This is a genomic window from Pseudoneobacillus rhizosphaerae, from assembly GCF_917563885.1.
In the GTDB taxonomy this organism is placed as follows: Bacteria; Bacillota; Bacilli; order Bacillales; family Cytobacillaceae; genus Pseudoneobacillus; species Pseudoneobacillus rhizosphaerae.
The window spans coordinates 1-82,792 of the sequence record NZ_CAKJTG010000022.1 but is presented as its reverse complement, the minus strand read 5'-3'; the positions used below and the strand labels follow the sequence as shown (position 1 = coordinate 82,792).

General features: G+C 36.9%; 90 protein-coding genes and 2 riboswitches. Of the genes, 31 read left to right on the top strand and 59 right to left on the bottom strand.

Annotated elements, in window-relative coordinates; all coding sequences use genetic code 11:
- Positions 1-532 (bottom strand): aldehyde dehydrogenase family protein (locus LRP83_RS17305; RefSeq protein WP_230497944.1); only part of this gene is annotated, 532 nt, incomplete at its 3' end.
- A gap of 227 nt (positions 533-759) precedes the next feature.
- Here LRP83_RS17305 and LRP83_RS17300 point away from each other — a divergent pair.
- Positions 760-2,178, top strand: a complete 1,419-nt coding sequence (locus LRP83_RS17300) for a sigma-54 interaction domain-containing protein (RefSeq protein WP_230497943.1) — start codon at positions 760-762, stop codon at positions 2,176-2,178.
- Between the two features lie 83 nt (positions 2,179-2,261).
- Here LRP83_RS17300 and yugI read toward each other — a convergent pair whose 3' ends face one another.
- A complete protein-coding gene (gene yugI, locus LRP83_RS17295) occupies positions 2,262-2,645 on the bottom strand; it encodes a S1 domain-containing post-transcriptional regulator GSP13 (protein WP_230497942.1) in 384 nt (127 codons plus the stop codon).
- A gap of 169 nt (positions 2,646-2,814) precedes the next feature.
- Between yugI and LRP83_RS17290 the strand changes: the two genes are divergently transcribed.
- Both LRP83_RS17290 and LRP83_RS17285 read left to right on the top strand, forming a co-directional pair.
- Positions 2,815-4,158, top strand: coding sequence for a sodium-dependent transporter (locus LRP83_RS17290; protein WP_230497941.1), 1,344 nt, complete (start codon positions 2,815-2,817; stop codon positions 4,156-4,158).
- A 227-nt stretch (positions 4,159-4,385) separates the two neighbouring features.
- Complete coding sequence (locus LRP83_RS17285; protein WP_230497940.1) at positions 4,386-5,234, top strand: alpha/beta fold hydrolase; 849 nt, start codon at positions 4,386-4,388, stop codon at positions 5,232-5,234.
- Positions 5,235-5,269: 35 nt separating this feature from the next.
- On the opposite strand, the gene LRP83_RS17280 is transcribed toward LRP83_RS17285, so the two are convergent.
- The 7 genes from LRP83_RS17280 to LRP83_RS17250 form a co-directional block, all read right to left on the bottom strand.
- Entirely contained in the window at positions 5,270-5,539 is a 270-nt protein-coding gene (locus tag LRP83_RS17280) for a DUF1871 family protein (RefSeq protein WP_354002355.1), read from the bottom strand.
- Between the two features lie 70 nt (positions 5,540-5,609).
- The gene (locus LRP83_RS17275; RefSeq protein WP_230497938.1) at positions 5,610-7,292 is read right to left on the bottom strand and encodes a glycoside hydrolase family 13 protein; all 1,683 of its coding nucleotides are present in this window, start codon (positions 7,290-7,292) and stop codon (positions 5,610-5,612) included.
- 223 nt (positions 7,293-7,515) lie between these two features.
- The gene (gene pgmB / locus LRP83_RS17270) at positions 7,516-8,187 is read right to left on the bottom strand and encodes a beta-phosphoglucomutase (RefSeq protein ID WP_230497937.1); all 672 of its coding nucleotides are present in this window, start codon (positions 8,185-8,187) and stop codon (positions 7,516-7,518) included.
- Between the two features lie 12 nt (positions 8,188-8,199).
- Positions 8,200-10,494 (bottom strand): glycoside hydrolase family 65 protein, encoded by a 2,295-nt coding sequence (locus LRP83_RS17265; RefSeq protein WP_230497936.1) that lies wholly within the window; start codon positions 10,492-10,494, stop codon positions 8,200-8,202.
- A 185-nt stretch (positions 10,495-10,679) separates the two neighbouring features.
- Positions 10,680-11,204 carry a superoxide dismutase family protein gene (locus tag LRP83_RS17260; protein ID WP_230497935.1) on the bottom strand — a complete coding sequence of 175 codons (525 nt, stop codon included), beginning with the start codon at positions 11,202-11,204 and terminating at the stop codon, positions 10,680-10,682.
- A gap of 68 nt (positions 11,205-11,272) precedes the next feature.
- Complete coding sequence (locus LRP83_RS17255; RefSeq protein ID WP_230497934.1) at positions 11,273-11,476, bottom strand: hypothetical protein; 204 nt, start codon at positions 11,474-11,476, stop codon at positions 11,273-11,275.
- A 123-nt stretch (positions 11,477-11,599) separates the two neighbouring features.
- On the bottom strand, positions 11,600-12,298 hold the full coding sequence (locus LRP83_RS17250; RefSeq protein ID WP_290369574.1) for a peptidylprolyl isomerase: 699 nt from the start codon (positions 12,296-12,298) through the stop codon (positions 11,600-11,602).
- A 118-nt stretch (positions 12,299-12,416) separates the two neighbouring features.
- Here LRP83_RS17250 and kapB point away from each other — a divergent pair, with 118 nt between their 5' ends.
- Positions 12,417-12,800: a kinase-associated lipoprotein KapB gene (kapB, locus tag LRP83_RS17245; protein ID WP_230497933.1), complete on the top strand. Its 384-nt coding sequence runs from the start codon at positions 12,417-12,419 to the stop codon at positions 12,798-12,800.
- A 55-nt stretch (positions 12,801-12,855) separates the two neighbouring features.
- Here the strand turns inward: kapB and kapD are convergent, their stop codons facing one another.
- Positions 12,856-13,476, bottom strand: coding sequence for a 3'-5' exonuclease KapD (gene kapD, locus LRP83_RS17240; RefSeq protein WP_230497932.1), 621 nt, complete (start codon positions 13,474-13,476; stop codon positions 12,856-12,858).
- A 465-nt stretch (positions 13,477-13,941) separates the two neighbouring features.
- On the opposite strand from kapD, the gene LRP83_RS17235 reads away from it, so the two are divergent.
- Together LRP83_RS17235 and LRP83_RS17230 are read left to right on the top strand one after the other, a co-directional pair.
- Positions 13,942-15,222: an ArsB/NhaD family transporter gene (locus tag LRP83_RS17235; protein ID WP_230497931.1), complete on the top strand. Its 1,281-nt coding sequence runs from the start codon at positions 13,942-13,944 to the stop codon at positions 15,220-15,222.
- A gap of 219 nt (positions 15,223-15,441) precedes the next feature.
- The gene (locus LRP83_RS17230; protein WP_230497930.1) at positions 15,442-16,593 is read left to right on the top strand and encodes an FAD-dependent oxidoreductase; all 1,152 of its coding nucleotides are present in this window, start codon (positions 15,442-15,444) and stop codon (positions 16,591-16,593) included.
- A 40-nt stretch (positions 16,594-16,633) separates the two neighbouring features.
- On the opposite strand, the gene LRP83_RS17225 is transcribed toward LRP83_RS17230, so the two are convergent.
- From LRP83_RS17225 to LRP83_RS17210, 4 genes are all read right to left on the bottom strand, one after another.
- Complete coding sequence (locus tag LRP83_RS17225; protein WP_230497929.1) at positions 16,634-17,023, bottom strand: hotdog fold thioesterase; 390 nt, start codon at positions 17,021-17,023, stop codon at positions 16,634-16,636.
- Positions 17,024-17,061: 38 nt separating this feature from the next.
- Positions 17,062-17,679, bottom strand: a complete 618-nt coding sequence (locus tag LRP83_RS17220) for a DedA family protein (protein ID WP_230497928.1) — start codon at positions 17,677-17,679, stop codon at positions 17,062-17,064.
- A 440-nt stretch (positions 17,680-18,119) separates the two neighbouring features.
- Positions 18,120-19,625: a leucyl aminopeptidase gene (locus LRP83_RS17215; protein ID WP_230497927.1), complete on the bottom strand. Its 1,506-nt coding sequence runs from the start codon at positions 19,623-19,625 to the stop codon at positions 18,120-18,122.
- A 117-nt stretch (positions 19,626-19,742) separates the two neighbouring features.
- On the bottom strand, positions 19,743-20,123 hold the full coding sequence (locus LRP83_RS17210) for a DUF309 domain-containing protein (protein WP_230497926.1): 381 nt from the start codon (positions 20,121-20,123) through the stop codon (positions 19,743-19,745).
- A gap of 128 nt (positions 20,124-20,251) precedes the next feature.
- On the opposite strand from LRP83_RS17210, the gene LRP83_RS17205 reads away from it, so the two are divergent.
- Positions 20,252-20,728, top strand: a complete 477-nt coding sequence (locus tag LRP83_RS17205) for a divergent PAP2 family protein (protein WP_230497925.1) — start codon at positions 20,252-20,254, stop codon at positions 20,726-20,728.
- A gap of 36 nt (positions 20,729-20,764) precedes the next feature.
- Here the strand turns inward: LRP83_RS17205 and spsC are convergent, their stop codons facing one another.
- The 5 genes from spsC to LRP83_RS17180 all read right to left on the bottom strand — a co-directional run bounded on the left by spsC (position 20,765) and on the right by LRP83_RS17180 (position 24,131).
- Positions 20,765-21,475: a stationary phase survival protein SpsC gene (spsC, locus tag LRP83_RS17200; RefSeq protein WP_230497924.1), complete on the bottom strand. Its 711-nt coding sequence runs from the start codon at positions 21,473-21,475 to the stop codon at positions 20,765-20,767.
- Positions 21,476-21,602: 127 nt separating this feature from the next.
- Positions 21,603-21,920 (bottom strand): YuiB family protein, encoded by a 318-nt coding sequence (locus tag LRP83_RS17195; protein WP_230497923.1) that lies wholly within the window; start codon positions 21,918-21,920, stop codon positions 21,603-21,605.
- Between the two features lie 130 nt (positions 21,921-22,050).
- A complete protein-coding gene (locus tag LRP83_RS17190) occupies positions 22,051-22,176 on the bottom strand; it encodes a YuiA family protein (protein WP_230497922.1) in 126 nt (41 codons plus the stop codon).
- Positions 22,177-22,332: 156 nt separating this feature from the next.
- Complete coding sequence (locus LRP83_RS17185; protein ID WP_230497921.1) at positions 22,333-22,821, bottom strand: NUDIX domain-containing protein; 489 nt, start codon at positions 22,819-22,821, stop codon at positions 22,333-22,335.
- Positions 22,822-22,904: 83 nt separating this feature from the next.
- Positions 22,905-24,131 carry an NAD(P)/FAD-dependent oxidoreductase gene (locus LRP83_RS17180; protein ID WP_230497920.1) on the bottom strand — a complete coding sequence of 409 codons (1,227 nt, stop codon included), beginning with the start codon at positions 24,129-24,131 and terminating at the stop codon, positions 22,905-22,907.
- 399 nt (positions 24,132-24,530) lie between these two features.
- On the opposite strand from LRP83_RS17180, the gene LRP83_RS17175 reads away from it, so the two are divergent.
- The gene (locus LRP83_RS17175; RefSeq protein WP_230497919.1) at positions 24,531-25,523 is read left to right on the top strand and encodes an NAD(P)/FAD-dependent oxidoreductase; all 993 of its coding nucleotides are present in this window, start codon (positions 24,531-24,533) and stop codon (positions 25,521-25,523) included.
- A gap of 68 nt (positions 25,524-25,591) precedes the next feature.
- Here the strand turns inward: LRP83_RS17175 and LRP83_RS17170 are convergent, their stop codons facing one another.
- The 3 genes from LRP83_RS17170 to LRP83_RS17160 all read right to left on the bottom strand — a co-directional run bounded on the left by LRP83_RS17170 (position 25,592) and on the right by LRP83_RS17160 (position 26,815).
- Positions 25,592-25,837 carry a hypothetical protein gene (locus LRP83_RS17170; RefSeq protein ID WP_230497918.1) on the bottom strand — a complete coding sequence of 82 codons (246 nt, stop codon included), beginning with the start codon at positions 25,835-25,837 and terminating at the stop codon, positions 25,592-25,594.
- A 158-nt stretch (positions 25,838-25,995) separates the two neighbouring features.
- On the bottom strand, positions 25,996-26,358 hold the full coding sequence (locus tag LRP83_RS17165) for a HesB/IscA family protein (protein WP_230497917.1): 363 nt from the start codon (positions 26,356-26,358) through the stop codon (positions 25,996-25,998).
- A gap of 217 nt (positions 26,359-26,575) precedes the next feature.
- Positions 26,576-26,815 carry a YuzB family protein gene (locus LRP83_RS17160; RefSeq protein WP_230497916.1) on the bottom strand — a complete coding sequence of 80 codons (240 nt, stop codon included), beginning with the start codon at positions 26,813-26,815 and terminating at the stop codon, positions 26,576-26,578.
- A 261-nt stretch (positions 26,816-27,076) separates the two neighbouring features.
- Between LRP83_RS17160 and LRP83_RS17155 the strand changes: the two genes are divergently transcribed.
- Complete coding sequence (locus tag LRP83_RS17155; protein ID WP_230497915.1) at positions 27,077-28,141, top strand: NAD(P)/FAD-dependent oxidoreductase; 1,065 nt, start codon at positions 27,077-27,079, stop codon at positions 28,139-28,141.
- Between the two features lie 37 nt (positions 28,142-28,178).
- Here LRP83_RS17155 and LRP83_RS17150 read toward each other — a convergent pair whose 3' ends face one another.
- Positions 28,179-28,505: a YuzD family protein gene (locus LRP83_RS17150; protein ID WP_230497914.1), complete on the bottom strand. Its 327-nt coding sequence runs from the start codon at positions 28,503-28,505 to the stop codon at positions 28,179-28,181.
- Between the two features lie 145 nt (positions 28,506-28,650).
- Here LRP83_RS17150 and LRP83_RS17145 point away from each other — a divergent pair, with 145 nt between their 5' ends.
- Entirely contained in the window at positions 28,651-28,887 is a 237-nt protein-coding gene (locus tag LRP83_RS17145; RefSeq protein ID WP_230497913.1) for a NifU family protein, read from the top strand.
- A gap of 33 nt (positions 28,888-28,920) precedes the next feature.
- Here LRP83_RS17145 and thrB read toward each other — a convergent pair whose 3' ends face one another.
- The 5 genes from thrB to yutH form a co-directional block, all read right to left on the bottom strand.
- Complete coding sequence (thrB, locus tag LRP83_RS17140; RefSeq protein ID WP_230497912.1) at positions 28,921-29,829, bottom strand: homoserine kinase; 909 nt, start codon at positions 29,827-29,829, stop codon at positions 28,921-28,923.
- Complete coding sequence (thrC, locus tag LRP83_RS17135; protein WP_230497911.1) at positions 29,822-30,886, bottom strand: threonine synthase; 1,065 nt, start codon at positions 30,884-30,886, stop codon at positions 29,822-29,824. The genes thrB and thrC overlap by 8 nt, the downstream gene beginning before the upstream one ends.
- Positions 30,883-32,184 carry a homoserine dehydrogenase gene (locus LRP83_RS17130; protein ID WP_354002354.1) on the bottom strand — a complete coding sequence of 434 codons (1,302 nt, stop codon included), beginning with the start codon at positions 32,182-32,184 and terminating at the stop codon, positions 30,883-30,885. Before LRP83_RS17130 ends, thrC begins: the two co-directional genes overlap by 4 nt.
- A gap of 172 nt (positions 32,185-32,356) precedes the next feature.
- Positions 32,357-33,343, bottom strand: coding sequence for a 2-hydroxyacid dehydrogenase (locus LRP83_RS17125; protein WP_230497910.1), 987 nt, complete (start codon positions 33,341-33,343; stop codon positions 32,357-32,359).
- A 78-nt stretch (positions 33,344-33,421) separates the two neighbouring features.
- On the bottom strand, positions 33,422-34,426 hold the full coding sequence (gene yutH, locus LRP83_RS17120; protein ID WP_230497909.1) for a spore coat putative kinase YutH: 1,005 nt from the start codon (positions 34,424-34,426) through the stop codon (positions 33,422-33,424).
- Positions 34,427-34,620: 194 nt separating this feature from the next.
- Here yutH and LRP83_RS17115 point away from each other — a divergent pair, with 194 nt between their 5' ends.
- Complete coding sequence (locus LRP83_RS17115) at positions 34,621-35,121, top strand: phosphatidylglycerophosphatase A family protein (protein ID WP_230497908.1); 501 nt, start codon at positions 34,621-34,623, stop codon at positions 35,119-35,121.
- Positions 35,122-35,164: 43 nt separating this feature from the next.
- Here LRP83_RS17115 and LRP83_RS17110 read toward each other — a convergent pair whose 3' ends face one another.
- The 3 genes from LRP83_RS17110 to LRP83_RS17100 all read right to left on the bottom strand — a co-directional run bounded on the left by LRP83_RS17110 (position 35,165) and on the right by LRP83_RS17100 (position 37,092).
- A complete protein-coding gene (locus LRP83_RS17110; RefSeq protein ID WP_230497907.1) occupies positions 35,165-35,932 on the bottom strand; it encodes a TIGR01457 family HAD-type hydrolase in 768 nt (255 codons plus the stop codon).
- A gap of 9 nt (positions 35,933-35,941) precedes the next feature.
- Positions 35,942-36,571, bottom strand: coding sequence for a helix-turn-helix transcriptional regulator (locus LRP83_RS17105; RefSeq protein ID WP_230497952.1), 630 nt, complete (start codon positions 36,569-36,571; stop codon positions 35,942-35,944).
- Between the two features lie 83 nt (positions 36,572-36,654).
- Positions 36,655-37,092 (bottom strand): DUF86 domain-containing protein, encoded by a 438-nt coding sequence (locus LRP83_RS17100; RefSeq protein WP_230497906.1) that lies wholly within the window; start codon positions 37,090-37,092, stop codon positions 36,655-36,657.
- Positions 37,093-37,242: 150 nt separating this feature from the next.
- Here LRP83_RS17100 and LRP83_RS17095 point away from each other — a divergent pair, with 150 nt between their 5' ends.
- Both LRP83_RS17095 and LRP83_RS17090 read left to right on the top strand, forming a co-directional pair.
- Positions 37,243-37,509: a DUF3055 domain-containing protein gene (locus LRP83_RS17095; protein ID WP_230497905.1), complete on the top strand. Its 267-nt coding sequence runs from the start codon at positions 37,243-37,245 to the stop codon at positions 37,507-37,509.
- A 57-nt stretch (positions 37,510-37,566) separates the two neighbouring features.
- On the top strand, positions 37,567-37,866 hold the full coding sequence (locus tag LRP83_RS17090; protein WP_230497904.1) for a cytosolic protein: 300 nt from the start codon (positions 37,567-37,569) through the stop codon (positions 37,864-37,866).
- A gap of 27 nt (positions 37,867-37,893) precedes the next feature.
- Here LRP83_RS17090 and LRP83_RS17085 read toward each other — a convergent pair whose 3' ends face one another.
- Positions 37,894-38,169: a YutD family protein gene (locus LRP83_RS17085; protein ID WP_230497903.1), complete on the bottom strand. Its 276-nt coding sequence runs from the start codon at positions 38,167-38,169 to the stop codon at positions 37,894-37,896.
- 144 nt (positions 38,170-38,313) lie between these two features.
- Between LRP83_RS17085 and LRP83_RS17080 the strand changes: the two genes are divergently transcribed.
- Entirely contained in the window at positions 38,314-38,976 is a 663-nt protein-coding gene (locus LRP83_RS17080) for a YhcN/YlaJ family sporulation lipoprotein (RefSeq protein WP_230497902.1), read from the top strand.
- 48 nt (positions 38,977-39,024) lie between these two features.
- Here the strand turns inward: LRP83_RS17080 and lipA are convergent, their stop codons facing one another.
- On the bottom strand, positions 39,025-39,939 hold the full coding sequence (lipA, locus tag LRP83_RS17075) for a lipoyl synthase (protein ID WP_230497901.1): 915 nt from the start codon (positions 39,937-39,939) through the stop codon (positions 39,025-39,027).
- A 206-nt stretch (positions 39,940-40,145) separates the two neighbouring features.
- On the opposite strand from lipA, the gene LRP83_RS17070 reads away from it, so the two are divergent.
- Entirely contained in the window at positions 40,146-41,096 is a 951-nt protein-coding gene (locus LRP83_RS17070; protein ID WP_230497951.1) for a M23 family metallopeptidase, read from the top strand.
- A 141-nt stretch (positions 41,097-41,237) separates the two neighbouring features.
- On the opposite strand, the gene yunB is transcribed toward LRP83_RS17070, so the two are convergent.
- The 16 genes from yunB to LRP83_RS16990 form a co-directional block, all read right to left on the bottom strand.
- Entirely contained in the window at positions 41,238-41,993 is a 756-nt protein-coding gene (gene yunB / locus LRP83_RS17065) for a sporulation protein YunB (RefSeq protein ID WP_230497900.1), read from the bottom strand.
- Positions 41,994-42,531: 538 nt separating this feature from the next.
- Positions 42,532-42,834 (bottom strand): YunC family protein, encoded by a 303-nt coding sequence (locus LRP83_RS17060; RefSeq protein WP_230497899.1) that lies wholly within the window; start codon positions 42,832-42,834, stop codon positions 42,532-42,534.
- A gap of 70 nt (positions 42,835-42,904) precedes the next feature.
- Entirely contained in the window at positions 42,905-43,729 is an 825-nt protein-coding gene (locus LRP83_RS17055; RefSeq protein ID WP_230497898.1) for a sulfite exporter TauE/SafE family protein, read from the bottom strand.
- Positions 43,730-43,770: 41 nt separating this feature from the next.
- The gene (locus LRP83_RS17050) at positions 43,771-44,616 is read right to left on the bottom strand and encodes a DUF72 domain-containing protein (protein ID WP_230497897.1); all 846 of its coding nucleotides are present in this window, start codon (positions 44,614-44,616) and stop codon (positions 43,771-43,773) included.
- A 331-nt stretch (positions 44,617-44,947) separates the two neighbouring features.
- A complete protein-coding gene (locus LRP83_RS17045; protein WP_230497950.1) occupies positions 44,948-46,135 on the bottom strand; it encodes an amidohydrolase in 1,188 nt (395 codons plus the stop codon).
- Between the two features lie 59 nt (positions 46,136-46,194).
- Positions 46,195-47,586: an MFS transporter gene (locus tag LRP83_RS17040; protein WP_230497949.1), complete on the bottom strand. Its 1,392-nt coding sequence runs from the start codon at positions 47,584-47,586 to the stop codon at positions 46,195-46,197.
- Positions 47,587-47,998: 412 nt separating this feature from the next.
- A complete protein-coding gene (gene sufB, locus LRP83_RS17035) occupies positions 47,999-49,396 on the bottom strand; it encodes a Fe-S cluster assembly protein SufB (RefSeq protein WP_230497896.1) in 1,398 nt (465 codons plus the stop codon).
- A gap of 45 nt (positions 49,397-49,441) precedes the next feature.
- A complete protein-coding gene (gene sufU, locus LRP83_RS17030) occupies positions 49,442-49,882 on the bottom strand; it encodes a Fe-S cluster assembly sulfur transfer protein SufU (protein WP_230497895.1) in 441 nt (146 codons plus the stop codon).
- Positions 49,872-51,101 (bottom strand): cysteine desulfurase, encoded by a 1,230-nt coding sequence (locus tag LRP83_RS17025; protein WP_230497894.1) that lies wholly within the window; start codon positions 51,099-51,101, stop codon positions 49,872-49,874. Before LRP83_RS17025 ends, sufU begins: the two co-directional genes overlap by 11 nt.
- Entirely contained in the window at positions 51,101-52,411 is a 1,311-nt protein-coding gene (gene sufD, locus LRP83_RS17020) for a Fe-S cluster assembly protein SufD (RefSeq protein WP_230497893.1), read from the bottom strand. Before sufD ends, LRP83_RS17025 begins: the two co-directional genes overlap by 1 nt.
- Before the next feature lie 18 nt (positions 52,412-52,429).
- Complete coding sequence (sufC, locus tag LRP83_RS17015; RefSeq protein WP_230497892.1) at positions 52,430-53,215, bottom strand: Fe-S cluster assembly ATPase SufC; 786 nt, start codon at positions 53,213-53,215, stop codon at positions 52,430-52,432.
- Positions 53,216-53,559: 344 nt separating this feature from the next.
- A complete protein-coding gene (locus tag LRP83_RS17010; RefSeq protein ID WP_230497891.1) occupies positions 53,560-54,399 on the bottom strand; it encodes a MetQ/NlpA family ABC transporter substrate-binding protein in 840 nt (279 codons plus the stop codon).
- A gap of 17 nt (positions 54,400-54,416) precedes the next feature.
- Positions 54,417-55,085, bottom strand: coding sequence for a methionine ABC transporter permease (locus LRP83_RS17005; RefSeq protein ID WP_230497890.1), 669 nt, complete (start codon positions 55,083-55,085; stop codon positions 54,417-54,419).
- Positions 55,078-56,103 carry a methionine ABC transporter ATP-binding protein gene (locus LRP83_RS17000; RefSeq protein ID WP_230497889.1) on the bottom strand — a complete coding sequence of 342 codons (1,026 nt, stop codon included), beginning with the start codon at positions 56,101-56,103 and terminating at the stop codon, positions 55,078-55,080. Before LRP83_RS17000 ends, LRP83_RS17005 begins: the two co-directional genes overlap by 8 nt.
- A gap of 173 nt (positions 56,104-56,276) precedes the next feature.
- Positions 56,277-56,386: riboswitch (SAM riboswitch) on the bottom strand.
- A 199-nt stretch (positions 56,387-56,585) separates the two neighbouring features.
- The gene (locus LRP83_RS16995; protein ID WP_230497888.1) at positions 56,586-57,899 is read right to left on the bottom strand and encodes an O-acetylhomoserine aminocarboxypropyltransferase/cysteine synthase family protein; all 1,314 of its coding nucleotides are present in this window, start codon (positions 57,897-57,899) and stop codon (positions 56,586-56,588) included.
- Positions 57,900-57,977: 78 nt separating this feature from the next.
- Positions 57,978-58,080: riboswitch (SAM riboswitch) on the bottom strand.
- Between the two features lie 170 nt (positions 58,081-58,250).
- A complete protein-coding gene (locus LRP83_RS16990; protein WP_230497887.1) occupies positions 58,251-59,504 on the bottom strand; it encodes an MFS transporter in 1,254 nt (417 codons plus the stop codon).
- Between the two features lie 256 nt (positions 59,505-59,760).
- Between LRP83_RS16990 and LRP83_RS16985 the strand changes: the two genes are divergently transcribed.
- From LRP83_RS16985 to LRP83_RS16965, 5 genes are all read left to right on the top strand, one after another.
- Complete coding sequence (locus LRP83_RS16985; RefSeq protein WP_230497948.1) at positions 59,761-60,117, top strand: arsenate reductase family protein; 357 nt, start codon at positions 59,761-59,763, stop codon at positions 60,115-60,117.
- Between the two features lie 97 nt (positions 60,118-60,214).
- The gene (gene gcvH / locus LRP83_RS16980) at positions 60,215-60,598 is read left to right on the top strand and encodes a glycine cleavage system protein GcvH (RefSeq protein ID WP_230497886.1); all 384 of its coding nucleotides are present in this window, start codon (positions 60,215-60,217) and stop codon (positions 60,596-60,598) included.
- Between the two features lie 126 nt (positions 60,599-60,724).
- A complete protein-coding gene (locus tag LRP83_RS16975) occupies positions 60,725-60,967 on the top strand; it encodes a YusG family protein (protein ID WP_230497885.1) in 243 nt (80 codons plus the stop codon).
- 183 nt (positions 60,968-61,150) lie between these two features.
- Complete coding sequence (locus LRP83_RS16970; protein ID WP_230497947.1) at positions 61,151-61,501, top strand: toprim domain-containing protein; 351 nt, start codon at positions 61,151-61,153, stop codon at positions 61,499-61,501.
- 6 nt (positions 61,502-61,507) lie between these two features.
- The gene (locus LRP83_RS16965; protein ID WP_230497884.1) at positions 61,508-61,831 is read left to right on the top strand and encodes a thioredoxin family protein; all 324 of its coding nucleotides are present in this window, start codon (positions 61,508-61,510) and stop codon (positions 61,829-61,831) included.
- A 411-nt stretch (positions 61,832-62,242) separates the two neighbouring features.
- Here LRP83_RS16965 and LRP83_RS16960 read toward each other — a convergent pair whose 3' ends face one another.
- The 3 genes from LRP83_RS16960 to LRP83_RS16950 are packed head-to-tail and all read right to left on the bottom strand — an operon-like array spanning position 62,243 to position 67,636.
- Positions 62,243-64,027, bottom strand: coding sequence for an acyl-CoA dehydrogenase FadE (locus LRP83_RS16960; protein ID WP_230497883.1), 1,785 nt, complete (start codon positions 64,025-64,027; stop codon positions 62,243-62,245).
- A gap of 15 nt (positions 64,028-64,042) precedes the next feature.
- Positions 64,043-65,218 (bottom strand): acetyl-CoA C-acetyltransferase, encoded by a 1,176-nt coding sequence (locus LRP83_RS16955; protein ID WP_230497882.1) that lies wholly within the window; start codon positions 65,216-65,218, stop codon positions 64,043-64,045.
- Between the two features lie 48 nt (positions 65,219-65,266).
- Complete coding sequence (locus LRP83_RS16950; RefSeq protein WP_230497946.1) at positions 65,267-67,636, bottom strand: 3-hydroxyacyl-CoA dehydrogenase/enoyl-CoA hydratase family protein; 2,370 nt, start codon at positions 67,634-67,636, stop codon at positions 65,267-65,269.
- A gap of 214 nt (positions 67,637-67,850) precedes the next feature.
- Here LRP83_RS16950 and LRP83_RS16945 point away from each other — a divergent pair, with 214 nt between their 5' ends.
- Positions 67,851-67,982, top strand: coding sequence for a YuzL family protein (locus LRP83_RS16945; RefSeq protein WP_230497881.1), 132 nt, complete (start codon positions 67,851-67,853; stop codon positions 67,980-67,982).
- 36 nt (positions 67,983-68,018) lie between these two features.
- On the opposite strand, the gene LRP83_RS16940 is transcribed toward LRP83_RS16945, so the two are convergent.
- Positions 68,019-68,933: a proline dehydrogenase family protein gene (locus tag LRP83_RS16940; RefSeq protein WP_230497880.1), complete on the bottom strand. Its 915-nt coding sequence runs from the start codon at positions 68,931-68,933 to the stop codon at positions 68,019-68,021.
- A 275-nt stretch (positions 68,934-69,208) separates the two neighbouring features.
- Between LRP83_RS16940 and LRP83_RS16935 the strand changes: the two genes are divergently transcribed.
- Together LRP83_RS16935 and LRP83_RS16930 are read left to right on the top strand one after the other, a co-directional pair.
- A complete protein-coding gene (locus LRP83_RS16935; protein WP_230497945.1) occupies positions 69,209-69,487 on the top strand; it encodes a hypothetical protein in 279 nt (92 codons plus the stop codon).
- Between the two features lie 13 nt (positions 69,488-69,500).
- Positions 69,501-69,842, top strand: coding sequence for a spore coat protein (locus LRP83_RS16930; RefSeq protein WP_230497879.1), 342 nt, complete (start codon positions 69,501-69,503; stop codon positions 69,840-69,842).
- Between the two features lie 209 nt (positions 69,843-70,051).
- Here LRP83_RS16930 and LRP83_RS16925 read toward each other — a convergent pair whose 3' ends face one another.
- Positions 70,052-70,300, bottom strand: coding sequence for a YusU family protein (locus LRP83_RS16925; RefSeq protein ID WP_230497878.1), 249 nt, complete (start codon positions 70,298-70,300; stop codon positions 70,052-70,054).
- Between the two features lie 249 nt (positions 70,301-70,549).
- Here LRP83_RS16925 and LRP83_RS16920 point away from each other — a divergent pair, with 249 nt between their 5' ends.
- From LRP83_RS16920 to LRP83_RS16910, 3 genes are read left to right on the top strand one after another with little or no spacing between them, the layout of a single operon-like run.
- Positions 70,550-72,046 carry a spore germination protein gene (locus LRP83_RS16920; protein ID WP_230497877.1) on the top strand — a complete coding sequence of 499 codons (1,497 nt, stop codon included), beginning with the start codon at positions 70,550-70,552 and terminating at the stop codon, positions 72,044-72,046.
- Between the two features lie 20 nt (positions 72,047-72,066).
- Complete coding sequence (locus tag LRP83_RS16915; RefSeq protein ID WP_230497876.1) at positions 72,067-73,155, top strand: GerAB/ArcD/ProY family transporter; 1,089 nt, start codon at positions 72,067-72,069, stop codon at positions 73,153-73,155.
- Positions 73,152-74,234 (top strand): Ger(x)C family spore germination protein, encoded by a 1,083-nt coding sequence (locus LRP83_RS16910; RefSeq protein ID WP_230497875.1) that lies wholly within the window; start codon positions 73,152-73,154, stop codon positions 74,232-74,234. The genes LRP83_RS16915 and LRP83_RS16910 overlap by 4 nt, the downstream gene beginning before the upstream one ends.
- Positions 74,235-74,287: 53 nt before the next feature.
- Here LRP83_RS16910 and rodA read toward each other — a convergent pair whose 3' ends face one another.
- Both rodA and LRP83_RS16900 read right to left on the bottom strand, forming a co-directional pair.
- Positions 74,288-75,460 carry a rod shape-determining protein RodA gene (gene rodA, locus LRP83_RS16905; RefSeq protein ID WP_230497874.1) on the bottom strand — a complete coding sequence of 391 codons (1,173 nt, stop codon included), beginning with the start codon at positions 75,458-75,460 and terminating at the stop codon, positions 74,288-74,290.
- Between the two features lie 74 nt (positions 75,461-75,534).
- Positions 75,535-76,305: a DUF4931 domain-containing protein gene (locus tag LRP83_RS16900; RefSeq protein WP_230497873.1), complete on the bottom strand. Its 771-nt coding sequence runs from the start codon at positions 76,303-76,305 to the stop codon at positions 75,535-75,537.
- Positions 76,306-76,519: 214 nt separating this feature from the next.
- Here LRP83_RS16900 and LRP83_RS16895 point away from each other — a divergent pair, with 214 nt between their 5' ends.
- The 5 genes from LRP83_RS16895 to LRP83_RS16875 all read left to right on the top strand — a co-directional run bounded on the left by LRP83_RS16895 (position 76,520) and on the right by LRP83_RS16875 (position 80,116).
- Entirely contained in the window at positions 76,520-76,660 is a 141-nt protein-coding gene (locus LRP83_RS16895; RefSeq protein ID WP_230497872.1) for a hypothetical protein, read from the top strand.
- 197 nt (positions 76,661-76,857) lie between these two features.
- Entirely contained in the window at positions 76,858-77,772 is a 915-nt protein-coding gene (locus tag LRP83_RS16890) for a helix-turn-helix transcriptional regulator (protein ID WP_230497871.1), read from the top strand.
- A 15-nt stretch (positions 77,773-77,787) separates the two neighbouring features.
- Positions 77,788-78,642: an ABC transporter substrate-binding protein gene (locus LRP83_RS16885; protein WP_230497870.1), complete on the top strand. Its 855-nt coding sequence runs from the start codon at positions 77,788-77,790 to the stop codon at positions 78,640-78,642.
- 29 nt (positions 78,643-78,671) lie between these two features.
- A complete protein-coding gene (locus LRP83_RS16880) occupies positions 78,672-79,373 on the top strand; it encodes an ABC transporter permease (protein ID WP_230497869.1) in 702 nt (233 codons plus the stop codon).
- A complete protein-coding gene (locus LRP83_RS16875) occupies positions 79,370-80,116 on the top strand; it encodes an ATP-binding cassette domain-containing protein (protein WP_230497868.1) in 747 nt (248 codons plus the stop codon). Before LRP83_RS16880 ends, LRP83_RS16875 begins: the two co-directional genes overlap by 4 nt.
- Positions 80,117-80,190: 74 nt before the next feature.
- Here the strand turns inward: LRP83_RS16875 and LRP83_RS16870 are convergent, their stop codons facing one another.
- From LRP83_RS16870 to LRP83_RS16860, 3 genes are all read right to left on the bottom strand, one after another.
- On the bottom strand, positions 80,191-81,564 hold the full coding sequence (locus LRP83_RS16870; RefSeq protein ID WP_230497867.1) for a sensor histidine kinase: 1,374 nt from the start codon (positions 81,562-81,564) through the stop codon (positions 80,191-80,193).
- On the bottom strand, positions 81,542-82,276 hold the full coding sequence (locus tag LRP83_RS16865) for a response regulator transcription factor (RefSeq protein ID WP_230497866.1): 735 nt from the start codon (positions 82,274-82,276) through the stop codon (positions 81,542-81,544). Before LRP83_RS16865 ends, LRP83_RS16870 begins: the two co-directional genes overlap by 23 nt.
- 334 nt (positions 82,277-82,610) lie before the next feature.
- Positions 82,611-82,792 (bottom strand): hypothetical protein (locus LRP83_RS16860; protein ID WP_230497865.1); only part of this gene is annotated, 182 nt, incomplete at its 5' end.

The following is an 82,792-nucleotide window of genomic DNA, read 5'->3' as shown; positions in this document are numbered from 1 at the left end:
TAATGATTCCTACTCCTAACGGAATGTAGTCATAACGATTATATTCATTCGGACGGCTGTTCACAGGAACACCATCTTTAATTTGTAGCATTTGACGAGCATAGAATTCTAAGAAATCAATTGCTTCAGCTGTATCTGCATCAGATTCGTTCCATGGCTTTCCGGCTTCTTTTGTTAACAGCGCAGAGAACTCATGCTTGCGACGACGAATAATCGCTGCAGCTTTGAATAATACATCCGCACGGATTTCTGGCTTTACTTTTCTCCATGTTTTAAATGCTTCAACAGCAGCCTGCATCGCTTGTTCAGCAAGGTCACGGTTTGCCTTTGAAACACGGCCAATTAATTCTTCTTTATTGCTTGGATTATAAGAAGCAATTTTATCTTCAGTCGTAATTTTTTCTCCACCAATCACTAATGGGTAATCTTGACCTAAATAACCTTCTACCGTTTTTAAGCCGGTTAAAAATCCATTGCGATTTGTTTCTTCCGCAAAATTTGTAAATGGCTCATGTTTGTATGGTTGTACCATGGAAAAATCCCCCTTATCACATTTTATAGAACTTTTTTATTCACCGTTAATTATTATTGCAATTTTCGTGCCAAATTAAATATGCAGAAAAAACGATATATTCGGCCCTCAAAAGCAAATTTTTTTTGCACATATATGAAAAACACCAATTTAGAGTGCAAAAAATAATTGCACCTTCAGTTGCAGTTATTTATAATAGTATCGAATTCGTTTGAAGGGGATCAGCTATGAATGAGGAGATAGAACTAAAGGAGCTTTTACAAAAGAATAAAATGTATCAGCAGGTTTTAGACGATATAGAAATCGGTATCCATGTTGTAAACGCTGAGGGAAAGACGATTTTTTATAATAAAAAGATGATGGAAATAGAAAGCATGGAAATGGAGGATGTATTAGAAAAAAACTTATTGGACGTTTTTTCATTTGCTCAAAACGGATATAGCACTTTATTAGAGGCATTACACAAAGGTAGTAGCATCAAAAATGCAAAACAGACCTATTACAACAATAAAGGGAAGGAAATCACTACTATCAACAATACTTTCCCAATTATCGATAAGGGCATTCAAATTGGAGCAGTCGAAATAGCTAGAGATGTTACGAAATACGAACGGTTATTGAGGGAAAATCTTTTCAAAAAAGGAAATACAAAATATACATTTGAAAGCATTATTGGAAGTAGCGATAAAATTCAAGAGGTAATCGATACTAGCAAACGAGCGACCCGTACCAATTCGTCAATACTTATTATAGGCGAAACGGGAACAGGTAAGGAATTATTTGCTCAAAGTATTCACAATGGCAGTAATCGTATGTCAAAGCCCTTAGTCTCACAAAACTGTGCCGCCTTACCAGACAGTTTAATTGAAGGAATTTTATTTGGAACGAGAGTAGGAGCATTTACTGGAGCAGTTGAGCGACCTGGTCTTTTCGAGCAAGCAGATGGTGGAACTCTTTTATTAGACGAAATCAACTCGATGAACCCTACCCTTCAGGCAAAATTGCTCCGGGTCATACAAGAGAAGACATTTCGAAGAATAGGAGATACAAAGGACCGAGAGGTAGACGTAAGGATTATCGCAACCATTAACGAAGATCCGATTGATGCCATTTCGAAGGGGAGATTGAGAAAGGATTTATTCTATCGATTAAGTGTTGTTTCAATCTTCATTCCACCCTTAAAAGAACGAAAGCAGGATATAGAGGATCTTGTTCAATTTTTTATCGATAAATATAATCATTTGTTTGCGATGAATGTAAAGTCAGTTTCCTCAGAGGTTTGGAGCATGCTGTTAGAATACGAATGGCCTGGTAATGTCCGTGAATTGGAACATATTATTGAAGGCTCTATGAATTTATTGGAGCATGAAGAAATTCTCACGTATTCCTTTTTGCCGATTCAATTCCGAAACAAACCGCAATTTCAATCTGAAAGAAATACAAAAAAAGATTTAGATGAAATGCTTATTCAAAAAGGAAGAAACATTAAACCTTTAGAAGAATATATGGAGGAAGCGGAAACCTACTATTTAAAAAAAGCTCTTAAGCACCATGAGTTTAATGTTACAAAAGCAGCTAAAGCACTGGGAATGAGCAGACAAAATCTACAATATCGAATAAAAAAATGGAAGATTAGCAAAGAATGAATAATCTTACTGCAAAAAATATTTGCATATAAAAAAGAGAACGAGATTTTTCTCGCTCTCTTCTTATTTATCCTTAATAAATCTTACTTTTGAGATTGGTCAATCCACTCTTGAAGTTTATCCTTTAGCGTATTAAATCCTTGTTCCATTTCGGATTCCGTCTTAATAGGCACTGGACGCTTACGAGGTTGTTTTTTTACCTTTTCAACCGGATTAACTGGTGCCTCTTCCGTTGCGCGAATGGATAAGCCAATTTTTCCTGCTGTTTCATCAATTGATAATACTTTAACCTTTACTTCTTCACCAACTTTAAGGTGACTGTGAATATCTTTTACAAAACCGTGAGTTATCTCTGAAATATGAACTAACCCTTGGTGAGTTTCGTCTAACGCAATAAACGCACCATATGGTTGAAGACCTGTTATTTTACCTGTTACAATACTGCCTACTTCGATTTTTTCTGTCATAAAAACACTCCTAATATTCTTATTAAATTTTCCTGTATATACGCAATTAAAAATTATATCATAGTACAAGAGAAATTACAAAAATTAATGTATTTATTCCTCTATATCCTTTTTTGTCGAAGCATAGTATTATTAAATGATATATTTTTTGCTTAAAAGGAGATAACTCATGAAACAACCAGAACAGTGGACCTCTAAGATTGGGTTTATTTTAGCTGCAGCTGGTTCGGCTATCGGACTAGGCGCTATTTGGAAGTTCCCTTATATGACGGGAACAAATGGCGGAGGCTTATTTTTATTATTGTTTTTACTTTTTACTTTATTTATTGGAACTCCAATACTTCTAGCTGAATTTATTATTGGAAGAAGTGCAGGAAAAGATGCGGTTCGAGCCTATCGGCAACTTGCTCCTAAAACCCCTTGGTATTTCCTTGGATATATGGGAGTCATTGCATCCTTTATTCTTCTATCCTTTTATAGTGTAGTTGGTGGCTGGATTCTATCCTACCTCTTTCGTAGCTTTACAGGTTCCTTATCAGGGCTTTCACAACAGGAATACGGAACCCTCTTTGAAAAAATCATCTCCAATCCGGTTGAGGTCATTATTGCTCAATTTGCCTTTATGATTTTAACCATTTGGGTCGTTCAAGGTGGAGTTCAAAAAGGAATTGAACGAGCTAGCCGTTATATGATGCCTGCATTATTCATTTTATTTATCGTGTTAATGATTAGGTCTTTAACATTAGAAGGTGCTTGGGAAGGGGTAGAATTTTTCCTCAAGCCCAATTTTTCAAATATGACTGGGGAGACTATCCTTCTCGCTCTAGGACAAGCCTTTTTTGCACTAAGTGTAGGGATATCGGTAATGGTCACCTATGCTTCCTATTTATCAAAAGAGGAAAATATGACAAAATCGGCATTATCAGTAGCAGGGTTAAATGTTTTTATTTGTATTATAGCAGGACTCGTTATTTTTCCCGCTGTGTTTGCGCTCGGATTTGAGCCTGGTGCTGGCCCTGGATTAGTTTTTGTCGTTTTACCAGCCGTATTCAATGAAATAGCATTGGGAGGGATATTTTTAACCATCTTTTTAATACTACTTCTATTTGCGACATTAACATCGGCTTTTTCAATTTTAGAAATCGTCGTTGCTTCGATAGCTAAGGATCAAACTGAAAAGCGTAAGATTATATCTTGGAATTCCGGATTACTCATTTTCCTTGTTGGTGTTCCAAGTGCACTATCCTTTGGAGTATTATCTGATGTGAAGTTATTTGGTAAATCTATTTTCGATCTTGCGGATTATCTCGTAAGCAACCTAGCTTTACCATTAGGTGCCCTTTTTATATCCCTATTTGTCGGTTATAAAATACCAAGAAAACTGGTCAAGCAAGAGCTGGAATATGGGTCAAAAGGAATAGGACTTTTATTTAATATCTGGTACTTCTTGATACGATATATAGTACCAATAGCCATTATTGCTGTATTTCTTAATACAATTGGTTTCCTTTAACTATAAGGAAAATCATAAAAAAAATTATGGTCAAAAATGTATAAAAAGGTGCAAAACTGGTAAGCCTATTATCATAAGCTTTCTAGTATTCCCCCCTTTTTGAAGTGGACAACCGAATCGGTTAGTCCTCTTTTTTTTGGTCTAAAATTTCTAGAATACTCATTATTATAGTGTGGAATTTTATTACATGGGTAAAATAGTAAAATACTTTGGAAAGGTGGAAGGATATGAATAATGGTTTTCAAACAGGACATTTTGAGATAGATAAAATAAATATTTATTACGAATATTACGTCCACCCAACTGCTGAAAAAACAGTCGTACTTCTCCATGGTTTTCTGTCTTCGACCTTTAGCTTTCGGCGTTTAATGCCGTTATTATGTAAAGATTTCAATGTCATCTCGGTTGACCTTCCGCCCTTTGGAAAAAGCGGTAAGACAACCTTTTATACCTATTCACTACAGAATCAGGCGAAAACCGTCATTCGTTTGCTAGAACATCTTGGAATAAAGGAAGTTATGTTAATTGGGCATTCAATGGGAGGGCAAGTTGCTTTAAATGTTTGCTATCTACGACCAGAACTAGTTGAACAGGCAGTATTGCTATGTAGTTCAGGTTACTTAAAGCGTTCTAAGCTTCCGCTAATCCTATCAAGCTATATTCCATTTTTTTATCTATATGTAAAGCGTTGGCTCGCAAGCTCTGGTGTGGAAAAGAACTTAAGAAACGTGGTCCATGACCATAGCTTAATAGATGAGGTAATGTTAACAGGATACTTGCAGCCCTTTACTCAAGACAACGAGATTTTCAAGGGCTTAACAAAAATGATTCGGGACCGTGAAGGCGATTTAACACCTGAGCAGCTCAAAAAAATCGAAACACCTTGCTTACTCATTTGGGGAGAGCATGACAAAGTGGTTCCAGTCCAAATTGGTAAGCGGTTAAAAAAGGATTTAAAAAACTCCAAAATAATCATACTTGAAAAGACTGGTCACCTAGTACCTGAAGAACGCCCTGAAGAGATATTCCAGTATATACTTAACTTCACCTTAACTACTACTTCTTTAACAGTTTAAAGCGTCGGGGGACAGTCCCCCGACGCTTTAAATAACTAAAGTGAGCAGCTACCTGCATGTTTGATTTGTAATAGTTGATTTGCGATTTTCCTACATTCATCGTTTGGGATGATTTCTTCAAAGGAGAATTCGTATATGTCTTGAATTTTAGTAGCTAGTTTTTCCTCATTATCTGATGTATGTACAGCTTGTACGACATCGGCGATTTCTGTTTCATATTGCCCAAACCCCAATTTAAATGGATCCCATTCATTTAAAGCGATAACGAGCCTAATATGCATTTCTTGAACTTCCAATTTGATCACCTCTCATTTTCATAATAAAATATGTACAAAAATAAAGCTATCTTATAAAAAGATAGCTTCGACAAAGATATTATTTTAACATATACACTCGTGCTTCATATGGCTTTAATTCAATTTTTTCAATGGATTCATCATCGCTTACCTCATAATTATGAATAAACAATTTCTTGTCTACATAACTTACATCGGTAGGTAATTCAAATACTGACTTTTCACTTGAGAAGTTCAACATTACTAGTAAGGTCTGTCCCTCATATCTTCTTACGTAAGCATAAATTTGTTCATGGTCTGGTAGGATTAAATCGTAGGAACCATACACCATAATAGGATTTTGTTTGCGAAGTTGAATGAGATTCCTGTAATAATGAAAAACAGAGTTCGAATCAGCTGTAGCTCGTTTTGCATTTATTTCTTTGAAGTTTGGATTCACTTTTAACCAAGGTGTTCCCGTTGTAAAACCTGCATGTTCACTTTCATCCCACTGCATTGGCGTTCGCGCATTGTCACGCCCCTTCACATATATCGATTCCATCACTTTTTGAACATCTTCACCGTTTTCGATTACTTTTTCACGATACATATTAAGAATCTCAATATCTCTGTAATCATCAATCGTATCAAATCGTACATTCGTCATACCAAGTTCTTCACCCTGATAAATATAAGGAGTACCCTTAAGTGTATGCAGGAAAGTAGCCAGCATTTTTGCTGACTCAACTCGATAAGTTTTATCATTTCCAAATCGTGAGACCATCCGAGGTTGATCATGATTATTTAAATAAAGACTATTCCACCCAATCTCTTCTAGTCCCTTTTGCCACTTTGTGAAGTTGTCGCGTAGATCAGCAAGCTTTAATGGACGTAAATCCCACTTCCCCCCTGGCCCAGCATCCAAATCAACATGTTCAAATTGAAAAACCATGTTCGTTTCATGGCGATTTTCATCCGTATACAGCTTCGCTTCTTCTACACTAGCTCCAGGCATTTCTCCAACCGTCATCACATCATATTGGGAAACAGTCTCCTTATTCATCTCCTGAAGGAATTCATGGATGCGAGGACCATTCATAAAATAATCTCCACCGGGTGCATACTGCTTTCCTTCGGGTATTCTCGCATCTGGGAGTTCAGGAACTTTGGAAATGAAGTTAATAACATCCATCCGGAATCCATCAATTCCTTTTTCTAGCCAATAATTCATCATATCGTAAACTTCTCTACGAAGCTTTGGATTTTCCCAATTTAAATCCGGTTGTTTTTTACTAAATAAATGTAGAAAATATTCGCCTGTTGCCTCATCATATTCCCAAGCAGAGCCGCTGAACACGGACTCCCAATTGTTTGGCTCCTTACCATCTTTACCTTCACGCCAAATATAGTAATCACGATATGGATTATCTTTGGCTTTACGCGAATCCATAAACCAAGCATGTTCGTCAGAGCTATGATTTACAACAAGGTCCATGATAAGTTTAATACCACGCTTATGCATCTCATCTAAAAGCATTTCCCAATCTGCCATCGTTCCAAACTCATCCATAATGGCACGATAATCACTAATATCATACCCATTATCATCATTCGGAGATTGATATACTGGTGATAACCAAATGACATCAATCCCAAGCTCTTTTAGATAATCTAGCTTAGAGATAATTCCATTAATATCACCGATCCCATCACCATTAGAATCTTTAAAGGAACGAGGGTAGATTTGGTAAATGACCGCTTCCTTCCACCATTGCTTTGTCAATTGTACTCCTCCTTAAAGTGTATTCTATTTTTCAAGCCATTCCGTATGAAAAGTACCTTCTTTATCAACTCGTTGATACGTGTAGCACCAAAAAAAAATCCTCGCAATTTCCTTAGGCTTTAAAATCCAACTGTATTCCTTTTCTTGAGATATATAAATAAACAGCAACAAGAAAAGCCTTTACTCTCACTAAAGAGTCCCAAAAAAATTGGGACTCTTTTTCCTATTTCTTCTGATAGGCTTTCATTATGTTTGCTAATGAAAGCTGCTCTGTGGAGGAATAGATGATGTCTGCCTTAGCAAGTGATTCTTCACTACCTACGCCTACCGCAAACATACCTGCATCTTTAATAGAATCAACTCCGGCTGCAGCATCTTCAATTCCGATGCACGCAGATGGATCTACATTTAAAAGTTTAGCAGCAGTTAAAAAGATTTCAGGATCGGGCTTCCCTTTTGCAATAGTTGCTGCATCGACAATAATATCAAATTCTCCCTTTAATCCTAAGGAATCCATAACTGTAAATGCGTTTTTACTAACAGAAGCCATTCCAAGTCTATAACCTTTTTCTTTAATTTCCGTTATTAAATCTTTAATCCCTGGTAAAATATCATCGGGTGAAATATTGGCAATTAATCTAACATAATGTTCATTTTTCTTAGTAGCAAGCGCTTCTTTTTCTATTAATGAAAAGTCATTCTCGCGACTCCCTAATGCAAGGATTTTTTCAAGAGAATCCATTCGTGATACCCCTTTTAACTCTTCATTGAATTCACGAGTAAAAGGTATACCTAGCTCTTCACCAAGAGCTCTCCAAGCTAAGTAATGGTATTCAGCCGTATCTGTAATAACTCCATCTAAGTCAAAAATAAAAGCTTGTAGAGGTTTAGACATAAGGGAACTCCTTTACTTATTAAGTGCGATTTCGATTGAACTATTTTCTCCTAGCTGTACGTCTTCACCGTAAAGCTTCAGAGAAAATGCGCTACCTTCTTGGCTAATAACAACCTTTTCATTCGTAACTTGAACCTTTATATGGTGTCCACGGTAAACAATTTTAAAGGTATATTTTTCCCAATTGCTTGGAATAAATGGGGCAAAGGAAAGTGTTTCATTTGCCGTTCTCATACCCGCAAATCCTTGAACAATAGCGAGCCAAGAACCCGTCATACTAGTAATATGCAAACCATCTTCGGTATCATTGTTATAATTGTCAAGGTCTAGGCGAGCTGTCCGATTATACATTTCATATGCTTTTTCTTCCATCCCAAGCTCCGCAGCTAAGACCGAATGAATAGAAGGTGAAAGGGAGGATTCATGAACAGTCATCGGCTCATAAAACTCGAAATTGCGACGCTTTTCATCTAACGAATATTCATGGTTTAGAAAATATAAGCCTTGTAAAACATCAGCCTGTTTAATAAAACAGCTTCGTAAAATTTTATCCCAAGACCATTTTTGATTTAATGGTCGATCATCGGGACTCAGTTGGTCAACTGGCATTAAGTCCTTATCTAAGAAAGTATCATGCTGGACGAACACCGCTAATTCCTTGTCATAAGGCAAATACATTTTCCCAGTAATTTCTATCCACTTGCTGAGCTCCGCATCTGTTAAACTTAGACCAGCAATTCGGTCCGACTGTCCATTTTTTAAAAGATAATCAATAACTTCTAGAGTGTAGGTCAATGTCCATACTGCAATCCGATTGGTATACCAGTTATTATTGACGTTGTTTTCATACTCATTCGGGCCGGTAACTCCGTGCATCATATAAACATCTTTCATTTTATTGTAATGGACACGATCTGCCCAGAAGCGAGAAATTCCAGTTAGAACATCAATACCGTACTCATGAAGATAATCGCGATCACCAGTATAATTGACATAATTGTAGACGGCATAGGCAATGGCACCATTACGATGAATCTCCTCAAAAGTGATTTCCCATTCGTTATGGCACTCGATACCCGTGAAGGTGACCATTGGATATAATGCACCCTTCAACCCTTGTTGACGTGCATTATGAAAAGCCCCATCCAACTGATGGTGACGGTAAATACATAGATTTCTTGCTACTTCAGGATTCGCTGTTGATAAGTAAAGAGGTATAGCATAGGCTTCTGTATCCCAATAAGTGGCTCCACCGTATTTTTCACCTGTAAACCCTTTGGGTCCAATGTTCAAACGGGCATCTTCCCCATAGTAAGTGCTAAATAATTGAAATAAATTGAAACGGATGCCTTGTTGAGATTCTGCATCGCCTTGAATTTCAACATCCGCCATTTCCCAGCGCTTAAGCCAGCCATCTTGATGTTCTTTAAGAAGGTTGTCGAAGCCTTTTTCAATAGATTGGGATAAAACTTCCTTCCCTCTTTGGACAAGTTGAGATGCTTCATAATCTCTGTCTGTAGTCACAGCAACATACTTTTCAAGAGTGACAGTTTGGCCTTTTTCAGCTGTTATCATGATTTTATTTTCAATATACTCGTGTTGGTTACTGTGAGAGATTTCTTCTACTTTTCCACTTACGTTAACTTGCATTTGAAACGCAGTTTGAAAGGTGGGGGTTCCAAATGGATTGTCTTTCGTTTTCATGATAATAAGGCCATAATAATCTTCAACTTCTCGGTTTATTTCAACCCAGAAGTCTTCATCATAATTCGAATCTTCATTACGAATATCACCGTCTAAATAAGGAACAAGAGTAATCTTCCCATCATAATTCATCGGTGTAACCATATATTGGATTACTGCGAGTTCCTTTTCTGCTACTGAAAGGAATCGTAGGACTTTAACATTAGTAAGTTTATCGCCTTGCTGTATCGTAAATTTACGGGTTAATGTCCCATGCTGCATATCTAATTCTCGATAATAATCGGTTACCACACTTTGGTTTAAATCGATTTCTTCATCGTCGATAAAAACACGAATTCCAATAAAATTGGTAGAATTGATTACTTTACCAAAATACTCAGGGTAGCCATTCTTCCACCAACCTACTCGTGTTTTATCAGGAAACCATACACCAGCAATATAAGAGCCTCGGTGAAAATCTCCTGAATAGCTTTCCTCAAAATTCCCTCGCATCCCCATGTGGCCATTTCCAAGACTCATCATACTTTCCGCTAATCGAAAATCTTCTTTATGCAGTTTTGTTTCAACGATCTTCCAATGATTGACTTCAAATAGTCTTTTCATAATTATGTCATCCTTTTTTTGTTTTAGTTTTGTTGTGCAAACGTTTTCGCAATTCAACAAAAAAAAATAAATGTACGTACCTTCATTATAAATAAAAATGATTAGAATGGAAGAGTATTTTATTCTAAAATTATTGATGTTTAAGAGTTGGAGGATCCTACTCTAAAGAGCATCCTCCATTTTTGTTATTTCTTTTTGTCTTTTACAATCTCTCCACAAGCGATTCGATTACCACTATCACCTGAAGGCTGAGTCATTCCATCATCCTTTGCCTCATGAATGACAATGGAAGTTCCCTCTTTTGGTAGCAACGAGGTCTTTCCTTCCTTTAGCGTTACATGTGGGGCGGAGAGCTTCGCTTTAGCGGTACCGTCCTCTCCAACAATTAAATTTGGCAGGTCTCCTGCATGAGCACCTTCTGGATGAAGTAATCCATGTTTTTTATCATCGGGGTTGTAATCGTTTCCAGCAGATTTGAAATCTGGGGGTTCACAAATCCCCTTTTCATGAATATGGATGGCGTGCTCGCCGGGTGGTAATCCCTCTAAATTAATATCTAATTCCACGCCACTTGATTTTTCTTGAAGGGTAACTATGCCTAGAGAATCCCCTTCTGGATTAAATACATCTACTTCCATTTTTTTCGGATTTCCCTCTTCGGTACAACCGGCCAACAATAGTACTGGGATTAATATCCAACCTTTGTACATCTAACTTCCTCCAAAGGGACAATTTGTCATTAGTATGACCTTATCATTTGGAGCTTATACGAAGAATACTAACTATCCTCTTTTTGCTGTTTGAGTATCTTTTCTTCGAGTTCTTTCGTTTTCAATGCTTCTTTTTTGGAGTATCGAATGATCAACTTCATCACAAAAATAGCAGCAACAATGAAAATAAGAAGCGTTACGCTTGCACCCCAATATTCTGATTTATCTTCAGGAAAGTATAAAAAAAGTGATAATACATAGTTAAAAATCATGAATTGTGCTCCCTTTCAGTCTCATAATTATACCTATATTATAACAGAATTAGAGAAAAGAGACTTAGTCAGAATTCTCCAGACAAAAGCCATCTGGCAAATACCAGATGGCTTTTCCAATCCCTATTTCAAAACCTTCATTGATTTAATCACAACATCCTCTGCTGGCCTGTCACCAGCTTCTGTTGCAACATTAGCAATACTATCTACAACATCCATACCTTCAATGACTTGTCCAAAAACTGTGTGTGCACCGTCTAACCAAGGCGTTCCACCGTTTTCATATGCTTTTGCCACTTCTTCAGGATAGCCAGCTATAGAACTTGGATCAATCGTCGTATTTTGAACGATGAAAAACTGGCTCCCGTTCGTATTTGGTCCGGCATTAGCCATTGATAAAGCTCCTCGAAGATTAAAAAGCTTGTCCGAAAATTCATCTTCAAATGACTGACCATAAATGCTTTCTCCACCAGTACCATTCCCAAGTGGGTCTCCACCTTGAATCATGAAATCTTGGATCACACGGTGAAAGATTAATCCATCATAGTATCCTTCTTCACTATGTTTAATAAAGTTCTCAACTGCCTTTGGAGCATATTCTGGGAAAAGCTTAATTTTTATTGTTCCCATTGAGGTATTCATTTCTACCAATCTTTCGTTCTCAGCTACCTCAGTAGTTAACTGTGGGTAGCCTTCGGAGGTAGCTTCTCCACCATTTGTGTTACCATCTTCATTGCTCGCATTTTCTTTTTCAGAAGCTGTCCCGCAGGCACTCAAAATAAGAATTAGTACTGCCATTAGGGAAATTAATTTTATTTTCATATTATCATCCTCCACTTTTTTACTTTACCCGATTTTGTTGTATTTTGCACTTGGTTTTTACAACTGGTTTGTTCATAATTAGATTTACGTAGCACTTATACTAAAGGAGGAACTTTTAATGAATGACCTAAATATTGGAGACATCGTTACATCTATTTATAAAACAGGAAAATACATCGGGGAAGTTACCGATATTCGTCCACAACACTACTTAGTTCGAACATTAGCCGTCCTTAAGCATCCGATGCAAGGTGATTTACATAATCCAAAGGAAGTTGGGTTTGGTTTTTTCCATGAGCGAAAAGCATTGGCCTTTCGAGAACAAGCAAATGTCCCTAAACAAATGGTTAAACCATACCTCGAAACTGTCCCTTCCTATGAAGATTCTTTAAAAGCCTCCATTCAAAGGCTTAGAGATGAGCTCACAAATGATACCTCAGAATGGGCTAGTTTAAGCCTAAAGAATATTGCTAGTATCGAAAGTGAGTATTTAAAAAAATAGAGAAAAAACCTAATACACCTATAAAAGCCAAACCACTTGTTAAGTGATTTGGCTTTTAGGCGAATTTGTTTAAGAACTTTGAAAAGTCTACACGGTCGCCGATTGTTGTTGGTTCTGGCTTTTCTAGGTATCGTTTATCCTTTTCTACTAATCTAAAAATGTTATAAGTGGTTAAGGCGTCATCTAGTGCGCGATGGTGTTTACCTGTCCCCTCTTTTCCATACTCTTGTACAGCTTTCCATAAACCTGTTTGGTTCTGGTCACCAAAGAATCGTTTGTATTCCATGGAAAGGTCAATCTCTTTCGTTGTAAAAGGAAACTTTAGTTTTGCCTTGTCACAATTTATCCTTAACACCTTCATATCCATATTACCCCAAGTCACAACCGTTGTTTGACCAAGTTGTTGGTATTCCGTTAACTTTTGAACGAGCTGCTGAAAAGCTATCCCATGGTCTACCTGTTTTTGTGTGATATTGAGGAATGATTTACAGCGATCAGTCAGTTTAGAAAATTTGATTGGAGTCACAAACGAAGAAAATTGTTCGATAATCTTTCCGTTTTGAACCACCACAATTCCTGCTTCGATGATTTCTGGGTAAAAATCAGGATTTTTCTTATTTTTTTCCGGCATCGTAAATTCAAAATCAATAAACAAATGCTGAAGTTGCCCCTCCATTTATTCACCTACCCTCTTTTCAGAATGACATTTTTCTATTTTTTATTATAACACGAATATAATGTAAATTTTTTAACTTTTCTGCGATTTCTTTACTTTAATTTATAAACTTTTTCGTGAAATTATTTTAATGTGACAGCTTCCAAGATTTTATCTATTTAATACTAAAAAAACTTTACATCAATATAATAGTTTATTACAATTTAGAAAAAGATAATATAGTCATTTATGTATGAAAGGAGGAGTCTGTCACACAAGGCTCCTTTTTGTGTTTTTTTAGAAAGGCTCTTTTCGTAATCTTTTGGACCCATTTTAAAAGTATCCTCTTGTTTAGGCAGTATTTTGTATGAAGAACTTACGAAAAGATGCCACGAAGTAAGATTACGAACGGGTTCAACATGATTTCGAATAGCAACTCTATTTGCGAAAACAGCCATTAGAAAAAATTAAGGGAAGAGGGTTTAAATGTCTACTCAAGCAATAATCGCATTAGTCGTATTCCTCATCACATATGCATTTATCGTCACCGAAAAAATTCATCGTACAATCATAGCTATGGTTGGTGCAATTATCATGGTCATCCTTGGGATTGTTTCTCAAGAGAAGGCATTACATCATATTGATTTTAATACACTTGGGCTTCTAACGGGGATGATGATTATTGTGGCCATCACCGCAGAAACAGGACTTTTTAATTACATAGCAATCTGGGCTGCGAAAAAAGTAAAAGGTGATCCATTAAAAATATTAATAACCCTTGGACTTATTACTGCTGTAGGTTCTGCCTTTTTGGATAATGTGACGACCGTACTATTAATGGTTCCAGTCACATTTAGTATTACTAAACAACTACGTGTCAACCCAATCCCCTATTTAATAACTGAAATTATCGCTGCTAATGTCGGGGGGACTGCGACTCTAATCGGAGACCCACCAAATATTATGTTAGGTAGTGCCGTAAAAGAGCTAACCTTTATGGAATTTATTTATAATCTAAGTGCTATCTCTTTTTTCATCCTATTTGTTAACATTGCAATTTTAGCTTTTATATATCGAAAACAACTTAAATCATCTGTGGAATTAAAGGCAAAGTTAATGCAAATGGACGAAAAAAATGAAATTCTAGATAGAACATTATTAATCAAGTCTTTATCTGTTTTAGTTATTACAATAATTGGATTCTTCCTCCATCAGCTCCTTCATTTAGAGTCTGCGACGGTGGCTTTAGCTGGAGCATTTCTTTTATTGTTATTAACAGGAGAGCATTATTTGGATAAGGCATTATTAAAGGTTGAATGGACGACTATCTTCTTCTTCATCGGTCTATTTGTTCTCGTTTCAGGATTAATAGAAACAGGAATCATTTCAACTTTAGCTAAATATTCAATAAACTTAACCGGCGGAGATTTGACCTCCACTTCTATTCTGATTCTTTGGGTTAGCGCTATCGCATCGGCATTTATTGATAATATCCCGTTTGTGGCAACTATGATTCCAATGATAAAGGAAATGGGGGCATTAGGTATTACCAATCTTGAACCACTGTGGTGGAGTCTTGCACTTGGAGCATGTCTAGGTGGAAATGGAACATTAATCGGTGCAAGTGCAAACGTCATTGTTGCAGGACTTGCTGCAAAAGAAGGGCATCATATCTCGTTTGGTAAATTTCTTTTAATTGCTTTTCCTTTAATGATCCTATCTATTGTAATCTGTACGATCTACATCTATTTACGTTATCTGATGTAGGAAGACGGTGTTTATTTATCTGGCTGCCTAACAGGCGGTCTTTTTTATCTCTATTTTTTAGCTTGATAGATTCATGGATAATTTTGAACGTTTTGTTAAATTGTTAGAATGTTCGAAAATTATCCACATCATTCCAATTTATATTTTAGTATAGTAAGGGAAGAACAAAAATGAATCGGAAAGGAGGAAGGGCCATTTCTTCTATGATAGGGGTACATCTTGGTCCTAAATGATATGGAAGGGAAAATTGCCATAGTTGGGGGCGGGATAAGTGGTTTAGCTACCGCACTAGCTTTAAAAAGGATTGGATTAACTGTTTCCATTTATGAGAAAAAAGCAGAAAATAGTCGCACTGGTTCAGGCATTGTTTTGGGCTCCAATGCTTTAAGAGCGTTAGATTATTTAGGAGTCCTACCACAAATCCAAGAACGTGGGATTTCTAGTAATCAATATTTTATTTTTGACAATCACGGCAAGCCTATTACAACTTTACACTCTGAACAAACAGTCTATCCACTTTACACCTTTATTCACCGAAAGGATTTAATCGATATATTATTAAATGCCCTCTCGGATGAACATATTTTTTATAAAAAGAAATTAGTTTTCTTTACTACTAATCATAAAAAGTCCCAGCTATTCTTTGAAGACGGGACAATCGTCAAAACAGATTACTTACTAGCTTGCGATGGTATACACTCTGCAATTAGAAATCAGCTCTTTCCAGATAAACATCTTAGATATGCTGGATATACTTGCTGGCGAGGTGTTTTAGAAAATTCCTACGATCATTGCTTACCATTCTATTCCGAAACATGGGGAGCAAAAGGTCGTTTTGGTATTATCCCATTAACTAATAATCGACTTTATTGGTACGCGTTGAAAAATGGAGAACCAAATGATACTCGTCTTCATGAATGGGGAACTGATGAGCTATTATCCAATTTTTCGGAATATCATCATCCCATTCCTACTATCATCGAAAATACATTAGATAAAGATGTAACTAGACGGGATATTTATGATTTGGAATCGTTGTTTCATTATGTGTATGACCGCATATTACTTCTTGGAGATGCAGCACATGCAACGACGCCAAACCTTGGTCAAGGTGCCTGTTTGGCTATAGAAGATGCTGTTTTTTTAGCTAAATGTGCAGAACAAGATAAACACCTAGAGACCGCTATGACAAGTTTCGAAAAGATACGACTCGCACGAACGAAAAAAGTCGTTCATGAATCATGGATGTTTGGAAAAATTGCACAAATTGATATTCCCTTTATATGTTCTGTACGCAATATGGTTATGAAATGGACACCAGCCTCCTTTCATCAGAGTCGTCTGCAGGTGCTACAAAATTTAACTTTATAAAAAGGATCAACCTAGAGATTCTACTAGATTGATCCTTAACTTAACTTTTTTTCAACTTCAATACTGCCATTGTACATCGAGAGACACAGATTAGCTGATCCTCTTCATCAACAATTTGGATATCCCATACCATTGTTGTTTTTCCTTTATGCAAGACGGTTGCAGTGGCCGTTACAGTACCCTCCCGTTTTCCGCGAACATGATTTGCATTTATTTCTAACCCTGCAACAGCTTCTGTTTCTTTATCTACTAATTCATAAGCTCCAATACTTGCCACCGTTTCGGCTAATGCTACCGATGCCCCACCATGTAAAAGTCCAAACGGTTGTCTTGTTCGTTCATCAACTGGCATTGTTGCAATAATTTTACCTTTTTCTAATTTGGTAATAGTGATACCAAGTGTATTGATAAGTGTATGTTCTAGATTCATTCTGTATTCCCCTTAATCTAAATCAGTATTTTTTTGTTTCAAAAGCCTGAACCCTTCATCATATTCATTTTTTTCCTTCTTCTTCGAAGGATAATTTTTAAAATAATTAATACTATGATTGCGACGCAGATAAGTATAAGAAACTCCCTACCATAATTTATGATGACATCCATCTGGTCACCAAACAAATAACCTAATGAAAAGGTTATACATAGCCAAATAAAAGCACCTGTGTAAGAAAATATTGCAAAAGTACGGTAAGGGAGCTTACTAAATCCATATAAAAATGGGACAAAGTTTCTGATTCCTGGAATGAAATAACTTATAGATAAGGAAAATGCATGATGCTTTTCAATTAACTTGAAGGAACGTTCAATTAAGTGTGCATATCGTTTACGCTTCTCAAAAAATCCAATAAGTGGGCTTCCAATAGACCTTCCTAAAAAATAACAGGTCGTTAACGCCGCGATAATTCCCAAATAAAAAACGAAAAATGCTATAAGGGGATTGAGTAACTGCTGTGAGGTAGCTATCGCTACTGTCATACTTAAAACTTCATTTGGAATTGGCAAACCAAAAATTCCTAGCCAAACCCAAAAAAACAAGCCTAAGTATCCATAAGACTCAATAAATTGTAATAATTGTTCTAAATCCATAGAGGACCTCCACTAAAAAACCCAAGTTGCACACCATATGAAAAAGTCTAATTCATTATGAGTCTTATTCTAATAATATAATTTATTTACCTATATTTTACAATAAATATTCTTTATAGAATCATAGATTCATATATCAGCACATATATTTATTTTGTTGTAATGGAGGAAAATCATGCACTAATTTTATTATTATAGGAATGCTCCTAGAAACATTCCTCCCAATCAATATTATGTTGCACCACAGCCACAACTTCCACCTATTTATCCATATTATGTACCATATCGAAGTTTACCACTAGTCGATACAAAAATGTTCACTCAGAACCCCAAAATAGGGATGTTCCCTTTGATTGAAGCAACTTGTTTTTTCAGAGGCGTTATAGATAAAAAAAACAGTACCTATGCCATATGTGCATAGGTACTGTTTTTAGTCAGCCTTACTTTTTAATCGGTTCAAATCTTTCTACGAATAGCGCTAACGTTCTAGTCATAGCACCTGTTGCTCCCGCTGTTCCAAGATCCGTATCCTTTTTGGATGTTGAAGTACCAGCGATGTCAAGATGTACCCATGGTGTTTCTTCAGCAAATTCTCCAATAAACGCTGCACCCATAATCGCATGACCATCTCTACCTGGAGAATTGTTTAGATCAGCAATTTTACTTCCTCGCACTCGCTCTTTATCTTTTTCAAAAATCGGCAAACGCCACATAGGCTCTCCCGCTTCAAAAGATGCTTCAAGTACTTGTTCAAAAAGCTCTTCATTATTAGTAAAGGCACCTGTTGTGTCCATACCAAGTGCGACAATTACTCCACCTGTTAGTGTAGCAATATCAACGATATAATCAGCACCGTGGTGCTTTGCATACGTAACAGCATCAGCTAATACTAAACGACCTTCGGCATCCGTGTTTAACACTTCAATCGTTTTTCCACTCATAGAAGTGATCACATCGTCAGGCTTAAAGGCATTTCCACTTACCATATTGTCAGTAGAAGGAATGACCGCAATGACGTTTTGCTCAGGCTTTAATTCACCGATGATCTCCATAGCGCCTAAAACAGCTGCTGCTCCTCCCATATCGGTTTTCATTCCGACAATACCTTCCTTAGTCTTAAGGGAGTAACCACCTGTATCAAAGGTGATCCCTTTGCCGACTAAAGCAATAACATCTTCCCATGTTTCTTTACCTTGATATTTTAAGACTATCATTTTGGGAGGCTCAACAGAACCTTGGTTCACGGCTAGGAGTGCGCCCATTCCCAACTTCTCCATCTCGTCCTTTTCTAAAATTTCAATTTCAAACTCATACTTTTCACCAAGTGTACGTGCATAGTTTGCCATATCAGTAGCCGTTAGCATATTGCCTGGTAAATTTACTAGCTCACGAGCTGAATTAGTTCCCTTGCCCAATGTGTACCCCACTGATAACGCAGCATTAATTACAGCTTCGTCTGTACCACCCAGAACATTGATGTGCTCTAGTTCATTCGCTGGTTCGTTGGATTTTTGCTTATACCCTTCGAATTTATAGGTCGATAAAGCAAATGCTTCGCTTAATGCATAGGCAACGTCATTTTCGTCTAATTCTTCTGTCACAAATGAGTTAAGCAAAACGGAAGTCTCTTGTAATTTATTTGCACGGACGGTTTTAAACACTTTTCCGAATGCTTCTTTTAATGTTTCAAATTTAAGCTCATTTTCCTTGCCTAAACCAACAAAAACCAATCTTTTTGCACCAATTTTTCCAAACGTATGTACTTTTGAAATGGCTTTCTTTTTGGCAGAAATATCGCCACTTTTCACTAACTGTGTTAAATGACCATCGAGTAATTGATCTAACTCAGCTAAAAGTCCTCCAAATTTTGCTGGCTTATCGATTAATCCAATAATTAAGCTTTCTTGCTCTGTTGCGTAATTCCAATCTACTTGAACGGAAAACATTAGTGGACCCCCTTTTTATATTTTCACTTTAAAAATTGTCTAGCGCAAGCGTGCTAGCACTTCCAGCCGCTTCCCGCTTTTCCTATTATATCTAAATTTTAAGATTATTTCGAGCATCTAATCATCTTCTAGATTAATTAATAATTTTGGAAGTTTTGGCAAAAGTGAAACTTCCTCGTAAGAAACTCTGTCAATTTCTTGTGGAAAAAGCTGTAGGCATTTCTCAATAAATACATAAATAGGCTCTAAATCTAGGTTCCAGTAATTTGGACGATAATCCTGTAAATAGTCATGGGCTGCCTTCATCATCAATCTTGCCCCTTTAACATTACCGTATTCATAGTGATAAATGGCTACACTCATTTGCAATAGGCCTTTAAGAAACCAATTTCCTTTATCCGTTAGCCACATCTCCTCTAAAAGGTCATGACAGGTATAGTAATCCCCCTCGTTAAAGTGAACGAAGAATTGATAATATTCTAGTGGGTAGTTAGCCAATTTTATCACCCCTTTTGAAAAGTAAATTTGCACTCTTATTATATAACCTATATGATTAACATAAGAAATTTTACGCTAAATATATTCTTAATTAAGAGGATATAGTTTTTTTAAGGCGGTGTTTGAGTTTGGAATTATTAACAAATTTTTCATTATGGGCTTCAATAGCAGCCATCTTTTTTGCTCAGTTTGTAAAGGTGCCAATTCAATATATTGCTACAAGAAGATTTGATTGGTCTTTATTAACGAGTACAGGTGGGATGCCAAGTTCACACTCTGCGGCGGTTACTGCTCTTTCCACTGGGGTTGCACTGGAGGCTGGTATGGGTTCTGCCATTTTTGCTATATCGGCTGTTTTTGCGATTATCACCATGTTTGATGCAACAGGAGTAAGACGCCAAGCCGGTGAACAGGCGATTGTATTAAATCAACTCGTTAATGACTTTCATAAATTTGTCGATGAAGCTAAGGGCTGGCAGAATAAACCTGAGCAAGTTAAACGTAAAGAATTAAAAGAACTTTTAGGTCATAAACCAATTGAAGTTTTCTTTGGTGGTATAACCGGAGTTGTGTTAACTTTGATTATTCATAGTCTTGTACATTAAAAAAGCTGACATCAAACATAGATGTCAGCTTTTCGCCTATTCTTTTACGGTACCAATATATTGTTGTCTAAATACTTGCATTGATTCGTTTTCATTTAAACTTAAGAGTTCTTCTTCTGTTAGACGTCCGTCGCCATATTCAACCACATACACGTCTAAAGCTTTTTTGCCCCAATTATCATATACTTCTTCAACCGTCTCATAAAACAAGTCTAGTTTGTTTCCTTTAATTGCCCCACCTTTATCCGCTACAACTCCATAGCCATAGCCCGGGATAAATAGTATTGACCCAATTGGAAATACAGTTAAATCGGCTGCAATCGTTGAATAGAGGTCCCTCTTAACCTTGACACCAGAGTATGTAATTCCATAGCTAGGGTGATCCGGGTTCTTTCCTGTCGATTCATATCCAGCCGTATAGCCTGTTGCAATTACTTTCTTGGTCGGATATTGAGACCAATCTAGATCCTCCAGCTTTGTTGGTTGACCAGAAACTGCTTCACTTGAAGATATTTGCGTTTCAAATATAGTAATCGATTTTAATTTTTTTAAGGCAAGTCCTAATGTTTTTAGCTTATGTGAGAAATATGAGCCGTCCTCAGTTCGTCCCTCTTCATATGCATTATAAGCATACGATATGATCGATTTAGCCTCAACTCCAGATATTGCTTGAAATGTAGTGAATAACGCAAATACAAACAGGGCCGTCATTGTAATACGCTTTGTTGAATTCTTTACATCTTTCATCTATTATTTCATTCCTCCCATGTGTATTCATTTCCCATTCGATTCGGAATTATACACACAGGAGTAAGTTTTTTGAAAATTGAATTTATCAATCAAATAAAAAAGCCTTCACCATTTAGTGAAAGCATTAAAACATTTGATATCCATTTTTCCGTAACATTTTAATGACCATACCAGCTACAATAGCACCAGCAAGACCACTGCTTAAAATTAATAAATCTGCAGTAGCTAATGAACTGACTTTTTCACCTAATTGTGAAAAGGCTGATTTACTATTTGTAAAATATTCAATAAATCGAACCTTATCAACGATAAACACCGTAATTAATGGATATATAATCGTCATAATCCATGACATTCTTAACAGCATATTTAATAAAAAACCAATTCCAAAAAATAAGACAAAAAATAATAGCATCGAAATAATTACAACCCAAATTGGCATCGCTTTTCTCCCTCCAATAAGCACAAACTAAGTGTACTTAATGTCGAAAGGTGAGTCAATAAGAAAAGCGGAAGCGCCCGTTTAGCGGCGTATTTAGTTAAATGTTTTCATCGGCAGCCTACTCAAAGAGTTAATCCTGTTTTTTTCCTGACCCTCCACAGCAAGTGCAAGTTTCCGAGCCCCCTAATAATAATTGAAAATATCCTTTACCCGAACAATATACACATTCCTTTTTTTCTGCTGTTTGACTTTTCATTTTGTCATCCCCTTTAAAATTTAATTGAATTTTCTGATAATATATCAAGAATCCTTCTAAAAGAAAAGGGGCAATTTCGATGAAAAATGTCCACTGTAACCGCATACAAGTTCATTTTCCTTAAAATATCTCGTTGTATCATTTAATTTTAGAAAATTATAAAAATATTTTATAAGCAGTATACCCGAACTGGTCACCAGGGTTAATCCCATCTATTACAGCCTTTACTTCAGTTAAATTTTTATCTAGTAAATACTGTAATAATACCGAACAGTCTTCTTCTTTTATCAATGCGGTAGGGTTAACGAATTTAGCCTCGTATAACTCATTTTCATCTGCCATAACAGAATGCTCCCCTATTGGTTCTAATAAAAACATCAGCATATTATCACTTATTTCTCCTTTTAACACTCCAGTTCTTAAACCAATTAAACCTTTATTAATTGTGATAATTCCAGTTTCCTCAAGTGTTTCACGAATTACTGCTTCATCCGCGGTTTCATTTCCTTCTACAAAACCTGCTGGTAATGACCATTTACCTTTTAACCCACCATACCTTTTCTTTACGACAAGCCATTCGCCCTTTTTATTAACAACTAAACCTGATACCCCTAACCAGACATTACCTCTTTTATTTTTTTGCATTATGTCCTCCATTTTTTTATCCATTTTTTATTTTATCAAAAAAAAGCTGAATCGATAAAATAGCCGATTCAGCCTTATTTATATTAAAGAATATTAAATTTTCCCTTTTTTAATACGAGTGATGGTCCACCAATCATTAATAAGGCACGGTTATCAACCATCTTTTTCATGAAGGAAGCTTTAGCACCGAATACCTTTTTACCGTATACAACACCAATAGCATCGTCTTCACCAAGTGAACATACAGTTCCTTTTATATCGGGCTTAAATGATTCAAGTTCAGTTTTGTTGCGAATAATGGCCGTTATATTACGAGCACAAACCTCACCCTGCTGCATAGCAATTTGTGCAGTAGGAGGATATGGACGGTTGATTTCTTCATTGATAACTAATGAGCTATCACCAATGATAAAGATATTATCATGACCTGGTGCTCTTAAATCAGGCTGAACCTTTACACGTCCACGCATCGCTTCAATACCTGATTTTTCAATCACGGAGTTACCTCTTACACCAGCAGCCCAAACAACAGTGCCCGCTTTAATTTCTTTTACTTCCTCTTCACCTTTAGCAACTAGAATTCCCTCAGGAGTACATTCCTTAATGGCAGTCCCTAGCATAAACTCTACGCCTTTTCTCTCTAATTGAGAAACAGCATAATTAACTAATTCAGGGTCAAATCCAGGAAGTACCATTGGAGCTGCTTCGACACATACTAAACGAACCTTGTGGAAATCTAAATCATATTCATGACAAAGCTCTGGAATACGGTTTGTTAATTCTCCAAGGAATTCAATACCCGTGAACCCTGCACCACCGACAACAATGGTTAGGCGCTCATCGCGTTTTTCTTCTTCGTTATTGTAATTCGCAAATTGATATTCAATATGCTCACGAATTTGACGGGCAGCATTTACGTTAACAATAGAAAAGGCAAATTCCTTTAAACCTTTAATTCCAAATGTTTCTGGCTCTCCACCAAGTGCTACAACTAAATAATCAAAGTCAATTTGGCTATTTTCTAATACAACCACTTTTTCTTCTGTTTTAATTTCAACAACTGAATCTTGGATAAAGTTAACTTTACTACGATCTATAACATCACGGATATCATAACGTACACGGTCATGGTGCATTGTTCCAGCTGAAGCTTCATGTAACCATGTTGTTTCATAGTGGTAATCATGTTTATTTACTAAGACGATGTCTGCCTCATTAACACCAATCATTTTTTGCAAACGCGTTGTTGCCATTAGTCCACCGTAACCGGCTCCTAAAATCACAATTCTTGGCTTTCTCAAAGTGATCACTTCCACCCTTTTATTATATTTTTTAATTAATGAAATTCTTTTCCTTAGCTTCCTCTGGTTTGAAGGTTTTTATTTTTGGATAACAGAAAAAGTTTGTGATTCCCTTCACTTAACCTGACACAAAAAAGTACTCAAATTGTCACAGAAACTTAACAATTTATTCCCAACATCCATATTATGCTTTTCCGATGGCTTTTTCAAGCCTATTTCATAGTTTTTGAAAACTAGGAATTTTCAAAAAAAATTCCAAAGCTTTATTTATTATATTTTCATTGTATTCATTGGGTTAAGATTTTCTTATTAAATGTTTACTTTACCATAATAAAGTGAGTAAATGGAAGATTTATGATATTATTAATTATAGAATGCAACTTCACACATTACTCGGGGGGATTTTGGATGAATGAAGACCAAAAGATCTATGACATTACGATAATTGGTGGCGGGCCGGCTGGTCTATTCACTGCATTTTATGGTGGCATGAGACAAGCTTCTGTGAAAATTATTGAGAGCTTACCTCAACTTGGTGGACAATTAGCAGCGCTATATCCTGAAAAATTCATATATGATGTTGCAGGATTTCCAAAGGTTAGAGCACAAGAGCTTGTAAATAATCTCAAAGAACAAATGGCAAAATTCAAACCTACCGTTGTGCTTGAACAATCCGTCGACACAGTTGAGAAACAAGAAGATGGTATTTTTAAGCTTACGACCAATAAAGAAGTACATTTATCCAAAACCGTTATCATTACGGCTGGAAATGGTGCATTCCAACCTCGCCGTATAGAGCTTGAGAATGCTAAACAATACGAAAGTAAAAATCTCTATTACTTTATTGACGAGTTAAATCAATTTGCTGGTAAAAGGGTTGTTGTATTTGGTGGCGGAGACTCTGCTGTTGACTGGGCATTAATGCTTGAGCCAATTGCTGATAGTGTAATGATTATTCACCGTCGTGATAAATTCCGTGCACATGAACATAGTGTGGAGAACCTATATAATTCAAAAGTTGTAATTAAAACACCATTTGTGCCAGCAGAATTTATCGCGGATGAAAATGGTATTAAACAAGTGGTTATAGATAGTGTTAATGGTGAAACAAAAGAAGTAATCGATGTAGATGCTGTCATCGTAAACTATGGCTTTGTTTCGTCTCTTGGTCCAATTAAGTCTTGGGGACTTAATATTGAAAAGAACTCAATTGTCGTAAACTCTAAAATGGAAACGAATATTCCTGGAATTTATGCTGCTGGAGATATTTGCACATATGAAGGAAAAGTTAAACTAATTGCTTGTGGCTTCGGGGAAGCACCTACAGCTGTTAACAATGCAAAGGCGTACATTGATCCAAAAGCCAAAATCCAACCATTGCATAGTTCTTCTATGTTTTAAAGGACACATTAACACATGAAAGCGGCGGGGGAGAGCCCCCGTCGCTTTCATGTGTTAATGTTTTAATATTAGAACCAGAATCCACGAAAATTACATCTGTTGCAACAACAACGATTTCTATCACGATTTCTATCTTCTGCACCTGCAACACGATCATTACGGTCTCTACGACAACATCTATCACGATCTCTATCTCGATTTCTGTCTTCTGTTCCTGCAACACGATCATCACGGTTTCTACAACAACGATTGTTACGGTCTCTGTCGCAATTTCTGTCAGAAACTCCTGCAACTCTATCTCTCCTACAGCTCACGGTTTTCCCACCTTTTCTAGATTAAATTGTACTACGATGTATCCTATGTAGTACTTGTACAAGTTGTAAGGGTGAAAACCTATTTTTTTTGAAATGTGCTCTATCATTTATTCAATCATAGTTACAAAAAAAACCTTCTCGATTGAGAAGGCACTTCATTAACACTCTTCAGGTGTTCCTGTTTGTGTTGCAGTACGGAATGAAGACCCACAGCCACAAGAAGCAATCGCATTCGGGTTGTCGATGGTGAAGCCACCGCCCATCATGGATTGTTTGTAATCAATTTTTGTACCATTTAAGATAGGGGCATCTTCTTTATTGACAACAACTTTTATTCCAAATGCTTCAAACTCAATATCCTTTTCCGACTTTTCCTGTTCAAAGCCCATACCATAAGAAAGGCCACTACATCCTCCACCCTGAACTCCGACTCGAAGGAATGCACCTTCTTCTTCATTTTGTTTCATCATATCTTTTATTTGTAAAGCTGCTGCTTCTGTAATCTGAACGATTTCACTCATTAACTTTTCCCCTCCTTGGAGATTTTAATTAAAGTATATACATCACTGTGATTTATCTCAACTATACTGCTCCTCGATTGCTTTCTTTTAACAGCCTATGATAGTATAGTTCATCATATTATTCGTTATCATTTACGTAAAGACGAATGACTATTTTTTATAAGAAAAAAAGCCAGATCTCAGAAAAATAATATCTGTAGAACCAGCTTTTATATAATTAAAACATTGGGTTTTCCTCTAAAAATTGATATATATTTTCTACAAGCGCCTCAGGGGTTTCACCTGTAACCACTTCCCCATTCACAAGGGCATAAAGGGTCGAAGCACATTTTCCACAATAGCCTAAGCAACCGTATTCAATGACATCCAAATCAGGGTCTCTTTCAAGCTGCTCCAGGGCCTTTTGAGCACCGCTTGCCAGATTACTTATACAAAATTCAATGATTGGTTTAATCATTCATTTCACCTCTCCACTACAAAGTTTATCCTACCTTCTTTCTAAAAAATCGTCAATAAAATACTCAAAAAACTGAATTGTCAATACTTTCGCGAAACTGTTGTGATTTGGACACATATTAGATATACTTTGTTTTGGCTAAAATATATAAAAGAAGTCTCATTTACTAAATAAAACGAAGAATTGATTCGTTATTAAGATGTTTTCGAAGAAAAACAATTTCTGCGAAAACATCCTTGAGAGAAAAAGGAGATATACAACATGAAAAAACTTGTCATTCTTGGCGGCGGTTATGGAGGAATGAGAGTATTAAATGAACTTTTACCTAATCAGCTACCTGCTGATGTCTCCATTACCTTAATTGACCGAGTTCCCTATCATTGCTTAAAAACAGAATACTACGCACTTGCTGCAGGGACCATTTCAGACCAGCATATTCGGGTGTCATTCCCCGAGCACCCTCAAGTGAATGTAAAATATGGAGAAGTAACTGGAGTTGACCTACAGAATAAGCTTGTTCTCTTAAAAGATGATCAAGAAAAATATGATGAGTTAATTATTGGTCTTGGTTGTGAGGATAAGTATCACAATGTTCCTGGTGCTAGTGAGAACACTTATAGTATTCAAACCATTGAAAAGTCCCGTGAAACATATCAAGCGTTAAATAATCTTGCACCGGGGTCAACTGTAGGAATCGTAGGGGCTGGTCTTAGTGGTGTTGAACTTGCAAGCGAGCTTTATGAAAGTCGACCAGATCTTAAGATTTTATTATTTGATCGTGGTGAATATATTCTATCCGCGTTTCCAAATAAGCTAAGTCAATATGTACAAAATTGGTTTGATTCACATGGTGTTCATATCGTAAATAAAGCAAATATTACCCGTGTTGAACGTAATCACTTGTTCAACCATGACGAACCGATTGCATGTGATATCATTGTCTGGACGGCTGGCATTCAGCCTAATCAAATCGTAAGAGAAATGGATGTTGAAAAAGACAATCAAGATCGTGTTGTCATAACTCCTAGGCATCATTTACCAAATGACGAGAGTGTCTTTGTAATTGGAGATTGTGCAAGCTTACCACATGCTCCGAGCGCTCAGCTTGCGGAAGGTCAAGCAGAACAAGTTGTCCAAGTTTTAGTAAAGCGCTGGAAAGGTGAAGAACCACCATCCTCTTTCCCGCCAATAAAATTAAAAGGTATTCTTGGTTCGTTAGGTAAAAAACATGGATTTGGATTAGTAGCTGATCGACCTATTACTGGTCGTGTGGCGAGACTAATTAAATCAGGAATATTATGGATGTATAAATATCATAAAGGGTGATAAAAAGGAGTTGGCAATTCAGCCACCTCCTTTTTTACTAATCTGCGGAGTATCCGTATTTTTCCAATTCCGCATAAATGGTTTTTAATTTTGGATTACCTTCCCCAACCACTTTACCCTCTAATAAAACAACAGGATAAAACATATCCTCTTCAATGACACGAGCTGCAAATTCTTTTTTCTGTTCATCGATTGGTGGATTGAATATATCAACATACGTAATTGTAAAAGGTTGATTTACATATTTTCTTGTGATGGCTGCCTCGAGCCATTCATACGTTTCTTTTGAAGATGGTAGATTAACGCAACTTGGACATAGTACCTCTGCCCCATAAACAATAATCTCAACCGATTTATTTTTCACTTCTCCCACCCTTTCCTTTTATCTCTATTTTACAACATCATTATATCAAAAACCTATTTTTTTTAATTCCAGGGTTTACAGTTTCCAGAATAGATTTTTCCTCTAATAATGATTATAATAAAGTTAGGAAAGGAGTCGATAAAGAATGTCAGAACAAGATATTAAAGTAGAAGTTCAAGAAGTATTAGATAAATTGCGCCCATTCCTTCTTCGCGATGGAGGAGATTGTGAGCTTGTTGATGTAGAGGATGGAATTGTAAAGCTTCGTTTACTTGGTGCTTGCGGTAGCTGCCCAAGCTCAACAATTACTTTAAAGGCTGGAATTGAAAGAGCTCTTTTAGAGGAAGTTCCAGGCGTAGTTGAAGTAGAGCAAGTATTCTAAAAGTAAAAATTAAGTTAAAAAGCGATTCTGTTTTTAAGCAGAATCGCTTTTTTTTCTAACTACACTACCATTTCTATCAATTTTTAAGACTTTTGTGTCTAATTCAGGAAAAATTACTTGGACAGTATCTAATAAGGTTGTTCCATGATCTTTTTCTACAAATGCTAAAAGCGTAGGGCCCGCTCCGCTTAAAGCCACTCCAAATGCTCCATTTTCTCTAGAAACACGAGTAATTTCTTCGTAATAAGGAATTAATTTCTTTCGATAAGGTTGATGTAATAGGTCCCTTTCCATCATTTTTCCGGCCATCTCCCCATTTCCACTAATTAATGCAGCGACTAATACATTGGCCATTGAAGAAGCTTCTACTGCTACATTGAAAGGTAATTGTTCTGGTAAAACTTGACGCGATTCCTTTGTGAGCAGCGTGTGTTTTGGAATAAAAGCAACCATTTCAAAGGGAAGATCAGTAAAGGAAAGTAGTTGAACATCACTTTGATGATAACTTCCAATAACAAGCCCACCGAATAATGATGCCCCAACATTGTCAGGATGTCCTTCCAGTTCTGTAGCAATGACAAGTTTTTCTTCCTTAGACAGTTGTAAATCACCTAATTGATCTGCAAGCTCGATACCTGCAATGATTGCTGTAGCACTTGACCCTAGCCCTCTTGCTAATGGAATATCCGATTCCAATTTCACTTTACAAGCCGGTAGGCTGCATTCATAACGCTTGGAAACCCGCTTCGCAATCTGATATATATAATGTGATTCATCAGATGGAAGCCCCTCTAATACTTGGGAGGTGGTTGAAAACTCCCAATTCATTGAGGGTTCTACTTCTAATGTTAAATATAAGCTTAACGCCAAACCTACTGAGTCAAAGCCTGGCCCCAAATTCGCGGTACTAGCAGGCACTTTGATTGAAAATGGTTTAACCATGATGAACTGCTCCACGTATATAGTTTACGACGACCTTTTCATCATTCGGTAAATAAATCGGTTTAATGGAGCTACAGTTGATGGCTATATCAGGATCTTTTAAACCATTTCCAGTTAAAACTGCGACAATTTTTGTGCCAGGAAGTATTGATCTTTTTTGAATTTGTTTATAAATTCCAGCAATGGATGCACATGAGGCTGGCTCTGCAAATATCCCTTCATCCTTTGCTAACCATTTATAAGCTTGCAATATTTCTTCATCGCTAACAGCATCTATTAATCCATTTGACTCTTCTACCGCAGCACTCGCAAGTGGCCAGCTAGCTGGATTTCCAATGCGAATCGCTGTTGCAATCGTTTCAGGATTTTCAATTACACGATTATTAACGATTGCTGCTGCTCCTTCTGCTTCAAAACCATACATTTTTGGGAGAGTTGTACCTTTCTTAATTGCATATTCCTTAAAGCCCTTCCAATAGGCACTAATATTTCCAGCATTACCTACAGGTATCGCTAATACTTCTGGTGCTTCCCCCAATTGATCACAAATTTCAAACGCAGCTGTCTTTTGACCTTCTAAACGATAGGGATTGACAGAATTAACAAGGGTAATCGGTTCTTGTTCACTTATTTTCCTAACCATTCTTAATGCTTCATCAAAGTTTCCTTCGATTGAAAAAATTTCTGCTCCATACATCATTGCTTGCGCTAATTTACCGAGCGCAATTTTTCCATTTGGGATAACGATGATACATCTAAGTCCTGCTCGTGCGGCATAAGCTGCAGCGGAAGCAGATGTGTTACCTGTTGAAGCACAGATGATACTTTTACTCCCATCTTCTACCGCTTTTGCCACTGCCATAACCATTCCTCTATCCTTAAAAGAGCCCGTGGGATTCGCACCTTCTACCTTTACATGCAAGTCAACTCCCCATTTTTTCGAGAGGTTTTGGAGTGAAATTAGTGGTGTATTTCCTTCATTTAATGTTAGGAAAGGTGTGTTCTCATTGATTGGTAAAAATCGTTTGTATTCCTGGATAAGGCCTTGCCATCTCATGAAACGGAACTCCCCTCAACTCGATAAGTACTTTTGATCTCTTTTACAAATGATAAATCACGTAATAATGTTAAAATATTTTGATATTCACTCGAAGCTGCCTGATGCGTTACAAGTACAATTTCAGCCACTTCATTTTTTTTCACAGGTAATTGAAGGATTTTTTCAAAACTGACCCCATATTGTGCAAAGATAGACGTAATCCCTGCAAACACACCTACTTCATCCTTCACATGAAGGCGAAGGAAATATTTCGAGTACTTCTCTGCCTCATCTTTTAGGATTTTTGGATACTGTGGTGTAACAGCATTTTTTCCATTTACTCCTAAACGCATGTTCTTCATTACGGCTACTAAATCAGAAACAATTGCAGTGGCTGTCGGTAAACTACCTGCTCCTGGTCCATAAAACATCGTTTCGCCAACCGCTTCCCCATAAACATAAATAGCGTTATATTCATTATTTACGGATGCTAATGGGTGACGATTAGATAATAGGGTAGGTTGAACACTTACCTCAACTTTTTCCCCATCTCGATGTGCATGACCAATTAATTTCATTGTATACCCTAACTGTTTCCCATATTGTAAATCTTCCTCTGAAATGTTGGAAATACCACTTACTTTTACATCCTCCAAGTCAATTTTCATTGAAAAACCTAACGTCGCTAAAATCGTCATTTTTCTTGCAGCATCTAAACCTTCAACATCTGAAGTTGGATCTGATTCTGCAAATCCTAATTCTTGTGCCTCTTTTAAAACGGATTGGTAGGCTTTACCCTCCTGACTCATTTTCGTTAATATAAAGTTCGTTGTCCCATTCACTATTCCCATCATCTTCACGATTCGATCTGATGCTAATCCGTCTACTAACGTTCGTATAATAGGAATGCCTCCAGCTACACTAGCTTCATAATACAAATCACAGCCACTTTCCGAAGCAACAGTTAATAATTCCGAACCATGTAGAGCCATTAAATCTTTATTGGCCGTGACGACATGCTTTCCATTCTGAAGAGCAGCAATAATATTCTTCTTCGTTTCAACTATTCCACCCATTACTTCAATGATGACATCAATATCAGGATCATCTAAAATTTCATTTGGATTGGTCGTTAAAAGTAACGGATCGACCGAGACACCTCGATTTTTATTTATATCTTGCACTAGGATTTTTCTGATTTTAACAGGACAACCGACTTGGTGCATGAGCTTATCTTGGTGATTTTCAATAATATTTACAACTCCGCTACCAACTGTACCTAGTCCAAATAAACCTATCGAGATTGCTTTCATCATTTTTCCCCCTTGTTGTCCATCCGTGGAACACAAATGTTTTTATATAATGGACATTATAGAACTATTTAACATCTATTACAATGGGTATATTTTTAAAAAAAATAAAAAAACAAAGTTTCCTAAAGAATAGTTGATGTAAAATACACCCATTTTCCTCAGGAAACTCAGTTCATTATTTTATTACTGTTTGCCAGTCTTTATTAACTATAGTCTTTGGTTCTTTGCCTGCTAAAACTTGCATGATATTATCAATGCAAAGGTTCATCATTGTGATACGGGTATCAATCGTTGAACTACCAATATGAGGGATGGCAACAACGTTTGATAATTGAAGTAAGGGGTGAGACGCATTAATTGGCTCTACTTCAAAAACATCCAAACCAGCTCCAGCAATCTCCCCTTCTACAAGTGCCTGATAAAGAGCCTTTTCATCGACTACCGGTCCACGGGACACATTAACAAAAATAGCAGAAGGTTTCATTTGCTGAAAAACTTCACGTGTAAATAAATTTTCCGTTTCATCCGTTAACGGTGTTAAACAAACGATAAAATCCGATTGTTTCACTAAGTCGTTGAATGGTGAGTATTGTACGCCTAACTCTCTTTCTGCTTCAAGTTTTCGTGTACGATTGTGATATAGAATATTCATATCAAATCCTGTTGCTCGTTTCGCTACCGTTTCACCAATGCGACCCATACCAACAATCCCAATCGTTTTATGGTGAATGTCATGTCCAGCAAAAAATAATGGACTTGAACCCTTCCATAAATCTTTTTTTATATATTCAGCTGCTTCTACAATTCGTCTAGCAGTCGCTAACAATAAAGAGAAGGTTAAATCGGCAGTAGTATCCGTTAACACATCCGGCGTATTACACACCGCAATCCCTCTTTCTGTAGCAGCCTTTATATCGATATTATTAAAACCTACCGCAAAGTTAGCGACTACTTTAAGTCTTTCGCTAGCCTCTAAAACTTCTGAATCAATCTTGTCTGAAAGCATGGTTAAAAGCGCATCTGCACGCTTAACCTCTTTTAGTAATACATCTTTTGGTACTGGAACGTCTTCTTTGTCCCACATGCCCACTTCATAGTGGTCATGCAAAACTTGAACGATATCTGCTGGTAGTTTCCTTGTGATGTAAATATAAGGTCTCATTCTAATTCCCCTTCCAAAATCAATAGTTCCCCTCCCAATTTTATCAGATTTTTTTATTGAATGTATGACTATCTCCGTCTAATTTATTAGCCATTCTAGATGAGGTATTTTTAATTTACGAATCGGTGCATCTGCTAGTTGATAAAATTCTCCTAAAAACCTTTCATATTCGGTACTACTTTGAAGTAATTTGTAAAGCCGTTCTTCCTGCCAGTTCTTATCCTGTTCCGATTGGGTAATATAATATTCCTCAATACATTCGAAATAATGGAGAGGAAATACTAAGCGTGAATAAAGAAGACGCCAGCCAAAAGCTGAAAGAGGTGACAATGCTTGATAATCTTGGAAAAACTTTCTTATATGCGGATGATGGGCGTGTTTACTTTCAAAGTAGATACCACGTGTCCATTCCGCTAAATCGCGGCTTCGATGGTCAAATACCCAATCCAGAGGATTTTTCAAAAGAGAATTCTTTACCCAGATTTGATTTGAAAAACGTTCATGGCAAACAGTACCGTTATCGGTTTGACCCGGTGCTTCATCAATTTCGGTATCTACTAAATATTGAATCGCATTTTCGGTCACCCCCATATAATAAGGGAACGATTCAATAAACATCCTTTCAAATTCATTCTCAGGCGATTGGTACATTTTCGACTGCCAAACCCCTTCCATTTGAGCAAGTCTTTTTTCCCAAAGCTGTTTCCACTGTCCAATGCGACTTGTACGCTCTACCTTAAAGGGAATCGTCAATCCTCGTAAATGAAATTTGGCTAACTTGCGGCCGATCTGTTGTACTGGTTGTCTTTCATTCATTTGACAGGCTAAGAGACATAAGCTTTTTCCTTCCCATTCTCCCCAGAGTTCTCCCGACTTAGTTTGGATGATAGTAAGAATATTTCGATCTCCAGATTGAATAAGATGATCGGCGATTCCTTTTAATTCCATTAGATATTCTTTACTTTCTCCAAGAGGTGCCATAATATAAATTTGATTCCTACTAATAAATCCTTCATATCTGCCAAATTGGGTTTGCCCTTCTGGTCGAATGCCAAAAGTTTCTTCAAGCCATTTTGTTTGCATAATGCCCCCCCTATTCCTTATTCTTAATACATGTATATGCAATTTTTAAGAAATCAAGTATGGTATAAGTATAGGTTGAAAGGAAATGATGAATAGAAGAAACATTACTTTATAGTTCCTTTTTCCGTTTCTAAGCATATTTTAAGAAAAAAGGTTATATAAATAGTGAAAATATAAAGAAAAGGTGAAATCATATGACCGATCACAATAAGCGAGACTTAACAGTAAATACTGCACGTCAATGGATATTAGATAGAGGAGTAACGATACAGGATATTGCTGATTTGGTTTTTTACCTACAAGAAAAATATCATCCGAATTTATTAATGGAGGATTGTGTCCACAATGTGGAACGTGTTCTTTGCAAACGAGAGGTTCAAAATGCTATTTTAACAGGTATACAATTAGATATCCTTGCAGAAAAAGGATTATTGGAGGAACCACTTCAATCCATTATTGGGATTGATGAAGGCTTATATGGGGTAGATGAAATTCTAGCTTTTTCCATTGTTAACGTGTACGGATCTATAGGGTTTACTAATTATGGATATATCGATAAACAAAAGCCTGGGATTCTTCAAAAATTAAATGATAAATCTACAGGTGAATGTCATACCTTTTTAGATGATATTGTTGGTGCAATTGCCGCTGCGGCATCTAGTCGTCTTGCACACCGGGCTGCTAATGTTGAATAGATATAAAAACGGCCGGCTTCTTGTAGAAGTCGGCCTTTTGGTATTATAGTACTTCCCATTCACTTAAAGAATTAACAACAAAGGTTGGTTGCTCTTTATAGCTAGAGAGATGTTCTTTGGTCGTCACACCTGTATGGACAAGGAGAGTATCTATCCCGGCATTAATCCCCGCTAAAATGTCGGTGTCATAATAGTCTCCTACCATTAATGTTTCTGCTTTGCTCGTGCCTAAAACCTTTAATGCCTGTTCCATAATAATCGATTCAGGTTTTCCAATAAAAATAGGCTTTACTTGAGTTGAGACCGCCACAACAGAGGTTAACGAACCATTACCAGGAAGCAAGCCTCTTTCGGTTGGTATAGCAATATCACCATTTGTAGAAATAAACGTGGCTCCATTTCTAACTGCTAAGCAGGCAATTGCTAGCTTTTCATAATTAATTCCACGGTCAATTCCTGTTACGACAAAGTCAGCATCTTCATCGGCAAACTGAAAGCCTTTCTCCTCTAGAGCAGTGCGAATTCCTTCCTCACCAATTACATATACGGTCGCATCTTTTTTTTGTGTATAAATATAATTGGCGGTTGCTTGACTCGTCGTAAACACCTGCTCCTCTGTCGCAGGAATATCAAATTCCTGCAGCTTTGTAGCTACTTGCAAAGGGGTTCTTGATGAGTTATTTGTAACGAATAAATAGGGAATCCCCTTTTTATATAACTTTTTAACAAAATCAATCGCTTCAATAATTTTTTCAGTGCCTCTATACATAGTCCCATCTAAATCAATTAAGTATCCATTATATTTTTTCAAAGGTATTGATCAATCCTTTCGAATAACATAGTGACAACAACTATCGCCTCTAGACAGGCTTGATATTTTTTCGATGTTTTTCGTGTGAAGAAGTTCTTCATAAAATTTATGTTCATTTCGGCAGATTTCAGGAAAATCCTTAGCAATTTCTAAATAAGGGCAGTTGGACTGTCGGATCTGAGCGACTTCCTCAGAGTCTGTTTCATTAACTTCTGCCATAAACCCCATTTCCGATTGGATTTTTGCTAATTCATTAATTTGCCCAATAAACGGTTTATCTTTAAAACGACCACGATATCGATTAACCAATCGCTCCTGCCTTGATACAATCGCTTGATTTATTATGGAAGCATCCAAACGGTTTATCTCCTGTAATAAATCCATTCCTATTTGTTTATATTGCTTTGGAAAAAAATCTTCCCCAAGTTCTGATAGTTGAAAAACCTTTGATGGCCGACCAGTCATATTTTTTTTCATAAATGAACTTAATAATCCATCTGTTTCTAACACTTGAAGATGCCTTCTGACCGCCATTTCGGTAATATTAAGCTGAGCAGATAACTCTAATACAGTCATTTGAATATTTGCTTTAATATGATTTAATATCTTTTCTTTTGTTGAAATAGAGTTTGGTAACATTCTCAATCACCTTCCTCCACTAATTGTAGCTAATTAAGGATATTAAAAACAATGGATAACTTGTTAACTTTTTCTTTATAAGGTTAATTTTTAAACGCTGTAACGTGCCCTAGTTCATTTTTCAAATATTCTCTTACTTTTGAAGAGAACATTTTTAGAGTTTCCATTTGGAGCGTAATTACATCAACCAATTGATTATGTTGTATTTCTAGATAATTTTGTACAAGTGACTTTCTTAGGGAGACAATGTTTTTTAAGCCTGTCCCCATCTCGTCCGTTACAACCTTTTCATCCATTAATATATCGACAATGTCTTCATAACTTCCTGGATCACGCATGATAAAACCATCAATGATGGCATTTCCTATATCTAGAATCGATTCAATCACCAAATGTGTAACTCTTTCAAGGGCTGCTTTCTCTATAGGGGTTCTCCATTCAGCTTGAGATTGGAATACACCCAATTGGTTTTCTAAATACTGAAGAGTTTGTTCTATCTTTTCTCGATCGACAAAATACATTTATTAATCACCTCTAAAATCTTTATACGATACCATCTATTCATTATTCTATCATAATTTAATAAAACATGTTTTTTTGTAATAATTTCGTTATAGGAGTCAATTTTTGTTATGATAAGGTTGATGTGTCGAAATTATGGAGGGAAAATGATGAGTGAACGATATTTTTTATACAATGATATGGAAGATACAAAAACGAGATTTGTCAGCTTTGTAGGAGAACACCAACGATACGATTTGGCGATAACTCAGTCAAAACGACATTATGGTAAATCTCTTGTATTAAATATGCAAGGAAACCGTTTTGCCATTATTGGGGACGATGATTTGAAAGAGGAAGGTTATTTAGAGTTCGCTTTTGGATTATCTGAGGAAGAGGCTGCTGAGCTAAGAGACTTCCTTTTTGAATTAATTTAATTCATGAAATGAATCACCTCTGTTTATACTATTTTCTAAACAGAGGTGATTTTATTTATGGCAGAGAAAAAAGATTCTGAAAAATACGGTGACTTTTCCAATGTAGAGGCTGGGAGGAATTTCTTAACAGTCAATCATATGCCTGAAGGTCCATATGGATCGCCGATTGATAAGGATAAACCAGTTCAAAACAAACGTAATCCGTGGAAAGAGGGCCAGCGTACCTACAGTGCCTATAATTATGAATTTAAAACCTTCCATGAAAATCTTCCAAGACAAATGGATGGCGCACATCCTACACATGATGATCCAAAAACGGGAGAGCAACCGCCCTACGAGGACTATCGTGAACATTAAAAAAAGGATGGCTATGCCCATCCTTTTTTACTTATTGATCTTTTTCGCAACAAAATGTGCGCATCCAAAATTACAATACTCATATAAATATTCACTCAAAGTGCTTATTTTTGTATCAAAGGTTGCCTTTTGGTTTTGATCATCAAAAAAGCCTCTTAATCGCAATTGACCATAACCCCAATCACCTACAATGTAATCGTAACGAGTCAATATATCACTATATCTTGCACGAAATGCTTCTTCATTAAAACCATCCCGATAATCTTTAACGATTTCATAGGAAATATTATTTATTTCAATCAAAATTGACACCTCTCTAAGTCCGCTTTCTATATCTTCTCTAGCACCGAATTATGTTTCTTCCTTCATTATAACTCATTCACCATGAATTACTAAGAGAAAAAGGAAAAAATATGGTCATTATATTAAAGAGGGGGTGTTTCAAAAATGAACAAGATGTTCATAACTTTAGGAATATGTGGGATGTTTGCTTTAACAGGCTGTGGTGCAAGTGACACTGCGCAAAATGATATCTATGAAGAAAGTGGCAACACCATTAACGTGAATAACCAAAGAGCTGATATCTATAATGTAAACAATAAAAATAAGGCTTCGGACTTTGGCTATGTCCGCCATCAAAAAAATCCAATTGCAGGTAATACTAACACCGATCATTATGCAGCAGTTGACCGTGAGAAATTAGCCGATAACATTAGTAAAATGAGTTCTGATTTACCAAATGTTCATGATGTTGCGACACTAGTTACGGACGAAGAAATATTAATCGCATATGCTACAGATAGTAACAATCGAAATGAAACGGCAGATCAAGTAAAACGAACAGCACTTTCGTTTGTCCCACGTTATTACCATGTGTATGTCTCAGATGACGTTAATCTTATTAAAAATGTTGAAAGCTATGCAACATTAAGTTCCAATAGTCGAAACGTAGATAGTCTCGTTGATCAACTCATTCGTAAGATGTTAAAATCACCTCAAGGACGTAGAGTTAGTGAGGAAGAAAATGAAAATGGTGTCATGAAAAATGAAATGGCTCCAAAAGCGGACCGTGGTTTCAGTAATCAGGTTCAACCAGTAGGTAATAAATAAAAATAAAAATAAAACAGAGCCTGAGGATTCACTCTAGGCTCTGTTTTTTTACGCTTCCTTTAATTCACTTTCAGATAACTCCTGCTTTTTCTTAGCAGCAGCGTTCACTTGTTCATCAGCATGATAAGAAGAACGCACAAGAGGACCAGCCTCACAGTGACTAAACCCTTTTGTCATTGCAATGTCTTTTAATTCTTTAAACTCATCTGGACTGTAGTATTTTTCAACCTTTAAATGTCTTTTTGTTGGTTGTAGATATTGTCCTATCGTTAAAATATCAACATGATTCAATCGCAAATCTTCCATTGCTTGGATAATCTCATCCTTTGTTTCACCAAGCCCAATCATAATACTTGATTTAGTAGGTGTTTCAGGCAACATTTCCTTAGCTCGTTTTAAAAATTCTAATGAACGATCATACTGAGCTCGAGCTCTAATTCTTGGAGTAAGCCTTCTCACCGTTTCAATATTATGATTTAAGATATCTGGTTTTGCTTCCATTAAGGTTCTTAAATTTTCTTCAATTCCGCCCATATCTGATGGTAAAACCTCAATAGACGTAAACGGATTTTTTCTTCTTACAGCACGAACCGTCTCGGCAAAAACAGCAGATCCACCATCTTTTAAGTCATCACGAGCAACTGCCGTAATAACGACATGCTTTAAGTTCATAAGCAATACAGAATCCGCTATACGCTCTGGCTCTGCCCAGTCTAATTCTGTTGGTAAGCCAGTTTTCACGGCACAAAAGCGGCATGCACGAGTACAAACATCCCCTAAAATCATAAAGGTGGCAGTTCTTCTAACAGCCCAGCACTCATGAATATTCGGACATCTAGCCTCTTCACAAACTGTATGTAGTTTTTTCTCACGCATCATTTTCTTTAAACCAGTATAGTTTTCGTTTGTATTTAATTTTATTTTTAACCATTCAGGTTTTCGTAAGTGTCCCTCACTTGCCATCCGGTTCCACCCCTTAACAATATCAATTCTTCTTAGTCACTTTAACATACAAAAAAATAGAGAACAAGCATAGTCAATTTCATTTCCATTATTTTAAAAACATGATAAATGAAAGGGAGTTGCACACTATAGTTATATATGAAAAGGAAGGGAGAATTAGTGTGAAGAGCCTAATACAGTCAATTATTATTGTTTTTCTGGTTTCCATGGCACTTCCTGTACATGCTAATACCCAAACTGTTGATGAATATGCTGAAAGAATGCAGCTTTATAAAAAGGTTGAGGCCGTTACTCAAATCCCTTGGTATTATTTTGCTGCTATTGATCAATACGAACGGAACGTCCGTCACGTTAGAAAAGATATTCCAAAAGCACCCGGTCATGTAGAGATATATTTTCGTCCTGAAGTGTGGGCAGGGCTTTTAAACCCCAATCCAAATGATGAATCCCCAACTACTATTCAGTTTTTTAATGGTCTGGGTGTTGACGGAAATGGTGATGGTAGAGCCTCAGCAACGAATGATGAAGATGTGATTCATGCTTTTGCTAATTATCTTTTATCCTATGGGGTGGACCATGACAACCTTAAGATAGGACTATGGAATTACTATCATCGTGATAAAACAGTTGGAATTATTACAGGGTATGCCCGAATTTTTAAACATTTTGGACGAATAGATTTAGAAAATAAACACGCCTTTCCTGTTCCATTGAGAAGTAATCATAGTTATAAAAATACTTGGGGTGATGCTAGGGGTTGGGGCGGAAGAAGGATTCATGAAGGTACAGATATCTTTGCCGATTATGGCGTTCCTGTACGTGCTACTAGCTATGGGATTGTAGAGATGAAGGGATGGAACCGCTTTGGTGGTTGGCGAATTGGCATTCGAGATATTAATAATAATTACCATTATTTCGCCCATTTAAGTGGTTTTGCAAAGGATGTTAGAGTTGGTCAAATTGTTGAACCTGGAATGTTAATTGGAGGGGTAGGAAGCTCAGGCTATGGACCTCCTGGAACTTCAGGTAAATTTCCTCCACATTTACATTATGGAATTTATAAGGATAATGGGTACACAGAATGGTCGTTTGATCCGTATCCTCATTTAAGATTGTGGGAAAGACAAGAGAGACAAAATATAAAAAAAGGACGGTGACCAAGGTAAAACGTACCTTAGAGGAAAGTCAATTTAGCAACTCCTCTTTAAGATACATTTTACATATTAGGTGTCATCTCCAGATTCAACAAAATAAAGCGCTGAGGGACACCCCCCAACGCTTTATTTTGATAAATACTCTTAATTTAATGGAACTTCAATTGAAGGGCTGTTACCTTCACCGCTACCATTATAGAATTGAGGAACTTTGCCTGGAATTGTTCCCATTGCTACTGGTATGTCTTGTATAACAGTTGTAACCGAGGTTGCAAATGGGACAATGATTTGAACATCAACTTTAACCTCTATATATACCGCGACCCAAGCATTGTTAATCCCGAATGGCTTTAACTCAGGCTTTACATCTACTTCAACTTCACCTACAGCATTGAATCGAACCGGTATTTTAGGACCTAAGTTACCAAGCAAAGCAATATTACTGGCTTGCCCAAGTGGAATTTCATATACGATACCTTTATTCTTTTTGGACATATCCACATTCATTTCGACATCTGGAGATTCTAAAAATTGAAAGTTTCCTTTTTCAGCATCCCTTAAATTCATTTGCACTAATCTTTGGGTTTCCTTCATCACACTTCTGATAATTTCTGTATCTAGTTTTACAATGACCCCTTCTTCATCATCTGGAACGTATTCAATGATGTCCTTAATATTCATTCCATCTGCTTTTGCCCTATATTCAGCGCTACTAATCACCGACGTGGCAATTTGCTTTGTTTGAGTTTCTGCGTAGGCCATGAGTGCTGGTTCAATTCCTTTATTTATCAACCATAGTCCCATAGCAGTTGAAAAGGTGAAAAATACAAACGTTAATAAAAAGACATATCGAAAAGGTAATGGTCCTTTTCGGGGCAATCGCCCGCGAAATTTTGCCAAGACAAATCCCCCCTTACAAGCATATGTATGCTTGAGAGAAGGAATCTAGCGCATTTTTCTAAAAAATTATGCCATGTAAATTTATTCTGGTGTTTTTTCTTTATTGGACACTTTTGGCGGGGATGAGGGGCGGTTTGTCCGATAGAGCTTTTCTATTGGACAATTTGAGTGGGTACTGGGGTTGTTTGGTCCAATAGAGACCTTCTATTGGACACTTCGAGCGGGTACTGGGGTTGTTTTGTCCGATAGAAACCTTCTATTGGACACTTCGAACGGGTACGGGGGCTGTTTTGTCCGATAGAGACCTTCTATTGGTCATTTCCAGTGGGCACGGGGTCCGGTTTGTCCGATAGAGATCTTCTATCGGACACTTCGAGTGGGTAGGGTGTCCGGTTTGTCCGATAGAAACCTTCTATTGGACACTTCGAGTATACAAGAGATCCATTCTGTACGATAGACCCCTTCTATTGGACACTCCAGTCATGTACCGGGTCCGTTTTCTCCAATAAAAAAAGGACTGCCATATTCAGCTAGTCCCTTAAACCATTTTTAATAATGCTTCTTTTCCAACCATTCCAACATGAATCCCTAAATTTTCAGCCTCGTATGTGACTGATTCCATTGGGGCTTCAAGTAGCTGCTCAATAGTTCTTACTCCTACCGCTCTACCAGCAATAACTTTCCGGTCCTTTAACTTTGCATTTAAAAGTTCCACATCCAGAGCCCCACACATGATGTATCCTTTTTCGTTTGATACTGTCAAAAGAGTTGTTTTAGGAAGTTGAACAGAAACAGCTAAAAAGGTATGACCTTCAATAACAATCGGTGAAAGTTCAATCATTTTCATACGCTCCTTTCTTCTCCTATCAAATTATGTGAAAAGAGCAAAAGCGTGATGAAATCCTATAACCTTAACCAAAAATGCCCTGGTAAATTAATCTTAACCCCATAACGATAAAGAATGCACGTAGGATATTAATTAGTGTATTACTCTTTAATTTTGTGTTTAAAAAGGATCCAATCTTCGCTCCAAACCAAGCTCCCGGGACCAATGCTAAGGCAAACCACCAATTGACATTCCCTAAACTAATATGTGTTGCTGAACTGACAAGCGCAGACAGAAATACAAGTAGCATCGATGTAGCAACAGCCACATGGGGTGGGAATGCGAATAAAAGAATCATTGCGGGTACCATTAATGAGCCTCCGCCAATTCCAAAAAGACCAGAAGCAAAACCAACAATAAACGTAACAATAAAACCTAATAATGGTTGGAAGCCATATTGATGAGTTTCACCAGTGGGGTCGGTAAAGCTCCGAACAATTCCCTTATCAGTACGAAGCTTTAATGGCTTTAGTTTGTTTTTTACAATTAACAAAATGCCGACAAAAATCATAAAAAAACCAAAATATAAATTAAATGAGTGCACATCTAGAGCTTTATTTACCCAGGCTCCAATAATTGCTCCTGGCGCACTTCCAGCAAAGAAAATAAATCCACTTTTGTAATCCACCGTTTTATGCTTCATATAAGAAAGCGTAGACGACAGCCCTGTTACAATTAATATTAAAGAAGTTGTCCCTACGGCAATCTGTGGTGGGATATCACCTAATAAATTCGTGTATGTTCCAATGTAAAGCAAGGCTGGAACAATAATAATTCCTCCGCCAAGGCCAATCAATGACCCGATTGTGCTTGCTATTAAGCCTAGTATGACTAAGATGATCCATTCCATAGTATTAACTCCTCATTTAAAAATAAGCTCCATTTTGGCAATTAAAAAAGATCTAATTGCCTAGGTGCAAGGTTTGTATATTCTATATTAAGTAATTGAATTAATTCGTTAGCGTTCCCTGCAGCATCTCCTCCAGAGTTATTATTAAACAACACGAATACATTCTTGCAGTTTTTCTCAAGTTGTTTAATATTTATTACCCACTCTTCTAGCTCCTCCTTATTATATTGGTACAAATACCTTACTTCTCGCCAATCTACTCCTCTTCGTTGCTGCCATCCATGAATATTTCGGCCATGTAGGCGTACTAAAACAGTGTCAGAGTTCGTTACTTTTAAAACAGTAGGAATAGATCCAATACCCGCCTGTGGTTCATCACAAATACTATGTATCCAATTTTCATCTATCATAAATTGCAACGTTTTATCTCTTAACTGAGGGTAAAACCATGACTGATGGCGAAATTCTAGGGCACAAGGGACCTCTCCCATTTCATTTTTACAAAATCGTAAATAGTCTACATTTTCCTTTTTGCAATCAAACCAAGGTGGGAATTGAAATAAAACCATCGCTAATTTTTGTTGTTGGAGATAAGGCTGTATAGACTCCTGAAATGCAGAAAACATTGCTTTTCGCGAGTCAAAAGGGATATCACCTCTCTGGTGTCCCGTCATACCTTGATAAGCCTTTACAACAAATTGAAACGAATGAGGAGTTTCTAGCACCCATTTCTCAGCATTTTTCAATGGTTGAATGGCATAAAAGCTAGCATCGACTTCCACTGTTGGAAAATGTGCTGCATAAACCGAAAGCTTCTCGCGGGCTGGAGTCCCAGTTGGATAGAGTATGTCTTGATCTCCCCATCCTGTTGTTCCAATGTAAATCAAAGTAACTACCTCCGAAAAATAAAGAAAATTTCGCTTTCCTAATTATTTTATCATAATTTTCATAGCTGTTTGATAATTTGTTTGCAAAAAAATCCGCTTACTATATCAGTAAGCGGATTTTAATTTTTGGCTGGTTTCTTAAAGATTGTTGTTTTTCGTATGATAACGATCTGATTAGGACACGATCACGCTTGAATGGACTAAAGCTGTCCGAATGAGACCCTGATTCCTCGAATGAGTTACCATATCTATCTCTTACCCTTAACCGTAATCTCTTAAAAATAATGGAATCCTCTTCCTTTGGAAAAGGTACTAATTCAAATTCTATTTCCTATTCTAATCCATAATAACCGCAAACAACATATCCAACAGCCTTGGCTGCTACGATTAGGGCATCTTCATCGATATCAAATTTAGGATTATGATTAAAATAAGGTTTTTCTACTCCTTTTGGTGTACAAGCAATGTAGAAGAAGCAGGAAGGGAATTTTTCAGCATAGTAAGCAAAGTCTTCAGATGGCGGCATGGCTGGATATTCCTTTACTTCTTTAATATCTTTATCATTAGCATTCTTGAGAATCTCAGCAACCATAGCTGTGATTTCAGGATCATTATATAAAGGTGGATAATCATTCGTATAGGTTAAATTACATGTTACACCAAATTCTTCTTCAAGCCCTTTTACAAGTCGTTTAACTTCTTTTTCAATGGTTGCTTTTGTTTCAACAGTCATATAACGAATATCGCCTTCAAGCTCTACACTGTCTTTAATGACATTAAATGTTCCTTTTCCATCAAAAGAACCAATCGTAATTACCCCAATATCAAAAGGACTTAATCGTCGGCTAATAATCGTTTGAGCTGCTGTCACAAAATGGGCACCAGCCACAATGGCATCATTCGCTAGATGAGGTGAGGAACCATGCCCACCCCTGCCTTGAATTTTTAATTTCATATAAGCCCTACCGTTAAAAGAAAATCCAGAGTGATATCCAACAACTCCAGCTGGGTCCATAGGCAACAGATGGATGCCAAATATATTATCTAAATCGTCAAGCACGCCGGATTCTACAATACTCTTTGCACCGCCTGGCGGAACTTCTTCCGCATGCTGATGAATAATTTTAATTGTACCTGGGATTTCATCTTTTAATTGGATGAGGCAATCCGCTAAGACCAACAAGTACGCTGTATGGCCATCATGGCCACACGCATGCATAACACCTTCATTTTTTGACTTAAAGGGTACTTCTGTTTCTTCAACGATTGGAAGGGCATCAAAATCGGCACGTAAACCAATGTTTTTTCCAGGTTTACCACCTTTAATGGTTACGATAATTCCATATCCATTACCTACATTCGATTGAACTTCTACGGTTTTACCTTTATAAAAATCAATAATATATTGAGCGGTTTTTTCCTCTTTAAAAGAAAGTTCAGGATTTTCATGTAGATGCCTGCGAATTTCAATCATTTCATCCTTACGGGATTCTAACATTTCCATTAGTTTACTTCTCAACATCTTGACACCCTTTCCATATTTATTAAATATGTGGCGTTTACAATTCCAACCGCTATTTATTCTAAAACAGGATTACCAGCTGGTGATCTTTCGGGAGAATTAGATGTTTTACCGGCATCACTAGGAACCAAAAAGATAATGGATAATATTGAAAGTACACCGAATATAACGTTTACGATAATTCCTACTGAAGCCGCTGTTTCAAGATTTCCATTTGCTGCGATTGCACCGTAGGCCGTTGCTGAAATCGAGACACCAAATGCACTGCCAAGTGAGCTTGCCATTTTATAAACCCCAGCTGCTTCACCGACTTTGTCAGCTGGTGCATTTGATACAGATGTATCTGTTGATGGGGTCGCATAGAGTCCAAGTCCAAGTCCAAATAAGACAAATCCACTGAAGACAACAACTGTATAAGTAAAGTCTGGTAAGAAGGTTAAGCCCATGATTGCCACACCAATCGTTGTAATCAGAGCACCCCAGATCATCGGTAATTTTGCACCTACTTTTTGTAATATTTTCTCACCGACACGAATCATTGCAAGTACCACTACTAAATAACCAAGTGATAGCATACCTGCTTGGAAGGAATTAAATCCACGGCCAACTTGTACATAAGTATTAGCTACAACTAGTGTACCGGCAATCGCATTTAACAAAAAATTAGAAATAGTCGCACCCGTATAAGGCTTATTTTTAAATACAGCAAAGTCAATCAGTACAACTTTTTTGCTTTTCTCAACTTTGATGAAAACAATCAAACCGATAATTGTGACAATCAATAGGCCGATTGTAAGCGGGCTTGTCCATCCCAAATCTGCTCCGTAAGTAATAAATACATTCAAAGCAAGCATTGTGATGACAAAAATAACTAAGCCAGCGTAATCAAATTTAAAAGTACCTGTAGATTTTTGTTTACTTTCTGGCGTGTCTTTCAGTAGAAACATACCAATAAGTGCGAAGATGATAGAAAAGATAAAGATCCATCTCCACCCTAAATATGTTGCGATTGCACCGCCGGCAAAAGAGGCAACCCCTGATCCGCCCCAAGAACCGATGGACCAGAAACTTAGTGCACGTTGGCGATCTTTCCCTTCGAAATAAGCTTTCATCAAGGCAATGGTTGAGGGCATAATAAATGCAGCTGAAAGCCCTTGAAGGACACGTCCAATAATGAGCAATGTGGACCCTTGAGTTAAAACAAGGCAAAGTGAACCGATTATACTTAAAATAAAACCAATATTAGCAATCTTTTTACGTCCAATTTTATCGGCAAGTCCACCAGCAGCAACGATAAACATCCCTGAAAATAAGGCCGATAAACTTATGGCGATGTTCACGGTTCCAAGTGAAATACCTAAATCTTTTTGAACAGCAGGAACCACATTGACCATTGCTTGTGCAAATAGCCAAAAAGTTATAACACCAAACACAATTCCTATAATCATTTTATCTGTACCTTTATAACTTGTTTCCACGGCCAAAACCTCCTAATTATATAAAGCAGCTACAGTATTTCTTTATATTATTGCCTTCTTCTTGTTTAATAATTTCTATACGACTGATGCGAAGAAAATAAATTTCCCGGTTACTGACCGCTAGTTTGGGATAAATTTCTATATAGTCTCTTTTCGTTTCCTATCTACTTGTTACTATTTAGCTTGGCAAGTAAATATAATCCTGTTTACTAAAATGCAAAAAAGCCATTGATGCTTACTCGCAACAATGACTTTTCATATAATCATTTCTCCATATTAAAAGAGACGAACTAAAAAGTTCGTCTCCTACACGAAAAGATAGTATCTAATCAGTACGCTCATAGATTTACGATGAAAAGAAATCCCTCAAGGCTTTGATAAATTAACCGATTGACCCTTCCATTTCGAACTTGATCAGACGGTTCATTTCAACAGCATATTCCATCGGAAGTTCTTTCGTAAATGGCTCGATGAAGCCCATAACAATCATTTCTGTTGCTTCTTGTTCAGAAATACCACGGCTCATTAGGTAGAATAATTGTTCTTCTGATACCTTTGATACTTTTGCTTCATGCTCTAAAGAAATGTTGTCATTTAAGATTTCGTTATATGGAATCGTATCAGATGTAGATTGATTATCCATAATTAACGTATCACACTCAATATTTGAACGAGCCCCATCCGCTTTACGTCCAAAATGAACGATACCACGATAGGTTACCTTACCACCATGCTTTGAAATAGACTTTGAAACAATCGTAGAAGAAGTATTTGGTGCTAAGTGAGTCATTTTAGCTCCAGCATCCTGATGCTGACCTTTACCTGCAATTGCAATAGATAAAGTCATTCCACGAGCACCTTCGCCTTTTAGAATAACAGCTGGGTACTTCATTGTCAGCTTAGATCCGATGTTTCCATCAACCCATTCCATTGTTGCATGTGCTTCACAAACCGCACGCTTCGTTACAAGATTATAAACATTGTTTGCCCAGTTTTGAATCGTTGTATAACGGCAGTAAGCATCCTTTTTAATGATGATTTCAACTACCGCACTGTGTAGTGAGTTTGTTGTATAAACAGGTGCTGTACATCCTTCAACATAGTGTACATGTGCTCCCTCATCAACAATGATTAAGGTACGCTCAAATTGACCCATATTTTCTGAGTTAATACGGAAATAGGCTTGTAAAGGTGTTTCCACTTTTACTCCCTTTGGAACATAAATGAATGATCCACCAGACCAAACCGCTGAGTTTAAAGCAGCAAACTTATTATCCGTTGGCGGAATAACCTTTGCCCAATGCTCGCGGAAAATATCTTCGTTTTCCTTAAGAGCAGAATCCGTATCCTTAAATACGATACCTAGAGCGACAAGGTCTTCCTGCATGTTATGGTAAACAACCTCGGATTCATACTGAGCCGAAACACCAGCTAAATATTTTTGTTCCGCTTCAGGAATACCAAGTTTATCGAAGGTAGCCTTAATTTCTTCTGGAACCTCATCCCATGACTTTTCTGTCTTTTCAGATGGTTTTACGTAATACGTAATTTCCTCAAAGTTCAAGGAAGCCATATCGCCGCCCCATTGTGGCATTGGCATGCTATAAAATAACTCCAATGATTTTAGACGGAAGTCTAACATCCATTGCGGTTCACTCTTCATCTTCGAAATTTCTTCAACTATTTCTTTCGTTAATCCGCGTTTTGAGCGGAAAATCGAAACATCTTTGTCGTGGAAGCCATATTTATAATCACCGATTTCAGGCGCTTTTTTTGCCATCTTCAAATTCCTCCTTCTAAAAACGAGGGAATAAATTCCCGCGTTTTATGATTGTTCCTCTTCCTTCAGCCCTTTTTCCATTGCCTTCCAGGCTAAGGTTGCACATTTAATTCTTGCTGGGAACTTGGATACACCTTGTAGTGCCTCGATATCACCAAGATCAAGATCATCCTCATATTCTTTCCCTTGCATCATATTCGAAAAGACACTTGATAACTTTATCGCATCGTTTATATTTTTACCTTTAATCGCTTGGGTCATCATAGATGCAGAGGACATGGAGATGGAGCAGCCTTCACCTTCGAACTTGGCATCAGTCACAATCCCATCCACCACATTCATCGATAATTGAATCCGATCACCACAAGTTGGGTTATTCATATTAATCGTCAAGTTTCCATCCTCAAGTACACCTTTGTTTCGAGGATTTTTATAATGATCCATAATAACCTGCCGATATAAAGAATCTAAATTATTAAAAGACATCGCTAAAGTACTCCTTTGTTTTGATAAGCCCAGCTACAAGCTTATCGATCTCTTCTTCCGTATTGTATAGGTAGAAGCTTGCTCTAGCAGTCGCCGATTGCTTCAACCATCTCATTAGTGGTTGAGCGCAATGGTGGCCAGCCCGGACAGCTATTCCTTCTGCGTCCAAAACGGTTGCTACATCATGCGGATGGACATCGCTTATATTGAAGGTAACAAGACCTGCACGTTTAGCTGGATCTTGAGGACCAAAGATTGAAATCCCTTCAATAGTCGACATTTTTTCCATCGCATATGCTGCTAGTTTATGTTCATGCTCAGCAATATGCTCTAAGCCAACTTGCTCTAAAAAGTCGATGGCAGCGCCTAATCCAATCGCGCCAGCAATAATCGGTGTACCACCTTCGAACTTCCATGGAAGCTCTTTCCATGTTGAATCGTATAATTCAACAAAGTCGATCATTTCGCCGCCATATTCGATAGGCTCCATTTTTTCTAATAGACTTTTTTTTCCATATAATGCACCAATTCCGGTAGGAGCACACATTTTATGACCAGAGAAAGCAAAGAAATCACAATCTAAATCCTGAACATCAATTTTCATATGAGGTGCACTTTGAGCACCATCAACGACCATAATCGCTCCATTTTCATGAGCAATCTTAGCAATTTCCTTAATCGGATTAATAACACCTAAAACGTTGGAAACTTGCATGATGGAAACAATTTTTGTATTGGAGTTGACTGTCGCTCGTACATCCTCTAGAGAAATCGTGCCATCCTCTTGTAAAGGTAAATACTTTAACTGTGCTCCTGTTTTTTTAGCAATTTGTTGCCATGGAATAATATTACTATGATGCTCCATATGGGAGATGACGATTTCATCGCCTTCTTTAAGATTAGCGGCACCATAGCTTGCTGCAACTGTATTTATAGCTGTCGTCGTTCCACGAGTGAAGATAATTTCCTCTGTAGACTTAGCGTTTATAAATTTTCGAACCTTTTCACGTGCACCTTCATAACCATCAGTAGCTCTTGTACCTAGTGTGTGAACACCGCGGTGCACATTGGAATTATATTCACGATAATATTTTTCCAACGCTTCAATGACCTGAATCGGTTTTTGAGAAGTTGCTGCACTATCTAAATAGACGAGTGGATGGCCATTAACTTCTTGATGTAAAATCGGAAATTGTTTACGAATATCGAGGATATCCATTACTTTACTTTCCTTTCAATTACTGCAGTTAATTGTTTTTTTACTCCTTCAATTGGTAGAGCTTGCACCACAGGAGCTAAGAATCCATGAATAACAAGACGCTCTGCTTCTGTTTTAGGAATACCTCTGCTCATTAAATAGTAAAGCTGTAATGGGTCAACACGACCAACTGAAGCAGCGTGACCAGCCGTTACATCATCTTCATCGATAAGAAGAATTGGATTTGCATCACCACGTGCTTTTTCACTAAGCATTAATACTCGAGACTCTTGCTCTGCATTAGACTTAGAAGCACCATGTTCAATTTTTCCAATCCCATTAAAAATAGAAGTTGCTGAGTCCTTCATTACTCCGTGCTTCAAAATATATCCTTCAGAATGCTTACCGAAATGAACAACACTAGTTGTAAAGTTCTGAACCTGTTCGCCACGTCCAACTACAACTGTTTTCGTATCGCCAAACGATCCATCGCCCATTAGATTAGTTGTATTTTCTGAAATCGTATTGCCATCATTCATTAATCCTAATGCCCATTCAATTCGTGCATCCTTATTAGCTACGCCACGACGATTAACATAAGTGGTAATCCCTTTAGCTAATGTATCTACCGCACCGTATTGCACTTTAGAATTTGGATTGGCAATTACTTCAGTCACAATGTTAAAGATACCATTTGCTGAATCTACAGTAGACACATAGTTTTCAACATAAGTCACTTTACTATTGTCCTCAACAACCACGATTACATGGTTAAATAGATTTAATGAAGCATCATCATGCACAAAAATAGCTTGAATTGGTTCTTTAACTTCTACATTCTTCGGAACATAAAGGAAGATACCACCATTCATTAATGCTGCATGTAAAGCTGTAAGTTTATGCTCATCAACTTTTACACCATTCTTCATGAAATACTTTTGTAGTAAATCTCCATGTTCTCTAGCAGCAGTGAAGATGTCTGTGAAAATAACTCCATTTGCTTTTAACTCCTCAGAAATGGTTAAGAAAGCTGGTGTTGTATTGCGTTGGATGTATAGGGACTGGTTAGTTGCGTCCATATCCACCAATGCTTTAGCCTGCTCTGGTAACTCTGATAATGATTGATAAATTTCACTTTTCACAACATGGCTATCAAATTGTGTGAAATTCCATTTATTAATTTTTGTTTTATCAGGCTTTGGTAACGGCAATTGTTCAGCACTAGCTAATGCATTTATTCTAAGTTCACTTAACCAAGCAGGTTCGCTATTTTCTTTTGAAAAATTAACTACATACTCTTGATCAAATGGTAATTTTGTATCAATAGTCATGAAAAATCCCCCTAACGCTTATGCTTCTTGCCCAACGGTTTCGTCTTCAATTCCTAGTTCTTGTTTAATCCAGTCATATCCTTCTGCTTCTAAGCGTTGTGCAAGCTCAGGGCCACCTGACTTCACGATTCGTCCTTGCATCATTACATGGACAAAATCAGGAGTAATATAATCTAATAAGCGTTGATAATGAGTGATGATTAAGCAACCAAACTCTTCCCCACGCATTTCGTTGATTCCTTTAGATACAACTTTTAGTGCATCGATATCTAAACCTGAATCGATTTCATCTAGAATGGCAATTTTCGGTTGTAACATCATTAATTGAAGAATTTCGTTACGCTTTTTCTCTCCACCAGAGAAACCTTCGTTAAGGTAACGTTGAGCCATATCTTGATCCATTTCAAGGAAATCCATTTGCTTATCCATTGTACGGATAAATTTCATTAATGAAATTTCATTTCCTTCTCCAAGCTTTGCATTTAAAGCAGAGCGTAAGAAGTCCGCATTTGTTACCCCATTAATTTCACTTGGGTATTGCATTGCTAAGAATAGACCTGCGCGAGCACGCTCGTCTACTTCCATTTCAAGAACATCTTGCTCATCTAATGCAATACTTCCGCTAGTTACTTCATATTTTGGATGTCCCATAATAGCAGACGAAAGTGTTGATTTACCTGTACCATTTGGTCCCATGATGGCGTGAATTTCTCCACCCTTAACCTCTAGGTTTACACCCTTTAAAATTTCTTTCCCATCGATCTCAACATGTAATTCTTTAATCGTTAAAGTTGACCCTGCCATATTTATACCTCCGAAATAAACAAAGTTTATATCTAATAACCGTTAAGGTTATCAAACTTCATTCTCATTTTATTCTCATTACAATCTTATAACAAATAGAATCTGTTAGCAACCTTTAAAGCATATTTACACTATGAACATAATGTTAATAAAAATTGTTGATAATAACATTGATATATATCAATTTTTAGAGAATTTTTTAGCGTTCATTTCTCGTCCTAGTTTCCTCATCGGCAATCTATTTCATGTAACAGCCTTAAAGATTTTCCACCATATTCATATCTCTTCCTTATTATATGTAAAAAAAAATAACCTGTCCCAAAAAGGACAGGTTTTCTGCTTTTTTATTCCTTAACAGGTACTACAGCACCTTTATATTTTTCAAGAATGAAATTTTGAATTTCTTCAGAACGTAATACTTCTATTAATGCTTTAATTTCTTCTCTTGATTCATCACCAGAACGAACGGCAATAACATTTACATATGGAGAATCGCTTTCTTCAATCGCAATAGAATCTTCAATTGGATTTAATCCAGCATCAATTGCATAGTTAGAGTTGATTAATACAGCATCTCCTTCGCCGTTGTTGTAGATTTGAGGAAGTAAAGCTGCCTCATATTCTGCATCAAAGTTTAGATTCTTTGGGTTTTCAATAATATCGTCAACAGTTGCTGTTGTTTTTTCAATACCCTCTTTTAAAGTAATTAGACCTTTTTTTTCTAACATAGTCAGAATTCGACCATGATCTGCAACAGAGCTACTCACGATAATATGTGCGCCATCAGGTAATTCATCTAAACTCTTATACTTTTGTGAATATACACCTATTGGTTCGATATGAATTCCACCTGCATTGACAAAATCATATCCATTCTCAGCCATTTGAGCATTTAAATAAGGAATGTGTTGGAAATAGTTTGCATCTAATTCTTTTCCATTTAAAGCTTGATTTGGTAAAACATAATCTTGGAAAGGTACGATTTCTAATTCGATTCCTTTTTCTTCTAATAGCGGCTTTGCTTCTTCAAGAATCTCAGCATGAGGTACGTTTGAGGCACCAACAACTAATTTCTTTGTAGCATTATCGCCATTTCCACCTTTTGTATTTTCTTTACTAGTCCCACAAGCTGCAAGCACAAGTGCTATTACTAACATAAAAACTACTTTTACCCATTTTTTCATTTCTAATCTCTCTCCTTTTATCTTTTATCTAATTTAGTGGTGATATAATCACCAACGAATTGAATAATAAATACAATTACTAAAATGACAACAGTGGCCATGAGCGTAACATCAAACCGGCCACGTTGGAACCCTTCAAGATAGGCTAGATTTCCTAAGCCCCCAGCTCCAATCACACCCGCCATGGCGGTAAAGCTTACTAAAGAAATAGCTGTTACTGTAATACCAGACACTAAGGCTGGCATCGATTCAGGAAGTAACACTTTTAATATAATTGTGCTTGTCTTTGCCCCCATTGATTTAGCGGCCTCAATAACACCTTTATCAATTTCCCGTAACCCTATTTCAACCATACGTGCATAAAACGGAGCAGCCCCAATAATCAAGGCAGGTAAGGCTGCATTTTCACCTATCATGGATCCTACAATTAATTTAGTAAACGGAATTAGTAATACTATTAAGAGGATAAACGGTATCGATCTAAATATATTTACAATGGCACTTATGATTGTATTAATCGGTTTATTTTCCCATATATTACCTTTTGAAGTTAAGAATAATAATAATCCTAATATGATACCTAATATAAAAGTCGCTATCACCGAAATGCTTGTCATGTAAAGCGTTTCAGTAGTCGCTTCCCACATTCGATCCCATTTCACATTTGGAAAAAATTGTTCAAGCATTCGTTAACACCTCCACCCCAACTAATTGTGAGCGAATGTACTCGATGGCTCTAGTAATTTCTTTAATGTCTCCATCTAAATGAACAAATAATGTCCCGTAAGAACCGTTTTGTGTTTGATTAATCTTGCCTTGTAAAATATTTACGGTCACTTCGTGGTGACGGATTAAATTCGTGATAAGTGGTTGCTCTGTTGCTTCTCCAACAAATGTCAATTGAACGATCTTACCTTTTGGAAAACGTTCGATAAGATGATCCGCCGTTTCCTTTGTTTCTTCTGGCTCTGTGACCTGTTGGACAAATCTTTTAGTAATGGGTTGTTGAGGATTTTTGAACACCTCTAACACGGAACCTAGCTCAACAATTCTTCCGGCTTCCATCACAGCTACTCGATGGCAAATTTTTTGAATAACATGCATTTCATGTGTAATCAAGACAATTGTTAATCCAAGTCGTTTATTAATATCAACTAATAAATCTAATATACTGTCTGTTGTTTGAGGGTCTAACGCTGAAGTAGCTTCATCACATAAGAGAACCTTTGGATTGTTAGCTAATGCTCTAGCAATTCCCACTCTTTGTTTTTGACCACCACTTAATTCTGATGGATATGCATTTTCACGACCTTCAAGCCCAACAAGTTTGATTAACTCATTCACTCTATTCGTTCGTTCAGCTTTATCTATTCCAGCAATTTCAAGCGGAAAAGCGATATTTTCTTTAACTGTTCTCGACCAAAGTAAATTAAAATGCTGAAAAATCATACTAATTTCTTGACGTGCCTGCCTTAGTGAACGGCCTTTAATTTTTGAAACAACACGGTTTGCAACGGTAATCGTTCCATCAGAAGGAATTTCTAACCCATTTAACATTCGGATTAATGTGCTTTTACCAGCGCCACTATACCCAATTACACCGAATATTTCCCCTTCAGTTATCTCTATATTGACATCATCCACTGCTTTTACTTGACCTTGCTTGGATGCATATATCTTTTGAACATTTTTAATTGAAATCATGACTTTTCACCCCACTTTATTTCCGTATAACATTATTAGTACTTAACCGTTAAATATAGGTTTAGGTTGTTTACTTAAAATCATTCCTTACAAAAATGAAATGATGTTATTTTTACAAAAAAATGCCTTTCTGCACATAGGAGCAGAAAGGCATAATCATATGATTTCCCTTTCTCTCATCTCCCAAAGCATACACTTTGTGTGAATTGGCACCATTTCAATGCAAAACATTGACGGTTGCCGGGCTTCATAGGGCACTTCCCTCCACCTCTCTTGATAAGAGTAAAACAATATATTTAATTAACACGTTAAAGCGTGTAAGTACTTTTTATAATCACGAAAGTTATCGTAACACGGATAAGGTGGAGCGTCAATATGTTTTTCGACAATAATTTTCTGGGAATCTTAACGAAAAACAGCGCTTAATCTAAATTCTATAGGCGCTTTTATCAGCTAATAAAAACTAGGCTTCTTCAATATAGCTATACATTAATAGCAATGGAGCGAATGCCTGTTGCTTTTTCAATCGCCTGTTCCAGGTCTTCTATTAAGTCTTCTACATTCTCGATACCAACTGATATCCGTATTAAATCCTCTGTCACTCCTGAGGCAATCAATCCTTCTTCGTCTAACTGCTGGTGAGTGGTACTAGCAGGATGAATGATTAAGCTCTTTGCATCCCCCACATTAGCTACATGTGCCCATAGCTCTAATGAATCAATTAATTTCGCTCCAGCCTCCCGTCCGCCTTTAATACCAAAGACAACAACAGCCCCCGCTCCCTTCGGCAAATATTTATCAGTTAGTTCATAATCAGGATGATCCTCCTGACCCGGATACGAAATCCACTCAATGGCAGGATGTTGCTGTAAATAGCCTAGTATTTCTTTAGTGTTGGCTATATGTTCTTTCATCCTTACATGTAGTGTTTCTAAACCAAGAGTAAATTGGAATGCATTTTGTGGACTTAAGGATGGACCAAGATCACGTAACAACTGAACCCTTGCCTTGATAATAAAGGCTACCGAGCCGAGTGCTTCACTATAAACTAAATTATGGTAACTTGGATCAGGTTCAATGAACCCTGGGAATTTCGGTGAATTCCAATCAAACTTACCTCCATCGACAATGACTCCCCCTAATGTTGTTCCATTACCTAACAGCCATTTCGTGGCAGAGTGAATAACAATATCTGCACCATGTTCAATTGGTCTGCAAAGGTAAGGTGTTGCAAATGTGTTATCAATAATTAACGGGATGCCTGCAGCGTGTGCAATATCAGAAACCTTCTCTATATCTAAAACTCTTAAGGATGGATTCCCAATAGTTTCCGCAAAAATTGCCTTTGTTTTGTCAGTAATGGCGGCTTTGAAGTTCTCAGGATCATCGGGATCAACAAAAGTTACTTTAATCCCATACTTCGGAAGAGTTGTTGCAAATAGATTATAAGTACCACCATAAAGAGTTGATGCTGAAACAATCTCATCTCCAGCTTGTGCAATATTTAAAATAGCAAGAGTAATTGCCGCCATCCCACTCGAAACAGCTAATGCTCCTACTCCTCCTTCTAAAAGCGCAACTCTTTCTTCAAAAACAGTAACTGTCGGATTGTGTATTCTTGTGTATATGTAGCCAGCTTCTTTAAGAGCAAAAAGGTTAGCTGCATGCTCCGTGCTTTGGAATTGATAGGCATTGTTTTGATAAATAGGAACGGCTCTTGCCCCTGTAACTGGATCCGGCTTTAGTCCTCCATGCACACCTAAAGTTTCCAAACGATAATTTTTCTTCCCACTCATGTACATCTCTCCCAATCCTCAAATTTTTCGAAGAGAATAAAAAAACCTCTTCAAGTAGAAGAGGTAAATTATCATCTCTTCTTATCTTCCAGAGTTTTATCTCTGCTGGATTTAGCACCGTGTAAAACAAACCGGTTGCCGGGTATCATAGGGCCAGTCCCTCCACCTCTCTTGATAAGAAATATTAAATTGTCATGGCTTTAGATGTGTTTAAACTTTCGTGCTGTTAAATTAATTCGAATCTTACCACATGAAATTTTGTTCCGCAAGCATTATTTTAAATTTTCTAAACATTCGACAAAATACCTAAATTCGGCAATAATTAAACATTTCCCGAGAAATATGTCAAATTTAGGAGGCAGTCCTCAGCTTTCTTTCGCTATTTAATTTACTAAACACGATAAAATAATAAATCGAACCGATAAGATATAATGATGCCGTTATCGTAAAGACAGTCGCATATCCCCAATAGGTCCCATATTTAAGAACAATACCAGTAGATACTGGCCCCATTACTGCCCAGCCAAGGTTAAATACCATTTGGTTTACCGAGTTCGCTAACCCTTTAACAGAATCATCAACCATCGACATCATTAGAGATGATTGAATTGGATTCCCTGCATTCATCAAGGCTTGCCTAAACAAAAATCCAACCGCTGCCAGCCATAAATGTTCCGTAAAGGCCGTAAGTAATAAAAATGGCAATGATAAAAGCTGCAAGATGACGACGGCCTTCACCTCACCTACTTTTCTAACAACTAATGGACCAATAATGATCGCGATAGCTGTGGCTGCTTGCCCCAATGAGATAATAAAACCAATCATAGTATTCGATGCCGCAAATCGATCGGAAAAATACAAGTTTAAGTATGGAATAACTAAACCTGCTCCAAAACCAATTAGCAGGGCTGGAATCGCGAACAAAATGATCATTGTATATTTATTTTTTTCTAACTTTAAATGACCTTTAATAGGGCTTTTATTCTTTAACCTTGTTTTGCGTTGTTCTTTAAATTTTGTCATAGGAATGATACCGATTAGAAATATAATTGCCCCAATGAGTAATGTATAACGAATACTTTCAACCTCAGTAAAACCTAGAGAAAATAAATCCGTTAATGCTCCACCAAGTATACTCCCAATAACATTTGCACCCGTCATTACAGCAAACTGAATACTAAAAAGATGAACTCTTTGTTCATCAGTCGAGTTTTCAGCTAACCAAGGTATTCCCGATACCATCACAAATGCCATTGCTAAACCTGTCAAAAATCCAAAAAGGATTAGTAAATTTTGTGCTTCAGTAATACTTCTAAAAATTAGTAAAAATCCTGTTATTAAAGCGCCAAAAAGCATGACTTTCTTTCTTCCCAATCGGTCACTAAGAATTCCAGCAGGTATTAGGATCAAGGCAGTTGCTAAAGAATTCATTGAAATAATTTTGCCATTAACATCTTCTGCATAACCAAGCTCTCGTACGTAAAAGTTATAAATGACCATAAAAATACCCATACCGATTTGGATAAATATACTTCCTAGTAACGCAAGCCTTATGTTTCTGTTATAGCCTCGAAATTGTGTTACCCATTCTTGATAAAATGCCATATTATTTCGCTCCCTAATATTTCGCTCCCCTAAATATCATAATCTTTGCTGGTTAACTTTGTAAATAGAGGAAATGACATTCAGAAAAACTTTAGAAATATTGTAAAAGCGTAATAAAATTTTAATTTGAGAGAAGGATTTTTAAGAAGTAAGTCGAATTTCTACAATGTATGTAATTTTTCATTATTTGGGTTTCACTTTAGCTTGAAAATATGCTACCATTCAAGTGAAAGTTGTCGAATGGATGGTGAAAATGTTGAGTTTAACCTTTTACGGGTATCCGAAGTGTGGAACCTGTCGAAACGCAAAAAAATGGTTAGATACACATGGTCTTACCTATAAGGAAATACATATTTTTGATTCACCACCTTCTAAGGAAGAACTAAAGGATATGCTTGAATTAAGTCGCTTTGAATTAAAGAAGTTTTTTAATACAAGCGGTGAAGTGTATCGTGAGCTAGGCTTAAAGGATAAGCTCAAGTCTCTTTCAGAGGATGAGATGCTTGAATTGTTAGCCAGTAATGGCCGATTAATCAAACGGCCTCTGTTGACGGACGGGAAAAAAGTAACGATTGGTTATAAAGAAGAAGATTATGCCAAATCATGGTTATAGTTCGTTGAAGGATTGGCCAAATTCTTTAAGTATGCTTTTTTAGTCTGAATATCATCAATTTTTATGATAGATGAAATATATTTATGGAGGGATTAGGATGAATACACCAAAAGAATTACGTTATTCAGAAGAGCATGAGTGGGTAAAGGTTGAAGGGGAACAAGTACGAATTGGAATCACTGATTTTGCACAGCACGAATTAGGTGACATCGTGTTTGTTGAACTACCTGAGGTTGGTGACGTCGTTACTGCTAATGAGCCATTCGGAAGTGTTGAATCTGTTAAAACAGTTTCTGAGCTTTATGCCCCAATTAGCGGTAAAGTAGTAGCCATTAATGAAGATTTAAGCGATAGCCCAGAATTTGTAAACGAATCTCCATATGAAAAAGCATGGATGATTCTTGTTGAGCCTACTGATTCTGGTGAGATGGATAGCCTTATGAGTGCAGAACAATATGAAGAAATGGTTAAAGAAGACTAATTAATGAATAGCCAAGTGTCTCAGATGTCCTGAGACACTTTTTTAAATTCACCTTCCTTATTTTTCTATATTTTATAAACTAAAGAAGGGTACTCTAATGGTAATATAGAAGGAAGGGTGGAGTAGATGACACTAAATCAACAAAAGTTGGATATCACAGACCGTATTGTTGGCAAATTAGTAAATGGATCCATCGAACTATACCTTGAAAATGAATCGATTGGTAAAATTACTTTGCCAAAAGATAGCCAATTTGAAATGTCTCATCATTTCGAAATAGATCAGCAGCAACGGATTTTTCAACATTATACTTCTACAAATCAACCAGATGCTCGTTATACAGATTGTGACGATGGTGGTTGGTGTTAGTAGAGGTTACAAAGTTTGGGTCTGAAATAGTCATAAAAAATATTTCAGACCCATATCTTGTCTATATAAACACTATAAATACAAGAAATACCATGTTATAGTTTAATTATTGGAGTGGAAAGGCTACACCATTTTGTCAATTTTGGAATATCTTATTGTAACCAATATTAAATATTATAGGTGATCATAATGTTCGACAAAGTCATTATTGTTGAAGGAACTTCAGATAAGAAAAAGGTTGAAAATATTGTGAAAGAACCTGTAGAAATCATCTGTACAAATGGTACAATAAGCCTTTCTAAAATGGATGAACTTATTGATTCCTTGCTTGAAAAAGAGGTCTATATTTTAGTCGATGCCGATGCTGCTGGAGAAAAGCTTCGCAAGCAATTTAAGCGGGAATTTCCTGAAGCCGGTCATTTATATATTGACCGCTCCTTTCGTGAAGTGGCAACAACCCCTAGTTACCACTTAGCTACAGTGTTAATGGCTGCAAACATCGATGTACATTCGGAACATTTAGAAAAAGGATGAATTGGAATGAAAGAAATTAGTCAGGATGAAATTTTTTTGATTCTTAACAAGAATCATACTGGGTTAATTTATTTGTACACACCACTTTGTGGAACATGTCAAACTGCCTCTAAGATCCTATCCGTTTTAGAGGAACTACTACATGTCCCTATCGCACAAGCAAACCTCAACTATGCCCCAGACCTTGCTATCAATCTTTCTATCGAAAGTGTCCCCTGCTTATTGATTGTTATTGACGGTCAAATAATTGAAAAATTATATGCCTTCCATTCAGTCCCTTATTTATATGAAAAATTAAATCAATGGTTCGATACAAAAAAGGTGCGATAAGCATCTTTTTTTGTTTCAGGTTAGAGCTCGGAAGTAAGAAAACGGTAACTATTAGAGGCTATTAGTTACCGAAAACTGCACTTCCACAAGAAAACGGTAACTATTAGAGGTTAATAGTTACCGCAATCTTCATTTTTACTAGAAAACGGTAACTATTAGAGGCTATTAGTTACCGAAATCTTCACTTTTACTAGAAAACGGTAACTATTAGAGGCTATTAGTTACCGAAATCTTCGCCATTTCTAGAAAACGGTAACTATTAGAGGCTATTAGTTACCGAAAACTGCACTTATACTAGAAAAGGGTAACTATTAAACCTCATTCGTTACTGTTTCCTCACTATACAGCAGTTTTTTGGGCACGATTAACCCCTACGAAAAATAAGCCTCCCAAAAAGAGGGAGGCTTATTTTTATACAAGATACTTTTCTGCTGAAATTAGTTTCTCCGAAGCTTCACGCTTCTTAGCAATAACATTAATTGGTGTGTGGCGTGTAAATTTACGTAATGCTGACACTAGCATTCTTAAAGTATCCCCTGTCTCAGTCGCTACTAATGTTTCCTTCGCGTGCTGTTCAATCTCATTAAATGCTTCCTGACAGAAAATTTGTGTATAAAGTAGTTTTTGCTTGTTCTTTTCAAGTCCGCTTTTCTCAATTGCTTTTTCCGTACGAAGAACAGCTGACTCCATTGCATATGCATTGGAAATGATGTCCGCTATATTAACAAGAATTTCTTGTTCCTTTTCAAGCGCCTTGCCAAACTTTTGAGCTGCTAAACCTGCAGCGAGTAGGCCGATTTTCTTCGCATTTCTGACTAAGTACTTTTCTTGTGCCAATGGCTCATCACCTGGCTCTTCAGGCATCATCATCATTAGCTCTTCTTGTAATTGTAATGCTTTTTGGAAGATTGGCAGCTCCCCTTTCATCGCCTTACGGACAAATGTCCCTGGAACTAATAAACGATTGATTTCATTTGTACCTTCAAAAATTCGGTTAATACGAGAATCTCGGTATACTCTTTCAATCTCATATTCTTGCATGAAGCCATATCCGCCATGGATTTGAACACCTTCATCCGCAATATAATCAAGTGTTTCAGTGGCAAACACTTTGTTTAAGGAACATTCAATGGCATATTCTGCAATGGATTTCGCAACCTCTTTGCCATCATTTACTTCTGCTTCAGTTAAGCGACTCATTCGATCTTCAAATAATCCCACTGTACGGTAAACAGAGCTTTCTGCTGCATAAAGCTTAGAAGCCATAGTTGATAGCTTTTCTTTTGTTAAGTTAAATTGAGAGATTGGAGTTTTGAACTGCTGACGTTGGTTTGCATATTTAACGGTAATTTCAAAGGCTCCTTTAGATGCACCAACTGCGCCTACCCCAAGCTTATAACGACCAATATTTAATATATTAAAAGCAATAACGTGACCCTTTCCAGCCTCACCTAATAAGTTCTCAACAGGTATTTGAGCGTCTTGTAGAATTAATGTACGGGTTGACGAGCTTTTAATACCCATTTTCTTTTCTTCTGCTCCCGTTGATACACCAGGGAAGGTTCTTTCGACGATGAAAGCAGAAAAATGTTCGCCGTCTATTTTAGCATAAACAACAAATACATCAGCAAAGCCTGCATTTGTAATCCATTGCTTTTCACCATTTAAAACATAATGAGTGCCTTCAGCATTTAACTTAGCAGTAGTACGGGCACCAAGTGCATCTGACCCTGAACCAGGCTCAGTTAAGGCATAAGCAGCTAGCTTCTCACCGCTGGATAGGTCTGGTAGGTACTTTTGCTTTTGTGACTCGTTTCCGAATAATACAATCGGTAAAGAACCAATTCCAACATGAGCACCATGTGAAATTGAAAATCCACCTGCTCTAGACATCTTTTCTGCAATTAAAGCAGAACTAACTTTATCAAGACTTAAACCGCCGTATTCTTCCGGCACGTCTGCTCCAAGTAATCCTAATTCTCCAGCTTGCTTTAATAATTTTACAGAGCGATCAAACTCATGATTTTCTAAATGCTCGATTTGCGGTAATACTTCATTCGCTACATAATCCTCTGTAGTCTTAGCAATCATTAATTGCTCATCTGAAAAATCCTCTGGGGTAAAAACTCGCTCTTTTGAAACATCTTCAATTAAAAAGCTTCCACCTTTAATTACCTGATCCGTTTGATTTGTCACGGTAAAGCCCCCTTTTTATAGTAATTCGAATACACCAGCAGCACCCATTCCGCCGCCAATACACATCGTAACCAATCCAAATTGCTCATTTCTACGTTTCATTTCGTGGATGAGGGTTAGTGTAAGCTTTGCACCTGTACATCCTAGTGGGTGACCTAAAGCAATTCCTCCACCATTTACATTTACTATTTCCTCATCTATTCCAAGCTCCCTAATAACTTGAATTGCTTGGGAGGCAAATGCTTCATTTAATTCAATTAAGCCGATATCGGAAAGCTCTAATCCAGCAAGCTTCAAAGCTTTAGGAATCGCTACAACCGGGCCAACACCCATTATTTCAGGTGGTACCCCACCTACTGCAAAGGAACGAAATTTGGCTAATGGCTTTAAGCCAAGTGACTCCGCTTTTTCACGATCCATGACCATTACAGCTGCTGCCCCGTCACTTGTTTGTGATGCATTACCTGCTGTAACTGTTCCGTTTACTGAGAATACAGGGCGAAGTCTTGCCAGTCCAGACATTGAGGTATCTGGACGTACTCCCTCATCTTGTGAAAACATAATCGTTTTTTCAACTAATTTATGGTCTGCTCCCACTAAACGTTGAATAACTGCAACTGGAACTATTTCATCCACAAACTTTCCTTCTCTGATTGCCATATCTGCCTTTTGATGGCTTCGTACCGCAAACGCGTCCTGGTCTTCACGAGTAACGCCAAATCGTCTTGCAACCTCTTCTGCCGTATGACCCATACCCATATAATATTCAGGTGCCGTTTCAGCCAGTTTTACATTCAGGCGTGGTGTATGTCCGACCATTGGAACTAAGCTCATTGATTCAGCTCCACCAGCGAGCACCGTGTCGGAGTGACCTAACATAATTCGTTCTGCACCATAAGCAATCGCTTGTAATCCTGATGAACAATAACGGTTAATGGTAATCGCAGGGACATTAGAAGGAAGTCCCGCTAATGCACCGATATTACGCGCCATATTTAATCCTTGTTCAGCCTCAGGCATCGCACACCCAATAATTAAATCATCGATATTACCTTCATAATTTCCTGCCCGCTTAAGGGTTTCCCGAACGACTAATGCCCCTAAATCGTCTGGTCTTACATGAGCTAACGTTCCTTTTTTCGACTTGCCAATCGGTGTTCTAGCCCCTGCAACGATAACCGCTTCTCTCAAAAGAATCCCTCTCTTTCTTGAACCTCTAGGTATCTATTACTCTATTATTTAATTGCGTAATGGCTTTCCTTTTACGAGCATATACTGCATTCTTGCTTGTGTTTTCGGTTCTGCAAGAAGGCTTAAGAATGCTTCTTTTTCAAGATTTAATAAATATTGCTCATCCACTTCAGTGCCGTATGGAACTTTTCCACCAGCAATGACAAATGCTAGTTTTTTAGCAATCTTTAAGTCATGCTCTGATATATATCCAGATAGGAACATCGTTTCAGCACCAAGCAATAAAGTTGCATAGCCTGTTTCACCAACGACTGGGACTTTTTTTCGAACGGGTGGTGTATAGCCATTTTCGTGTAGGCTCAAAACAGCTTGTTTGGCATCATAAAGAAGATGATCTCCATTAACACTAATTCCGTCTTTGCTGCCTAAGAAATTGTTTTCAAAAGCTTCCGCTGCAGAAGTCGAAACCTTCGCCATTGCAATCGTTTCAAACACTTTATTGGCAACCTTTTGTAAGTCGAAGTCGACACCATTAGGCATACTTTCAAGGTGCTTGATGTATAACTCTTTGTTACCCCCACCACCTGGGATTAAACCGACACCCACCTCAACAAGCCCCATATAAGTTTCAGATGATGCCTGAATTCTTGTAGATGGTAAGCTAACCTCCGATCCTCCACCAAGTGTCATGCCAAAGGCTGCAGTGACAACTGGTTTACGACTGTACTTAATCTTCATCATCGCCTGTTGGAACTGGTGTATAACCATATCCAGCTCATAGAAGTTATCATCTTGAGCTTCCATTAATATCATGGCGAGGTTCGCACCTATACAGAAGTTTTTCCCTTGATTACCAATGACAAGTCCTTTATAGTTTTTCTCCACCTCATCGACCGCAAAATTAATCATTTGGATAATATCTAATCCTATCGCATTATTTGGAGAAGTGAATTCAAGTAAGGCAACTCCATCTCCAAGGTCGATTAGGCTTGCTCCACTGTTCTTATTAATAACGCCCTTCTCTTTCTTCAAGCGCTTTAAGTTAATAACTTTTGAGTTTTCTACAACTTCCTTATATTCACCATTTTGATAGAAGTATAGCTTACCAGCCTCTTCTTTATAAAAAGTTTCATGGCCGTTCTCGAGCATTTCATTAATCCATGTTGGGACATGATTCATTTTGCTTACTGATTTTCTTAGACCAATGGCATCCCATGTTTCGAAAGGACCCATTTCCCAGCCAAAACCCCATTTCATCGCGCGGTCAATAGCTACAATGTCATCAGCAATCGTACCAAGTAAGTGTGCGGAGTAAGCAAGAACTGGGCTTAAGATATTCCATAATAACTGCCCCGCACGGTCATCGGCATAAACAAGCGCTTTCATTTTGTTAGCTAAATCTTTTTCTTGCTTGCTAAGTTCAACAGAAGCAGTTTTTAGCTTTTGACGTGGTCCATATTCTAATGTGTTTGGGTCTAACTCAAGAATGTCTTTACCTTGTTTAAGGAAGAATCCTTGACCAGACTTACTTCCTAACCAGCCATTTTCAAGCATTTTAGTCATAAAGGCTGGGACGTTAAAGACCTCTTTTTCATCACCCTCAACAAGTTCATAAACGTTCTTTGCAACATGTGCAAACGTATCTAATCCAACTACATCAAGTGTGCGGAAGGTTGCACTTTTTGGACGACCTATTAGTGGTCCAGTTACCGAATCGACTTCCCCTACGCTGTAGCCACCCTTTAACATTTCTTGAACAGTTACGAGTAATCCATATGTTCCAATACGGTTGGCAATGAAGTTCGGTGTATCCTTTGCTTCGACTACTCCTTTGCCCAATACGTCCTCGCCAAATTCTTTTATAAAAGAAAGCACTTCAGGATTGGTATGCTTCGTTGGAATTACTTCTAATAATTTTAAATAACGAGGTGGATTGAAGAAATGGGTACCTAAAAAATGCTTTTGGAAGTCTTCTGATCTTCCTTCGATCATGGCTTCAACACTAATACCTGAAGTATTGGAGCTGACAATACTTCCTGGTTTACGATATTGATCAACTTTTTCAAAAACCTGCTTTTTTACAGTTAAATTTTCTACTACCACTTCAATAATCCAGTCTACTTCTGCAAGTTTGTGCATATCATCTTCTAAGTTCCCTGCTTCTATTAAGGCTAAGTTACTTTTTGATGTAAGTGGTGCTGGCTTCTGCTTTAGAAGCTTTTGTAAGGCTAAAGAGCTATAGCGATTTCTCACTTGCTTACTTTCTATCGTCAATCCTTTACTTTTTTCATCCTCTGTTACTTCACGTGGCACGATATCTAATAATAAGGAAGGGATTCCGATGTTTGCTAAATGGGCAGCAATCCCTGAACCCATCACCCCAGATCCTAAAACAGCAGCCTTTTTTATACTCTGAATCAAGTTTATTTCCCCCTTTATATTCGTTGAATGAACACTCATTCATTTTTACTCCAAAAAAATTTTGCCCAATGATTGAGTCTTGTTACTTATTACTATAAAATATTTTGAAAATTTACGCAACGGTAAAACTCCATTTTAGGAAAGTAATTTTTTTATTTTTTGAATGAAAAAAGTTCTAAATTGGAAATGATAAAACTCGAGGTGATAATTCATGGCAAGACATAAAAAAGACCCGTCCAAAGCAGGGGTTAGTGCTGCTAGCGTCCAGGGTGATGCAGGACCAAATCAAGAACGAGAAGGTAAAAAGAAAGTGAACAGCCAGAATAATCAATATAAAAAATAAACGATAAGGCAAACCATTTTAGGTTTGCCTTATCGTTTATTTAAACATTCCTTTAAGAACAAATGCCACGTTAGCTGGACGTTCTGCCAGACGACGCATAAAATACCCGTACCAATCATTTCCGTAAGGTACATAAACACGGAAGGTATATCCTTCTTTAGCAAGCTTTAAGTGTAGATCATTTTTTATACCGTATAGCATTTGGAATTCAAATTGACTATTTGGTATGTTATGTTCTTTTGCAATCTGTTTCGTATATTCAATAATTGCCTCATCATGAGATGCAATGGCTGTATAGTTACCGTTTAGAAGATGCATTTTAATAATTTTCTTATAGTTTTCATCGACATCCTTCTTTTCAGGGAAGGCTACCTCAGGTGATTCTTTATATGCACCCTTTACTAAACGTAAATTAGGTGACAAAGAGTTTAAATCCTCAACATCGTCCGCAACACGATATAAGTAAGCTTGTAACACTGTACCTACATTATCATACTCCGCTTTAAGCATTTTAAATATATCTAATGTTTTTTGATAGCGACTATAGTCTTCCATATCAATCGTGACAAAAATATCATATTTTTTTGCTGTATCTAAAATACGACGCATATTGCGTAGAATAACTTCATCTGAAATATCTAGTCCCATTGAAGTCATTTTTAAAGAAAGTTGAGATTGTAATTTTTCGCGCCCAATTGCTTCTAATGTTGCAATGGAATGCTCTGTTTTTTCATTCGCCTCTTGCTCCGTTTCAACGAATTCACCTAAGTAATCAATTGTCACTAACAGACCCTTTTTATTCAATTCTTTTATCACTCGTACTGCATCTTCGGTTAGTTCCCCGGCTACAAATCGAGATGCACCAAAACGCAAGCCATATTTTTTGGCTGCTTTTGTTAAAGCTTTATTTTTAGATAAAAAGAGAAAGAAATCCTTCATTAACTGTTCCATCTCCAACTTCCCCCTTGAAAACGATTTCAAAAAAACTATTAATCAAATAATAATAAAGTATTCGCCCCGACAATTTTAACATTATTAATTCTATTTGAATACGGTATTTTTCACACTATTTTCGTATTCTTTGTGAAACCTTCAAAATATTGGAATAGCAATTTCTATAGTCGGGAAGGCTATTTTCGTAAACTGCTAAAACACAATTTAGAAATAACCAGCTCTAAGGAGGATTCCACATGCAACAACAAGGTATGAATAATCAACAACAAAGCATGCAACCACAGAATATGAATATGCAAAATCAACAAGGGGTGATGCCTGAGCCACCTGGGGTCATTTCGACAAAGGATTCTATGTATTTAACCGACATGATGTCATGGAATTTATTATCAATGAAAAAAGCGCATTTCTTTGCTGAGCACTGCCAAGACCCAGAGATTAAAGCGCTTATGGAAAAGTGTGGTCAAATGCATCAACGTCATTACACAAAAATTCTTAATCATATGAATGTACATTTGCAAAATCAACAACCATTATCAGGAATGCAATAGGGGGTATGTAACGATGAATCAAAATCAGCAAACAATCCAAAATCCTGAATCACCTGTTCAAAAAACACCACAAATGAATGAACGTGACTTTCTAAACGATTTGCTCGCAAATGAAAAATATATGACTGATGCCTATAGCACAGCCTTAAATGAGGCTAGCCATAGTGGACTTTATCAAGATGTCCTTACATTATTTAATGAAACCCAAAATTGTCAGCGTGAATTATATAATATGATGTTCAAAAAAGGCTGGTATAAAATTGAAGCAGCGGATCAACAAAAGCTTCAACAATCGTACCAACAGTTTCAAGGCTACACGAACCAATTTCCGTATGGGAACCTACCAATGCAATAATAAAGGCTCTTTTCGTAAACTTTGTTGCTATTGCTACTAACATAAGCAACAAAACAAAAGACTAGCACATGAAAATTTCAAAAAGATACGAAAAGATGCCACGAAGCCATATTTAATACGGAATTATTCTTGGTTCGAAAAGCAACAATCTTTGCGAAAACAGCCATAATAAAAAAGGGGGTTCGGCCACAGCAATCTGGCCAAACCCTTTATTTATTTCCTGCACGATGTGCTTCATTTAATTCCTTAATCTCCTCAATTACCTGTTTCATTTCCGCTTTTGCATCAGGGTACATTTCATTCCAATGTTTGGCCAAGGCAGGCATCGATTTAGCGATATGAGAATAAAGCGCCCACATTGTGACTTTTTCTTTTACCTCTTCGCCTGCTTCACCTACTAGGAGCTCACTATATTTATTCATCAGCGCTTCGAATTGTTGCACAAAAGCTTTGTTCACTTAGGCACCTACCTTCTCTCGTCATTTGGAATCATGGACAAGTATTACATCTTTCCGTTCTTCACTACTATCATTCAGCACACTTTCATATTACCAAAAAAGTGAAGTAGATTAAATAGTAAGCCTTTTTGGGACCTGCTCACAATTTGAGTAGGTTCTTTTTTATGATAAATTATGAATAAAAAACATCATTCATAATCTTTCCATTAATAGTAAACAATAGGGATAAGCTTAAAGGTGGTGTGTTGAATGAAGAGCTGGTTTTTTAAAAGCGAAGTAAAGAATGATATGGAAAAAAAAGAGTGGGAGAAATTTTTGGTCCGTTCAAACGATTTCAAAAAAATATTTTATGTGAACCAAAAAACAAAGGTGCGTTTTTGCTTTTCATTCATGTCAACAATCATTGATGAAAACACATTACAAACCAATATTCTTCCTTATTTACTTGAAAAGGACTTTAATGAGCTCGATGATATTAAATTAATTGTTCCGATGTCAGATGTTCAAATTAGTGATGATGCTTCACAAATTGAACAAAAGATTTTTAACGGTTATATCCTTGTAACGATCGAGACAGAGAAAAAGAGATTTGCCTTTATCGCTGCTCAGAAAGAGATTGTAAGGACTGTCGCACCGCCAGAAGTTGAATTTAGTGTTATTGGTCCTAAAGAGTCCTTTGTGGAATCCATAGGACAAAATTTAAATTTAATTCGAAAAAGGCTTCCAATTAAAGAATTAATCGTTGAGGAGCTTACAGTTGGAAAACTTTCCAAAACAAGAGTTGGCATCATGCATGTAGAAGGGATTGCAGACCCTGAAAATCTAAACACAATCATCCAACGAATTAAAGATATTGAAATTGATAATATCGTAGATAGCTCTTATATTGTGCAGATTATTTCTGATAATAAGCACTCGCCTTTTCCTTTGTTATTAGATACGGAAAGACCCGATCGGGTAGCTGCAATCTTGGCAGAAGGAAAAATTGCCATCGTAGTGGACGGATCGCCTCACATCTTGATTGCTCCAACTACCTTGGTAGAATTTTTTGGATCATTTGAGGATTACTACTTAAATTATATACTTTCTTCCTTTTTTCGTTTAATACGTTTATTTGCGGTTGCATTTTCGATTTTGATTACCCCTATCTATGTAGCAACTTTAAGCTATCATTATGAGCTTATTCCGAAGGATTTGTTAAGTACCTTGATAACTTCAAGACGAGAGGTTCCACTACCTCCTATTTTAGAAGCTCTTTTTTTGGAATTAACGATTGAACTGTTAAGAGAGGCTGGAGCGCGACTACCGACAAAAGTAGGTCAAACAATCGGTATCGTGGGCGGGATCGTAATTGGAACAGCTTCGGTTCAGGCCGGTTTAACGAGTAACGTCCTACTTATTCTTGTTGCATTATCAGCACTCGCTTCCTTTACAACTCCAGTGTACAAAATGGGTAATACAATTCGGGTACTTAGATTTCCATTCTTACTTTTTGCAGAACTATGGGGATTACTAGGGGTTGTTTTTTGCTTTATTCTCCTTATGACTCATTTACTCAGACTTACTTCGTTAGGGCGACCTTTTTTAGAGCCCCTTTATCCTTTACGAGTTCACGATTTTAAAGATGCTCTTATTCGTTTGCCCTTTAGTAAACAAAACATGCGGCCACAATTTTTAAGAACTGAACAGCCTGTTCGTTTTAATAAAAAGAAAACGAAAGACAAAAAACAGGACATTGACGAATAAAGGTTCATGGAGGCTATTAAATGTCAGTATCCATTCCTGAAAAATCAAAAATTTCACACTTTCTTGTATTTTTTTTAATTAGCTCCATGCAAATCGGAATTGGGGTTCTTGGTTTTCAAAGAATTATTGCCAAAACTGCTGGATATGATGCTTGGATATCTGTCATTATCGCTGGTCTATTCAATCATATTATTATTTGGATTATGTTTAAAGTCCTTGAGTCGACAAATGGGGATTTAGTAAGTGTGCACACCTTCATATTGGGGAATAAGGTTGGAAAAATAATAAGCAGTGTGTTTACCATCTATTTTGTTCTATTAGCAACAGCTGTCCTGAGAACCTATATCGAAATCATTCAAGTTTGGATGTTTCCTGATTTAAAAACGTTTTGGTATGCCTTTGCCTATCTCTTAGCAACCATTTACATAATTTATGGTGGCTTTCGAACGGTTACAGGAATTGCCTTTTTCTGTACCGTTTTGCCTAGCTATTTAATCTTAACTTTTGCCTATACTGTTCCTTTCTCTAATTTTGAAAGTATTCTACCCATTTTTGATCATAAGCTGAAAGATATTTTTTTGGCAACAAGGGATATGAGCTTAACTTATTTAGGGTTTGAAACGTTAATGATGTACTACCCATACATAAAGAACCCAGAAAAATCAAAAAAATGGGCACACCTTGCCATTTTATCAACAACTTTTCTTTATACGGTCCTAACCATTATTACTTTTGCTTATTTTTCAGAAGGACAGCTTGAAAAAACAGTTTGGGCAACATTAAGTATGTGGAAAATCGTTCAATTACCATTTGTAGAAAGATTTGAATATATTGGAATTGCCAATTGGAACTTAATTATATTACCGAATATATGCATCGCAATCTGGTGTTCAAGCCGAATTCTAAAGAGGACTGTAAATATAAAACAAAAAAAAGGCGTCATCTTAATCGCCCTGCTATGCCTTGTCAGTTTAAACTTTTTTGAGACTCGTGATCAAATTAATTGGTTAAATGATTTAACGGGAAAAATAGGGTTTTATGTGAATTATTTTTACATTCCATTCTTATTGGTTACTGTTTTAATTGTCAGGAAGGTGAAGAAAAAATGACAAATCGATTTGGAGTAGGGCTACTCTCTCTCTTTTTCTTAACAGGCTGTGTTCAAAAAGAAATACTAGATGATATTGCTATCGAAATTGCTCGTGGCTATGATTGGAAGGAAGAAGATAAAATAGAAGGAACAATGCTTGTTTATAATTTTCAACCTGACAAATCGATTAAAAACACCACTTTAACAACAACAGCATCTACAAGCAGAGAATTAGTAAATTACTTACAAGAACAGTCTCCTGAACCGTTATCAGAGGGTAGCTTAGAGGTTTTTTTATTTGGAAAAAAATTAGCCAATGAGGGATTGATCGATTATCTCGATGCTCCCATAAGAAATGCCAGCATTGGAGCAAGGTTATTTTTAGTCGTTGTGGATGGAAATGCTAAAGAATTACTTAATGGGAACTATGGAAATAGAGGGAATGCCATTTTTATTTCGAATTTACTTCTTCATAATATCAAATACGAAAACCTTCCTAAAACCAATTTGCAACTGTTTTTCCGCGATTATTATGAAGTTGGGAAAACAGGGTTTTTACCACAAATAAAAAAAATAGATGATAATAAACTCGAATTAAATGGAATTAGCTTTTTTAAAACAGATAAAATTAGGGTGATCGATACGCTTGAGACTGAAAAGATGTTTTACTTTAAACTTCTTGTTGATAAGTTCAGCGAGGGCTCTCATATAGTAGAACGTGATGCTGATAAAGCGGTAATCCGCAGTATTTCATCGAGGCATAAAATGAAAATTACGAAACGCGACCCGTATACTGTAACTGTTCATATAAAAATTAGGGGTATAATACGAGAATATACTGGCCCTGGAACCTTGACAAAAAAGGTTATCACTAAATATGAAAAGGCATTGGAAGAGGAAGTAACGAAAGAGTGTGAAGCGTTGATAAAACGATTTCAAGAACAAGAAATCGACCCAGTTGGTTTAGGTTTTTTTATACAAACAAGAACACGAGGATTACACTTGAAAAAAGACTGGGAAGAATCAGATATGTATAAAAATTTAACTGTCAAAGTTGTAACAGATGTAAAAGTCCTTGAATCTGGAGTTATAGAATAAGAAAAGCGAAAAGCGCCTAAGGAATTGTTGTATGTCCTTTAGGCGCTTCTCTTTTATTCAGAAGTTGAAAACATATATTTTTTGTAGTGAAATCTAATCGAGAAAATAAGGCCGATTGCGAGCATATTCCCCCAAAGTGAGCTTCCTCCGTAACTGACAAATGGTAGTGGGATTCCGGTAATAGGAAGTACACCGATTGTCATTCCAATGTTTTGAAAGACATGGAACGTGATCATGCTAATCACCCCTACACAAACATAGGTGTAAAAATCATTTTTCGTCTCCATGCCAATTTTCGTGATTTGATAGATTAACAAAAAGAATAGACTGATCAGGATACTTGCCCCGATAAATCCAAACTCTTCACCAACCACACTAAAAATAAAATCAGAATGGCTCTCAGGTAGATATACTTCCCGCTGACCATACCCCTTACCTGTCGTCTCTCCTGAACCAATAGCTAAGAGTGACCTTGTTAATTGGAAACCAGTCGTGCTTTGATAGTTATAAGGATCTAGCCACGAATAAATTCGACCAAATTGATACTCCTTAACCCCTAGATACTTTTCCAAAATTTCTGGTTTCCATAATACAAAGTAGAAAATGATGGCTACAAGAGTAGTCCCCACACTAAAGATAGGCACTAAAATTCGCCATGAAACCCCTGAAATAAACAACATTCCTAAAAAGATAGAAATAAAGACAAGCGATGTTCCTAAATCAGGCTGTTGCATGACTAACACTAATGGGAATAAAGTGATCAAACCCATCTTTATCATTAACCAAAAATCTGATTGGATTGTTTTCAAGCGATACTTTTGATGATGTTCAACGATTACTCTTGCTAAAGCTAAGATGATAAAGACCTTTACAAATTCAGATGGTTGTAGTGATCCCATTCCAGGAACCTTAAACCAACTTTTTGCCCCATTAATCACTGGGGCTATACTTGCTGGAGCTACTATCAAGAAAAGCAACAAACTGATTCCCAAACCATACACATACCAACTGAGCTTCTTTAATTGGTCCGAATCAAAATGAATAACTACCGCAATAATTCCCGTACCTACGAAGTACCAAACCAATTGTTTAATTAAAAATTTATCAATATATTGGCCAGATTTTTGTGCACTATATATCGAAATACAACTAGCTAAAAACAGTAAAAATAAAATTAATATAAGATTATAATCAAGTCTAGACGTTGATGTATTTTTCGTACTCATAAATTTTTGCTCCTTTGTTAACCAATGTCCTAAATCTTAATTATATTTTTATTGTGAGAAAATCACAACTTTATTTATTTTCCATCATGAAAATATCGCTCTTGTATATCTTCAACCATCCATGTGAGGTTATTAGGTACTTGTGGAATACTATAACCGATGTAGATTGGTGTAGTAATGAACCTTGGAACGATTTTTACGAACATTTCACCATCAAAATCATAGAAAAACAGATTATAGCTACTACAATGAAATGGAAAATCATTTAACAAATAAGAGACAGCTGTTTTAACATAGCTAGAAAACGCCTTAATTTGTCGTTGATTCGTCATCCGTACATTAAACTCGTAAAATCCGATGCTCGGTTTTGATGAAAGGGTAAAATCGACTCCATTTTTTTGGTCAATAATATAGCCTTTTAGACACTCTTTATTAATCTTCTCTTTATAGTCAATATCATACAAGCCAATGATTTGCATATGTGGATGTGCGATAGTTCCTCCTGAAAACGGACCATGATTTTTGAAAAACAATACAGATTTGTACTCCCCAGACTCCTCCATCTTCATCCAATGTTTAATACCAAATGATAGTAATCTTTCTAAAAAGGAGTCCTCATAGCGGGATATTTCCCCCTGGCAATCATCTGTTTCAATAAGTACTGTTTGGTATGCATTCTCGTGAACAGGGAATTTATTTTTCAACAATATAATAGGACCGTCTGTCGCAATAATATCGGTCAACTCTTCTCGTGCACAAAAAGGACAAGGCTGCTGTTTATTTCGAATATTCTCTGGCTTCTTCCGTCCAATGGTTGTATTGAAATGAAGGTGACTATTCCCCATCGATTTTGACTCCCCTATCTATTTTATCGTTCCTTCTATTTTATAGAACTTTGATTAGCTTTACGATGTTTCTGCTTAAATTGATTGAAAATAAGTTGTCGATTTATAAATCAAATTTTATTGATTTTATAGTTGCGCTACTGCCCTAATGCCAATATAATGTAATTACATCAAAAATAATTGATTAATAAATTTACTAAAGGGAGTTGTTCAAATGTTTAAAAATCTAAAATCTTTATTCCGAAAAAGTTCAAGTGATAATTGCTGTAGTATTGAAATCAAGGAGGTTACCTCCGATACAAAAGACTGTTGTGGCATTAAAGTTGAGGAAGTAAAAGAGGAACAAGCAGATTAACCCTAAATTGATTATAGAATGAAGTTGGCCAGAGATTGTTAGCAATCTTCTGGTCATTTTTTATTTCGTTTTAAAGGATTTTATCAATTTTAGTAGAATTAAAACTAATAAAACTTAACGAAACTTGACGAAACCAGACAAAAGTCACTGCAAAAGTGAAAGTAACTGCTTATAGTTAATGGAAAGGAGGAATGTAAATGGAGGATAAAGTCTATACCCCAGATGAAGTGGCCAAAATTTTTCAAATATCTAAGCATACTGTTTATGAACTTATTAAACGCGGTGAGCTTAATGCATTTAAAATTGGTAATAAAATGCGGATTGAGCAGGTGGAGCTTGATCAATTTAAGGAGAAGCAGAAAGCACCATCACAGCACCAACATGCAACAAAGGAAGTTGATTATCCAAAGCCACTTAGACTAGCTGGGAGCCATGATATATTGGTCGAACAGCTGATCAAACATACTTCCTTATTGGGGAATGATATTCATATCCATCCTACATATATCGGTAGTTTAGAGGGATTGATGATGCTCTATCGAGGTCAATGTGATATAGCGGCCATCCACTTGATGGACCCCACATCACAAGAATATAATTTACCATTTATTAACCAGCTCTTTGTTCATGAGAAGATCTCCTTAATTCGGTTTGCAACACGTGAGCAAGGATTAATTTTACCAAAAGGAAATCCTAAAAAAATTAGTAAGATATCAGATTTGGCAAGAGCTGATATTAAATTTGTTAATCGTCAAAAGGGCTCGGGTACTAGATTTTTATTTGACTCTTTACTTGCGCAGGAAAAAATCAGCCCTAAAAACATTACTGGCTATGAGGTAGTGGAATGGAACCACCTTTCTGCTGCTTCCTATATTAGTAGAGGGGCTGCAGATGTTACGTTTGGTATCCAAGCAGCTGCCAATCACCTTAATTTAGACTTCATTCCCATTGCACGAGAGCAATTTGATTTTGTTTTAAAGTGGACGGAAGAAAATAAAGAAACACTAACAAGATTAGTAGAATTATTGCAAAGTGATTCGTTAAGAGATGGATTAAAAGATTGCCCTGGTTACGACTTAGAGCAACTAGGAACAGCTATAATTGAATTTTAAAAGGAGTGTTATTCGATGAAGAAAAAACGATTTTTCCTCGTATTATTATTAGCCCTATTTGTAGTTATTTCAGGTTGTTCCAATCAAACTACAGACAAAAAGAAGGAAGATAAAGTCGTTCAAAACAAAGACTTGATTTTAGCTACCACAACAAGTACACAAGATAGTGGATTACTGGACATACTTCAGCCTCTGTTCGAGGAAGAGAGCGGTTATAAAGTGAAAACAATCGCTGTGGGAACGGGACAAGCTCTTGAGATGGGTAAAAAAGGTGAAGCAGATGTCCTCCTTGTGCATGCGCCAGCTGCTGAAATGGAACTTATGGATAGTGGTGATGCCATAAATCGTAAACGTGTCATGTATAATGATTTTATTATTATTGGTCCTTCATCCGACCCTGCTGGAATTAAAGGTCTTGATGTAAAGCAAGCATTTGAAAAAATAGCAGCAGCTAATGCTACATTTATTTCTCGTGGAGATGATTCAGGTACACATAAGAAGGAATTAGCGATTTGGAAGTCTATCAATGTTGATCCTAAAGCAGCGGACAATTACTTGGAAACGGGTCAAGGTATGGGTCCAACATTGAACGTTACGGTGGAAAAACTAGGTTATACGTTAACTGATCGAGCAACCTTTCTAGCTCAAGAAAAAAACTTAAAGGACCTTACACTTTTGGTAGAAGGCGATGAGGATTTACTTAATATTTATCATGTGATGCAGGTGAATCCTGAAAAACATGATAAGGTAAATTCAGAAGGTGCAAAGGCATTTGTTGAATTTTTAATTGATGAAGAAACACAGCAAGTAATTGAAGACTTCGGAAAAGAGGAATTCGGTCAGTCGTTGTTTTTTAAATATACTGAGTAGATTAGGATGGCTGACAGTTAGGAGGCAACATGGATTTATTAATCGGTGGCTTTATTAAAGCGTGGCAAATGATCATAAGTGGGGATCAAGAAATTTTTAAAATCACCTGGTTAACTATTAAAGTTTCGATGACCGCGATTTTAGTTAGTACATTGGTTGGTATTCCCTTAGGTGTCCTATTAGGGTTACTACGATTTCCAGGTAGAAAAATAGTGCTAGTATTCATTAATATTGGGATGGGGCTTCCCCCTGTCGTAGCAGGGCTATGGATTACTATTTTTCTTTGGAGGTCGGGTCCTCTAGGCTGGCTTTCTTGGTTATACACACCAACAGCGATTATTTTGGCCCAAATTCTTGTTTCCCTTCCAATTGTAGTTGGTTTAACAAGTTCGGCTTTTCAACAAATTGATGGAAAGTTTCTGATGCAGCTCAAAGCTTTAGGTGCGACGAAAGGACAGACGTTATTTCTTTTGTTAAAAGAAACAAAAGTAGCTATTTTAGCAGCGGTGATTGCTGGACTTGGAAGAATATTAGCAGAAGTCGGTGCCGCGATGATGGTTGGGGGTAATCTTCGTGATGAAACGAGGATACTCACCACCTCAATTGTGATGGAAGTATCGAAAGGAAATTTTGATGTTGCTTTAGCCCTATCCTTTATTCTAATGACCATCGCATTTATCATTACGTTTATTTTAACCTTTCTTCAGCAGAGGAGTGGCAGTTCAAGATGATCCCCATTTTAGAAATGGAAGATGTTCAATATCGAGTTAGAGATAAAATAGTTTTGGATATTCCCTCCTTTGAACTTTACGAAGGAGACTTTTTAGGAATTATGGGACCTAATGGTGCTGGAAAAAGTACGTTTTTAAAACTGCTAGCTTTTTTAGATAATCCTATAGAGGGTGCTACACTTTATCGTGGGGAAAAATGGACAGCTAAAACGATTCCGCTTCCTTTGAGAAGAAACTTTTCGGTTGCTCTGCAGCAGTCCTTGCTGATTCAAGGGACCGTTTTTGAAAATGTCGCTATCGGACTAAAATGGCGGAAGGAACCGAAAGATGTTGTGAAAATGAAAGTAACAGAAATGCTAGAACTATTCGAAATAAGTCATTTAGCCTTTAAAAACTCACATCAGTTGTCAGGTGGGGAAGCACAGCGTGTAAACTTAGCCAGAGCTTTAGTTATCCAACCTGAAGTACTTTTCTTAGACGAGCCCTTCTCTGCATTGGACTTTCCAACAAAGATGAAATTAATAGATGATTTTCAAAAGATTGTTCACTTAACAAAAACGACCACCGTCTTTATCAGCCATGATTTACTAGAAATCCAATCCCTTTCCAACCGATTACTTTTCTTAATGGAAGGTAAAGTCCAACAAGTAGGAGCAACAAATACAGTCCTACAAAACCCAACCCCAGCAACAGCCAAATTCCTCGCCCCCTGGAAAAAACACCTACCAATTTTAACGCTTTAAAGGATGTGGGGACAGTCCCCCGCTCCTTTAACGTGTTAACGCGCTCGGGGACTGTCCCCGAGCGCGTTGGTGTGTTAAAGTGTATCTTTTGGGAATAGGATGTTTACTTGTGTTCCTTTTCCTAGTGAACTATTAACTTCGATTTTGCCGTTATGGGCATCGACTAGTGCTTTGACGATGGATAAGCCTATTCCAATGCCCCCCGTTTTTCGATCTCTTGATTTATCACCGCGATAAAATCGTTCGAAAACATGTGGAATGTCTTCCTCAGGTATACCAGATCCCTCGTCTTTAATAGAAAAGCCGACCATTTCGTCCTTCTCAACGACGGACAATGACACTCCATTACCTTCCGGTGTATATTTAAGGGCATTGTTAATAATATTCGTTAAAATTTGAATCACTCTATCCTTATCGCCCGAAAAGCCGGCTGAGCGTTCTGTAGACTCTACTTTTAGGTCAACGCCTTTTTGCTTAAAGGAGAGGGAAAAAGATTCATACATTCTCTTTACTATTTCATCTGGGATCAGTTTAACCTTTTCTAATTTTATTTGCGGATTTTCTGCAGCCAATAGTTTTTCAAGTTCATTAACTAATCGAACGAGTCTCATCAGTTCTTCGTGACTTTGTTCAAGACGCTTAGGTGTCGGGTCCCAAATACCGTCTTGATAGGCTTCAATTTGGCTCCTTAGCGTAGCAAGTGGCGTTCGAAGTTCATGAGCTAAGTCCCAAGTGAATTGCTTACGTAGCCTTTCCTCTTTCGCTAAAGAACGAGCAAGCTCATTAAAGGAAATGGCCAATTCCTTCATCTCTTCTGACAGGTTATCTAGTGGTATTTCAATATCATGCTGATGCTTCTTCAATGCTTTAGCCCCAAGGGATAGCTTTTGAAACCCTTCAGTTAACTTTCTGGAAAAAAGTATACTCATAATAAAAGCCAACAGAATAGTTAAGGCAACAGCGACAAGTATATATTGTTGAATGGCTTTTAAAAAGTTGGATTCTGCATCGATTAATTCAATCGGATAAAAAACAGTCATTTTTCCAATCTTTTTATCCTTTAAATGAATAGAGTACGTTTCGGCTTGAAAGTTATCTTCTGAAAACTTTGGACTGCTAATCCCTAGCTCCTCTAGCAAGCCTCTTATGGAAGTAGAGTCAATAATTAACTCATTATATTCATCATAGACAAGGTAGAATAACTGATCCATCATCCCATGCTCATGCATGATATAAAAGGCTGTTTCACCAGTGAGAAAACCCTTTTCTTTATATTCCTTTTTCAGTTCCTCTTCCACCCTGCGAATTTGGTCCTTCCTATTTGTATCTAAGTAACTTTGAAAGCTTTCCTCAAAGCCTCCTTGGACAAAGAGGCTTACTAAAACAATTCCACTCATGGAAACTAATAGAAGATGAAAAAGAATCTTAGCGCGAAGGGTTTGCAACATCCTTTTTCCCTCCAAACTTATACCCCATCCCAAACACGGTTAAGATATACTCTGGAGTTCTCGAGTCTACCTCCATTTTTTTGCGGAGATTTTTTATATGAGTGTCTATACTTCGCTCATATCCTTCGTAATACATACCTTCTTCTTGGATTTTTTCTAATAAATCTAATCGACTATAAACCCGACCAGGGTAATCTGCCATATTTGTAAGCAATTTATATTCAATTGGTGTTAAGGTTACAAGTTCATCACCAACCAGTACTTCTTTTTTTAATGGATCTATCGTTAAATGTCTTTGATTAAAAGATAGAATTCCGTTTTCTGGTTGGGTTTGTGCCTGAACTGGAGCTTTTTGAGTTCGTCTTAAAATGGCCTGAACGCGGACAATGACTTCTCTTGGACTAAACGGTTTGGTAACATAATCATCTGCTCCGATCACAATTCCATTAATTCGATCGTCTTCTGCAGATTTGGCTGTTAACATTAATATGGGCAAATCCGATTCCATTCGAACAAGACGACATACTTCTTCCCCTGAAATATCAGGTAGCATTAGGTCTAGTATCATTAAATCTGGCTCAAAGGATTTCACCTTTCGTAATGCTTCAACACCATTTTCTGCTGATTGAATTTCAAAACCTTGTCGCTCTAAATATGCTTCTAAAACCTCTATAATTCCTCTTTCATCATCTACGATTAATACTCTAGTCACTATGCTCACGTCCTTTCACCCTCATCATACTATTTTTTTCCTCAATTTTTATCGATGTCATAAAATCATCATAAAAAAAAAGGAAAGCAGACGCTTTTTACTTAAAAGGATCGAGTATTTAATAAACTACAATCAACTATTAATCATCTTCATAAATTCCACACAAGTTCTTCATATCATCTTCACGGCTATTGTTTATTCTTTAGATAAGAAATCGAAACCAAAAAACATTTCGAAAGTACACTGCTTCAATGGTATGGTGGGGCCATTCCAATGATTGCAACAGACTTAGTAAGTGTTGGTTCAAATAATGAACAATGAAATGAAGTATCTCTCAAAAATCCGAAACTGGATTTCCAGTGCTTTCCCTTTGAACACTAACTTTTTCGCCACACTGATGTGGCAAAACCTCCCTTTTTTCTATAATGTTATAGGTAGCGGAATCCATGTTGATTCCGTTATTTTTTTGCCTTCCTTTACTAATAATTACAATTTTGGTGGTTGTAGTGCTTTCAT

Coding starts and splice junctions, on each gene's coding strand:
- LRP83_RS17300 (WP_230497943.1), top strand. CDS start 760: ATGAATGAGGAGATAGAACTAAAGGAGCTTTTACAAAAGAATAAAATG.
- yugI (WP_230497942.1), bottom strand. CDS start 2,645: ATGACAGAAAAAATCGAAGTAGGCAGTATTGTAACAGGTAAAATAACA.
- LRP83_RS17290 (WP_230497941.1), top strand. CDS start 2,815: ATGAAACAACCAGAACAGTGGACCTCTAAGATTGGGTTTATTTTAGCT.
- LRP83_RS17285 (WP_230497940.1), top strand. CDS start 4,386: ATGAATAATGGTTTTCAAACAGGACATTTTGAGATAGATAAAATAAAT.
- pgmB (WP_230497937.1), bottom strand. CDS start 8,187: ATGTCTAAACCTCTACAAGCTTTTATTTTTGACTTAGATGGAGTTATT.
- LRP83_RS17265 (WP_230497936.1), bottom strand. CDS start 10,494: ATGAAAAGACTATTTGAAGTCAATCATTGGAAGATCGTTGAAACAAAA.
- LRP83_RS17260 (WP_230497935.1), bottom strand. CDS start 11,204: ATGTACAAAGGTTGGATATTAATCCCAGTACTATTGTTGGCCGGTTGT.
- LRP83_RS17255 (WP_230497934.1), bottom strand. CDS start 11,476: ATGATTTTTAACTATGTATTATCACTTTTTTTATACTTTCCTGAAGAT.
- LRP83_RS17250 (WP_290369574.1), bottom strand. CDS start 12,298: ATGAAAATAAAATTAATTTCCCTAATGGCAGTACTAATTCTTATTTTG.
- kapB (WP_230497933.1), top strand. CDS start 12,417: ATGAATGACCTAAATATTGGAGACATCGTTACATCTATTTATAAAACA.
- kapD (WP_230497932.1), bottom strand. CDS start 13,476: ATGGAGGGGCAACTTCAGCATTTGTTTATTGATTTTGAATTTACGATG.
- LRP83_RS17235 (WP_230497931.1), top strand. CDS start 13,942: ATGTCTACTCAAGCAATAATCGCATTAGTCGTATTCCTCATCACATAT.
- LRP83_RS17225 (WP_230497929.1), bottom strand. CDS start 17,023: ATGAATCTAGAACATACACTTATCAATACACTTGGTATCACTATTACC.
- LRP83_RS17220 (WP_230497928.1), bottom strand. CDS start 17,679: ATGGATTTAGAACAATTATTACAATTTATTGAGTCTTATGGATACTTA.
- LRP83_RS17215 (WP_230497927.1), bottom strand. CDS start 19,625: ATGTTTTCCGTTCAAGTAGATTGGAATTACGCAACAGAGCAAGAAAGC.
- spsC (WP_230497924.1), bottom strand. CDS start 21,475: ATGAAAGATGTAAAGAATTCAACAAAGCGTATTACAATGACGGCCCTG.
- LRP83_RS17195 (WP_230497923.1), bottom strand. CDS start 21,920: ATGCCAATTTGGGTTGTAATTATTTCGATGCTATTATTTTTTGTCTTA.
- LRP83_RS17190 (WP_230497922.1), bottom strand. CDS start 22,176: ATGAAAAGTCAAACAGCAGAAAAAAAGGAATGTGTATATTGTTCGGGT.
- LRP83_RS17185 (WP_230497921.1), bottom strand. CDS start 22,821: ATGCAAAAAAATAAAAGAGGTAATGTCTGGTTAGGGGTATCAGGTTTA.
- LRP83_RS17175 (WP_230497919.1), top strand. CDS start 24,531: ATGAATGAAGACCAAAAGATCTATGACATTACGATAATTGGTGGCGGG.
- LRP83_RS17165 (WP_230497917.1), bottom strand. CDS start 26,358: ATGAGTGAAATCGTTCAGATTACAGAAGCAGCAGCTTTACAAATAAAA.
- LRP83_RS17160 (WP_230497916.1), bottom strand. CDS start 26,815: ATGATTAAACCAATCATTGAATTTTGTATAAGTAATCTGGCAAGCGGT.
- LRP83_RS17155 (WP_230497915.1), top strand. CDS start 27,077: ATGAAAAAACTTGTCATTCTTGGCGGCGGTTATGGAGGAATGAGAGTA.
- LRP83_RS17145 (WP_230497913.1), top strand. CDS start 28,651: ATGTCAGAACAAGATATTAAAGTAGAAGTTCAAGAAGTATTAGATAAA.
- thrB (WP_230497912.1), bottom strand. CDS start 29,829: ATGGTTAAACCATTTTCAATCAAAGTGCCTGCTAGTACCGCGAATTTG.
- thrC (WP_230497911.1), bottom strand. CDS start 30,886: ATGAGATGGCAAGGCCTTATCCAGGAATACAAACGATTTTTACCAATC.
- LRP83_RS17130 (WP_354002354.1), bottom strand. CDS start 32,184: ATGATGAAAGCAATCTCGATAGGTTTATTTGGACTAGGTACAGTTGGT.
- LRP83_RS17125 (WP_230497910.1), bottom strand. CDS start 33,343: ATGAGACCTTATATTTACATCACAAGGAAACTACCAGCAGATATCGTT.
- yutH (WP_230497909.1), bottom strand. CDS start 34,426: ATGCAAACAAAATGGCTTGAAGAAACTTTTGGCATTCGACCAGAAGGG.
- LRP83_RS17115 (WP_230497908.1), top strand. CDS start 34,621: ATGACCGATCACAATAAGCGAGACTTAACAGTAAATACTGCACGTCAA.
- LRP83_RS17105 (WP_230497952.1), bottom strand. CDS start 36,571: ATGTTACCAAACTCTATTTCAACAAAAGAAAAGATATTAAATCATATT.
- LRP83_RS17100 (WP_230497906.1), bottom strand. CDS start 37,092: ATGTATTTTGTCGATCGAGAAAAGATAGAACAAACTCTTCAGTATTTA.
- LRP83_RS17095 (WP_230497905.1), top strand. CDS start 37,243: ATGAGTGAACGATATTTTTTATACAATGATATGGAAGATACAAAAACG.
- LRP83_RS17090 (WP_230497904.1), top strand. CDS start 37,567: ATGGCAGAGAAAAAAGATTCTGAAAAATACGGTGACTTTTCCAATGTA.
- LRP83_RS17080 (WP_230497902.1), top strand. CDS start 38,314: ATGAACAAGATGTTCATAACTTTAGGAATATGTGGGATGTTTGCTTTA.
- lipA (WP_230497901.1), bottom strand. CDS start 39,939: ATGGCAAGTGAGGGACACTTACGAAAACCTGAATGGTTAAAAATAAAA.
- LRP83_RS17070 (WP_230497951.1), top strand. CDS start 40,146: ATGGCACTTCCTGTACATGCTAATACCCAAACTGTTGATGAATATGCT.
- LRP83_RS17060 (WP_230497899.1), bottom strand. CDS start 42,834: ATGATTGAACTTTCACCGATTGTTATTGAAGGTCATACCTTTTTAGCT.
- LRP83_RS17055 (WP_230497898.1), bottom strand. CDS start 43,729: ATGGAATGGATCATCTTAGTCATACTAGGCTTAATAGCAAGCACAATC.
- LRP83_RS17040 (WP_230497949.1), bottom strand. CDS start 47,586: ATGATTATAGGAATTGTGTTTGGTGTTATAACTTTTTGGCTATTTGCA.
- sufB (WP_230497896.1), bottom strand. CDS start 49,396: ATGGCAAAAAAAGCGCCTGAAATCGGTGATTATAAATATGGCTTCCAC.
- sufU (WP_230497895.1), bottom strand. CDS start 49,882: ATGTCTTTTAATAATTTAGATTCTTTATATCGGCAGGTTATTATGGAT.
- LRP83_RS17025 (WP_230497894.1), bottom strand. CDS start 51,101: ATGGATATCCTCGATATTCGTAAACAATTTCCGATTTTACATCAAGAA.
- sufD (WP_230497893.1), bottom strand. CDS start 52,411: ATGACTATTGATACAAAATTACCATTTGATCAAGAGTATGTAGTTAAT.
- sufC (WP_230497892.1), bottom strand. CDS start 53,215: ATGGCAGGGTCAACTTTAACGATTAAAGAATTACATGTTGAGATCGAT.
- LRP83_RS17010 (WP_230497891.1), bottom strand. CDS start 54,399: ATGAAAAAATGGGTAAAAGTAGTTTTTATGTTAGTAATAGCACTTGTG.
- LRP83_RS17005 (WP_230497890.1), bottom strand. CDS start 55,085: ATGCTTGAACAATTTTTTCCAAATGTGAAATGGGATCGAATGTGGGAA.
- LRP83_RS17000 (WP_230497889.1), bottom strand. CDS start 56,103: ATGATTTCAATTAAAAATGTTCAAAAGATATATGCATCCAAGCAAGGT.
- LRP83_RS16995 (WP_230497888.1), bottom strand. CDS start 57,899: ATGAGTGGGAAGAAAAATTATCGTTTGGAAACTTTAGGTGTGCATGGA.
- LRP83_RS16990 (WP_230497887.1), bottom strand. CDS start 59,504: ATGGCATTTTATCAAGAATGGGTAACACAATTTCGAGGCTATAACAGA.
- gcvH (WP_230497886.1), top strand. CDS start 60,215: ATGAATACACCAAAAGAATTACGTTATTCAGAAGAGCATGAGTGGGTA.
- LRP83_RS16975 (WP_230497885.1), top strand. CDS start 60,725: ATGACACTAAATCAACAAAAGTTGGATATCACAGACCGTATTGTTGGC.
- LRP83_RS16965 (WP_230497884.1), top strand. CDS start 61,508: ATGAAAGAAATTAGTCAGGATGAAATTTTTTTGATTCTTAACAAGAAT.
- LRP83_RS16945 (WP_230497881.1), top strand. CDS start 67,851: ATGGCAAGACATAAAAAAGACCCGTCCAAAGCAGGGGTTAGTGCTGCT.
- LRP83_RS16940 (WP_230497880.1), bottom strand. CDS start 68,933: ATGGAACAGTTAATGAAGGATTTCTTTCTCTTTTTATCTAAAAATAAA.
- LRP83_RS16935 (WP_230497945.1), top strand. CDS start 69,209: ATGCAACCACAGAATATGAATATGCAAAATCAACAAGGGGTGATGCCT.
- LRP83_RS16930 (WP_230497879.1), top strand. CDS start 69,501: ATGAATCAAAATCAGCAAACAATCCAAAATCCTGAATCACCTGTTCAA.
- LRP83_RS16920 (WP_230497877.1), top strand. CDS start 70,550: ATGAAGAGCTGGTTTTTTAAAAGCGAAGTAAAGAATGATATGGAAAAA.
- LRP83_RS16915 (WP_230497876.1), top strand. CDS start 72,067: ATGTCAGTATCCATTCCTGAAAAATCAAAAATTTCACACTTTCTTGTA.
- LRP83_RS16910 (WP_230497875.1), top strand. CDS start 73,152: ATGACAAATCGATTTGGAGTAGGGCTACTCTCTCTCTTTTTCTTAACA.
- rodA (WP_230497874.1), bottom strand. CDS start 75,460: ATGAGTACGAAAAATACATCAACGTCTAGACTTGATTATAATCTTATA.
- LRP83_RS16900 (WP_230497873.1), bottom strand. CDS start 76,305: ATGGGGAATAGTCACCTTCATTTCAATACAACCATTGGACGGAAGAAG.
- LRP83_RS16895 (WP_230497872.1), top strand. CDS start 76,520: ATGTTTAAAAATCTAAAATCTTTATTCCGAAAAAGTTCAAGTGATAAT.
- LRP83_RS16890 (WP_230497871.1), top strand. CDS start 76,858: ATGGAGGATAAAGTCTATACCCCAGATGAAGTGGCCAAAATTTTTCAA.
- LRP83_RS16885 (WP_230497870.1), top strand. CDS start 77,788: ATGAAGAAAAAACGATTTTTCCTCGTATTATTATTAGCCCTATTTGTA.
- LRP83_RS16880 (WP_230497869.1), top strand. CDS start 78,672: ATGGATTTATTAATCGGTGGCTTTATTAAAGCGTGGCAAATGATCATA.
- LRP83_RS16875 (WP_230497868.1), top strand. CDS start 79,370: ATGATCCCCATTTTAGAAATGGAAGATGTTCAATATCGAGTTAGAGAT.
- LRP83_RS16870 (WP_230497867.1), bottom strand. CDS start 81,564: ATGTTGCAAACCCTTCGCGCTAAGATTCTTTTTCATCTTCTATTAGTT.